Origin of the sequence: Lewinella cohaerens DSM 23179, from assembly GCF_000379805.1 — a bacterium.
Classification (GTDB): domain Bacteria; phylum Bacteroidota; class Bacteroidia; order Chitinophagales; family Saprospiraceae; genus Lewinella; species Lewinella cohaerens.
In genome coordinates, this window is record NZ_KB903534.1 from 57,672 (window position 1) to 173,014 (window position 115,343).

The window sequence follows — 115,343 nt, forward strand, 5'->3', positions numbered from 1 at the left end:
CCTTACACTGGGGATTGGTCAGAATGGAGTACCAACCCCCTGAAACAAAAAAACATAGACCACTATGGCCTCCGGGAAATAGTAGATATAGCGGGGGAGATGTAAACGTCCGATCAGCCCAGTTGTGCATAATTTTTTTGCTAGTTGTTAATGAGGAGAAGGTGAACATCATCCATCATAAATGATCACCATTTATTTGTGTAGGGATTGAACGAGCATTGTTTATTCTTCCTGTATCCGCCTTCCGATTTGATGATTTCTGTATTGTCGACACACATATACCTGTATTGACAATCTTTACATACAAGGATGATATCATTGTGTAGAAACCAACACTTTTGAAAAGAAGAGGTTGAAATTACATCTTTAATTGATTCACTACAAACATTACCATGAAAAGTCTCATGTGATAAATAATTTTTTATAAACCCATTTCTATCAATTGAAACTTTTCTGTTTAGACCTATATTATGCTGTTGACTTTCCAGGAAAGTATCTAGAGAAAGAAAAAAGTTTTCAGCACTAACCACATCATGAGTTGAACATGTAATCTTTTGCGGTATAAAGAAACCTCGAGTGGAACTTTGATCGTAATACTTTGACAAATCTTCTTGTTCTGGCGCTTCAAAAATATGCAATCGTGCAATTCTTTTACACGTAGATGTGAAATCAATTATCTGAGTACTGCTTACATCTTTGTAATAAGGAATAAACACTTCAAATCCTTTAATGCAACTACTATCGAAATTGTCCAGAATTTTTTTAAGCTCCTCAATATGAGTAAAACTAAGAAAGCGAAGTTGTATAAATTGACAATTCAAGCCTTCTAGCTGTCTTAATACATCTAAAAGATCGTAAGGTGATGATTCATCTACCTCAATTACTGCGTTTTGAATGCGTAGAGGAGAATGCCAAGACATGTTTATTTCGGGGAAAAACTGAGGATTGTCTGTAAAAAAACCTATCTCTTCATCTACAAAGAACTGAAAATAGGCATCAATACCTCTATCATATTGATTTAAGAACATTTTTTTCAGTTCACCAATGCTAAGAACATTTTTTTTATTTTCATTAATAATTTCAAAAAGTAAAGGGTCAATGACATGGTAAAGCCCTCTATCTGTGTCATAGATTAAGCACTCAACACTTCCTTTAACAGGAATGCAAGAGGCAAATAATTTAAAATATAACGCGTCATTTAGCATCTTCTACAGCAATTAAATTCATAGTGAAACGGGAACTATCAATGTTGACGTAGTCTAACTTAACAAAACCGTAAGTTTCGTTAAAATAGGAAGTTAAACTACTGGTACCAAGCGAACTTTCTCCCTTAGCGAACACAACATGACAATCCAATATTCCTAGAAAGCCTGTGTCAACCTTAATCTGACCGAGAATTTCATAAGAGTGAGATATATCAACAGTTCCTTTCCATATAGCCCATTCTTTATCACTCCACTGGTCTCCTACTTTAAAAGACCAATTCCATTTTCGTCCTACCTTACAAGGCATTTTAATGTATGGGTAGGGATTTATCTGAAGATAATGGAAATACCTTGGCCTACGCCAGGGGTGCATCCATATGTTTTTCGCGTTTTCAACTACTCCCGAAAATTCAATAGGATAAGACAGGCTGTCTCCGATCAAATAGTACTTATAAAAAAGCTCTGTTTGTTTGTAGTCCGGAAAGTATTCAATAAATGTAGCCTCTTCTTGAGCTGTTACAGAGATTTTCGTAATAGTTTTTGTAGTTAGTTTGTCAACTGGCGTTAATGAATAACCTTCCCGAGAAATTTTATATTCTTCATTATCGGTATTGAAAAAAGAGCAACTATAAATATACTCTCTTCCTGGAATATAGATGCGATTATCATCATTATATGAATTGTGTTTGGAAGTGGGTAAGGAATCGACTATTTCAATTTCCATACCATCTTCATCTGTAAAATATTCTGCACCACTGTTAATGCTTTGACAAGAGAATATCAGAGTTAAGACAAATACATTTAAAAAAATAGCAAGAGTTGAATTTTTCATTTTTTAACAATATTTGCAATTGGTTTAGCTAGGAAACCAACCTGATAGCTAGAGGAGTGGTGAAGGTCACTTTTTCCAATCCTTTTAGAAGACTTAAAAACATCTACTTTTCTAGTCAATTGCATACATATTGGTAGCTGACTTGTTGGTCTACTAAATAATAAAAGCACTTCTTTTATGTTTTCTGAATCAGTAATATTTTTACTGTTTTTTTTAGACTGTTTTATCATTTCTTAATTATTAATTTTAAAAGTGTTTTTTTAACGATTTAAAACTATATCCCCTTCGCTAATTTATCTGCAATAACCTTGTCAAGGTTGTAATTGCAGGGATGGGAGGTCATTCCGTATTGCCCGACTGGATTAATCTCAAGGAAGATGAATTTTTTATTCTTGCTGTAAATTAAATCTATAGAGCCGCAGTTGAGGTCAATTTCTTGCATTAGTGTTTTAATTTTTTCTTCCACATCACGTGGAAGCTGAAATGGAATATTTCGATTCCGCCTTTTAGTGTTGTATCTTCTGAAGTCTATATTCGTTTGAGAATCTAGTTGTGAAAATATTGCCATTGAATAGCATTCTCCATCCAAATAAAAAGTTCTTATTTCAATTTCTTTTTCTATCAGTTCTTGAAAACAAGATAATGCAAACTCTTCAGGGAAATCATCTATGTGCTCACGGGTAATTTCCTCCGTATAACCCATGTGCGGTATATTATCAATATTAAAGCCGATCCCTTCATAAGAGGGTTTGGTGACAATCCTCTTTTTTTTCATCAAAAAACGCAGAACCTCCTTTTTCTTTTCCGTAACTAAAGTGCTGGGGATTGTAAAGCCACATTTTGTTGCTAATATCAAAGTTTCTAATTTGTTGATATTGTGAACCTTAGGGTTGCCTATGCAGAAGCAGTTATTTCTTATCATAGATATTATTCCACTACGAGCAGATTCTATTTCCTTATGGAAATACCTATTGAAACGATCTTGATCACCCAGGTTTACTTGCCCCCTAGCCTCCGAAAATGAAATTTTAGGCAAAGATTGAGGTAACCGACGAAACCATACCTGGCCGATATTTAAAGAACTATCTTCTTCTTTACTCGAATTGATAGACATTGTAAATGAATTCCATGACTTATTAATATCACCATTTATTCTTGTATAAGGATGACAGTTTAAATAAAGCCAGTCAATTACGTTGTTAGTAGAATTATCGGAATTTGATGAAAAAATTGTAATCATTGACTGTTTACAAGTTAAGAAAGGCCTTAAGCCTTAATTTTTTTAAAAAAATATTTAAACACTCATCAATATTCAATCTTGTCCATGAATCAGTATCTTCAATGAATAGCGTTGAGCAGTAATAATGACTATGTAGCCTCTCTTGTTATTTGATTAACTAAAGAGGCTACTGCAATAGTTGGCGTAAATAATTCTCTATGCAACTACAGGGGTATCTGGAGCAGAGTAGTCGGAGGTTGCTATAACCTCTGAGCCGTTATCTGTTGTATAATGAGTTCCATCATCACAACGTTCAAGATAATAACTTGACTCTCCTCCCTTGGTGTTGAAAACTTCATTGGGGGTGATTTTCGCTGCATTAAATTTTTTTAATAATACATCTTTCATTGTATAGGTTTTTTATTGTTAAAAATGTTAAAAGATAAGCCTTTTAGTCATTGGAGGAGCCATAATCCTCGGTATGAGAAATTGTTTCCCCATCTCTATCTATCCAATGTTGTGTACAACCATCATCATCAAAGGTTCCACCTTTGGTATGGCATCCACCAAAAGTAGAACTTACCAGAATGGTGTCAAGTTTCTTCCCCTCAAACTGTTTAAACAGTTTGTCATTAGAATTTTTCATGAAAATTAATTTTATCGATTTAGAAGACTAATTATTGTGACTAAAACAACAGATGCTTTTCACAATACTACATTTCAAATATACTCCCTACTACTGCACCATTCTTTCAGTTGCCATAAATTGATGGTTTTTATAAACATACCTGTAAAAGCCCTGCTCGGCCAGATACCTTACGTCAAAGATTTTAGTGCAGGCTGATGAATCATGTTTCACCGCTTTTCTGAGATTATCATAAATTGCTTCAGAGGGAGATTGAAGCGTCGCCAGATAAAAAGATATTGAAAAATAATTTTTTGCTTCGTAAGCTTCTACAAGCTTTTTTCGACGAGTTTCATATTGATCTTCCCTGATCGACTCCTGTCTTTCTGGAATAAATGGTTCTGTCTGTTCACGGCAACTTTGAAAAAGGGTAAATAATAAGAAGCATAGCGCTATGAGGTGGGAAATAGCCTTGGTAGTGGTGTTATTTTGATGCATAAAAGTAAGGTGTTAATTGTTATTCTTCTTCTTCCGCCTCTCCCACCAATCCTCCAGCACCCGCTCATCATCCAAGTCTGCGGGCGAAGTAATCTCAATATCAAAAAAGGCAGCGTATTCTTTGATGGGCTCGAAACCGACACTCGCTCTGATGCTGTCAATGTTGAGAGGGTCTTCGACGGGGTAAACGGCAGACTTGCCCGTTACCGGATGTTTGGCAATTTGGGTGCCGTAACGCTGCCTTTGGCCTCTTCTCATCAGCACGCGATCTTGAAGGAAGGCGTAACTGGACATTCTGCTTTCCCCCTTTTCGGCAGATGCTCGGAGGAGCGGCAAGTATTTTTCCTGCACTTCAAGCGGGGAATGCTGAACCACCTGCCAGAGTGCCCGATTTGCCGGTTCTCCTATTTTGTTGATGGCCAGCCAGCCGTGCTGGTCTAGTACAGATGCGACATAGATGAGGTTAAAACTATCCTGCATTTCCATCAGGTCGTAGTAAGCATTCAACTGGAGCGAATCATCCGCAAATTTTTCGCGGGCGCAGCTGAGGAGTTGCCTTAGGGTTTGGTCTTTGACCTTAATTTGATGTAAGGTGTCGGCTATCCCGCTGTACTTTTCTCTTCTTGCGTAGTTGGTGTCCATTATTTCCCGAAAGCGTTTGTGCTGCCGGAGGAACTCATATTCCGGATCGTTTTCTAAGCTCTCCAAAATTTTCTGGGGTTGCCAGCGCAGTAGTAAGGCTCTTTCGAGATAAAAAATAGAGCGTTCCTGGTTGCCCGCTTCGGTCCAATAGGAAAAACCATACGTATAAAAACCACTATCAGGAAACTGCCCTCCCTTCATTTTCAGTGCTTGATCGCACCGCTCACCTGCGGCGGCATATTGCCCCAAGTCAAATAAACTATCGGCCTGGTGGAACAGGTAATGAAATTCCTTGCCATGAGAATTTTGGGCAATCGTTGAATTGGGGAGTATCCCAAATAGAATAAGCGCACTCGCACAAAGAGCGATTTTTGTTGAGTTAGTAGAGAGCATAGTAAAATATTTGGACACACATTTTTGAACAGTCTCCCAAAAAGATCACTATGACAAGAGATCGAGATGGAAAAATAAAGAAGGCTCCTTGTAGTCCCCAGACTATCCCGACCTTCTTGGTCGGGAATATATCCTGCTGGTCTCCGGACCAGCGAGTCATGAATAATACATCTCTAAAAGTGTCACGCTCCTTTACCAGCTAGACACGCTACTCCTGTACCTCCCCCCGCGCAAGCTGCCTGGAGGGTGCGACCGCAGGGAAGCAGTGGCCCTTCTCCCGACTGTCGCAGTCGGGAGAAGGGCCACGGAGCGAATAGCGAACCCCGGAAGGGAGCGACCCTGCCCCGACCAGCGGAAGGGGCAGGGATGCGCCCAAATGATTGTCTTACTCCATTTTCACAGCTTCCATCTCCCTAAAGAGCTTCACTGTAATGGCTTGCACTTTGGTGCGGTAATCGACAAAGTCTTCCGTTACCAACTTGTTTACGCTTTCCAGAACTTCGGCTGTGTGTTGGCGGGCTTTCTCCATCGTGAAACCTACCATCTGGCTCGGTTCGCCGTTGATGTCGCCAATGTAACGGCGTACGCCCCAGAGGCTGTTCATTAAAGTATTGGGGTCGCGCTTAATGCCTTTTACGTCTTCGGGCTCCATGAAGAGCTCTTCTACTTGGGCGATGCTGTCGCGCAGGGCTTTGCCCCATTTTTTGACTTCTTGCTGGGTAGAATCTGGAGCGTGTACGAGGGCTTGCTCTACCAGTTTCATGTCTTTTTGCATTTCTTGCAGGCGGTTGAAAGCTTCGGTAGCAGCCGTTACAATTTTTTCCAGTTCGGCATTGGCAGCATCACGATTGGCCCAGGTGCTGGCAGCATATTCAATGCGTGGGTCAGCGTGTACGTTTACCGTGGTCTCACCACTTTCTTCGCCATAGGTCATCAGTAGCGTGTAGGTGCCGGGGGCAACACTCGCGCCGGTTGGAGGGTCTGCATCGGGCCTGCGCTCGCGGCGACTCGGGAATGAAAAACCATCACCGCGCAGGTTCCAGGTGAAGCGGTTAAACCCTGGCTCCACTTTCCTCGTAAAGGTGCGAATGGTATCACCAGCACTGTCGATAACCTGAATTTTCACCTTGTCGCTGCCACCTTTTTTCTTGCGTTTAGGTTGTCCTTCCGCTTCTTCGTCCCCTTCTTCCTGATCTTTCATCTCCTCTTTGGGAGCTTCTTCTGCTTTTTTGTCTTTAGGTTTTACCCATACCGTGAGCAGCGCGCCACGTGGGCGATCCTCTCCCACAAATTCAGCATCTGCAATAAAGCGAATTCCCTGATAGCTACGGCGTTCTGCCAAGTAGGCATCAGGAGAAGGGAAAGTGGCGAATGGTTTTTCCAAAATGGCACCTTCCGTGCGAGCGGCTTCCCTCATCGGGCGCAAATCGTCCAAAATCCAGGCGGCGCGGCCAAAAGTGCCGATAATCAAATCTTGCTCACGCGGGTGGATTTTCATATCCGCCACCGGCACACCGGGGAATCCTTCTGTCCACTTGGTCCAGTTTTTACCATAGTCGATACTGAAGTACAGGCCGTGGTCGGTGCCCAGCCATAGGTGACCAGGTTCCTGAGGGTCTTGCACTATGCTGAGGGTGTATCCGCTCACATCATCGGCGTCTACTATTCGGTCCCAATTTTGGCCGTAGCTGCGGGTGTGGTACACCATTGGCTCAAAATTATTACGGCGGTAATCATTCACCACCACAAAAGCTTCGCCCTGGTTTTTTTGCGATACTTCAATGTAAGGAATCCAGCTTCCGGCTGGCGCACCTGGTAGTTTGGCTGCAAGGTTGGTCCACGAATCACCACCGTCATGCGTCAGTTGCAGGTTGCCATCATCGGTGCCTACCCACAGGGTTTGCGCGTCAAAAGGGTCAGGAGCAATGGCCAGAATAGTGGTATAGTTTTCGGCTTGCGTGGCATCATAGGTCAGTCCACCACTGATATCGGCCTTTTGCTTCTCGGGGTCATTGGTCGTTAGGTCTGGGCTTATGATAGTCCAGTTTTGGCCACAGTCTGTACTTTTATGTACGTATTGGCTACCAAAGTAGATGGTGTTTTCTTCGTGTGGGTCTTGCGCCATGGCAGCATTCCAGTTGAAGCGTAACCGTTCTCCCTTTGGGTGAACAGGTTTAATGAAGGTTGTCGCGCCAGTCTTGCGGTCTACCAAGCCTACGTTACCACCTTGGCTCATAGCATATACGTAGCGGTTGTCGCTAGGCTTGAAAAACAGGTCAAAACCATCGCCGAAAAATACTTCTTGCCAATCGTGGTTAGTAATTCCTCCACTCTTCCAGGCTTGGCTGGGGCCTACCCACGAGCCATTGTCCTGCATACCACCGCCCACATTGTAGGGGATGTCCATGTCGTGATTGATATGGTAAAACTGTGCTGCCGGGATATTGGTCACAAAACGCCAGGTCTTGCCCCGGTCGCGGCTTATGTTTAGACCACCATCGTTGCCCTCAATCAAGTAGTTGGGGTCATTGGGGTGTACCCAAAAAGCATGGTGATCGGGGTGAACGTTGGTACCATAATCCAGAATCACCTTAAAGGTTTTACCTCCATCTTCACTCAAGCTTACATAGGTGTAGAGGTTGTAGATCCGGTTTTCGTTGATGGGGTCTACGTATAGTTCAGCATAGTAAAACGGCCGGTTGCCGATGTTCTTTTCGCTGACGAGGTTCCATTTTTTGCCGCCATCAGTACTTTTGTACAAACCGTTTACTTTGGCTTCCACCAGTGCGTAAATGATGTTCGGTTCGCTAGGTGCAATCGCCAAACCAATGCGGCCAAGGTCACCTTTAGGAAGGCCGTCTTCGGCAGTGCGTTGCACCCAGGTGTCGCCACCATCGTAGGTCATGTACAGACCAGATTGTGGGCCGCCAGAGTTGAAGTACCAAGGGTCGCGGTCAAATTCCCACATAGCAGCCAGCAGTTTGTCCGGGTTGGTAGGGTCCACCACCAGGTCGGCGATACCTACACCGTCGGCTACTTTGAGTACATGCTCCCAGGTGTTGCCACCATCTTCGGTACGAAAGACGCCCCGCTCGGGGTTAGGCCCCCAAATGGAGCCCATGGCCCCTACGTATACGATGTCGGGATTGTCACGATGGACGATGATGCGGTGAATGTTTCGTGTGTTCTCCAGGCCTACGAGTTCCCAGGTGTCGCCACCATCGCGGCTGCGGTAGAGGCCCTGCCCGGTATTGTGGCTATTTCTTGGGTTCCCTTCACCGGTGCCTACCCATATTTCGTCGGGATTGCGCTGGTTGATCTTGATAGCGCCAATGGCTTGTAGTGGTTGCTTGTCGAAGATCGCTTTCCAGGCAATACCGCCGTCGGTACTCTTCCAGACACCACCAGAGGCATTACCCGCGTAGATGATTTCCGGGTTACTGAGGTCAACATCAATGGCGGTGACACGACCGCTCATACCGGCGGGGCCGATGTTGCGAGGCGCCAGGTCGCCGAAGTATTTCTGTTCGGGTAGTTCCTGGGCTACCAGGCTGAAAGCGAGCAGCTGTAAAATGATAAGGGCAAAGACGTTGCGATGCAATGTCTGTACAAGGTTTGTAAATTGTCGCATACTAGTGTAGATAAAAGACATTATATCGCAACATTTTTGTTGCTATAAGGCCTATTCATTAAAGGTTTACAAGAGGGATTCTTCCCGTTGGTAAAGAAAAGCAAAACAGGCAGTTCTGCAAAATGTTTCACTGCATCAGGGGAGTTAGACGCTGCTTTATGATAGTTTGTTTTCGTATTTGGGCACTTCCCCTCCGCAAAGCTACGGGGCCGGGTCGTCCGCCACGCGCTATTCGCTTGGCCCTGCGGGCTGCCCGGTGCCCGGGCCTGACTCCCACCCCTAGTGCGGTGAACCTGGCAGAGGGGAGGGCTGATCGTAGATCGTACTGGTACGATTGGGTGCGGAGTGCGAGGTGCGGAGTGCGCTGAACGCTTCCGACTTCTGGCTTCCCATTTCCGACTTTTTGTGCGGGGTGCGGTGCGAGAAACAACCAACGTTTACACTCTTACACCTTTTTAACTTTTACACTAATGAGGGGCTCCCACCCCTAGTGCGAGGTGATTACCTGAATTCGGTGGCCTAACTTTTACACGCTTCCAACACTTATATCTTTACACCAGATTACTTCCTCCGACTTCGACTCGAAACGTATGATCGCACTCTACGGTTGGGACACATTTATGTGTTTTGACCTCAGTAGAGGTCATCTATTGGTAGAACGATGTTTATTAGGATTAAAAACGACCTCGGATGAGGTCGAATATCAATTCCTATTGGATGAGAGGGCCGAACGAATCAAAGCGGAGGGCTATATTTCCCATTATGCGACCTCATCCGAGGTCGTTTCTCATTTATTTATTGGTTTCTACCAATATTCCACCTCTCCGAGGTGTTTTTTCTTGATCCTGTTCTTTATTTTGTTGAAGATGTGTCCCAACGGTAGGCCGCACTAGTACGATGGCCGTCGTCTTCCCCGGAAAGAGCAAATTCAAAAATCAGGATCGTCAAGAATATCGGAGTTTGTACGCTTGGTTTTCGCTTTAGCGTACTGATTACCATAATACATGATAAAAGCAAATAGCGGCCAAACTATGAAAAACCAAAATTTTGCCATAGGTACGTGGTACATGGCTAATAAAAAGAATCCTTGTATAGCAATAGGTCCCCATAGAAGTTGGCCACCCTTTTTATGAAGACGATAATAACTAAAGCTGCAAATGATAATCCATATTCCTGGTGATTCGAGGAGGAAGGGAAGCAAGTTTTCCATTCCTTTATACCGTTCAATATATCCCCTTGATTGCCAAGTACCTAATCCGAATACCTCTCTTGTCAGTTGGAAGGCTCCAAAAAGGATAGCTAACCATAAAAAGAGCTGAGGAGTGGTAGGCTTTTTCATTGTTATTTCAAATCCAGAATATTCCCCATGTTGTAACAAGAGCGGCAGCGCGGTTCGTATTTGTCTTTCTCTCCCAATACTACGGTTGAATCTTCGGTCGAGAGACGGTAAGAGTGAGTGGCAAGGTTGCCGCAGTGAGAGCAAATGGCGTGTACTTTGGTGATATATTCAGCTACAGCTAGCAGTCCGGGGATGGGACCGAAGGGCAAGCCTCTGAAATCCATATCCAGCCCGGCGACGATCACTCTTTTACCCGAAAGGGCGAGTTTTTGAACGTTTTGAATCAAATCCTGATCAAAAAATTGGGCTTCATCAATACCTACAACGGTAACGTCGTCCCCTACTTTTAGGATTTTTTCGGAATGATCGATTGGGCTTGCCAGAATGAAATTTTCATCATGTGAAACGACTTTGACATTGTCGTAACGGGTATCAACGCGGGGTTTGTAGATTTCTACTTTTTGGTTAGCAAATTTGGCGCGTTTGAGGCGGCGTAAGAGTTCTTCGGTTTTTCCCGAAAACATGGAGCCGCAAATTACTTCAATCCAGCCACTGCGCTGCCCACGAAAGAAAGGTTCTAGAAACATAAGGTAAGCTTTAGCCCGAAAGATAGGGTAGCTTCACAATTTTACCCAAGAAAAACGGGTTATCCTTAGCACAATAACAGATAAGCCTTTATTTTTGGGCTCGTTCTGAAAATTATCCCGTCAAATTACTAAGACGTTAGCCAACTACATGGACTTACAACAAGCGAAAATTCTACTAGAAAAAATCAATGCCCTTCACAAATCCGTTAGTCTGGATAAGGGAGATGTTTCCAATATTGAGCGCGATTTGATGCTCAGCTATATTCGCCAATTCTATGAGGCTTACCTCAATACGGATACCAGTGCTGCACCACAGCCAGTGATAAAGGCGATGCCACCGCCTGCACCTGTGGCACCGGTAGAAAAAACAGTTTCGGAGCCATTGCCTCCTAAAGTGGAAGTGGAGCCAGCTCCTGCGCCACCACCACCTCCTCCTCCAGCACCAAAGCCTGCGCCGGTTGTTGAAACACCTCCTCCAGCGCCAGCCCCTGCGCCACCTCCTCCAGCGCCTGCAAAAAAGGTAGCTAGTAATGGTGTTGAAGCACTTTTTAAGCATAAAGCAGCCAAAGAACTTTCTGAGAAATTAAGTCAGCAGGCGATTGTTGACCTCACTCGTGCGATGTCTATCAACGATAAGTTGCTTTATTCCAATGAACTATTTGGCCGTGATATGGCTGCGATGAACGAAACACTCCAACAGCTCAATAAATTGGGAAGTATGGAGGAAGCTCGCGAGCTGCTCATTGATATTGCCGAAAAGAATGACTGGACAGAGGATGAGCGCACCGATGTAGCGGAGAGTTTCATCAAGCTAATAAGAAGGAAATACTAGCCGATTAGACGAACTTCATTCTGTAATCGGCGCTCACTTTGCCTTTCTTGATGTTTTCAAGTTTCCGCTTGATGAGGCGTTTTTTGATGGGTTTGAGATACTCTGTGAAGAGTATACCATCGGTATGGTCATATTCGTGTTGGATAACACGGGCGTTGAGGCCAGTGAACGTCGCTTCTTGTTCCTCAAAGTTTTCATCTACCCAGCGTAAGCGAATATTAGCGGGGCGTTCAACATCACCGCGCACGTCGGGAATACTGAGACAGCCTTCTTCATAAGGCCATTCTTCGCCTGATTCTTCTACCTTTTCGGCATTGATGAAGGTCATCTTTATACCTTCGGCTTCTTTGCCTTCTTCCATCATCTGGACCGTGTCGACGACAAAAAGCCGGATGGCTTTACCAATTTGTGGTGCAGCCAGTCCTACGCCATTGGCGTGGTACATGGTTTCCCACATGTCTGCAATGAGTTTTTCCAGCTTAGGATACTCAGGAGTAATGGGTTGACCCATTTTTTTTAAAACCGGTTGCCCGTAGGCGTAAACTGACAATAACATAAAACCATATTAATAAGATTCTCTAATATTTCTTGTGTTTGAAGTCAATCGAAAACAAAAATCACGCTTCTTATCAGTCGCTTAATATTTTTGCTTTAGCTTGCCTACGAAAAATATCAGAGAAGGATTAATAATTATTCGCTTGAGAACAGCACGAAAATAGATTGCGTTTTTATTTTCCATAATAGATGACTAAGCGGTTCACTTTATTTAAGTGTGTTATCTATTTGGGAAATCTGAAAAAAAACGCAATCTATTTTCTGCGCAATATTTCGAGGTATTCCTGCAAAATGATAGTGGCTGCGATTTTATCCACCAGCCCTTTTTCTTGCCTTTTTTTGCGTTTGAGGCCACTTTGCATGATGGCTTCTTTGGCCATCACAGAAGTATAACCTTCATCTTGCAAGACGAGTTTAAGCTGAGGGTATAATTTTTCCAATTTTCGTTTTAGCCCTATAACATGGGGTGTAACTTTGGTTGGATTACCATCCGCATGACGAGGCTCTCCTATAACGACGGTTTCAACTTCTTCTTCTGAAAAGTACTTTTCCAGATAAGAAAGTAGATCCTGCGTTGCCACAGTATCCAACCCATTAGCGATGATCTGGAGTGGATCTGTCACTGCCAGGCCGGTGCGTTTGGTGCCGTAGTCGATTGCTAAAATTCTTGCCACGGCGCAAAGATAGGCACAATAACTGACGGATAATTAATAAATGGGTGGGGAGTTTTGAGTGAAGGCCTTTACTAGCTATTGATTTTTGAGTTATGTGTATGGTTTAAAACTCTTTTTAAGAAAAATACGTGCGGATGCGTTTGCTATTTATTTTTATCATAACCCTGACCAAAGCCCAAGAGAGGATAAGGCAAAAAAACACCTACTCCTAGGAATTGAAACCTCGCTACTTTTAGGAATTGGCTGGATAGTCCTCCTTCTTCTGCTGGGAAATTAGGAAGGATGCTTAGTAGTTGATGTTGATAATTTTTGCTACTGTAGAAAAGGAAAAAAAGCAGCAATACGAGCAGGATTCCAACGGTAATGGTAAATAATATCCGCCCCGATTTACGCCGCCTTAATAAATTCAATGCAGTAAGGATAAGTAAAAACGAACCAATGGTAGTGCTTGTGAAAATAATGGTAAAGAGTGCTTCCGTTTTTTGTTTTATGTCCATAAAATCATGCTCAAAGGCTTCAGTGCCTTGAAACATCATTTCTTGAGTGGCTGTGACCTGCTGAAAAGAAATCCATTGGAAACAGGAAAAATACAGAGCGATAAAAGAAAAAACAATGATCACCCAGGCACTTGTCGAAATGAAGACTTGATCCTTAATTTCTTGAGAGGTGGCGTTTTCCACAGTGTTAATTTTGACTATTATTCAATAATTAGATGAGGGATTTCTTCTAACTCCCAGTCAATAACCAAGCCTTTTGCTAGTCTTTGGGCTACTTCTGCACCATAGAGGTATTCGCAGAGGTACAGGGCAGCCTCAAAAGATTTAGCACCACCAGCAGAAGTGATGTATTTACCATCATGAACAAAGAGCACGTTCTCTTGGATGTCATGGTCAGGATAGCGCTCTCGCATAGCTGGGATGTCACTAGGGAAAGTGGTACTTACTTTGTTTTGGAGTAATCCAGCCTCGGCAAGTACAAATGCACCATCACAATGACTGGTAATAAACTGGGCCTCATTGGCGACCTGACGAACAAAATCAAGCATTGTTTTATCTTCTAAATTACTGTCAAGGTGGTGTTCAGCACTGGGGATAACAAGGATATCGATAGAGGGAAGACTGTCGCTGAGGTAATCGAAATGAGGGAGGATTTGCAAGCCTTCAAAGGTCGTTATGGGTTCAAGGGTATTGGCTACTAGGAAAGTGTTCATAGCCTTGATACTGTCACGAAAAATAGTGTGCTGGAAGATGTCGTAAGGAGCAGTAAGTTCTGTGTTGTATACACCATCCATAATGAGGAAAGCAACGTTATAGCGATTGGGCTCAAGGGTTAGGCTTGGTCTAGATAGAGGAGTCTCTGTAGATGTACTAGTGGGAAGATCCGAATCCAGAGTAGAAGTACAGGCTGTGAAGAGCAAGAAAATACTGCTAAATAATAAGACGGTATAGTGTTTCATACTGTTGTTTTAGGAATTTTAACGGATTAAATAGAGAGAGGTAGTGGAGTATGTTTTGTGGGTGTAAACTGGAGACTTGGCATAGAAGCCCCAAGTGGAGGGCCCACCCTCAGCCAGATCGCCGAAACCGCCCCTTGGCCAATCGACCATAACGGGCGTGCGCCTATATCTGCTGCTAAGTTAGCAACAGCCAAGCAATACGCTAAAAAAAACCGTTGAAATTCCCACATGACAAAGTGGGGGTAGTACCGCTGATTATCTTGGTGTGATGTCAGTACACTAGAATTTTGTAAAGATATATGTTTTTTGATTTAAAAACAAAATAATTGTAAGTTTTTAACTTTAGCTATTTTTGTTTGCCGACTATAGCTGTAACCAAAGCCCGTAGGCTGGGTACAAGACAAACTGCTTTGCACATTGGTAAGTATAGCGTGTAATAGCATAAGTTTATACCAAGTACTTTCTATCAGAACCATGATACGTAAAGTTTTCAGGTTGAATAGCAAGATACTTACATCTAGGCCTCATTAAGGTGCCGGATTTGGAATTTGGGCATGCACTTCATTAATGGCTTTGATCACTTCTTCAGAAAGTTGTATGTCAATGCTATCAATGTTTTCGGCAAGTTGCTGTAGGTTGGTTGCACCGATGATGTTACTGGTAACAAATGGCTGGTCATTCACAAAAGCCAGGGCCATTTGTGTGAGGGTTAGGTCATTTGCTTGAGCAATTTCGAGATAGCGGCGAGTGGCTTCCCAGGATTGTTCCGAGCTGTAGCGTTTTACATGCTTATATTTATTCAGCCGGTTTTCTGGTTCATCGGTTTTTAGATGATATTTACCGCTTAGCATACCGGCTCCCAAAGGAGAGTAGGGGAGAAGCGTAACCTCTTCGCGGATGCTCATTTCCGATAAGCCAACCTCAAAAGTTCGATTTAGCAAACTGTAAGGGTTTTGAATACTTACACATCGAGGTAAACCATGAGTTTCGGCAAGGTGCAAATACCGCATCATTCCCCAAGGTGTTTCGTTACTCAACCCAAAGTACCGGACTCTTCCACTTTTGATGATACTGTCTAGATTGGTAAGTATTTCTAAAAAATTATCTTCCCATTCGTCGGTTTTATCATGCTTGTAATCACGTTGGCCGAAAAAGTTGGTCTGGCGGCTTGGCCAATGCAACTGGTAAAGGTCAAGGTGGTCCACTTGTAACCGCTTTAGGCTGAGATCCAATGCTTCCTCAAGACTAGTTTTACTAAAGCCGAGCTGGGGACGAATATGCTGGGCAAATGGGCGATCACCAGCAATTTTGGAAGCCAGGATCAAATCCTTACGCTTGCCTGTTTTTTGTAACCAGTTACCAATAAAGGTTTCCGTATCACCCTGAGTGCGGGGTTTTACAGGAGAAGGGTAGAGTTCAGCTGTGTCAAAAAAATTGACACCCCGGTCAACAGCAAGGTCCATCTGAGCATACCCTTCAGCTTCAGTGTTTTGCTCACCCCAGGTCATTGTACCGAGGCATATTTTACTTACGTTAAGATCGGTGCGGGGTATAGTTTGGTATCTCATGTTTTGCTAAATGGTACGGATGATCGCTAATAATTTTTGAAAATGCTGGCCGTCTGTAAATGGGTTCATGACCGTAGCTCGAAGCCAGCGTTCGTTATTGATGACGGTTTGCACAATGTAGAAACTGCCGAGCTCTACTAATCGTTGTCGAATTTGGCCGTTTTTTATGTCCCATTCTTCACGCGGTATTCCGGTGTACCGGAAATTAAGGATATTGGCCTCTGGTTGAACAGCCAGCTCAAAGTCTGGGGCCTCGCTTAGTATTTGAGCAAAACTTCGTGCCTGATCATAAAGCCGATTGACGTTGTCACTAAAAATACCAGGCCCATGGCACCTTAGCGTAGCATATACTTTTATGGAAAGCATGAGTTTGGTACACTCGAAAGTACGCTTGCCAGAGTGATACCACTCGGGCGATTGTTCTGTCTCCCAAAGGTATTGTGCCCGTTGGATAAAGGTGTCGTAAGAGCGATGGCCTTCTTTGAACAAGAGAGCTGTATTGAGCGCAGGTGTCATCAGCATCTTGTGATAATCAAGCACAATCGTATCAGCCCGATCCATCCCTGCTGCCAAGTATTTGTATTTCTCAGAAAAGGCCACTGCACCTCCATGAGCTCCGTCAACATGAAACCAAAGTTGATGCTGCTCACAAAAGTCTGCCAGTGTATTCAGGTTATCGTAAGAGCCCGTAGCGGTAGAGCCGGCGCAACCGATCAATGCAATGGGAATACGCCCTTCAGCAATAGCCTCCTGATAGTAACCTTCGAGTAATTCTGTACGGATTTTAAACTGTTCATCTACTGGGATTTTAATAATTCCCTCACTGCCCATTCCTAATATTCGGGCGGCTCGATCGACGCAGTAATGCGCTTCCTCAGAAACCATGATGGCCAGTTTTTCCTCATGGCCTTTCGTCCATACTTGTTGAGGTGCTTTAGCAGCACGAGCAGCAAGCAAAGCAGTGAGATTAGCAAGTGTTCCACCAGAGGTAATAAAGCCGCTAGCAGTCGTGGTGTATCCAATCTGTTGGGCAGTAAAATCGGTAACTACTCGTTCTAAGGCATTGGAGGCCATGCCCATTTCATAAACACCTGTACCGTTGCTGAGGATATCCGAGACCATCCCTGCTAAGGCATTTACCGGCGCAGGTACCGACACCTGATGCCCAATATAATGAGGGTGATGCAAGTGAATGGAATGTTCGAGTATATCCTCAAAAAAAGTTAAAGAAGCTCCTTCTTGTCCGGCTTTAGTAAAGTCATTTTGCCAAAATTTCAACTCCTCTTCTGGCTCTCGGTAATTAATCAATTGCTGATTTTCTGGATCTTGGGCCTTTTTCAAATGGTCGGCTAATAAGTCGATGAGTTGGTGGCCCAGTGCCCGAAAATTGGCGGGGTTGTAAGCTTCTGAGAGGCGATCGGTTATTGTATCTTGTGTCATTGGTAGGAGATTGAGTTGAGGACCTTTAACGGGGTGTTCGATAAAAATCCAGCTAAGCGCTTAGTTCAAAAACGGATTGTTCTTGCGCTCATAGCCTATGCGGGTAGCTGGGCCATGCCCAGGGTGAACAGTGATGTCATCACCCAAAGGGAGTAACTGTGTTTTGATGGCATTGATAAGCGTTGCATGGTCTCCTCCAGGTAGATCACTCCGGCCGACGCTTCCGTAGAAGAGGACGTCTCCTGCAATCACAAATTTATCTGCTGCACAGTAAAAACTCAAACTGCCAGGTGAATGACCCGGTGTAAACAACATTTCCAGACTAGTGTTTCCAAAAGTGATAGTCTCTCCTTCTTTAAGGAACTTTCCGGGCTCTGGACTTTCTTCGGGGATAGGTAGGCCGTACATCTGACAAACCATGGGCACAGCAGCCAAGACTTGAACTTCTAATGCGTGAATTTCCAAGGGAAGTTGGTAGGTCTCTGCAACAAACTTATTACCAAATACATGATCCAGGTGGCAATGAGTATTGATAAGACGAACAGGGCGCAATCCGAGTTCTTCAATTTTCGTGCGAAGTGCCTGCTTTTCGTGCGGTTCAAAGCAACCGGGATCAAATATGATACACTCTCCAGTTTCATCGTATACGATATAGGTGTTTTCCTGAAAAGCATTAAATGTCATTTGCACAACTTGTGCCATAGTTTTCCTGTTTTATAGTGGCTGATCTAAAGTTTTAGACTTCCTTTTTATTGAAAAAAGGAATATCTTAAGTCTTGTTTAAGACCAAGCCTCAGTTATATTCCTACAAAAGTAGCCAAATACTGTAGGTCACTAAACAAAATGCCTCGTTCAGGTATTGATTTTTTAGCATCTTCCGCTTTCCCCCTATTTTTGTAAAAATACTGCTATGCGCAAACTACGCTATCCTTTCCTCTCTTATTTAAGTATATTTTGCCTTTTGGCAACTAGCCAGCTGCTCATGGCGCAGACCTCTCAGGTGACCTTTGGGAAAAACAGGGTACAGCATCACCGCGATTTTGATGAGTGGATGGAGTACGAGAGTGATAACTTTATTACTTATTGGTACGGAGAAGCACGGAACATTGGCCAGTCGGTAGTACAGATGGCAGAATACGATTTTGCGTATATCCAAAGTATTCTGGAACATAGGATGAATGAAAAAATCCAGATCATCACTTACGTCGATCTGACGGATTTGAAGCAGAGCAATATCGGGAATGATGAGGCTTTTACCAATGTAGCGGGGCAAACAAAAATAGCAGGTAATAAAATCTTTGTCTACTTCAATGGCGATCATAATGATCTGCGGCGGCAAATTCGGGAAGGTATTGCTTCGGTCTACCTGGAAGCCATGCTTTTTGGTGCAAATTTGCAGGAGATCGTACAAAATGCAGTCCTGTTGAATCTCCCCGATTGGTTTAAAGAAGGTCTGGTAGGCTATATTGGCGAAGAATGGAATACCGAGCAAGATGATCAATTGAGGCAATTGCTAAGCTCAGGGCTTTACCCTGGATTTGAAGAAATGGCAGCAGACTACCCCAAGCTGGTAGGTCATGCTTTTTGGTATTATATCGCGGAATTGTATGGCAAGCCTACAGTCTCCAATTTGCTTTATCTGACCCGGATTAACCGCAGTGTCGAAAGTGGTTTTCTCTATGTTTTAGGGACACCCTATCAAATTACGCTCAATGATTGGCAAGTTTATTTTGAAAAAAGATATGCCATTGATTCCCAGAACAGAAATGCTCCAGAGGGACAAGAGGTAGTGATAAAGAACAAGAAAGAGCTTCCATTAACTCAATTGAAAATTAGTCCGGATGGGCAGCGAGTGGTTTATGTGATTAATGAGATTGGCCGCTACAAGGTCTTTATGCAGGATGTGCAAACTGGTGAGCGGGAAATGATCTTCAAGAGTGGCTTCCGCAACGCGATCCAGGCAACGGATTACAATTATCCGCTATTGGCATGGAACCCCAGCGGGCAAGAATTGGCCATTTTGTATGAAAACCGTGACCGTCCTCGCTTATTGCGCTATAATTTATTGGAAAAGAAAGAAATAACGGAAGAGCTAAGTACAGAGTACCACCGGGTGTATAGCGTTGAATACGTCAACCCTTCGACGATGGTATTCTCGGCAACAGTAAGGGGCTTTTCTGATATCTTTCTTTACTACCCAGCTACGCGCCAATCACAGCGGATTACCACTGATTTTTGGGATGACCTCGACGCTGTGCCAGTGAAAGTCAGGGACCGTACCGGGATATTGTTTGCCTCCAACCGGGCAACGACTTCTCTAGAAGCCAGAGGCTTGGATACCATCCTGCCCATTACCACTTTTGATTTATTCTATTATGACCTTACCAACCGGCCAGGTGAGTTGGTGCGAGTGACAGATACACCACTGGCCAATGAACGGCAGCCTATTGGTATTGATACGACCTATTTTGCTTACCTCTCTGACCGAAGCGGGTTTTACAATCGTGAAGTTGGTTATCTGGAAGATTATATTGACCATTACGAGCAACGTATTGAGTTAGAAGATGGGACAGAAATCGTTCTGCACGCTGATTCGAACCTCACCATGTTGGACACTACCTTGATTGATACAATTGTCGTTTACCCTATTGTCAAAGAACGAGCAGTAGTGGCAGCGTCCACGAACTATGATAAAAACATTTTTTACCAAAATGTAGCCCTGCGCACAGGGAGGGTACTCGAATATTTCCCCAGCCCAGGTACAGCCCCAGGGACAATATTATTACGCCAGTTGGACGCTGCTACCACTCCTGCTGTTAATAACACGATTTTCCAAAATGACCGAAAAGTTGTTTTAGCAGAGCAGGAAATGACGCTTGTACCATCAGGCTTAGTCGATACACAGTTGGTGGAAGATTTGCCCCCTAGTGAGCAAGAACTAAACATTGAAACACTACCACCGCCAGAAGAATTTATTCCAGAATTACCTCCAGCTCCAGCTGCGGTTGATAGTACCGAGATCATTGATATTGATAATTATCTGTTTCAGAGCGAATTTTCGGAACAAGAGACTTTTGCTGAGCCAAAACCAGAGACGGATACTGCGCCTGTAGCCCCAGCGTCTTCTTTGGAGGATATCAATAATTTTGACCCCATTCCACAAAAGATGGCTACCGTAAGGGACAAAACAAATAGTGATGTTTATCGCTTCCGGCCAGGGCGAATTACTCCTTATCGTACGACCTTTCGGACAGATTTTGTGACCTTTAATATGGACAATGGTCTGCTGTTTGAAGGTTTGGATAGCTACGCTGCAAACCCTAACGGATTCAATACCCAGCCTCTAAGTTTATTACTAAAAGCCAACTTTAAAGACCTTTTTGAGGATTATGTGGTAGAGGGAGGGGTGCGCTTACCCACCAGTTTTAATGGTACTGAATACTTTCTTACCATGCAGAGTCGTAAGCGCCGTTTAGACCATTATTATGCGGTTTATCGTCGTAATCAACGATTCTCAGAAGAAGGGGAATCTTTTGTTCCGTGGAGGAAGGAGAATAATGTGGTGCTAGGCCAGTATGGTGTACGCTTTCCTTTGGATATTTTCCAAAGCTTGCGTGCAACAAGTACAATCCGCCGGGACAGAGTTCAATATTTAGCAACTGATCAAACGGCGCTGGAAGATGCTCCTGCCCCGGATCGGACCCAACGGATTGGTTTACGATTGGAATATGTATTCGATAATACACTTGACCTTGCACTTAACCTACGCCAGGGGACACGAATGAAGTTCTATACCGAGTACTACAAGTCTTTTAGTGCTACCCTAGACCCTAAATTTGAATTTGATGTAGCGCGTGGCTTTATGGGCGTAGCTGGGATCGATGCTCGTCATTATCTTAAAATTGACAAACGCTCCATACTGGCCTTCCGTCTGGCAGGTGCTGTTTCTTTTGGACGAGACAAGGTGCTTTATTATTTGGGAGGTACAGACAATTGGTTGTTGCCCTCGTTCAATAATAATATTCCAACACCATCAGACCCTGCCGGTTTTGTTACTTTAGCTAATAACCTGAGGGGTTTTGATATTAATATCCGTAATGGTAATGCTTATGTTTTGACCAATGCAGAGCTTAGGGTGCCGGTCTTTCGTTACTTCTCCGAACGCATTCGGTCTCCATTCTTCCGCAACTTCCAGGCTGTAGCTTTCTTTGACGCAGGTACTGCCTGGAGTGGACCAGACCCTTATAGTGACGAGAATCCGCTGAATACTACTACTTTTCCGGAAGACCCAACGGTCTTTACACCGGTAACGGCTCGGGTTGTTTATTTCCGCGATCCATTGGTGTTTAGTTACGGAGTGGGAGCGCGAATGCTGCTCTTTGGGTACTTGATTCGTGTTGATTACGCCTGGGGCTTGGAAACCCGCCTCGTGCAAGATCCCAAGTTGCATATTTCTTTAGGCTTGGACTTTTAGTATTTGACCACATCGTCAAATGTTTTTTGAACAATATGGCGATGTGGTCAAAACACTTACTCATTAAGCCCCAACGCTTACGCAAACGGGGTAGAAAAGAAGGACGATTCCCTGTAGGTTTGAATCAAAACGACCTACTTATGGAAAACAAAAGCCGTATTATTCTCCTCTTTCCTTTGCTGTTTGTCTTACTTACGATTCATGCCATGTGGCTTTACTGGGCGCATTAAACCATGCCTTCTTCCATCTTGGCCGCATTTTCAGCAAGCTGAAGGGCTTCGATTACGGGGCCTACCTGCCCTTCTATAATCTGATCGAGGTTGTAAAGCGTAAGACCGATACGGTGATCCGTTACCCGGTTTTGAGGATAGTTGTAGGTTCTGACCTTGTCGGAACGGTCGCCGGTACCTACAAGGCTCTTACGTTTAGAAGCCAGTTTGTTTTCGTGTTCTTCCCGCTTTTGCTCCTGAATACGACGAAGCAGCTGAGTCATTGCGATCTCCTTGTTTTTGTGCTGAGAACGGCCGTCCTGGCTTTCAGAAACAGTACCTGTAGGTAAGTGGGTAATCCGAATGGCGGATTCTGTTTTGTTGACGTGCTGACCACCCGCACCACTGGCCCGGAAGGTATCAATCTTGAGGTCCGATTTCTTGATGTCTACATCTTCCATCTCCAACTTGGGCATGACAACAACGGTAGCTGCCGAGGTATGTACCCGGCCCTGAGACTCTGTTCTAGGAACCCTTTGTACCCGATGTGCACCAGACTCAAACTTGAGGCGCCCGAATACATCTTCTCCACTCACTTCTACCACTACTTTGTTGTAACCACCAGCACTTCCTTCGTTTTCGTAGAGTAACTCGTACTTCCAGCCCATCTCATCGAAATAACGAGAGTACATCCGTAGCAAGTCCCCTGCAAAAATACTAGCTTCGTCACCACCCGTGCCGGAGCGTATTTCAAAGATAACATCGCGTTCATCCTCGGGGTCACGAGGAATGAGCATGACCTTGATCTCTTCCTCCAGTGTTTCTCTTTGGGGCCTGAGTTCCTCCAACTCCATCTCCGCCATCTCTTTCATCTCCGGGTCACGAAGCATCTCTTTGGCGGTTTCCATATTACCAAGCAACTCCTGGTATTGATGGTAAGCCTCTACAACGGGTTGTAGCTTCTTGTACTCCTTATTGACTTTCTGAAACCGATCCATATCAGTGATGACGGAAGGGTCGGATAACTGTTCTTCCAAATTGCGGAAGCGATGGTGGATGGCAGCTAATTTATCTAGCATAATATTAAATTGGAGGGGTAAAGTAAAGTAGTGATTCAAAAAAGAGATAGGGTAACCATGGGGTTACAAGATAGGATGACTGTCAAAACAGCTAATAGAACCAAATGGCAGGAAACATCATACTTTACTTTTTTGCGACCGCAAAGATACGGAAAACTTTAGATAGCTTCAATAATAAAATAGGATTACGCCACAATCGACTCACAAATAAAGTCGGGGATAATCCCGGTTGAGCGAACTCGAATATCTACTTCTTTTTCGCTGGTGTTACCAGAAAGTACGAGCATGGTCATTACCCCAAACTTATTGCCCCCCAAAATGTCGGTATGCAGGGTGTCGCCTACCATTAGGATGTCGCTTTTGTCAAAAGTCCCGTATTGATTGATGTTTTCAAAAGCATGATTAAACATCTGGGTGTCAGGTTTGCCAAAATGGATGAACTTCCGTTTGAGAATACTCTCTACCAACTTGGCAATACCACCGGTGGCAATCGAAACATCATTTTTAGCGACAGGGTAGAGCTTGTCCCCGTTGGCAACGATAGCCGGAATGTTTTGCTTGCGCAGAAGGTTAACCGTTGTATTTATGTCGTGGTTCCAGTCAAAGCCTTCGTCATCAAGAAAAACCATCGCAGTGACATCGTCACAGTTGTCGAGATCCAACGAACTTACTGGCACGGCACGGAGGTCGGCATCTAAAATATAATGAGCAGAGTTGGCAGTTCCAAGGTAAGCGACTCGACCGCTGCTGACTTTTTGGGCCAGAAACATCTTGGCCATCATGCCAGAGGTGATCACTTCTTCAGGCAGAATACCTGGCAGCCCTTGATGGGCAAAACGTTCAGCTTGTTGCTCTGGGCTGCGGGAGGCATCGTTGGTCAGGATTCTGATGACCTTGCCCCGCCGACGTAATTCGTTGATGTTGGCTTCCACTCCAGGAATGAGGCCCCGATGGTTTTTGACCACCCCGTAAGAATCTAAAAAGATCGCTTTGAAGCCGTCTGCAATATCTAGAAAAGAAGCGTTATGCATTTTTGAGTTTTGGTTCTCTGACAAGTTTTATGCTTAATGGCGAAAAACAATTAGAGAAGGTGATAATTTATAGCGCGAGCGTTTGTAAGATTTTTTCGGCTGAAAATACCTGCTCGATATTCGGTAAATGGTGCTCAAAAACTTCTCGTTGAAGTTGAGTAGCAATCGATTTACGGAAGAAATAATTGCCTTCGCGCACTACGTAATTCAATAGGAAAAAGCGATAAGCTTCCGGCAAAAATAAAACTTCAGATTTAGTGAGTGGGTAAATTTCATGGTAATGCTTTAAAAATAATAAAAAGCGATCTTCCATCAGGGTGTCTACATTGTAGGTGAATAGTGTACGATCTCCTACATTGGAGACAATCCTGCTGATAAAATAAAAGTCAACGATTCGTGAACTCATCCTGAACCAATCGTAATCCCAGCGGGAATAAAATTTACCATTCGAAGACATGGAGAAATTTCCGATGTTCCAGTCAACAAACACCGGGATTTTTTCAAACCCGTGTACATTGATCTTGTAGGTATTGTTTAAAAAAAGGTCACATTGCTTTTTGATGTAATCCGCGTGTTGAGGAAACTCATCATCGACCTCTAGTAGCAGTTGGTTAATGTCTGTAGTCATGTTTTTGGAGGTAATCGGTAGCGTGTGCCGAATCAGGCTACAGCTTTTGTGAAACTCCGCAAATTCTTTACCCAACTGGGCAATATCTTGGTCTTCCAGGCGGCGGGGCAGGCTCTTCTTAATCTTAATTGGGCGAAAGAAAACTACCCAGGCATCAATGATGTCGTTCTGGAAACGATGGAAAAACAATTGATTACCTTTCATCAACGCCCGAGAGAGGAAATTCTCGTAGCGAACAGGCAGATTGTTAGATAGCGCATTAATGATCGTGTGGTCTTCCACGAAATGTTCATATTTTCCGAAATAGGAAAGCTTTGCGATGATATTATTGCCATCCTCCAACCTAATTTTGTAGACATGGTTGGTGGATACCATGGCGCTGATATCGGTAATGCGCCTGATGGGGCGGGTACTGTCGTAGGCCATCCAGGCGTAACGAATGATAGTAAGGAAATCCATAATTGTGGTAAGGGCTAATTTTTGCGGAAGATAGAAAGAATAAGACTTCTTCGAAGGTCTTTAATAACAAAAAACGGACTCCGGCGTTTACCGATAAAACATTCTTATTATGAAGTACGGATTAAGTACGCTGCTATTATTGGTGACCTTTGTATGTGCACAGGCACAATCTCCAATTGGTGTTTGGAAGACAATCGATGATAATTCGGGCGAAGCCAGATCCAAGATAGAAATCTACGAACGGAACGGTAAACTATTCGGAAAAATCACCGACCTGTTGCTAAAACCAAACGATACGCTCTGTGAGGCCTGCGAAGGTGACAAAAAGAATAAATTGATTGTAGGTATGGTCATTGTTGAAGACTTGGAGGTATACCGAGACTATTGGAAAAATGGAACGATCCTAGACCCGGAATCTGGCAGTACTTATGGCTGCAGTATCTGGTTTGAAGAGGGTAAGCCAAATGAGCTACAAGTTCGTGGAAAACATTGGACAGGGCTTTATCGTACCCAAGTATGGTATCGAATAGAATAAAAGGTTGTTTTCATAGTCAATAACTAGTAACCAGCCCTTTAACAAAAAAATATATACCTAACAAACAATAAGACCTACCTTTTCCTTGTTTTAGTATAAATTTTTCAACGCCATAAATGCCTTTCATGAAGCAAAATTTTACACCTGAAGATTTGATGGCTTATCTATATGCCGAAACCAGTCTTTCACTACGATTGGCCATCCAGGATGCGCTTCGTCGTGATCCGGTACTGGCCCAAGAACTAGAACAACTGCGCATGAGCAAACGTCAGTTTCCTAAAGTGAAATTTACAGCGCCCAAGCGTAGTCTCCAGCGCATTATGAACTACAGCTGTTCAACAGCACTGGAAGGACAAATTTAAGCACCATCCAATTGATTAATGCTTGTAACGAAGCTTAGATATCCCGAGTCTCGCCCAGCGCGAGGTTCGGGATTCTTATTTTAGGGTAAAAAGAAGGGGAGTAATGAACGTTTCATTACTCCCCCGTCCTATCCTATTAAAACCGATGGTCCCGGATGTTTTGGTAATTGTGTAGTGTAAAAACTACGGCAGGACAATCCGTTTTATAGACGTATTTTAAGTGGCGATAATATATAGATATAAAAGGCAATAGCCTTTATACTTATCTACTGTATTCTAACTGCTTTATTCAGATAATTAAGCTGTTGTAAACATAAGTTAATAAGGCGGCTATGTCGCACCAGTTTATAAGGTGGTCGTAGTTAGTGGTTGAAAAGTGGCACTTTGGAAAGTGGTACTTTTAAGTCGCTGATTGACAGGCTTTTACGAATTGTCGTATTTGCGAAGGTATTCGCGAGGAGTCATGCCCGTTTGCTTCTTGAAGGCACGATTGAAAGCCGTTTTTGAATTGAAACCTGCTTCGAGTGCTAGACTAAGAATGGTGCGTTCGTTATGGTCTCCTTTCTCTATGCGATGTTGAAAGCTTTTGATACGATGGCTATTGATGTAGTCGAAAAAATTTTTCCCAAATTGATCGTTTATCAACTTTGAGATTTGATGACTAGGTGTTTTGGCAAGATCGGCCAGTTCTCCCAAACTAAGCCCTGGGTTGAGGTAAGGCCGATGCTCCTCCATAAGTTTTTCCAATAAGCGGAATTCTTCTTGTGGTGCTGTCAAGATAGAAGATGTTGAAGTAGCCAAATGAGTCGAGACAGCAGCTTTGATTGGTACTTCTGACGAAATGTGCGGTTGTGCCGGGGGGGGAGTGAAGTTGAGTTGAGCGCTCCGAAAAATTTGTGGTTGCCGCATAGCGTAATACCCCATGGTGTAGGCACCAATAGCCAGTACAAGCCAAGTAGCGTCGATCATCCTGTCTGTAATAGGAGTCCAGTTGAATCCCAGCCAAAGTCCGGCAGCTCCTACGAGGTAGGTACTTAGCCAAATTAACAAGCACAGAGTATGGAGATAAAATACGGTGCGCAAAAAACTGAGAATAGGCAGCTTATCTGCGGCGTAATTGGTGTTCAATTGTTGAAGAAACCGCCGGCTACGTAGCCAGTAAAACGAATTAAATAATAGACCAATAGCTGCAACACTGATAAATATAGGACGTAACTGAAGGTTGACGACCTGCGTGATGAAATCAAAGTTGGTTTTTAAAACTTGGGGTAAGTAAATTAGAAAAACCAGCGCCAATGGGAGGAAATGCCAAAACCAGCGCCACCGGTAAGGTGTAATTGGGGTAAGGGAACGAAGGTAAAGCCAAAAAAGAGGCCCGTAGGCAAAGTAAATCAAATCGGGTAGCAGTACAATTTTTGGATACTGCTGAAAGATATCTCGGTCAAAGGCACCAATACGCGCCAGGAAGGTAGCCGATAAAACAATAATCAGTAAAGATAAAATACGGTTTGTGCGGCGATGCCGTTCTTTGAAACTGTTGATAGCAATGACCAGCAAAAGGCCCTGTAGTGCTGCTAGCAACATTACCATCGCATACCAATTGATCCGATTGCCAGCCAGGTCTTCCCAGTTGGCAATTTCAATTTGGAGTAGTTCCTCCTTGTTGTCTTCGGTATAATTGAAAAGGCGGTTGGGGCGGGAGAGACCGTTTTCTCGGCTTTCAACGGTATTCCAATTGCCACGGCTAATTTTGAATTCCGTAATGTTGGTTCTAATAGGAATAGTCGTTCGAAAATACCCGTTAGAGTCGCGTTCCATTCTGAAGTCTGGATCGCCCGGCGACCAACCATTAAAGGAGCCTACTACATAGAGAGCTGCATCTATCGGCGTGTTTTCCGGGAGGCTAACAATTTTGATGGGAAGTGTGTCGCGGTAGGGGATTTCTTCCTTGAGGTCTTCCCAGGCTTCTACCGAAATCCTCAGGGTGTCCTTTTGTTTGCTGGTATATGTGTAAGAGTGGTTGCCAATGGGTTCACTGACGTGCCCCCCCTCGACCTTTACCCAAGAGCCACGAGTGATTTTGAATTCAAAATCGGGCATGGGGGTAAGGAAACTATACTGCCAGCTTCCATCGCTAAGTTTGTGAAAACGGAAATTTTGATCATTAGGGTTCCAATTGTTAAAACTTCCAACCAGGTAAATACTGTCTTCCTGTGGGGTGTATTCTGGTAGCTGATCTATGATAACAGTGAGCTGTGCCACCACATTAAAGGGCAGCAAGAATAAACCAAAAACCATGATGCGTGCTAGTATTTTCCGCATTCTACAGGATTGCTAGACCAGTAAATAACTGGCTGAGGCAAATATAAATGGATTTCAAAGACTTGAGTAGTCTCAACTCAAAAAGGCAAATAAGAGTTGGACGAAAAGGATTTTTGTAATCAACACAATGGGAAGAATCAACGTATAGCCCAGTGTTGGTAATTTATTATCTGCCTGATGGAGTGCATGTTCTAAAATGGCTGGTTGTGTAGCGACCATTCCTGTTAATAATCCGAAGGGAATCCGTAGCCAGCGGTAGCCCAACCAGAGGGTGAGAAAAGCAGTTCCGGTGGCAATGATCGTTCCTGCAAGGAAAAGCCACCCACCTCCACCTGCTAAAATGGTGTTGAGGAAAGTATGCCCTGATCGGATACCTATACTGGCCAAGAGTAAAATAAGGCCTAGTTGTCGCAGCACGAGGTTGGCACCAAAGGGGAGTGTCCATACAATAGGCCCGGTTCGGCGCAAGGCTCCTAATATCAAGGCCACAATAAGCGGGCCACCAGCAAAACCAAGATTGAAAGAAACGCCTCCAGGCAGCGTGAAGGTGACCATCCCCAGGAGTAACCCCAAGGCCATACCGGAGCCAAAAGATAGCAAATTGATATGGTTGAGGGCCTCGTAGCTGTTGCCAAAAAGCTTTTTCAGTTCGTCGAAATCGGTACGGCGAGCGACGAGTAGTACGCGGTCTCCCAACTCCAGCACTGTATTGCCGTTGGCCAGTAGGTCTACGTCACCACGTTGGACTCTGGTAATAATGGTAGAGAATTTTTCGGTCAGATTGAGCGAAGCAATCTTTTCGCCAGCAATATTGGGGTTGGAAACAAACAAACGGCGAACATCATAGGAGCTGCGGTCGTAAGAAAGCTCCTTGACATCTGCTCTGCCTAATAAGACGATAGCTTCATCTATGGTTTTGGCGTTTCCGACAAGTACTATGCGGTCACCTAATTGTAGGCGGGTATCCATATTTGGAAGTTCGTCAATACCACTCCGTTGCATCCGACCGAAGACAAGTCGGTGCTGGAAGTGCTGAAAGATGGCACGGATGGTTTTTCCCTCCATCTCCGGATTGGTAATAACGATGGTTCTTCTGGTAATATCTTCGCTGGTGAAGAGGTCGCCAGCCTGTTGAGCAGCCTCTTGTTTGTAGTCAATATTGAGCCATTTTTGCATGATGTTGATGGCAAACATGACGCCAAGAACACCCATGGGGTAGGAGAGGGAATAGCCCACCACAGCAGCATTGGACATGGCCTCTTGCAGTTCGGCAGGTTGCGAAAGCTGGATGAGGTCTAGCAAGCCAGCAAGAGAAGCCGTATTGGTAGAGCTACCGGCGAGAAGCCCGGCAGCGGTAGCGGCATCAAGGTCAAAGAGGAAGTACATGCCGATAGTGATCAATGCAGAGAGTCCCAGCATGACAATGATGAAGGCAAAATTACGTAACCCTTGTGCTCGAAAAGTAGAGAAGAAGCTGGGCCCACTACTAAGTCCAATGGTGTAAACAAACATGGAAAGCCCTAAAACGATAATAATATCAGGCACCGCCAGCCCAGGGTCTATTGCTCCAACAGCCAGGCCGGCGAAAAGGACGGCGGCGACGCCTAACTTGGCACCACGGATAGGAATATTGCCGATCCAGTAGCCGATAGCAGAGACCACAAAAAGTAATAATACTGGTGACGATTTGAAGGCTTCAATCATGTTGCAAAGGTAGCTTTTTTGGAGTCACTTATGGAGCGGAATGTTTTTTTTTAACCACCAAAGACACTTAGTATTTTCGTGCTGTTCCTTAAGGTTTTTTATTCCTATCGTGATCCAAAGGAGAATTCCTTTGGTGGTTGAAAAAAGAAATACACGGGGCTATTTATTTAGGAATTGCCGAGCATGGCGGTAAGCTCGCCAGCGGGTGAGGACTTCACCAATAATCAGGATGAGAAGGCCTCCGAGGAAAATGAGGTTGCGGCTGAGCTCAACTCCCAGAGTATACATGTCGTAGAAACTGCGGATGATCAGTATCTCGATCAGGATGATGAGCGCAGAAAGGCCAAACATAAGGATGGCGGTGGCGCGGGTGACGGTATTGATGGATGTATTTTGCTGGCGCAGGGTCTTGCGAAGCAGGAGAGCAGCGAGGGCATGATTGGGGTTGATGCGCAGGAGTTCTCGGACAACATGTTCGGCTTTGGCGGGTTCGATGGTTTGAACGAAGGCGGCGGCTTTGCGGAAAAGCAGTTGTTCGAAGAGGTGTTGCTTTTGGAGCTGTTCCTTGCGGTACGACTCATCGAGCGAGATCAAGACGGCTTGATCGACTACCGCTAGAAATTGCCGGTAAGCCCCAACCTCAAAGAGTGCATTGGTGAAAGCGAAAAGCAAATCATAGTGTTGATCATCGTCGAGTTTAGCAATTTGTTCCTCCCATTGTTCATAAAAGCGAATGACAGCATGGTAGTTCTTTGGCTCGATGGCCAAAAAATCACGGTACAAACGCGTGTAAATAGTAGGACGAATCTGCATGACAATTGTGTTATCTGTTTAATGATAGAAGTACAGAATTGTTCATTAATATTAGGGTAAACAATGTGTTTTTATTGTTCCTTTGGCTAGTTGCTACTATAATAAGGTATACTTGCTGCTAAAGTGGTATCTCGCGCCAGGGGTGGGAACCAGGCCCGATGAGGGCAGCCCGACGCTAGGAGGGCCGAGCGAACAGCGAGTGGTGGACGACCCGCCCCGGAACCTTAGTGGAGGGAGGCGCCCAGCAAAGAAGCATGAGATAAAATGTGTTTTTTGAATTCGTCTTGGGTTGGGTATTAATATGAACCAAAGTCTTGGAGAGAGGAGCTTTTGTAGCGCGTTGAACGTAGCCACTAAAATTTTTGTGCGATATTTTAACTGTTTTTCAGTGACTTATGAAGGGTGGTGTGCGATTTTTTTTGAAGAAAGCTTCTTTTTTTTGATAAAGGGTATTACCTTTGCACGGCTTTTGAAAGAGGAGTTATCCGATTAGCTTTAAGCGGCGGGTAGTGAAGACTGGAAGAAAGCCCAATATTTAACAACAATAAAGTCATTTATAGTGAACACATTAAGCTATAAAACACAGTCGGCAAAGCCTTCAACGGTAGATCGTAAGTGGCACATCATCGACGCTGAGGGGATGATTGTAGGCCGTATGTCTACTAAGATTGCTAGCGTACTGCGTGGTAAACATAAGCCTGATTACACTCCGCATTTTGATAATGGGGATTACGTAATCGTGATTAATGCGGATAAGGTTCGTTTCACTGGCCTGAAAATGGATCAGAAGACGTACTTGCGTCACACTGGTTACCCAGGTGGTCAGAAAGCAACCAAAGCGAAAGAACTGTTGGTGAAAAAGCCAATTGCGATTGTAGAAACTGCCGTAAAAGGTATGTTGCCTAAGACCAAGCTAGGTCGTGCGCAATACAAGAAACTGTTCGTTTACGCTGGTTCAGAGCATCCTCATGTTGCTCAGAAGCCAGAAGCGATGGAACTTTAATAATAGAACGTAAATTTTCTACGATAATATGGAAATGATCAATACGATCGGGAGAAGAAAAGCAGCTGTTGCCCGCATTTATTTGACGCAGGGTACTGGTGTTGTTACCATTAATGGTAAGACTTTGACCGAATACTTTCCCCAGTCTCATATTCAACACAAGGTGCTTGATCCATTCAGCACTGTTGAGATTGATAGCAAGATCTACGATATCAAAATAAACGTAGACGGTGGTGGTTATAAAGGACAAGCTGAAGCTATTCGTATGGCGATTGCCCGTGCGTTGGTGAAGCTTAACGAAGACTTCCGCAAGGCTCTCAAGGACCAGAAGTTCTTGATGCGAGATGCACGTGTAGTTGAACGTAAGAAGTACGGTAAGCCTAAGGCACGTAAGAGCTTCCAGTTCTCTAAGCGTTAATATTTGGTGTTTTGGAAGGCAGCTTTGCTTGCTTTTCAGAAAACTAAAATGATTAGATGATGAATACTGGCCGCTGCCTGTGAGGCAAGCAAGTGTTCAAAAAAGTCAAAAATTAATAATGGAAAAGCCTAATTATAAAGAGTTGCTCGCGTCTGGTGTACACTTCGGTCACCTCAAGAAGAAGTGGAACCCTAAGATGTCTCCTTATATCTTTGCGGAGCGCAAAGGAATTCACCTGATCGATTTGAACCGTACCAGCGAATGTTTGGAGCGTGCGGGACAAGCTGCTCGTCAGATGGCCAAAGCGGGTAAGAAGATTTTATTCGTTGCCACCAAGAAGCAAGCGCGCGAGATTGTTGCTGATGCAGCACGTAGCGTAAACATGCCTTACGTAACGGATCGTTGGTTGGGAGGTATGATGACCAACTTTGCTACTATTCGTCGCTCTGTACGTAAAATGCAGAACATCGAGCGGATGTTGGCAGATGGTTCTTTGAGTAGTATCACCAAGAAGGAGCGCTTGACGCTGACGCGTGAACATGCTAAGTTGGATAAAGTATTAGGTGGTATTGCGAACCTGAACCGTACTCCTTCTGCTATGTTTATCGTGGATATTCACCACGAGCACATTGCTATTGCGGAAGCTCACAAGCTAGGTGTACGTACGATTGGTATCGTTGATACTAACTCTGACCCTAACCAAGTGGACTACCCAATTCCTGGCAACGATGATGCCTCTAAGTCAATTGCTATCATTACCAACTACATCACTGAGATGATTAAGTTGGGACAGCAAGACCGCAAGAGCGACAAGGCGGAGAAAGAGAAATCATAGTATACTGCCGGAACCAATGATTGACAGATTTGGTTAAACCGCTACTATTCTCAAACTCTTAATCTTTTAAAATTTAAAGTCAAAATGAGCGTAACTGCTGCTGACATTAAGAAACTGCGCGACATGACTGGCGCAGGGATGATGGATTGCAAAAAAGCCCTGAACGAATCAGCGGGCGATTTTGATAAAGCCATTGAAGTTCTTCGTTTGAAAGGCCAGAAAGTTTCTGCTAAACGTGCAGAGAATGAAGCCAATGAAGGTGCTGTAATAGCACTGGTAAGCGAAGACAAAACTCGTGGTGTAATAGTAAAGTTGAGTTCAGAGACCGACTTCGTTTCTAAGAATCAGGGATTTGTAGATGGCGTTAATGCTATTGCAGAAGCTGCCCTAAAGACTTTCCCTGCAAGTAAGGAGGAGTTGATGGAAGCTGCTACTGCTACTGGTACTGTTGCATCTGCGTTGAATGATTTGGTGACTAAGTTCACTGAGAAGATGGAGTTGTCTTATGAGCGTTTGGAAGCTGCTGTAGTAGCTCCTTATATCCACATGGGCAACAAAGCTGGTGTTATCGTAGGCCTTTCGGCTGCTGGTGATGCTGCTTACGAAGCTGGCCGCGACGTAGCTATGCAAGTAGCAGCGATGAAGCCGGTAGCGGTAGATAAGGATGGTGTAGACCAGTCTATCATCGACAAAGAAATCGAGATCGGTATAGAACTGGCGCGCAAGGAAGGCAAGCCAGAAAACTTACTGGACAAGATCGCCAAAGGAAAATTGAACAAGTTCTTCAAAGACAACACCTTGTTAAATCAAGCGTTTGTGAAGGACAGCAAACAAAATATCGCTGGTTACTTAAACAGCGTTGAAAAAGGCCTTACTGTTACGGACTTCAAACACGTAACTTTAGGTTAATTAATAAGAAAGGCGAATCGGAAACGGTTCGCCTTTTTTTTTGCAATTCATTTTAGTGCTGTTCTTTTAAGAATTACCATCTTTGCCAAAATAACATACACATCACTTTATGATCAAATATCGTCGCGTACTCCTTAAGCTTAGTGGAGAATCCCTCATGGGAGACCAAGGGTTTGGTATTGACTCCAAAATGTTGCAGCATTACGCAGAGCAGGTCAAAGAGCTCATTGGCTTGGGCGTAGAAGTAGCCATCGTTATTGGTGGCGGAAATATCTTCAGAGGATTACAAGCTAAAGATTCCGGTATTGAACGCGTACAGGGTGATTATATGGGGATGTTGGCTACCGTAATTAACGGTATGGCATTGCAGAGTTCTTTGGAAAACAATGGTGTTTTTACTCGCTTGATTTCTGCCCTGACGATAAACCAAGTGGCAGAACCTTATATTCGCCGACGCGCTATCCGGCACTTGGAAAAAGGACGTGTGGTGATTTTTAGTGCAGGTACCGGTAGCCCTTATTTTACGACAGATTCGGCAGCAGCCTTAAGGGCCAATGAGATAGGAGCCGACGTTATCCTTAAAGGTACCCGTGTAGACGGTATCTACAGTGCTGATCCGGAAAAAGATCCCACTGCTACCCGCTTTGATGAACTGACCTTTGCTAAAGTGATCAGTGAAGGCCTCAGTGTGATGGATATGACGGCCTTTACGCTTTGTCAGGAAAATAATATTCCGATTGTCGTTTTTGACATTAATGATCCGAGCAACCTCAAACGGATTGTGGAAGGAGAGCGAGTTGGTACATTGGTCGAAGGGTAATCTTGTGGTTTTATGAAAGAATTTCCAACTGATTTTATCTGGGGCTCAGCAACCTCTTCCTACCAAATTGAAGGAGCAGCAGAGGAAGATGGTAAGGGCCCTTCTATCTGGGATGCATTTTCGCATATTCCTGGGCGAGTGAAGAATAATGAACATGGCGATGTGGCTTGTGATCATTATCATCGCATGGAGGAGGATGTGCAGATGATGAAAGCGTTGGGCTTGCACGCCTATCGATTTTCTATCTCCTGGCCTCGCATCTTGCCTGATGGAACAACCAAGCAAATTAACCAAGCGGGGATTGATTTTTATAATCGACTCATTAATGAGTTGTTGGCGAATGGTATCGAACCCTGGATAACATTGTATCACTGGGATCTTCCTTTGGCTTTAGAAATGGAGAAAGATGGTTGGTTAAATAAAGACATTGCCGATTCCTTCGCTGATTACGCCCGCGTATGTTTTCAGTACTTCGGCGATCGGGTAAAGAATTGGATCACCATCAATGAGCCTTGGGTTATCTCTATGTTGGGATATGGCCAGGGAATCTTCGCACCGGGGAGAGTGTCCAATAGTGAGCCTTATCTGGCTGGGCACCATATTATACTAGCACACGCCAAAGCAGCGGCCGTTTATCGAGAAGAATTTGCACACCAAGGCGGGAAAATAGGAATCACGAACAACTGTGACTGGCGAGAACCGTTGACGGATTCGGAGCTAGACCAGGCGGCTGCACAGCGGGCTTTAGAGTTTTACCTGGCATGGTTTACGGACCCGATCTACAAGGGGAGCTACCCGCAAGTAATGGTAGATCGGTTGGGCGATAGACTACCAACATTTACAGCAGAGGAAAAACTATTGGTACAAGGGTCGTCAGATTTTTTTGGTTTGAACCATTATACCACGATGTTGGCTTCTGATGCCAATGGTGAAATTCTCGAGGGCAACGTCTATGGTAATGGTGGTATTTCTGAAGACCAGGATGTAAACCTTCACGTAGATCCTACCTGGAAGAAAACAGAGATGGGGTGGGCAATTGTGCCCTGGGGATGTCAGAAATTACTGGAATGGATTCACCATCGCTATGATGGGCCAAATATTGTAATCACCGAAAATGGTGGTGCCTTCCCCGATGAGATGAAAGATGGTGTTGTAGACGATCAGGACAGGCTAGCTTATGTAAAAGGTTACCTAGGAGCTTGCCATGATGCAATGGAAAACGGGGTGCAGCTCAAAGGCTATATGCTATGGTCGCTCATGGATAATTTTGAATGGGCCTCTGGTTATGCCAAACGCTTTGGTATTCATTACGTTGATTTTGAAACGTTGAAGCGTACGCCTAAAGCATCGGCACTGTGGTACCGGGAGGTGATTAGGCGGAATGGTCTGAAGGTATGATCGCACTGGTACGATTGGGTGCGGTGTGCGGTGGAGTGCGAGGTGCGGTGTAATACTCCGACTTCTGATTTTTGATGCTGAATGTATGATTGCACTGGTACGATTAGCCTCTTTGAACACTATCTAGGCACTCATGCCTAAAATGAAAAAGCTCGTCAATAATTATTTTTGCAACCTTCGGTTTGGTGTAGGCTTCATGCCCATAACAGGATAATAATTTACAAGATAGATTGACTTGTTGCTGGCTCCACTGTTCATCCGGACGGAAAGGGTCATCGGCTCCGTAGTAGAGGGTTCCTTTTACAGGAAACACTTCTTGTTCCTTACGTAAACGGGTAGCCGAAACGGCGCAAAAATACCCGCAAGAGAACCCTTTTTGTATGGCTTTCCAGCCAATGGTGCCGCCGATGCTGAAAGCTAGGATAGGTGCTGGAGGGTGTTGCTTTTCTGCTGCTAGAAGATTATTGATAGCTCTTTCAATGCCGTTTTCCAGAAATTGTTGATGAAGTTGATCTTGTTCATAATTACTCAAATCTATCTCCCCAAGTTCGCAGCAATCATACCACTCTAATTCAAAATACTGCCGCAATGGTTGTTCGTAACAGGACCACCATTGTGAACGACCAGCTCCCCAAAGGTCTGACAAGATAACAAGGCGTTGCTTCATGGACTTACCTACTTTTACACCCTTACACTTTTACACCCTTACACCATTCAGTGGTGCTTGATACGGGGAAATGCGCTGATTTCTGACTTTCCACCTTCGACTTCCGACTTCAAAACGCCCTACTGTCCTCCCTGTCCAGCAGCTTGTTGGAAAATTTTCTGGTAAAAACCAAAACCACCTTCGGTCATTTGGTTGCCATAGGTGTAGGTACCGTTTTCGAGGAAGAGGTAGTACAAGCAAGCGCCTCCGAAAAACAGATCGGCCTCTTCGGCATTTTGGCCATCTACCTGAAAGAAAACGCGGCCTATAGGTTGGCAGGAGCTGACTATTTTAGCCGGCGTAGTAGAAATAGTGCCCAAGGTGGTGCGGATAGCCCCCTGTACATTCTGACTCATTGAAAAATTAGTAGTGTAAAAAACGAAATCAATATAGTCGCAGTTGTCATAGAGGTACATCATTTTTTCCTGCGTAATGCTAGGGTAGGGAGAGGTGGTTGTCTCAGTAGTGACAGGAGCGGTGGTCGCAGGAGCTTCAACTTCCGTTTGAGCTTCTTCCTGATTTTGATCCGTAGTACCGGATTCGCACTGTAAAAAAAGTAAGCTTGCTAGCAAAAGAGAAAGAAAGATGAATCGCATAGTATAAGGTAATTTACATTTCCCCAAAGATAGGGAATCCAGCTTGGGACAATATTATAAGCCTAAAGAATATAATAAAGACGAACGCCGAGATTACGGCCTATGAAGTTAATATCTTCAGTATTAGGGTTGTTATCTGGTGCTTTTAAACTGCGTAGGTATTTTGACCACCGGAAATTGAGCGCAAGCTTTTCTGAAAAAATATAGGTAGCTCCAAGTACGATTGAAGGAATATCTGTCCGATAATCTTCCAATTCGGAAATATCAGACCCGACGTCATTTATGACCTCATAGTTGATCAACCGATTATAACTTACCCCAGCACTGGCGAGGATTTTCCAATCGGAGAAGTTGATCATAAATGGTACTTCCACAAAATTGAGCCTAATTTTATCGTACTGAGAAGATATATCGTCGGTGGGTACACGACTAGCTCCTTGCTGACTGTAAAGGAATTCTGTACTCAGTGACCAACGGTCACTTAATTTAGCACTGACGCGGGCTCCGGTATTGAAGCCGATTTTATTGAACCCTCCCAGTTTATCGCCATCGATTTGGGAAAGATTAAAGCCTCCAACCAACATGGCGGAGAAGGTTTGTGCGGATGCCTGTGGCCCGCTTAATAGTCCTGCAAGGAATAAAAGGCAATATACTTGGTTGCGGAGCGTGTTTGTTTTCATCATCTGATTACTTAATTAAGAGTGTAAAGTTACGGTACCTTATTGAGGTTCGATCTTAAAACTTTACAATTTTCGTAATATTGTGGTTCTAATTAGTTGTTAAGGAACAGCACAAAAATAAGTTGAATCGTCGTTTTTCAAAAAGTTGGCTAAGCAGTTCACTTTAAGCGTGTCAGCTATTTGGAAAACCACAAAGACGGCTCAACTTATTTTTTTGCGCAATACTAAGTATCATGAAATATACCCGTCATACCCTTAAAAAACTGGAAACACTTTTCAGCGAGATCGAATACACCGTTCGATACGAAAAGGGGAATTTCAACTCGGGGTATTGTGTCGTCGAGGATCGGAAGGTGGCCGTGATCAATAAATTTTACGATACGGAAGGCCGGATGAATGTATTGCTAGAGATTATCGCAGGCTTAACCATCGAAGAGGATCAATTGGAGGAATCTTCGTTGAAGTTTTACAAGCAGGTTCTGAAGTTCCTGGCGCGGCAAGAGGAAGAATGATTTCAATACGCTTGCCAGCGTCGTAGGCCAATGATGTGTTCAAAGTGTCGATCGTAAGTTATCAAGGTTCCGCCTTGCTCAATGCTGATAGCTGCTATCCAAACATCGTGGGTAGGTATTGGCCGACCAGCAGTTTTTAGTTGGAGCATAAGTTCGGCGAAAATCAGCAGTGTCTCAGCGCCAGGATAGTGCCTTTTTACCTTGGGATAATTTTCAAAGTCCGCGAGAATGTCGAGGTTCCTTTCTGTCTGGTTTCCTTTTTTAAAACCGAACAATAACTCAGCAATGACGAAAGCAGGAAGTATAACCTCCTCAGCTTCTTTAATAAGTTTGAGTACTTTTTTGTCCCCCTTCATGAGAGCAGCGTAGGCATTGGTATCCAGAATTATTTTTGTTAATCCCATAACTCGGTATCGATAGCGTCAAAAGTAGAAGTGTTTGCTGTGAAACTTTCTGCTTCTTCTTCGGACCAGTAGCCACAGAATTTTTCAAAGTCATTCATTGGAGAAGGAGCATCGCTCAAACCTAGGGATTGTCTTAACAACCTCTTGATGAGTTTATTCTGGCTTAATCCCATTTCACTGGCCAATTGCTGAATTTTTTGAGCAGTTACGGTGTCAAGATTATGAATAGTAATTGATTTCATTTCTCTGATCTTTATTAATAGAACCAAAAGTGAACTATTTTAGTTCTTTTATGAACCAAAATATCATTTTTAACTTGCAATAGCAAGCTGAAGCTTCATTTCTTGCCCTTATTCCCATTCTTTCAATACCTTTGCTGCCCGAATTTGACTTATGGCACGATTACAATTTAAGCTGGAACATACAGACCCAGGCTCTAAAGCCCGGGCAGGAACGATTACTACCGACCACGGAGAGATCGAAACGCCGATTTTTATGCCCGTTGGGACGGTAGGCTCTGTAAAAGGAGTGCACGCCCACGAGTTGCGTGATGATGTCAAAGCCCAGATCATTCTGGGAAATACCTACCACTTGTACCTGCGCCCTGGCACAGAAGTATTGGAAAACGCCGGAGGCTTGCACAAGTTTAATGGCTGGCAAGGCCCAATCCTTACCGATAGTGGTGGTTATCAGGTGTATTCTTTAGCACATCGCCGAAAAATTGAAGAGAAGGGCGTTACTTTTCAATCGCATATAGATGGCTCAAAGCACGTCTTCACGCCCGAGCGTGCGATGGATATCCAGCGGAGTATTGGTGGAGATATCATCATGGCTTTTGATGAATGCCCCCCACACCCTTGTGAGTATCGCTATGCCAAGGATTCTTTGGGGCTGACCAACCGGTGGTTGAAGCGTTGTGTTGATCATTTTCAAGCGACGCCGGACAAGTATGGATATACCCAAAATTTGTTCCCGATTGTGCAGGGCAGTACGTTTGAAGATTTACGGCGAGCAAGTGCTGAAACTGTAGCCGGTTACGATATGCCAGGCAATGCCATCGGAGGGTTGTCGGTAGGGGAGAAGTCGGATGAAATGTACCGTATCACGGAATTGTGCTGCGATATTCTGCCCGCTGATAAACCACGTTACTTGATGGGCGTAGGCACTCCCGTGAATCTATTGGAGTGCATTGCGCTGGGCGTAGATATGTTTGACTGTGTATTACCCACTCGCAACGCCCGGCATGGTATGATCTATACCCGCCATGGCGTGATGAATATCAAGAATTTGAAATGGAAAGATGATCACAGTCCTATCGATGAAGATGGCCCCTGTGCTACCAGTCGCTATCATACCAAAGCTTTTTTACGCCATTTGATTCATAGTGGTGAAATGCTTGGTGGGCAATTGGCATCCATTCACAACTTGTCTTTCTTTTTGTGGTTGGTTAAAGAAGCACGCGCTCATATACAAAGTGGTGATTTCGCACGTTGGAAAGAGGAAATGGTACCGAAGCTGCAAACAAGGTTATGAAATTACTAGACTGGTACATACTGAAGAAATTTCTTTCTACTTTTTTCTTTACCGTGTTGATCTTTACGATGATCACAGTAATCATTGATTTTAGTGAAAAAGTAGAGAAGTTTATCGAATCAGACATTACCAAGTCGGAGATCATTTTTGGCTACTTCCCCAATTTTGTCATTTTTATATACGGACTCCTCTTTCCCTTGTTTACCCTTATTTCTGTAGTTTTCTTTACATCACGGCTGGCCAATAATTCGGAAATCCTGAGCATCTTCAATGCAGGGGTCAGCTTTCGGCGCCTTTTGCGGCCTTATATGATTGGTGCAATTTTTATTGCCATCATCCACGCGTTAGGGACCCACTATTTTATCCCAGAGGGTACGAAAACACGGCTGAAACTGGAGCGCAAATACTTTGATCCTAATCGTGATCAAGGTAAACAACGCAATATCCACATGTTTCTTGACCCGGAAACGAAGGCTTATGTTAATTTCTGGCGCAAGAGAGACAGTACTATCCGCGGCTTCCGCCTAGAACGGTTTGAAAACCATGAACTTGTTTATCTACTAAAGGCTTCGAGTGCAGAGTGGTTGGGGTCGCCAGATAAATGGCGCTTGGTCAACTATGAGATTCGAACCTTTGACGGCCTCAAAGAAACCATCGTTTCTGGTCAGGGAGAGCAAATGGATACGGTGTTAAATATGCAGCCTGCTGACTTTATTGAATATAAAGAGCAGCATGAGATGATGACGACAGTTGAACTTTCCAGTTATATAGATAAACAAAGGGCGCGCGGCGTAGGTAATACGGCAAAGTACGAAGCGGAGCTATGGCGACGAACAGCCGAACCTATCACTGTGCTTATTCTTACCTTGATCGGTGTGGCGATTGCTGCCCGGAAAGTACGTGGAGGATTGGGAATACATTTAGCGGTTGGCATTTTACTGGGAGCACTGTTTCTTATTCTATCCCGGTTTTCCTCCGTTTTTGCAGCAGGGAATGCTTTACCTGTAGTCATAAGTGTATGGTTGCCCAATATTCTCTTTGGAGCAATAGCAGTTTTGTTGATTGCTAAAGCGCAAAAATAGCTGGAATCTACGGCTATTAGGGTTTGTTTCTTTTCTAAAAGGCGGGTGTTTAGGTGTTTTGTTTAACAAAACAGTGGCTATTATAAGTGTAATGCTAAACAAAATCAATGTTCTTTCATTTTTTATTGAAATTATTAAATAAATGTAATTACATTTATTTTTAATGCAAAATTCTGATTTACAGTATTTTGTGCTGGGTATTTGGTTTGTTTAGGTGGAATAGCGAGGTGATTTTGGAAGATTTATTGACCAATAGCTTGTTTTTTGTTTAAACTTGACGTAAATTTGGTTCAACAACAGAAAGCAACTGTTTAGTTCTAATAATCATAACTAGAAGCCTAATAATTATGTCCAGCATCGAATTCAATGATCGTCTCAATCAAATGGCCAGCCTCCTGCATTCTTTTGCATACAGTTTGACTAAGAATAATGAGGATGCTCGTGACCTGTATCAAGAGACCGCTTATCGCGCAATTACTAATCGGGAGAAATTTCGTACAGGCACCAATTTAAAGGCCTGGCTCTTTACGATTATGAAAAATATCTTCATTAATAATTATCGTAAGAAGGTAAAGGCCAATACCATCATGGACTCTACCGATAACCAGTATTACATCAATTCTGGCGATAACGCTATTGATAATAAGGCTGAAAGTAGCATAATGATGAAAGAGCTTACCCGAATGATCGATAAGTTGGACGAGAGTATTCGCATTCCTTTCCTTATGCACTATCAAGGTTATAAGTACCAAGAGATAGCAGACTACCTGGAGCTTCCTTTGGGTACTGTGAAAAGTCGTATTTTCTTTGCTCGCAAGGATTTAAAATTGCAGATTAAGAGGAGTTATGGACAACTCAATTTCTTCAAAAAAGAAATTGCAGTACAGTAGTATAACTTTCCATTTTTGATAACCCCAAGAAATGACGGCGGCAAAACGAGTTTTTGCTGTCGTCATTTTTAGTATTGGTCAAAAATTAAGTTCCCTCTTTCAATTTCGGCTTTTAGCTTGAATAAACTCATCCCGACTTTTAGTACGGGGTCGTTTATATCTTCACTAAAAACCGAAAGTCGGGAATTAATTATTCGACCGTTACTTATTTTGAAAACGCTCCTCCTTTTTTCAATCAGCTTATTTGTACATTCGCCTTATGGCTTCTTCTTCCCTTCCTTTTTTTACGCGTACATTAATTGATTGGTATGAACCAGAACGCCGGCCCTTGGCTTGGAAACATATTACGGATCCTTATCTGATTTGGTTGTCGGAAATTATTCTTCAGCAGACACGAGCAGAGCAAGGTGCGCCATATTTTCAAAAATTTAGTGAGCGTTACCCAACGGTAAGTGATTTGGCACAGGCAGCCGAAGATGAAGTGATGAAAATGTGGGAAGGCCTGGGGTATTATTCTCGCGCTCGCAATTTGCACACTGCCGCAAAGTTTATTCATACGGAGTATAGTGGTGTTTTTCCTGATGATTACGAACGTATTCGTGCCCTCAAAGGAGTAGGGCCTTACACGGCCGCAGCTATTGCTTCTTTTGCATTTCAACTGCCCTATGCGGTGGTCGATGGGAATGTATATCGTCTCTTATCGCGTTTTTTTGATGATGCTACGCCAATTGATACCAGCCAAGGAATAAAACACTTTGCAGGGCTGGCCCAACAGTTGCTTCCCAAGGATAGTGCAGCTATCTATAATCAGGCAATGATGGACATGGGAGCGACAATATGTACTGCGAAAAACACACTTTGTGAAGCTTGCCCATTAAATAGTGAATGTCAGGGATTGGCCAATGGAACGATTACAGAACGACCCGTAAAGGTGAAAAAACTCAAGCGTAGCACGCGTTATTTCAATTACCTGGTGATTCAGCATCCTGATTTTAGGATGATTCAAAAAAGGACAGCAAAGGATATCTGGCGTAATCTTTATCAATTCCCGCTGGTGGAAACCAATGCCTCCCTTGATACGCTCCCCCAGTTGTTTGAAGAGGAGAGCTGGCCAGATTGGTTGTCAGCCGAAAATTTAGAGCTGATTCGCAAGCTTGGGCCGCGTAAGCAAGAGCTTACGCATCAACGTATTATTGCCAATTTTTGGGAATTTAAGTATATCGGAAACCGTCCAGATAAGCTCCCGGAAGGAATTAATCTTATCAAGCCGGAAAATTGCAGTAAATTTGCCTTCCCGAAAGTCATCAGTTGGTACTTCGATGATAATTCGCTATATTTATTTTAATAACAATATCTTATCTAGTCTATGGTTAATCGGGTTATCCTTATCGGAAATTTGGGGCGTGATCCAGAAGTTCGTCGCCTCGAAAATGGTGCTGTCGTTGCTAAGTTTTCAGTTGCTACCAACGAAAATTATCGCGACAAAACTGGCGAATGGCAAACCCAAACAGAATGGCATGATGTAGTCGTTTGGCGCAATCTGGCTGAAAGAGCCGAAACCCAGCTTTCAAAAGGGTCACAGGTTTATTTAGAAGGTAAGCTCACTCATCGTACCTGGCAGGATAAGGACGGTAATAATCGCAAAACAACGGAAGTGGTTGCGAGCTATTTCAGAGCTTTGAACCGTAGAGAAGGAGGAGATAGCAATAACGGTTATTTCCCATCTACTGATGATGAAGCGCCTAGTAGCACAACAAATGTAGCTCCAGCTAAAGAGAGTGCTCCGGCTCAGACTACACCACCTGCACCGGAAATGGACGCAGATGATGACCTACCTTTCTAATACAGCAGCGTCTGATTTTTTAGATTAACGTTAATCTATTGGAACCCGAACCGGACAGTATCATTCACCTTCTAGGAATGTTAGACTTTTTGCTGTGGATTAGTCCACAATGGCAGATAAGTTTAAGTATTGTAGGCTTGCTCGTAATGCTTGTCTGCTCCGCATTGGTTTCCGGATCGGAAATCGCTTATTTTTCCTTGTCACCCAATGACCTGGAACGCCTGGAACAGGAGGAGCAGAGTAATAGTCGCCGTGTACTTTGGTTGCTCACGCAGCCCGAAAAATTACTGGCTACGATTCTTATCAGTAACAATTTTATCAATATTGCGATAGTGCTATTGGCTGAAATTGTAATTCGGCAAATCATCCCGGAGGAAAGTACTTTGATCTGGGCGGCGAGCCTTCAAGAGAGCTTTGCCTTTTTGCAGAGTTACCAAGCAGAGAGCATTGGTACCGTTGTTTATTTTAGTATTACTGTTATTGGAATTACCGCTATGCTGGTACTTTTTGGAGAAGTAACCCCTAAAGTATACGCCACGCTCAATAGTATTCGCTTGGCCCGTATTATGTCGTTTGCACTCAGCCTTTTAATGCAGGTTTTTGCCGGACTGAGTAACCTTTTGGTCAATTGGTCACACTGGATGGAAAAGCGCCTGGCTAGCAAACAATCCAGTGTAGGGCTTACCAGTAAACAGGAAATTGACGAAGCTATAGAACTAACCGTTTCCCAGGAAGAAGATAGTGAGCAGGATTTGGATATCCTTAAGCGAATCATCAAATTCCCCGAAGTTAGTGTTCGTCAGGTAATGCAAGCCAGGGTAGATGTCATTGGGCTGAACGATTCTGCTGATTATGCTGAAGTGCTGGCTACGATTAAGGATGCAGGATATTCTCGTTTCCCTGTTTATGAAAAAGATGCTGATAATGTAATCGGTATCCTTTACGTAAAAGATCTTTTGATGCACCGCTATGAAGCAGCCGAATTCAACTGGCAGGACCTCATTCGTACCAATGTGCTATTCATTCCTGAATCGAAAAAAATCAATGACCTGTTGAATGACTTTCAACGAGAACGCTTACACATGGCTGTTGTCGTTGATGAATATGGCGGTACATCGGGCATTGTTACTTTGGAGGATGTTCTTGAAGAAATTATCGGAGAGATTCAGGACGAATTTGATGACGAACCAGATGTCGTTTATCAAAAAATTGATGACCTGAATTACGTTTTTGAAGGCAAGACCCTCCTCAATGATGTATGTAGAATCATTGGCATTGATACAGATTCTTTTGATACTATAAAAGGGGAGTCGGAGTCATTAGGAGGCTTGTTTTTGGAACGCCTCGGTAGGATGCCTAAAAAAGACAGGGAAATGCTGTTGGAAGGTTTCCGTTTTAAAGTTTTGGAAATAAGCCAAAGACGAATAGAAAGGATTTTGATCACCTTGCTCCGTACCGGAGAAGATTAAGCCCCCAAGGCCATGCAAGTCATCGTATTTAGTAAGAAATTAAAGCAGAAAGATGTTCCTTATATCCAGGAACTCTTCGATGTACTTGCTGACTTTCAAATCAATACTTACGTGTATGCCCCATATTTGGAGGTGTTGAAAGGGGTAATAACGTTTAAACGTGACGTAGGTGTTTTTGAAGGGTATGTCGATTTTTCGGTAAAACACTTCGACTACTGTATTACTTTAGGCGGTGATGGTACCATCCTTGAGGCTATCACCCAAGTCAGAGACAGTAAAACGCCATTGCTGGGGATTAACCTTGGGCGACTTGGTTTTTTGGCAACAATTGAAAAAAAGCTTATCCGAGATGCGATCACGAAGCTCCAGCGTGGAATGTATCGGATTGAAGAAAGGCGGACTTTATACCTAGAGTCGAATTTGCCTCTTTTTGACGATATGCCTTATGCGCTAAATGATTTTACTATCCTTAAGCGGGATACTTCCAGTATGATCATTATTCATACTTATATCAATGGTGCCTATCTGAATTCTTATTGGGCTGATGGTATTATTGTGGCTACGCCTACAGGGTCTACAGGCTATAACCTTAGCTGTGGAGGTCCTATCATTTTTCCTGGTTCTGGTAACTTTATTATTACGCCTGTGGCACCGCATAACCTCAATGTGCGTCCAATTGTGATGAGCGACGATGCGGTTATCTCTTTTGAAATTGAGGGGCGTGCGGAAAACTTCCTCTGTACACTTGATTCCCGCTTTGAGACCATTACGGCTGCTCATCAGTTGGCTGTTCGTAAAAATGGCTTCGGTGTAAGGTTGGTCAATTTGCAGGATATTGATTTCCTTGATACCCTCAGGGGCAAGCTCAATTGGGGGCAAGATACGCGTAATGATTAAGCGTGTTGGGTGATCCACTAGTAACTTATTGGTTTAGCACTAGGGTTTTATCTAAAGACTATGGAACGAGGCGTGTCAAAGGAAGTACCATTAGAATATGCTGTATACACTAGATCTTCCTTAAAGCCAATGATGTCGGCTTTTCCGTCGCCGTTGAAATCGCCCATCAATACGGGGTATTTTTCGGGTGACCAGCCTTGAGCATAATTGAATTCACTGAAATTCATTTGTTGAGATTCGAACGAACCATTTCGCATAAAGGAAACGTAAACTTTACTCTCCGTAAATCCTACCAGGTCTGCTGAACCATCACCATTTACATCGGCAGCCATTCTGCGGTGCCTTAGTAGGTTCCACCAATTTGGATTGGTAAAGAAGGAAAGGTCATGTTTTTGAATTGCACTAAATCTTTTTCCATTGGCAGTCGACGTATAGACCTCTCCACCACAACCAATAATATCTGCTCGGTTGTCATTGTTGATGTCAGCCATTAAGCGGGTATGTACGCTCTTGTTCCAGCCGCCAGCACCTATAGCAAAGTTCTCGATGAGCATACGAGGTTCTGAAAATTTACTCCCGTCAGAGTACGATACAAAGACACCGCCACCACCAAAGCCTACTAAGTCGGCTTTTCCATCACCGTTTACATCGGCGGTAGTACGGACGTGGTCCATTTCATTCCAGCCGTTGGCTTCCGTGAAATAATGGTTGATCCAGATCGTGTGCTGCCCCAATGTTTGACCTTGCGATAGCGCAACAAATACGCCTGCGCCGCCAAAGCCCACGATGTCATCTTTCCCGTCACCGTTTACATCGGCAACCATACGAGGATGCTTACTCGCTTCCCAGGCACCGGCTCCAATAGCAAGATTATTCAATAAAAGTTGAGGGACGGAGAAATTAAAGCCATCTGAAAAGGAGACATAAACGCCTGCTTCTCCAAAACCGATAATATCGTCCTTGCCGTCACCATTTATATCTCCGGTAGTGCGGACATGGCGGGTCATACTCCAACCATTTTTGTTGGTGAAATAAAAATTATTACTCTGAGCTATAACCGGCGAGTAGCATCCACTCATTAAGATTAGAAAAACTAAGAAGCACAAGGCGTTTTTTAAAGTGGGAAATAATGTTCTGTTGTTCATTATGGAATGATTGGTAAGCATAATTTAGGGTTTGTGTAGTGAGTAATCTATTGTGTAAGAGGACTTAGTGTCCTGATAATTGACTTCACAAAGGTGGCCCCTAATGGTGATTGTTATAAGGTAGGAATTGCCTAATTCATAGATTTGGGTAGAAAGGAGGAGAGGAATAGGTAGAAATGCTTGTTTGGGCTAAGCTGAGTTGGTAGATCGGCGATATATAGTGCTGGTCTTTGCGTACTTTGCTTTTAGATGCTACATTTACTAGGCAAAAAAATAACCCGACCGATGAAAAAGATCAACCTCGAGCAAAAACTATCCTTATTCAAGGAACAATGGACGCCAAAAGTCATTGCTGAACTAAATGGGCAGCAAGTGAAATTGGCGAAAATTCAAGGCGATTTCGTCTGGCATAACCACGCGCAGGAAGACGAGATGTTTTACATCATCAAAGGAGAGTTGTATATCGATTTTCCTGAGCATACAGTGGAATTGGGGCCTGGTGATATGGTTGTTGTACCCGCAGGTGTCGAGCATCGCCCGCGCACTAAGGACGGTCAGGAGGTACACCTAATGCTAGTAGAACCCCACAGTACCAAGCATACAGGGGAGGTAGAGCATGAGCTTACGAAGCACAGCTATGATTGGATATAATCAAAGAAGACCATTATGAATGCGCAATTTCAAATAAGCGGAAAAGCCTTTACAGCAGACCTTGCCCAGCCTTTGGATATTAGTATCCCTTTACGTTTTGATGGGCGTGGGCCAAATTGTTTTTACGCGCCACTAGCGGAGAGTTTTCCCGTAAAAGCAGGCGATTTTGTAGGGTCTACCGCCGAGGGGGGCTTGGTGAACTTTAAGAATGTGCGCCTCAATCCCCACGGCAACGGAACGCACACCGAATGCGTAGGCCACATCAGTAAGGAGCCCTATTATCTGAGTAACTGCCTGGAGAAATACCACCATTCCGCTCGTTTGATAAGCATCTATCCATGTAAACTGGAAGATGGCGACCGCGTAATTGAGCGAGATCAATTGGCAGAAGTACTGCGCCCAGGAGAGACCGCCGCAGTAGTCATCCGGACCTTGCCCAATGATGACCAAAAGTTGGAACGTAATTATTCCGGGACCAATCCTCCGTATTTGGCAGCAGATGCGGCCCAATTATTGGTGGATTATGGTGTAGAACACCTCTTATTAGACCTCCCTTCTGTGGATCGAGAGGAGGATGGTGGTGCGCTCTCTGCGCACAAGGCCTTTTGGCAATATCCCTATGCTACCCGCTTGGGGGCGACCATTACTGAGTTGATTTTTGTAGAGGATGCTATAAAAGACGGACTGTACTTGCTTCAGCACCAAATCACGAGCATGCAGCTTGATGCCAGCCCGAGTAAAACCGTTTTGTATCGGGCAAAAAGCGCATAAATTATGCAAAAGCAAAGTATTAAACAACAAATAGATCTACCTGCCACCATTGCAAAAAGCTGGCGTTTATTGACGGAGTCTGTTTACACAAAACAGTACATGTTTAACTGTGAAGTGAAATCGACTTGGGCAATGGGTAGCTCTGTAATCTGGCAGGGGAATTACCAAGGGTATGAGGCTTACCAGAAAGGAAATGTATTGGCTATTGAGCCGGGGCGTTCTTTAAAATACTCTACGTTTGATCCGAATTTTGGTTTGGAGGACGTGCCTGAAAATTACATTCACGTAAGTTACCACCTGAAAGAAAAGGAAGGCTTTACCGAACTAACTATTATTAATGAGACCTTTGATGGTAATAAGGAACGTTTGGCACATATTCGCCAAGGCTGGGAAATGGTCATGGCGGAAATGAAGAAAATAATGGAAGCGGAAAAAAGCTAAGAATCATGAAGAAAATTTACCGAGATAATGGCGCTGTTGGCGCCTTGTTAGATGAATACGAACGGGCTGTAAAAGAACTACAAGCCCTGATTGCGACCGTTTCTAATGATCAACTCGTATACCTTGCCGATCCGCACACGGATGATCCAGATTGTCGTTCTATTCAATCCATACTGGCTCACGTAGTTCGTGCTGGGTACGGTTACGCTATTGCCATCAGGAGACATGAGGGAGAAGCACTAGAATATATGGAACGCCAAACGCATGATACGATTGCTCCTTATCAGGAAGAGCTACAGCGGATGTTTGCTTACAATGAACAGCTTTTTGCCGATTATCCCAATTTGCAATTGGAGGAAAAAGACCCGGATAAAAAAATCAAAGTAAGTTGGGGCCAGCGTTATAATGTAGAGCAACTCTTTGAGCATGCGATTGTTCACATCTTACGCCATCGTCGTCAGATAGAGCGCTTTTTGTTGAGGATGAATTAGGTTTCTTTTATGGAAAAAATATTGTTTGTTGTCACCCTTGGACTAGCTGCCTTTTCATTGAGTAACACCGCGGCGCTGTTGTCAAATGCTAATTCTGAGTCTGCTCTTGTTACTTACCAGCAGCATATTCTTCCCATTTTTGAGGTTCATTGTCTTTCCTGTCATGGTGAAAGGGTAAGTAAGAAGCGCCAGCTCTATACTTATGGCTCCGTTAAAGAAAAGATCGATGATATATTGTTTCGAGTACAGTTGGACCCTAGTAACCGGAAGTTTATGCCCTACAAAATGCGTCAAGCGCCATTGACGAGCGCGCAGATTTCAGTGCTACAGGCTTGGAAGGATGGGGGGATGGTGGAGTAGGGGAGGTTTGTTTTGTGAGTAGCAGACTACCGCGAGATGAATAATTGGTTCAAATTATAAAGTGTTGTCATGAACAAGAAACCTTCTGAAAATAGTGTCTTGGTGTTCGTGGTTTTTGTGTTAATTATGATTAACTCAGGAGGACAACAGCTTAAAGAACCATGTGCAAGGGTTATTAAAGGCTTTTATACATGGAATGTATTTATTCCTATTTACTTCACACTATTGATTTTTAGTGTTCGTGGTCTTCTAAAAATTAGGAATCTAAAAACGCAAATATTCACCGCTATACTTTTCAGTGTAGTTCCTTTGTACAGCTTATTAGCAGCGGCCTATCGTCTAATTGAGAGTTTCTTTGATTTCGCCCACTAGTAACCTTACCTTCGTAAAAGAATAAAAAAAGTCCGTCTCACCATGCAGTATCGAACATTAGGAAAAACCGGTTTTAATATTTCTGAGCTTTCTCTGGGCACCTGGCAGGTTGGGGGCAAGTGGGGGAGTGGTTTTGATGATAAAAACGCGGATGAAATCCTCAATGCGGCCATCGATGCTGGCGTCAATTTTATTGATACCGCTGATGTTTATGAAAACGGCATGAGCGAAACAGCGGTCGGCAGAGTAGTGCGCCAACGTTCCGAGCGCATCTACGTTGCTACCAAATGTGGACGGCAAATCAACCCACATACCAATGAGGGCTACCAACCTGAAGTGTTGGTGAAGTTTGTAGAAGACAGCTTGCACCGGACAGGATTGGAATGTTTGGATTTGATTCAACTGCATTGCCCGCCCACAGAGGTGTATTACCGCCCGGAAATATTCGAAACGTTTGACCGACTTAAGGAACAAGGCAAAATATTACACCTGGGCGTAAGCGTAGAAAAGGTAGAACAAGGCCTCAAAGCAATCGAGTTTCCAAACGTAAGTACAGTACAGATTATCTTCAATCTTTTCCGGCAGCGTCCAGCCGAACTATTTTTCCAGGAAGCAAAAAAACGAGACGTAGGCATCATTGTACGCGTACCTTTGGCGAGTGGTTTACTCACTGGTCTTTATCACGAAAATACCACGTTTGAGAAAGATGATCACCGTCACTTTAACCGCGATGGTGCTGGTTTTGATAAAGGAGAGACTTTTTCTGGCGTTGATTATGACTTAGGGTTGGCTGCTGTTTCAAAACTGAAAGCCTTGTTTCCTGAAGAGGAGAACCTGGCACCTATCGCTTTACAGTGGATACTAACTCACCCCGAGGTAAGCTGCGTTATTCCGGGGGCCTCTAAATTGGCGCACTTGGCCTCCAATTTCTCTGTTTACGACCGCCCTGCCCTGAGTTCTGCACAGGTGAGTGCGATGAATGCAATTTATGAGGAATACATCCAACCAGAAGTACATCACCTTTGGTGATGCTGCATCGCTTTTTCTACCACAATACCAAAGCTTACGGCCACATTGAGACAATCGGTATGTCCAAAACTGGGGATATAGACGGTGGCGTCTAAGGACTGGATGACTTCCGCTGGCAGGCCGTCTTTTTCGCTGCCAAAAAGGATAAGGTCCTCGGCCTGCCAGCTAAAATCATTCAAATGTTGGGCCTGCTCATTGACGAGGGTGCCTACTTTTCTGCCCGTATAGTTTTGCAAAAAATCAATAGCGTCTTCCAGTATAATGATCTCAATGTGATTGACAGCTCCTGCGGTCCACACCCTGGCCATGTGCTCCATGTTGGCTCGCCCTTTCTTGTTGTCTGGCGGGGTAAGCAAACTATTTTGATCGTAAATGTAAATGCGCTTGAACCCGAAGAACTCCGCAGAGCGAATCATCGAAGACATATTGGGCCGGTATTCGGGAGCGTAAAGCAGAAGATCCATGAATGGAGTGTTGACGAGCGGCAAAGGTAGTAGATTTTTCATCTAGCTATTTGGAGACGTATGATTTTTGTGTTTGTAGGTAATGGATGTTGTCGCTAGCAATAAGTTTGTTGCTGAAAGAGTGGTGTGTGTATGCATGAATGTATTTATACGATTGAGGTATATTTCGAATAAAATCAACAATACGCGTACTTATACCTTGCCTTACTAGATTTTCAAATAGTAATCAAGTGCGGAAGGCAAGGCCTGGAGCACGCCGGATCCCGATTCATCGGGAGAGGAGGCCCAAAAGGATGGGCGGACCGAAGGGACAGACAGCCTGGTGCCCAGGAACGCAGGCAGGGCCCCAAATTTACACCATCGGATAAAGAACCACAATGACCACCAGTGCTGTTAAAGAAAGTAACACGGTCATCATCGACCAACTCCGTAGCGTCGTTGCTTCGTCCATGTGGAGGTATTCTTTTACCAGCCAGAATCCACTGTCATTGACGTGAGAGAGGGTGCTTGCTCCGGCGGCAATGCTCAGTACCAATAGTGCTAATTGAGGTGGGCTCAAGCCCAGTGTCGGGAGGGCAGGTGCAAGTAAGCCCGCAGCCGTAATCATAGCGACAGTTGCCGACCCTTGAAGAATGCGGATAAGTGCTGCCAGGATAAAAGCCAATAATGGCGGAAGCAGCTGGAACTGGAGGAAGACCTCGGCAAGAGAGGCTCCCGCGCCACTGGTGACCAACATTTGTTTGTAAACTCCGCCAGCACCGGTGATCAGGATGATCGCACCCGCAGGGGCTAATGCCTTGGTGGCCAGACTTTGTAATGCTTTGCTGTCTAGACCCCGCTTGGTTCCCAGATAGTAAAGTGCCAATAGACACGACAACAATAGCGCCACGTAGGGATGACCTAGAAATATGATGCCATCTGTGAGGACCGTGGAGGCCAAGACATCTGCCTTGGTCAGCATTGTCGTGAGGGTGTTGCCCAGAATCAAAATGATTGGTAATAGAATCAGCGTAAGTATAAGTTTGATGGGAGGTAGCTGTGCATCTTCCAGCTCTGGGCCGCCAAGAGGAGGGGCGGCAATAAAAAACTTATCTCCTACTCGCTTTCCCCACCATAGTCCGGCTACGGTAACTGTGGGGATGCCTACTGCAAAGCCTAGCATAATGACCCAGCCCAGTTCGGCTTGCAAAATATCTGCGACGGCGATTGGGCCGGGCGTAGGAGGTATAAAAGCGTGGGTAGTGGCCAAGCCAGCCAATAAAGGAATGCCGAAGTGGAGTAACGAACGCCCGGTGCGCCGACCCAAGGCGTAAACCAGTGGTACTAGAAGAACAAAAGCGACATCGAAAAAAACGGGGATAGCGACCAGAAAACCGGTAAGGACAAACGCCAAGGAGGCCCGTTTTTCGCCCAGGCGTGAAAGTAGAAACCGGGCCAGTGCTTGACTGCCCCCCGAATGTTCCAAGACTGCTCCCAGGATGGCTCCCAGGCCCACAATGGTGGCAACAAAACCCAATGTGCCGCCCATGCCAGTAGTGATGTTGGTGATGATTTCGGTAGTAGGAATACCTGCCGAAAGACCAAAGCCAATACTGGCGATCAGTAAAGCCAAAAAGGCGTTGAGCCGAAATTGTAGTACTAAAAGAAGAAGAAGCGCAATGCTGAAGAAAATAGCTATGAATAACTGGGCGGTCATATAAGGAGTAGTCTAATCAAAAAGAATGGAAATTACGAAAATTAAAGGCACTAAGCTGGACTTTCTGCAAAAGTCCGTAGAGTGATAACCTTCGGTGATCGTCCTTTCAGTCCTCAGAGTTCGGCTCGCTTCGCGCGCCTATGGTACAGGGTACAGGGATCAGAAGACGCAGAAGGATGAATTCCCAACAAGGGCGTAGAAAAGCGAAAGTTAGAAATTAAACGGTAGCTATCCTCCTTCAGTTTCAAATCCCTATACCTTTAATCCTTCTACGACTTTCGGCGAATGCCGAAAGTCAAGCTAAGAATTATGCAAAAAAATGAGTTGAGCCATTTTTTGTGCTGTTTCTAAGTACTTGCCAGGACATCATCAACGATTTGATCGATGCTTTGATCAATGGAGACGATGAGTGCATTTTGGGGTTCCTCCAGTACTGCGAATTGAGAAGCAAGTAGGGCAGGCGGCATAAAATGCCCGGTGCGGGCTTGCATTCGGGCTGCGATCAGCTCGGGACTACCCTTGAGGTAAACGACTAAGGGAGGGGGGGAGAGGTCTTGTTCGAGGGTGTTGCGGTAGCTGGCTTTGAGTGCTGAACAGGCCAAAATAGCACCTTCTCCATTTTGACTTTGCTTTTTGAGCAATGTGGACAGGGCCTCTAGCCAGGGCTGGCGATCGTCGTCATTGAGAGGGTGACCAGCGGCCATTTTTGCGACGTTGGCTTCGGGGTGGAAATCATCAGCATCGAAAAAAGGGAGGTGAGCACGTGTACTTAGAGCTTGGCCAATGGTACTTTTCCCACTGCCGGAAACGCCCATGATAAGATAGATGGAAGGCATGATTGAACGGTTTATTCCCTTGATGAAGAGGAAAGATCGGGAGAATTTTTAAGAACCACTATTTTTGTCCAACTATAAAGCCCTTTGGCGGTTTTACCAATGATTATTTACTCCTACCTCCGAAGCAACAAAGCCCGTGAAGACATTTCTCCTTTTTGACATAGATGGAACCCTTCTTTTTTCTAATTCTGTTGACAGCCAGTGTTTTGCTGAAAGCTACCAGGAGGTCTTTGGCGAATCTTTTCCCAGTATCGACTGGCGGCAATATCCGCATGTGACCGATCATGTTATTTTTAGGACTGTCTTTACCCGCCATTTTCAGCGGGCAGCTACGGATGAGGAACGGCAGCTTTTTGAAGATCATTACGTCAACCGCTTACAATTAGAGCGTGAAAAACAACCGGAAGCTTTTCAGGAAGTACCAGGTGCAAGTGATTGCTGGCGGCAGTTGGAACAAGATGACCGCTTTGTTCTAGGTATTGCTACAGGAGGTTGGCGGGCCCCAGCGCAGGTGAAATTACAGCATGTAGGGATTCATCCAGCGCCTCCTTATGCTGCTTATGCGGATGGAATGGAGCAACGCGACCATATATTGCAGGCGGCAATTGATCTGGCGCGTGCTGCCCATGAGATCAGCCATGTGGTTTATATTGGAGATGCCATATGGGATGTTACAACGACGAAGCAAATGAACTTACCACTGATTGGCCTGCGTCGGCAGGGCGATGAGGAGGTATTGCGTCGAGAGGGGGTAAAAGTAGTATTGAGTAATTACCAAGACTTAACTGCTTTTCACCAAGCGGTGGATACTGTTTTGCTAGAACACCAATAAGGCTACCAGTAATAAAGGAAGCCGAAAACAAATTATGTTTTCAGCTTCCCTGTATTGTGTGATCACGCCTTAAACGCTTCTACATATTATTGGCGAAAGCCACATATTATTGCTTAATCACCTTGCCCGTCCATTGTTTTTGCCCGCTTTGCAACTGCAAATAGTAGGTGCCGGCAGGGTAACTGTCAAGCTGTAATTGCTCATCCAACTGGGTGGTAGCTGGATAGTCTTGCTGCTGTAACAACTGGCCATTGGTATTAAACACTTTGAGTGTTAAGGCTAAAGAAGATTCCTCTGTACGGAGTTGTAAATTATACATTCCTTTGCTTACGGTAGGGAATACCTCTATTTGTGTAAACTCATCGGCAAGTTCCTCAACGGCTACATTTAGGAGCAGATTTTCCTGGTAGCCCCAGCCTGCGACCTCGGTAAATTCATTATAGGTAGCTCCTGTAAGAACATCTAAATCACCGTCGTTATCTAGATCACCCAGCATAGGCCAGAGGAACAAAGATGATTGCGGTTCTAATCCAAATGGATCGATGGCCACATCTGCAAAAGAAGGAGAGGTAGCGGTTCCTATGTTTTCATAATATTGATGAGAAACACTATAATCATAGTCGTCATAATATGGAGAACCCGCGAGGATATCCACATCGCCGTCGTTGTCGATATCGCCGAATTCTAGGAAGATGACGTCTTCAAAAGAAGTCGGTAGCCCAAAAATATCCCGTTGTACTGCACCAAAAGCAGGAGCGGTAGCAGTACCCGTATTTTCTTGAAACATGATGCCGTTTTCTTCAATATACTCACTGTAGTCGTAAAAAGCACTGAATAAATCGAGGTCCCCGTCACNATCAATGTCTGCCAATTTAGGGGTGAAAGCAGTAGAACCATCGCTGTCTATCCCGAAAGGATTGATCTGTGGTTCTCCAAAAACTGGATTTTGGGCATCCCCTGTATTTTGGAAATAGAAAATGTCGCCATCAGCATTCTCTCCATAGATATAGGAGCCGATTAGAAGATCTAGGTCGCCATCACCATCCAGATCTGCAAGAACTGGGTTGAGCATATTACCGTCTTCAATACTTGGGAGTATTATCCCAAATGCGTCAAATACAGGCTTCGTGAAATTGGCCAAGGTACCATCATTAGTACTTTGGTTTTCACGAAATTCCAGAATTTGGTTATCCTCATACTCGCCATCATTCTCATAGCGTATACTGATAATGTCCAGATCGCCATCGCCATCAATATCGGCCAAGGTTTCAAAGCGAATGTCATTGTGGGTCATCAACCCGAACGGATTCTCTTCTAATGGTGCGAAATTCACTTGAGCTTGTGCCGGTGTAGCCCCTAAGCCCAGCAAAAGAATAGCGCCACCGAGGGCTTTACGCAAGTTGCTCATTTTTTCCAATCGTAACATTTGCTGAAACAATTGCCGTAGACGGTCGCGCAAGAATGATTGCTTTGCGGAAGTAAAATTAGCAAAGCTGCCATCTTTGACCCATTGTTTTACCCGGCTGCTCAGGTAGCGCCACTGCCGGCGGGTCGTTGAAATTTGTTGTTTTCTTTGGTACATGTGAGTAAAGTTTTAGTAATAAAAAATGTTATAGAGGGTTTAGTTTTTTTTCTGTTTCTTTTCCCCAATAAGTAGCAAAGGGTGTTGCCAAGCCTCGCTTGTGATCGTCCTGTAAGGTGCTCATTATATTCGGGCGTAACATGCCGGGGAGGACCTTGATGTCGTAAATTTCTTCTACGGATTCTTGGTAGGCCAATTGGCCAACGAGCTTCCCGCTGGGTAGGTGAACAACAAGTATTCCTGCCGGGGATTGTTTGAATTTATCGTCGATTTTAGCAAAGGTTTTCGAGCTGGCTCTAATTTTACTTACTCCAATAAAGAGGTAATCGCCATGGCGATCCATACCTCTAAGGAAGCCGGGGTGTTGAAAGACCGTTGTTTTTTGTCCGCTTGCCGGATTAATCTTTAAAAGCGTACCTGCTGCTGAAAGGAGTACGAAAATCCCCTCGGGGTATAAACGAGGGGAGTGCGGCATGGCTAAGCCAGATGCAATGACTTTTCCGGAAGGTACTTCCATCACAACTCCGCTGGTTGTAACTGTTGGTCGCCAGCTTTTGGGGGTGTCGCCTTGATTAAAAGCAGTAGCGTAGGCTGGCTGTCCGTCTTTCATAGCCATGCCGTTGAGGTGGCAACGGTCCTCCGCTGCTAGTTTGCTAATAAAAGGAGGCTGCCAGATCGGTGTAAAGTTGTAGTTAGCGTCAATTTTACATAGACAAGAGAAAAAGGTATTGACGGCGAAAAGCCCTCCTTTGCCAAATTCCAGGTCGTGAATATCTAGCGCTCCTGTATAAAAATTAGCGCGGGGCATAAACATATTGTCGTAAACGGCGGGCTTCGCAGGGTAGTGATGTGCTAATGCTGGTGAATTGCGTAAGACAATTACCTCGTCCTTTGTTGCAATGGCCATGCGGTCCTCATGAAGGGCTATGCCCATCGCCTTGCCAAAAGAACGGGGTAGTTGCACAATGCTTTGTTCATTCTTCGGGCTTAGTAAGACCACTTTGCCAGCCTGGTAAGTGCTAAGGGCTAAGCTGATGCCCAGCTGATGCAAGGTAGCGGCGAATCCAGGAGTGTACTGGCAACTAAAGGGAGGTAAAGCCAAGGTTAGTGATTTTTAGAGTTGATTGTTCAAGAAAGACAAGAGTAACCATTTCAATAAAGTAATGATAAGGTAAGATAATTAAAGAGGAGCCTGTTTACAGCTTTTTAAAAACCTTTTAACAGGATATGCTTGGAACCTTAATGCCATGGTAAAGCCTTATCTTTACTTTTTATGCTGTTGTTTAGCAGCCTAAAGGAGTTACTTAGTTTTTTTTAAAAAAATATTCATTGGGAATAGGGGGGAGTAAAGTGTACCCACATCCTAACATTGACAAAGGGAAAGAATTATGAAAAATACCCGGGCCGAGGAGTTGATGGCAGCTTATCTCAGTGGCAATATTGCTGCTGCTGAGCAGGAGGAGTTGTTGGCATGGGTAGCTGATTCTTCTGAAGGTCAAAAGTTCTTTGATAATGCGGTTACACTGTGGGATTTGACATCTCAAATGGCTTATCCTGATTTTTCAGCGCAAAAAAGCAATGCCTGGGAAAAAGTAGATGCAAGGTTAACCGATGCACCCGTTACACAGGCGAAAGGCTCAGGCAAAGGAATTATCGTTTCCTTCAACTACCGTCGATGGATGGCAGCGGCAGCGATAGCTTTGTTGCTCGTTGCTGGCTGGTGGACGTTGCAACCTTCTGGTAATACGGCGGTCATTGCCAGTACCTTGAATGACGAACAGTCGGAACTGGCTTTGCCAGACGGTACTTCGGTATGGCTCAATGAAAACACTTATCTAACCTACGAAGAAGTAAACGGCGAGCGCCGGGTGCAACTGGAAGGAGAAGCGTTCTTTGATGTAGCGACAGACAGCTTGCAGCCTTTTCGGATTTATGCAGGAGAGGCCATTACTACTGTTTTGGGCACCTCCTTCAATATTCGAGCATACCCAGAGGAAGAGTCGGTAGAGGTAAGTGTCAAGGAAGGAAAAGTTGCTTTGGAAACCCAAACGAAAGCTCCGAAGGCTGAAGAAGTAGCACAAAAAGTAGAGTTACTACCCGGTGNTAAAGGGGTGTTTGTTAAAGAAACTGCTGCGATTGCCACAAAAGAGGAAGAAGCCAAAAATAGTACTGCCTGGAAGGATGGGAAACTAGATTTTGAAGATGTGCCACTCTCCGAAGCGATCAAAGTAATGGAGCGCTACTACGAAGTAGAGATTGAGTTGGCTACAGAAGGCTTAGGAAAGTGCTTGTTGAATGGCAAGTACGAGAACATAGCCTTAAATGACCTGTTGGAGGCTGTTGAGTTTTCGATGGAGTTGCAATTGGATGAAAATAAAGGCATCTACCGCTTTGCGGGAGAAGCTTGTCAATAGAACCAAGACCCCATGTTGTACAAACACCTGCTAAAAATCGGATGCCTGCTTGTTCTGCCGTGCTTCGCATGGGCGCAACAAGGTAATGTTCAGGTTAGTTACCACTATCAGGAAACTACTTTAGGGGATGCACTAGTGGATCTGGAGCAGCGTTTTGATCTCAATTTCACCTACAGCCCGAGTCGGTTGCCGATGGATTACCACCTCAATGCTTCCGCAAATAAAATGCCAGTGCAGGATGCAATGGATCATCTATTTGCTACTAGCCCGATCAGGCACGCCTTTATTGGTGACCAAATTGTGCTGAGATCTGACCCTGGAAGACTTGGGCAAATTGAAACCAAAGCGATACAGCCCCGTCAAAAAACACCTTTGTATCAGGAACCACGGCCAACGCCACCGGCAATAACGGCAATTCCGACACAAGAACCCAAACAAATTTCTGGCGGCGACCAATGGCTAAGCGATAAGCTGGAAGAAGAAGACTTGGAAAGAATTGCCATCGCTATGGAAAACCATAAGCGGGAAATGGCCATGGAAGAATATGATGCCACCCACCGCCTGGCGCAGATTTCATTATTGCCTTATTTCGGCACCAATACGCACCGTAGTAATGAGGTGACTAACAACGTTTCGATTAACGTTTTTTGGGGAACCAGTAAAGCTGTAGATGGTTTTGAGATTGGCGGATTTGCCAATTCCGTTGTAGAAGACATGCGGGGGTTCCAGATGGCAGGCGGCGTTAACCAAGTTGGAAGAAATGTTATTGGTACCCAACTGGCCGGCTTGGTCAATCATACAGGAGGAACAGTGGAGGGTGCGCAAGTAGCAGGCGTTGGAAACATCGTGCTGGATAGTATGACAGGCGCACAGGTTGCTGGATTATTCAATATTTCCAAGCACCATTTGGATGGTAAACAGACTGCTGGCGCTTTTAACTGGGCCAAAGGTGATGTGGAACGCCAGGTAAGTAGCTTTTACAATCGCGCCCGATACGTAGAAAAACGGCAGGTAGGTTTGCTGAATGTTTGTGATACGACTGGCAAAGCCCCTTTGGGACTACTGAGTTTTGTTAAGTACGGTTACAATAGAGTAGAGGTTGGAGCTACAGAAAATATGTATGTCAACCTAGGGGCTAAATTTGGGGTGCGCAAGCTTTACAATATTGTTCACCTAGGCTTACGCTGGGATGTTGTGGAGCAGCAAACTGTTGACAACCTCACCTCCGAAGCAGTGTACACCACTTGGTCTGTAGGTTACGGTTTGGGTGTGGCTCCCCGACTAGGAAAGAAAGTTTTGTTGAACATAGAGGCAGTAGCCATGCATGTTAATGAGATGGACTCCTGGACAAGTAAACTTAACCTACTGGGGCAATTTAGAACAACTTTAGACTATCAATTGAATGGGCGAATGAGCTTTTATGCCGGGCCTGTACTCAATGTGATGTGGTCTCAATTATATGATGCGTCTACCGATACTTACGGTTCACGTATTCCGGTTAATCCGCTGTGGAATGAGCAGCAGGGAGAAACGAATTTTCAAGGTTGGATAGGCTTTTCAGCTGGTATTCGCCTGTAGTATTATCAAGCTTAAATCAAGGATTTAATTACAACTGGTAGCGTACCAGACGCTTAGTGTAGCACACTAAGTACTGGCAGTGCCATGTCCAAACAATAAATTAATTAAGAGACAACACTTAAGTCTTAAATACACTCGACGAATGAAAAATTTAATGCAAAAACAACTTCTTTTTTTGGCGGTGTTACTCACTGCAACAATTGGCTTACAAGCCCAACATGAAACCCTTTTTAATCAGGCCAGAGTCGTTGGAGCCTTTGGTGGCCCAATTACGGAATATGGATTGAGCAACAATCTGAGCACTTCGGTAGGTGGCGGTGGTGCCCTCGTGATCAACAGCTTCTTCATTGGCGGTTACGGCCTGGCCAGTGTAGATTTTGATCAACTTTACGAAGATGGGGAGGTAGATGTACTGGATATTGGTCATGGCGGCTTTTGGTTAGGGGGGACTTACCAACCACATCGCCTGGTACACATGTACGGTAGCGCACGCCTTGGTTGGGGAGCTATTAATATTGATCTGAATGGCAATACCCCTTACCGTGAGTTGGACAAGATTTTTGTGGCAACCCCAGAAATAGGCATGGAATTAAATATTACCCGCTGGTTTAGGTTGGCCGGAACAGTAGGCTATCGCTATGTGACTGGCGTTAACGAAGACCGCGGGCTGAAAGGCGAAGACTTTTCCGGTGCTGTTGCAGGAGTAACCCTGCGTTTCGGCTGGTTTGGTCGCAGAAGAAGCAATAATTGGTAACCTTAATTTATTGGTTCAACAGTTAGGTGATAAGGAAGAAACTTTGTGTTTCCCTTCCACACTTGGCAGGTAGCGTTCGCTGCGCTCACGTTTGTGCTCGTTCCTCGCGAAAGCTCGCGGTTAGCGCGGCTACCGCCGACGCAGTCGGCACCCCCATGAGCGCAGCGAACACTATCGTGATTCCGATTTATAGGAAGAGCACCAACCGTGAGTTCCGACAAATCGGAACGAACACCCCGCGACCCCAAGCAATCGGGAGAGTACCCCAATACTTAACCCTAAAAATCAAAAATGATGAATAATCTTAAATTTATTTTCGCGCTGGTATGTACCGGCAGCTTATTCCTAAGTGGATGTTTTGTAGATATCAATGATGATGACGGCCTTTTTGGCTGCATGGATGCGGATGGCCCGATAAGTACTATTGATCTTAATTTACCGGATTTTTCCGGAATCTCGTTGGCGATGGACGCCAGGGTTGAAATCACTCAAGGGCCAGAACAATCGGTAACGGTTGAAGGGAAGTCAGATATTTTTGACGAACTGGATCTGGATATAAGCAACAGTGGTATTTGGACGATTAGAACCGAAGATTGTGTCCGTGACGTGGATAACCTCATTTTCTACATTACTGTTCCTGATTTAAATGAGATCAAAATCAGCGGTTCTGGTAAGATTATAAGCACCAATACCTTCGTAGTAGGTGATATAGAGCTTCGTATTTCTGGCTCTGGTGAAATAAATATGGCACTGGAGGCCGATGATATAGAGGTTGATATTTCCGGTTCCGGAGAAGTATACCTGGAAGGTTTAGCTGATGAACTGGACCTAGATGTTACGGGTAGTGGTGATTTAGAGGCTTTCGATATTGCGGTGCGCGAAGGAAACATAAAAATCTCAGGCAGTGGTGATGCTGAAGTCCGGGTTGAAGACCGCCTGGATGTGCGGATTACGGGCAGCGGCGATGTCTACTACAAGGGGCAGCCCCTGCTGGATGTGTCGATCACCGGTAGCGGTGAAGTCATTGATGCAAATTAACCAGTTAAGTAACGGTCGAATAATTAATTCCCGACTTTCGGTTTTAGTGAAGATATAAACGATCCCGTACTAAAAGTCGGGATGAGTTTATTCAAGCTAAAAACCGAAACTGAAAGAGGGAACTTAATTTTTGACCAATACTAAAATGCGTAGTAATTCAGTAACGTATACGTGCCCTTTCTGCCTCGGTAGAAAGGGCTTTTTTATTTGCTTTTTTGGTCGAAAAAAAGGGAGTTGACGAACCTTAGGTATACTAGATTACGTTAAAGGAATTATTGATTCATTTACCCTTGAACAACTATTTTAAAATATGCGTAATTCTTTGTTTTTCCTGAATATGCTGCTGCTGGTCTTCCTAACGAGTTGTGTTTCACAACAAAAGTATACTGACCTCGAAATTGCCAAAAACCGCCTTTCCCAGCGGCTTAATGAAACGGAAGCGGAGTTGGATAGCTACCGCAATCAATCAGCTAAATTGCAATCTCAACTCACTGCGGAGCAGGAACAAAGACAACAAGTTGCGACGGATTTGGAGCGTTCTCGCCAACGGTATGCAGAGCTAGATGCAACTAATCGCGATCTACTTGCACGTTATGATCGCATCCTCGAACAGAACCGTACCACATTGGCTGCGGCGGGTGATGAAAATGCAAGTCTCAATGCACGCCTCAATGAGAAAGAACAAGAGCTGAACCAACGCCAAAAAGAGCTGCAAGGCCTCCAGCAGCAATTGAGTGACGAAGAGGAAAATCAACAACGCCTCCAGCAGGAACTCGTAGCCAGGGAGGCAAGAGTAGCCGAGTTGGAGAAAGCAATTGCTGACAAAGAAGCCCGCTTGCGGACAATTCGCGACAGGGTCAATCAGGCTTTGCTAGGGTTCTCAGAAGCAGACCTTACTGTACGGGAAAAGAATGGTAAAGTATACGTTTCCTTAAGCCAAAACCTGCTCTTTGCCTCCGGTAGTAAGACCATTAATAACCAGGGAAAACAAGCTATTGCACAACTAGCAACAGTACTCAAAGCCAATAAGGACATCAACATTACGGTAGAAGGCCATACTGACACCGATGGAGAGGCCGCTTTCAACTGGGACCTCAGCGTAGGCCGTGCAACCACCGTGGTGAAGGAACTGGCGATTAATGGCGTCGCTGCCGAGCGTATCATCGCAGCAGGCAGGGGAGAGTTTTATCCTATAGCAACCAACGATACGGCCGCAGGTAAGGCCCAAAACCGACGTACCGAAATTATTCTGACTCCTAAACTGGAAGGATTGTATGAGTTGATAGGGGAGTAGTAGACATGAGATATGGCGTTTTTACCACCTAGTTACATCGTTTTTTACTTGTGTGGGTAGGTGGTAAAAACGCCCTGTGTTTTACCAATGGTATGCCGCAAAAGCCGTAACGCCAGACTGTTGATTACCATTGAAAAAGGAGTTGAACTGAGCAGCGAAACCAACTTTCCAGTTGTAGTTGATAGGGTATTGGAATTGTAGATGAATGGGTATGCCAAAACTTCCTTTTCGCTCAATGGTGTGGTATTTTACATCGAATTGATCAAAGTCGAGATTAAATACGTAGCCAGAGTTGTATTCCTGTCGATAATAGATATGAGCTATACCCGTACCCAACTGTAGGTCCGCTAGACTTTGTTCTCCGATCATTCGCCAAAAGACCATGGCTTCCGACCAAAATGCGCGGTAAGATCTAGTGCGGGTATCCGGTAAGGTGTTGGTAGGTAAACGGTAATATTGGTAAATGGTATCCTGTACTTTGTTGCCAGCGTAATTGATCCGGGCACTCAATTCCCAACGTGGGTGAATGGTGCGGCTATAGCCTAAATTGAACCCCAGTCCACGGCTGTTCTTGATCTCGCTACGAATACTAGTGCTGCGGCTATTACTACTGTAAGTTTCGTAATGGTCCGTTGTTAACAGGTGTAAATGCGATTGGGCAATGCCAAAGATGACGCGCTGGTCGGTCGTTTTTTGTGCCAATAATAAAACAGGGAGCAGAAAAAAGAGGGAGAGCATTGTCGTTTTCATCTCAGAGAATTTTGTTGTAGGTGTTTGAAAAAGATTCAACTCCTTAAAATTCGGCAAGAAAATGATCTACAGCAAGCTCTGTACCCCGGATTAATACAAGTTTAACTATTTAGACAATTGCGCTTTGAGGTTAGTAATACGCTGGTAGGATTCCAAGATGCGTTCTGCGGGAATCTCTCCGCTATCGAGCAGCTTGCGTAAAGTGGCAATGGTACGACGGGCGAGTGTCTCATCGTAATCTTCGAGGTTGTTGCCAAAAACGAGCATGTCAACCCCAGCGAGGATGGATTGCTTGATGATGGTCTCAAAATCGTAGAGTTTATTTACGGCGTTCATTTGCAGGTCGTCAGAAAAAACAACGCCATCATAATGGAAAGAGTCTCGAAGCATCCCCTGAATGTAATGTGGAGAGAGGGTAGCGGGGTAGATAGAGTCAATGGTGCGATTGAAAACGTGTGCCGTCATAACTGCCAAGGCTTCCTCCGAGGCGAGTAGTTGTTCAAAAGGTTCCAGCTCTTTGGGCGTCCAGGTAGCGGTGACGTCGGTGAAGCCTTTGTGGGAATCACTTTGTGAACTACCGTGACCAGGAAAATGCTTGAGCACAGAAAGAATACCTACTGTTGCATGGGGGGTGATCCAGGCGCGGGCATGACGGACAACTTGGTCGGTTGTAGCGCCATAACTTCGCTTGATTTTTCCAATCACGGGATTATCGGGATTGACGTTGAGGTCAACCACAGGCGCAAAATTGACATTGAAGCCTAGCGTTTTGAGGTTTGTCGCATTTTGGGTGGCATAAAAAGTGGTGGAGTCGGTGCTTTCTTTAGCTCCCATATCCTGGGCAGCAGCAATTTCAGGGAAACCATAAAAAGGACGTAGCCGTGTTACACGTCCTCCTTCCTGATCAATAGCGGTAAGTAAAAAGCCCGGTGCCAATGCCTGTAAGTCAGTGAGTAATTGACCAACCTGAGTAGGTGAGGCAATATTTCGACCGTAACGTTTGAGGCCTACGTCATAATCAAAGAGAATAATGTTGCCAATCTCTCCATTAGCTAGCTGATCTTTAACGATTGGGCTCACGCTGTCGATTTCCAACCCCCGGAAGCCCTGCATGATCAGCTGCCCTAGCATAGCGTCTGTAATCTCGGGGGTGGTGTCTTCCGTTGTAGATTCGGCAGAGGAAGTTGGTTGACAGGAGGTCGTAAGGAGTAACCCTGTCAGGAAAAAGAGAAGCGAATATTTGTGCATGGTGTGCCAGTTTGTTAGGAAGGATGCAATAATTTTGAATGTTTAACTGGTTAATATGTTTTTTGAATTCACCGCCCAGATTCTACCACCCCATCCCTTAATGAGTACTCTACCCCACTCTCCCCACAAACAGCTTTGCCTTGTTTATCAAATTCCAGCCGGTCGCCATGGGCGCTCATCCATCCGATTTGCCGGGCAGGATTTCCCACTACTAATGCATAGGGGGCAACATCTTTGGTGACGACACTGGCAGCTCCTACAAAAGCGTAAGTGCCTAAAGTAACGCCACAAACAATGGTAGCATTGGCTCCGATACTTACGCCTTTACGTAAGATCGTTGGCCGGTATTCGTGCTTGCGTTCGACGCCAGAGCGGGGATTGATAACGTTGGTAAATACGGCACTTGGCCCAATGAAGACGTCATCTTCGCAGATGACACCTTCATATAGGCTGACGTTATTTTGCACCTTTACATTGCGGCCCAGCCGGACTTTATTGGCAACAAACACATTTTGCCCCAGTGAGCAAGATCCACCAATAACAGCTCCTGGCATCAAATGGCAAAAATGCCAGATTTTGCTGCCCGCGCCGATTTGTGCGCCCTCATCAATAATCGCCGTGGGGTGAGCATAGTAGGTTGCACTCATGGGGTGGTTTTTAAGAGAAAAAGGCTTTCACCTGGGCACAGATATATGCGAGGGTATCTTCCTGTAGTTCACTGTGCATAGGCAGGCTGATCACTTCTTTGCAAAGGAGGTCGGTTGTTGGTAGAAAATCTACATCATTGGCTGCTGTTCCTTTGTAGGCGCTCTGTTCGTAAAGAGGTACCGGGTAGTAAATCATACTCGGCACACCTTTTTCTTTAAGGAAGGTCTGCAATTCTTCGCGCTTGCCATTGGTAACACGAAGCGTGTATTGATGGTAAACGTGCGTGCTGTTGTCCTGACGGGCCGGTGTTATCAGTGCCTCAATGCCTGCAAAGGCTTGGTCGTAGTAGTCGGCAGCTGCTTTGCGAGTTGCATTGTAGCTGTCCAGGTGCTGAAGTTTGATGCCCAGAATAGCCGCCTGAATAGAATCAAGCCGCGAATTGACACCGATTTCATCATGGTAGTACCTGCGATTTTGGCCGTGGTTGGCCACCATGCGTAGCTTGGCCGCTAGTTCATCGTTATCAGTATAGATAGCACCACCATCGCCATAGGCGCCAAGATTTTTGGAAGGATAGAAAGAGGTGCAACCAATATCACCTAAGGCACCTGCCGCTTTTACGGTACCGTCGGGAAAGGTATATCTGGCACCGATAGCCTGAGCATTGTCTTCGACGACAAACAAATTGTGCTTTTGGGCAACCCCCAGGATAGGAGCCATGTCGCAACATTGACCGAAAAGATTAACCGGAACAATGGCTTTGGTCTTATCGGTAATGGCTGCCTCCACGAGTTCTGCTGTTACATTGAAGGTGTGAGGATCAACATCTACCATCACTGGCTTTAGCTGTAGCAGGGCAATGACCTCGGCTGTGGCTACGTAAGTGAAGGCAGGAACGATGACTTCATCACCAGGCTGAAGGCCTAATGCCATCAGTGCTATCTGTAAGGCATCGGTTCCATTGGCACAAGGAATAACATGCTTTACACCAAGGTAGGTTTCTAAGTCGGCTTGGAATTTCTTGACCGCTGGACCGTTGATAAACGCACCGGAGCGGATCACATCAATTACTTGCTGGTCGATTTCAGTTTGCAGTTTTTCATACTGCGTCTTCAAATCAACCATGTGGATGGTAGGGGTAGTCGTATTCATGGCGGCAAAGATAAGCGCTTGTTGGGAAATTTTGAACGCACAGCACTAATCTCCTATGTAAAAAATAACGATAGGGTGAAACCTATGGGGAAAGCCTACGTATAAGGAAAAAATATATAACTGCTGAGGTACCCATCACATACATAAATACCTAGCCTTGGCATGGATTCCCAATTGAACATACAATATTTATGACAGTGGTATTCCCCATCGCTGAAACAGCACTGCAAAGTGTCCATCATTGCGAAGCACGCCAGGAAGGAAGTTGGATCGTTTATACTTGTAAACGTTGCCCTGGTTACGAACGAAAAATTCACCAGGATACTGGCCAAATTGCTATTAAAGGCCCTGCACCTTTTTCTGTTGAACATATTTGTGACAGAAGAGGAAGGAAAAGACAATAACAGAGGTGTTGTTGTCAATGTAGTCTGCTATAATACCTTTACGCCTCGTTCCCGATATCCCTTGAGGTCGTCGTGCTCTGGATGCAATTCCGTAAGGAGGTAATCAATGTTATTTAGTTCGCAAATCTGAATTTTCTGGGTACTCCCCAGTTTTTCTGCAATAGATAGTACTACCGTCTTTGTAGCAGCCTTGAGCATGGCTCGTTTTACAACGACTACTTCCCAATCAGAATCTGTAAGGCCATGGTCGGGGTCAATAGCATTGGCACCCATAAAGCAGATATCTGGACGCAATTGTTGCAATTGTGTGATAACTTCTCCCCCAATACTCACTTTGGCGGTAGGGGAAAGTAAGCCCCCCAGAAAGATGGTCTCACAGTTGGGGTGTTCCAGCAGCTGTTGAGCGGTAGACAGGCTCATCGTCAAAAAGGTGACTTTTAACTCTGGCGGTAAAATTCTGGCAATTTCTTTATTGGTACTCCCACCACTGATTAATACCAACATTCCATCTCTAAGCATACTAATGGCCTTTCGGGCAATAACGGTCTTCTCCTGATAGGCATAAATATCATTTTCTCGATAGGAATAGGAATGATAAGAGCGCGAAAGTGCTCCTCCTCGAACTTTGATCAGCTTATTGCGGTTGGCCAATTCCTGTAAGTCTCTTCGGATAGTATCCTCTGATACCGTAAACTTTTCGCTAAGGTCACTCAATAAAACTTTATTGTGAATATTGACTTCCCTTAGAATAAGCGCCTGTCTTTCTTTCTTTAGCATGAAGTTTACTTTTTGGGCGTTTGGATAGAAAAAGAACACTCGGCTGAATATTGCATAAAAATGCATAATGATAGCAGTTGTGCCGGTTTTGCGAAGTTGTGCTGGTTTTTGTTGCAATAAATTGCAATTTATTTAGCCTGTTCTGGCAATAAGTTGGGAAATTATGCTTAAATATGCAATGAAATAAGCATTAAGTCGCAAGCTTTTGTTCATTTCACCGCATTTAATTACAATCCTAACCAAACGTATACCAAATTCTATCGCCTAACTTGTACTCGTAGCTGTTTTACTTTTGCCAACACTCAACAGAATCTAATACTTCTTAGAATCTAAAATATCAGCTTTTGCAGGTTAGCCCCGAAGGATATACAAAAATTGGAGGCTATGCAAAAATCTTACACTTTACACCGCTTGCTGCCGGTTTTATGCTGCTTATTAGCCGGCTTTGCGCTACAGGCACAAAATCTCAACTTTACCGTTAACGGTACAATAGTTGATGAAAGCAAAACACCCCTCATTGGGGTAACTGTCCTTATTCCTTCTCTAGGTACGGGGTCTATTACTGATGTCGATGGGACGTACACCATCGAAGCTAGTGGCCCGGCGGCTACTTACGAACTTCAGTACTCTTATGTAGGCTTTACCACGGTTGCCGAAAGAATAGAAGTAACCCGTACTGGGCAAACTTTTACAATGGATGTAAGCTTGGGAACCGATGTTCTGAGAATGGATGAAGTAGTGGTTATTGGTTCTTCCGTAACTTCTAGTCGTCGTTCTTTAGGCAACTCCATCACCTCTGTCAAGGCCGAGGAACTTACCAACGCAAACCCTCAAGGCGTACTCAGTTCGCTACAAGGTAGGGTTGCTGGTGCCCAAATCGTACAAAACTCTGGTGATCCTGCCGGTGGTTTTTCGGTTAGGCTACGTGGCTCTAGTTCCATTCTTGGTAGCTCTGACCCGCTCTACATTGTAGATGGGGTCGTTATCAGTGCCGCAACTTCCAACGTTACCAATACCAATGTTTCCGCAGGAGAAGCACAGCCTGGTACCAACCGGATAGCGGATCTTAATCCCAATGACATTGAAAGTGTTGAAATAATCAATGGTGCCGCGGCCGCTGCGATCTACGGATCACGAGCTTCTAATGGAGTAGTGTTGATTACTACCAAAAAAGGAAAAGCGGGTAAGCCACAAATTACTCTTAGCTCCGGCCTGAATGTCAACCAAATCAGAGAAAAGGTTTACATCAACCTCAGAGGTGAACAGTTTGGTAGCGCAACCCAACGACTGTATCCTATCGCAGGTGCTGACCCCGTTACTGGCGGTCTTACGGTTGGTGCTAATTTCTCTACCGACAAAGTACCCGTTACGCGTTATGATTATCAAGACGAAATTTTTGACACGGGTATGGGCACAGATCAGNATCTTGCCATCAAAGGCGGAAATGAAAGCTCGAACTACTACGCGGCCCTTAATTATACGTTTAACGAAGGGATTGTACGCAATACGGATTTCCGCCGCTACGGCGCCCGCTTACGTTATAATCAAACCGTTAGCGACTGGATGAGCATCTCTATGGGCTTGAATTACAATAATTCTTACTCAAATGAGAAACCGGATGGTAACGTATTCTGGAGTCCGATCAACACCATTAATATTACCAATAATATATGGGACATCACCCAGCGTGATGAGTTGGGCAACCTGCAATCCGTAGAGCCTACTCGTGTAAACCCACTGAGTGTTATCGAAGATTTTGATATCAACCAGGAGGTAAATCGCGCCATTGCTGATGTGAAGGTTTCTATTTTTCCTTTTGAAGGATTTAGTCTGACTTATCTGGCAGGTGCGGATACTTACAACCAGTTGGGTAACACCTTCATTCCCCCGTATCCTTACAGCCCGGTAAATCCTGGTTACTTCGATGATGGTTATGCTTCTACGGCTACCAACCAGGTGTTTCAAATGAACCACGATATCAATGGTGCTTACACCACTATTGTTACCGATAATATCAGCTCTACAACTCAGTTTGGTTTTTCTTCTCAATTTTCGAAAAACCAATATACGGTTGCTGACGGCCGCGCATTAGCGCCTTTTGTAGAAACAGTGAGTGGTGCGGCCAATCCGTTTGCCCCACAATCTAATATTTCGCGGTTGCAAATTTGGGGTTATTACCTCCAGCAAACCTTCAGTCTGAAAGATCGCTTGTTCCTTACCCTCGCTGGGCGTGTGGATGGTGCAAGTTCGTTCAGCCCTGATAATCGCAACCAGTTTTATCCAAAGGTGAGCGGTAGTTACCTGATTTCTGACGAAGATTTCTGGCAAGGCAGTGGTATTAGTAATGCTGTTTCTACCTTCCGCTTACGTGCTTCTTGGGGGCAGGCAGGTAACCTTACAGGGATTGGCCCTTATGATCGGTTCAACAACTTCAGTACCGGTAACATTGGTGGTGATTTGACGATCAATGCCAGTAATACCCTCGCCAACCCCGATGTGAAGCCAGAACGCCAGACAGAACTGGAAATTGGTGCAGACTTATCGCTATTCAATGACCGGGTAGGCCTTTCTGCTACGTATTATCAGCAGGATATTGAAGACTTGTTGGTAAGACGTGTCCTTCCTGCTTCGCAAGGAGGTAAGGAAATTACTACCAACGTAGGAAATATGGAAAACAAGGGCTTGGAAATTGCCCTGACAGCGACTCCGGTTCGGACAAGCAAGATCAGTTGGGACATCTTTGCCAACTTTAGCCGCAACCGTAACAAGGTGTTTAACCTTGGCCAAACCCTAATCGGAATCAATAATGTAGCCGGTGCGCCAATATTCTTGGTGGAAGGGCAACCCATAGGCGTTTTCTACGGTACGTACCAAGCTACTGATGCTGATGGAATGTTGTTGACACCTGACGGCTTGCGTCAGCAAGAACGAGGTGATGTAACGACCAATACTCCTAGTCGCGATGCTGATGGTCAGCCAACAGGTGATCCTCTACGCCGTGTGATTGGCGATCCTAACCCTGATTTTATACTAGGCTTGGGCTCACAGATTAATATAGGTAAATTAAGCTTGGGCTTCTTGTTTGAATCCGTGCAAGGTGTTGATGTTTTTGATGCCGATAAAAGAACACGCCAGGGAGTTGGAGTTGGTGAATTTGCTGAGCAGGAATTGAGTGGCGAACTACCTCGTGGTTGGGTATGGTCGATCTATCCAATTTCGGAGTGGCGGATTAGTGATGGCTCATTTACTAAACTGCGTGAGCTTACTCTGAGCTATACCTTTGATGAATTATTTGATGGTGCTTTAAACAATACGGTACTAACGGTAGGAGGAAGAAACCTCTTCTCTATTGATGACTTTACCAGTTATGATCCGGAAGTGAATGCTGGTGGACAAAGTAACTTGCTACGTGGCGTGAACTTCGGCCAGGTTCCGATTCCACGTGTCTACACCGTGACCCTGAAGACCAACTTTTAGGAACTGCACAAATTGTCAAAGAATTTAAAATATTACGACATGAATCGTCTAAAAATATATCTAAAACACAGCGGTATTTTGCTGCTCAGTTTACTCACTTTTGTTGCTTGTGAAAAGGATTTTACTAATCCTGGGGCTGCTACAGAAGCTCAGGTGTTAAGTACACCTGATGGTGTGATTGGTTTGGCGGCTGGTGCACAGCGCCGATTTTCTGTTGGTCGGCAAAGCCCTGTTTATGCTACCGTTGCCGGTGCTGGGTTTACAACCGGAGAGCTGCGGCTTATCAACCCTGGCAATGCAGCAGAAAATGGTGTTTCTCTAGGTTATGCAGACCTGCCAGGTAGCAATGGTATTGTTACCAATATCTGGGAGCAGTGTCTATTGACACGCAATGAAACTGATAAGGTAATTGCCAATGCCGATATTATTCCTGATGCGAATACACGTGCCTGGACGATAGCTTATGCCTCGATTTTTCAGGCACTCGCTAACGGAACAATGGCCGACTTTTTTGAACAAGTTACCTTGGCGACAGAAGAGAATGCTACTTTCTCAAGCCGTGAAGAAGCCATCAAGGCAGCAATTTCATCGCTTGAAAAAGCGCGCGATGTGCTCACCAGTGATGATGGCGGGCTGAAGGAGCGCATTCCCGCAGATATTGATATCCCAAATACGGTGCAGGCATTACTCGCACGCTATTATCTGCTTGATGAGCGGTATAGTGATGCGATTAATGCTGCCAATGCCGTAGACCTAAGTGTGACTTCTACCTATACTTATGATGATGTTAGCACCAACCCCATTGCTTTTGTATCGATCCTGACCAATAATGTCTATCAGCCTGTTGACCTGACACTGGGTTTACCAACTGATCTTCAGCCAGACGCTGCAGACCAACGCCTGGCCTTTTATTTCCAGGATTTGAATCCTGCGATGAATGACTTCCGGGCAGCTGCCTTTTTTGATGATAATAAGGACGGTATTCCTATTTATCTGCCGGGGGAAATGTTACTCATCAAAGCAGAAGCTTATGCGCGGCAAGATCAGCTGAGCGATGCGATCGGTGCATTAGACGAAGTACTGACCAAGCAAGCAGATGATGATGCCTTTGGTATTGGTGCAGGATTACCCGCCTACAGCGGCCCGGAAACCCAGGCAGATGTACTGGCTGCGATCTATGCTAACCGTTGTATGGAGATGATGATGTCTGGATTACGCCTCGGTGACAGCAAGCGATTCAATCGTGCTGGCCCTAATGATGCTGATCCTGAAAGAAATAGAAACTGGTACCCTTATCCGTTCTCAGAACGCGATAATAACCCTAATACTCCTGATGATCCGGAGATTTAAAAGCAGTAAGGTAAGCATGTCTTACCTTACTACTTTTGGTCTAGTGATTGTTCTATAATCCATTTGAATGCCCCGCTCTTTGAGTGGGGCGTTTTTTGTTAGAAGAACCTCATGCTAAAGGATAGACCGATGGTAGTTGATCAAAGAAGGAAGGGGAGGGGAAATAATTGTTTTGATATAAAGGCCTCTTTGCAGCAGTGCTTCCTCCAGATAGGAGCGAAATTGTATGGCTATAGAGCCGGTGAAAGCGATGGCGGAATGATCATGGCCAGTCATTAAAGGCAATAGATACAGGTCCGTAAATTGCCCAAAGTCGGCGGTTACTTTTTTTTGTAAAAAGCTACTTTCAGGAAGCCATTTTTTTAACGCTGGTGCAAACTGGGCGAGGTACCTGCTGGGGTTGGTCGTTTGGTAAACTTCACTGATAATAGCATCTCTGCTGAGTTGGTATTCTTCCTGCAATGCTTTTTGGATAGCAGTAGGTAGTTGTTGTTGGAGAAACGCCAGTAGCAGTATTTTTCCCAGATTGGCACCTCCTCCTTGATCACCGAGTACGTAACCTAGTCCCCCGCGTTGGTCTACAATTTGCTTACCATCATAACGTGCAGCATTAGAGCCCGTGCCGAGAATACCTACAACTCCGGCCTCCTGTTGGCAAAGTGCTCGGGCGGCTGCTAGCAAATCCGTAGCCACAATAGGGGAAGGTAATGTTGGGCAGAAGTTGGAGAAATGTTTTTTTACTAGCGATTGGCCGTCATTTTGGGAACAACCAGTACCATAGTAATAAACACTATTCACCGATGAGTTATCACCAAGTTGGGCACTTATAAGTTGTAAGTTTTGTTGCCATTCTGCTGCGCTACTGAGAAAGGGGTGTAGCCCAGAGACCTCACCCTGGTGAAGTACTTGGTGAGGGGAGGCCAATACCCAAGCCAGCTTGGTTGCCCCGCTTTCTAGTAGGAGGAAGTTTTTCAATGCTTAGAAATACGCTGATGGGTTTCCATAGCATGGCGCACGCTGCCCGCTTCTAAAAGTAATGTGCGCGCTTCGGGATAAGGTATTTTTAAAGCTTGTACCAGCATGGTAGCCCCTCTGTCAATCAGTTTTTCGTTACTCAGCAGCATGTCGATCATCTTGTTGTCCAATACACGGCCCAGACGAACCATCACACTGGTGCTGATCATATTGAGTACTAGTTTCTGTGCGGTGCCAGCTTTCATGCGCGTGCTGCCTGTCACGAATTCAGGGCCAACCACCACCTCTACCGGAAAGTCGGCATGCTCAGTGATGGGAGCTCCTGGGTTGCAGGTAATACAGCCTGTAGCAATGCCATTTTCACGGCAACGAGCGAGGCCTTCGACGACATATGGGGTCGTGCCAGAGGCCGCAATGCCTATGACCATGTCTTGCTCATCTACATAGTGAGCCCGCAGGTCGGTCCATGCTTGTGAAGGGCTGTCTTCTGCGGCTTCCACAGCATTACGGATGGCTGTATCTCCACCCGCAATTATGCCGATAACCAAGTTGTCTGGCACGCCGTAGGTAGGGGGGCATTCACTAGCATCTAATATGCCTAGTCGCCCACTGGTGCCGGCTCCTATATAAAACAAACGACCACCTTCTTGCAAGCGTTCCGCCGTAGCAATTACAAGGGGTTCTATCTGTGGAATAGCGCGTTCTACAGCGGTAGAAACGGTTTGGTCTTCTTTGTTAATATTAACCAGAAGCTCCTTGACGCTCATACGTTCCAGATGCCTATATTCACTGGTGGCCTCGGTTATTCTTTTCATGGCGTTGCACTGAATGATTACCCTTAAAAATAGTTAAAATTGGATAAATCCTGCATTAATTCTTGCAGAATATTGCAAAAATGCAATTAATGACGTAGATTTTTCAAGATTAAGGTGCTTTTTTGCATGAAAGCTTCAAAAAAGTGAGAAAGGGTAAATGATGTTTTTTTGTGTTTTAAAGTTATTGATACGTTTGGAAGTGTATCTTTTGAGTAGGCTTTGGGTTATAAAATTAGAAGAGCTAAATCAACATCGCTAAATTTCGCTGATTTTGGCACAATTACAATGGACAGTTCCTGGCTTTGGTGGCAAAACCTATCTCGTGGGCTTGTATCACGGAGAAGACAGTGGTCACCTTATGGTACATTGTAACAACAAGGTGATGTTGGTAGATTTTGGTGTACAAACCTCTAAAGATTATTCCTTCTTCTTGGATGATGAACTTTTTGAAGTCAAAATTTTAAAAGAAGAAAACGGCACCTACGCTTACGATATGGTGCACAATGAAGAAATCGACAGCCCTCATAACCGCCGCCGCGAAGAGGGTAAAAAGAGCGATCGCAGAAGCATTATAGCCGGGGTAGGCTTAGTTATATTAATCGCCATCATTTTTTCTTTACTCTATTTTCGTGCTCCCGCTAAAGAGGCGGCGCTACTGACGGGCCTGGCAGAGGGTAGAGGAGCAGAGACTCAAGTGAGCCTTTTTCAAAAGCAAGATCGTTGGTATGCCAATTATCGGGTAGACAATGAAGTGGAAGAAGTAGCCCTGCCTGAATTAGGTGACCGTTCTCCCCTTGGCTTCCCACTGGCGGTGGGAGACCGCTTCAACGCTCGCTATGCCCCCACAGATACCGACCTTGTTTTTATCGACTGGCACAACCTCGTTCCTGCACAGTTAGAGCGCTATTTTCAATTGACCATGGCCCTGCATGCAGAACAGCATCCTGAGCTTGCGGCCCGCCAGGTATTGTGCCAGCTGCAGTTGGCACTAGCACTGGAAGGTGCGGCAGGATTGGCCAAATTCTATCACCAAGACCAACAGAATCAGTCGGAATACAATAGAGATGCTTACCTGCGTTTGGTACGTGGCACCGAGTTTAAGCAGCGAGTGAAGGAGTGTTTGTAAGGGGTTGTCACGGTAATACGATAATTGATTTAGAACTTTTAGAGAGTGGTCTATATATGGTCTCTATCGTTTTAGGTAATTTTGAAAAAGTGGAAAAAATAGTGGTTAGATAAATAGGCGTAAGGACAAGCTGATGTTTCCCAAAACAGAAACCTCCTCAAAACTGTTATAAAACGAATTTACAACGCACAAATCTCTACTCAAGTGATTTTGGTCACGCCAAAATATTTTCTTGTTGGTATCTTTGTGTTTTTATGAACTAGCTTACGTTCAAACATTAATCTTGTGACACAAACTCAAGTGATTGCTGTTTATCAGCCCACTTTACAAGCTATTGCAGTCAGAATGCTAGGGTCAATGACCGATGCGGAGGATGCCGTGCACGATACTTTCCTGAAATGGTTGACTATAGATACCACCAAGATCGAGAACATCAAGGCCTACCTGGTGCGCATGGTGACCAATGCTTGTCTGAACATCATCAATGCACGCAATAGAAGGAAAAATGCACCACTGGAGGAGTTCCAGGAAGTGTTGGAAGACAAGAACGTCGAAAATACATTGACGCTCTTTGATGTAGAAAACCAGCTCAATGAAGCCTGGACATTTATGCATCGCAAGTTAGAACCCATCGAGCGCGGCATCTTTGTTTTGCGAGAGCTCTTCAACGTAGATTATGAAGACCTACAGGTAATCTTTGACCGAAAAGCAGACAACTGCCGCAAGATTGTTTCTCGCGCAAAAGAGAAATTGAAAACACCCGAGTTTCCAAGGTTGCCGATCTCTCTACCTCAATTGCACCTACTGGAAAGTTTTAGGAATGCATGCCAAAAAGGCCACCTCGCCCCATTGATCAGCGATCTCTACGCAGACCTTTTTGAAGAAAATTAAACCTCTTTTGTCACAAAGTTGATTTTGTATTGTCTTAGACTAAAGACAAACAAACAACTCATGGAAGTCATCATCCCCTTTTTTTTAATACACTGGTATACATCGCTGTTTTTTCAAACATTCTTTCTCCATCGGTATGCATCCCATCAAATGTTCACCATGTCTAAAGCATGGGAACGCGTTTTTTTCGTCCTGACCTGGATATTTCAGGGCTCCAACTATCTGAGTGCCTACGGCTACGGCATCATGCACCGTATGCACCATGCCTTTGCCGACACCGAAAAGGATCCTCATTCGCCTACTTATGATGAGTCGATCTTCAAAATGATGTGGAAAACCAAGACCATTTATTCCCAAATAAATAAGGGACAAGTAGAGATCGATAAGCAGTTTACCCAAGAGGTTCCTCAGTGGTTGGCGTTCGACAAATTTGCGCGCTCTGCAGCATCGCGTATCATGTGGGGTGCCATGTATGTGGCCGTTTATTATTTCTACGCAGATGTGTGGTGGTTGTGGCTATTACTACCTGTGCAATTTTTGTTGTCTCCGATCCACGGCGCCATTGTCAACTGGTTCGCGCACAAGTATGGTTACGTCAATTTCCCATTAAAGAATACATCTAGAAATTTCCTTCCATTTGATTTTTTAATGATGGGAGAGAGCTATCATAACAACCACCACATGCACGGCAGTCGTGCCAATTTTGGAGGTATTCGCTGGCACGAGATCGATCCCACCTATTATATTATCCGGATATTGGATAAGCTGAGAATCATTAAATTGAAAAAGGTTCGGGCATAAAAAGACCCAAAAAACAGTCGCTCCGCTTATCTTTGTCCAAATTCTTAGCCTTTGGATCATCTTGTACAACATATTGAAAGCCTCATTTTTACCACCGATCACTCGATCAGCCTGGAAGAAATCGACAGCGTGCTGGAAGAAGCCTTCGGGCTCAACTTTCCTGATGAGCAGATTATTGAAGCAATAGAAGAACTGAGAGAACGCTATGCTGCTCCTGGCTACGCTTTTGAGATCGTAGAGATAGGTGGCGGTTATCAGTTTCTTACCAAAGGCGCTTATCACAATACGGTAGGGGTCTTTCTGCGGCAAACCACCCACAAACGGCTATCGCGCTCGGCGCTCGAAACACTTTCCATCGTGGCTTATCGCCAACCGGTTACAAAATCGGAGCTGGAGGCCATCCGAGGAGTGAGCTGCGATTACGCCATGCAGAAACTATTGGAGAAGGAGCTTGTTATCATTGTAGGTCGTAGCGAGGGGCCAGGTAGGCCACTGCTCTATGCTACCAGTGAGAAATTCATGGATTATTTTGGTCTCAAAAGCATGGATGACCTGCCCAAGCCCAAAGAGTTTAGCAACCTCGAGAATGCCATCGGCGAGCATGCTCCCATTGAAGAAGATATTGAAAACTATAGGAGCGGAGCCGCCACGCCAGGCAAACAAGAGGAAGAGTAAGCTTTATAGCACCAAGTGTAAAGGTTTGGAGACTGTTCATTAAACCTCAGATTAAATTATGGATCAACCCCTCGTAAATCGGGTCGCAAATAGTGGATTGATTACCCTAAAGTTGGAGGAGTTTTTTCCGACGCAGGAGCTGGCTATCTTTGATTTGAAGGATTATCTCTTCATGGAAATGATCCTGAAAGAGAAAGACTTTCGCCAAGCATTAAAAGAACATAACTGGGAACAGTACCAAGACAAAATTCTGCTGGTTTACTGTTCTGCTGATGCGATTATCCCGGTTTGGGCATACATGCTGGTGGCGACTTACGCAGCACCTTATGCACATGATATTTTTCAGGGAACAGCAGATGATTTTTACCGGAGTTATTTCCTGCGCCAATTGGATCAACTCGACACGGAGCAATACCGTGACCAACGCTTGGTCATCAAAGGGTGTAGCGATCACCCTGTACCCCCGGCTGCTTATTTAGAGATTACTCGCAAACTTCAGCCATTGGTCAAAAGCATCATGTACGGTGAGCCTTGCAGTACCGTGCCAGTGTATAAGCAGCCTAGGAAATAAGAACCTACCATCATGACCATTCGCCAAGCCCATAAAGAAGATGTAATTTCAATTGTCGCAATGCTGGCGGATGATGAATTGGGTCGCTTGCGCGAAGATTTTCGTGAGCCACTTCCAGAAAGTTATTACCAGGCTTTTAAAACGATTGAGGAAGACCCTCACCAATCCCTGATGGTCATGGTAGAACAGGGGCAGGTGATCGGTACCTTGCAACTTACCTTAATTCCTTACCTGACTTACCAAGGCGGTATTCGCGCTCAAATAGAGGCGGTGCGTATCCATAAAGACTACCGGGGACAAGGAATTGGCGAACAACTTTTTCGTTGGGCCATTGCGGAGGCTGAAGCGAAAGGAGCCCACCTGATACAACTTACCACCGACAAAAAACGGCCTGATGCCCTGCGTTTTTATGAAAAGCTAGGCTTTAAAGCTTCTCATGAGGGAATGAAGTTGCACTTTTGAATAAGCAAGGTGTCATGAAGGAAATGAAAAGCTTTTTATCTAAAATACATGCAATAGAAGATGATATTCTTGATGAATATATTTCTTATTGGACCGAGTATACTGTAACCAAAAATACCATAATGACTTGGGAAGGGGAGACCGAGAAGTACATGTACTTTGTACTTGAGGGGATTCAAAAGTCATATTATACAGCTAACGGTAAAGAACACATTATAGCCTTTACTTATCCTCCTTCGCTTTCTGGAATTCCTGAGTCATTTTTAACTCAATCTCCTTCTAAGTATTTTTTAAAGACAATAACAGATAGTAAATTCTTACGCATGCCATATGAGCAACATCAAGAATTAATGACTAGAAATAGATCAATTGAGACGCTATTCAGAAAAGCAACGGAATTCTTACTAATCGACACATTAAATCGCTATTATGAACTAATGGCATTTGATATAGAAACCCGATTTAAAAACTTCACATCAAGAAGCCCCCATCTTCTTCAAATGGTTACACAAAAAGACCTGGCTTCTTATCTGAGGATGGATTCAAGTAACTTCAGTAAACTAATTGGAACCATCAAAATTTGAAATCTTGGTATAAACCAAGACTTGATTGATAGTATTAATTGAATTTTGTGTCAATGTTGTCACATTAAATATTTACCAATACTGTTAATTATGAATTTGCCTCTGAATGCTCAAAAATGGTTGGATGTAACCTTGTACCCTTTTGATAATCAATATATTCAGCTAGATGCGGGTAGGATGCATTACATTGATGAGGGAAAAGGAGATGTCATATTATTCGTACATGGAACTCCAACTTGGTCGTTTCTTTACAGGGACTTTATATCATCCTTGTCAAAAAAGTATAGATGTATAGCAATCGACCATATCGGTTTTGGGTTGTCAGAAAAGCCCAATGATTTTGATGGGAAGCCACAATCCCATTCAAAGAATCTTACAGCGTTTATAGAGAAACTAAATCTAAAGGAAATTACACTTGTCGTGCATGATTTTGGTGGCCCAATTGGCCTCGGAACTGCTATTGAAAATAGCGATAGCATCAAACGAATAGTAATGTTTAACACTTGGTTATGGGGAACTAAAAACAATCCAGGTGCACAGAAAATTGATAGCGTACTAAATAGTAGCGTTGGGAAATTCTTGTACCTTAGAATGAATTTTTCTCCTAAATTTCTTTTAAAAAAAGGAGTCCATGATAAAAAGAATCTATCCAAGAAAGTACACAAACAATACATCTATCCATTCCCAAATAAATCATCGAGACAATCATTGTTGAAAATTGGAAAATCACTGATTGGTTCTTCAGATTGGTATCAAAACCAGTGGACACGGTTAGATAATCTGGATTCAAAACCATGGTTGATTCTTTGGGGGACAAAGGATGAGTTTATTTCATTAGAAGACCTACAGAAGTGGAAAAAGCGACTGCCCAAATCAGTCGTTGTAGAATATGATTGTGGACACTTTGTTCAGGAAGAGCATTCAAATGAGGCTATTGGTGAAATTGATAATTTTATGAGCAAATAGAGCATGCTATAACAGAGTTAGGAGGTAGCTGTCTTGCGTCAGTACCGTGCGTATGCTCAGGTAGGTTGTCACGAAAAATAAAGAAATGAAACAGAGAAATAGCATAGTAATATTTGTGCTTGGTGTTTTCTTTATCAATTTTGTTGAAGCTCAAATCGTGCATTCCAGTTACTTTCCTGTATTAGCAGAAGACTTAAATCGATGGGAGTCGTACGCTGATTTCTTAGTTACATCCCAATTGGATCCTATTGAAAAAGCCGATTCTGTTTATTCTTTTGCTGAAGTTGAGTATCAAAACGGTCAATTTTCTAAATCAAGGGAATTGTGTGAAATTGCTAATGATCTAAATCCTGATTTATCGAAAACGCATCTGCTCATTGGTAAATCGTATGTTTCGAGTGCAGAAAAATGCCAGGAAGGTGATTTGCATAATATTAAAGAAGGCGTAATTTGGGCTGCAATTGACGAGTGGGAACAATCAATTTCAAAACCAGGTGAAGAAGAAAAGAGGGAAGCAAAGATATTAATAGAGCGGTACAGTGATTACTTGCCTACGGGAGAACATTTTAGAAGCTGCTTTAGTAGGCCAACCGCAGTGGAAGGAGATGAATATTTTGTTGAATGTTGGATTCAGAAAATGACCCACATTAGGTTTAAAAAAGGCTTTTAAAAGACACGATGCCTAATGATGGGTTAGTTATTCTTTACGTCACCTACTTGTACAGATGTAGGAAAGGCGAAGGCCGACCAAGTACTTGTCTACAAAACAAAAACATGCCACAAAAAACACACCAATACACGCTAAAACTCAACTGGACCGGCAATAAGGGCCAGGGCACTTCGGTTTACGATGCCTACGAACGCGATCACGAACTCAGTGCGGCCGGAAAGCAAGTCGTCATTCCTGGTTCTTCAGATCCTTCTTTTCGTGGTGATCCTACCCGTTATAATCCCGAAGAACTGTTTTTGGCCTCCCTTTCTAGTTGCCACATGTTATGGTTTTTACACCTTTGTAGCACCAATAAGATACAAGTGGTTGCTTACGAAGACGAACCTGTAGGGACAATGCTGGAAACGAAATCGGGGAGCGGCCATTTTACAGAAGTGACCTTGCGGCCCAGGGTAAAAGTAGCGACGGAAGCAATGCTGGAAAAAATTCCTGAACTTCACCACAAAGCCAACAAGTATTGTTTTATTGCTAATTCTGTTAATTTTCCGGTACTACACGAAGGGATCGCAGAATTTGTTACGAGCTGATTCTTTTTCTATTATCTTTATCTTTCGCGCAATACTAAAAAAAGCGCAAGTTGTTTTTTGCGCAATACAAACGTCTTAATCTCTTCCCCATGAGCAAGCAAAAACTTTGGAGCATCAATCTTATCCTGCTGGCATTGACCTGCATTTTTATTCTGGTAGCCTCACAGATGAGTAATACAGAAAAGCCTGATTACGATTGGCAGCCTACCGAAAATGTTCCCCAGATTGTCAAAAGTGTAGACTTGGACAAAGCTTTTAGTTTTTGTGACGAAGCCTTACCAATGGATAATTTCGATGTTCGCGAAAGACTGGATCGTGAACTTACCGTTAATACCTACTGGCATTCCAGTACTATTCTGTCGATTAAGTCAACGATGCGTTTTTTTCCTGTAATGGATAGAATTCTAGAAGAGGAAGGGGTACCTACTGACCTTAAATACATTGCGGTGGCGGAAAGTGCTTTGCGCAATGCCGTTTCACCTGCTGGTGCCAAAGGCATCTGGCAGTTTATGAAAGGTACCGGTAATGAATATGGCCTGGAAATTAATAGCGAAGTAGATGAGCGCTACCATCTGGAAAAAGCGACCCACGCCGCTGCTAAATACCTTAAGTCCCTCCGTCAACGCTTTGGTAGCTGGGCCAATGCAGCTGCAGCCTACAACATGGGCGGCGGCAATATGAACAAACACCTACGTGAGCAGGAAGCTGATAATTACTTTGACCTGAACCTGAACGAAGAAACCTCCCGCTACTACTTTCGTTTGGTGGCCATCAAACAGATCATGGAAAACCCAAGGGAATTCGGCTTCTATGTAGACCGCGAGGATTACTACCCTGCACTTGATGATTACCGTACAGAAGAGGTTAGTGAAGCCGTAGAAAATTGGGGTGCTTTCGCCAAAGAGCAGGGAACAAGCTACCGCATGCTCAAAGTATACAACCCCTGGTTGATCGACAACAAGCTGACTAACCGCAGTGGCAAGACTTACGAAATACGAGTTCCGAAGTAAATACGTATTAGGTATTTCTTACAGGATGTAGAGATTTTGACTGTTGCATATGTTACATCATGGCATTGGTCAAAAATCGTAGGATGGAGAGTAGGGGGGCAATGCTGACTCTCTATTACTTCGAGTTTTTACTCTCCCCGCAACTGCTCTGCCGGATTTACCCAAGCAGCACGTAAAGCGTAGTAGCTTACCGTAAGAAATGCCAGCCCTAAGCCTAAAATGGCCGCCAGAGGCAACTGCCACCAAGCAAAATCTACTCGGTAGGCATAGTTGTTCATCCACTGTTGCACGCCCCACCATGCTAATGGCAGACCAATCAGAACTGCAATAAGGATCAATTTCATAAACCCTCCGCTGAGTAATAGGACCAATTGACTGGTACCTGCTCCCAGGATTTTTCGAATACTGATTTCTTTGGTTCTCAATTGTGCTGCGTAAGCAGCTAGTCCAACCAATCCCAGACAAGCCACCATAATGGTTAACAAAGTAAAGAAGAGCAGTATTTGTCCAAACTGCCGGTCACTGGTGTACTGTTGGGCAAATCGTTCATCCAGAAAATTGTATTGGAAGGTATTGCCAGGGAAATGTTGATCATATAAAGCCTCTATCTGTGGTAAAGTAGTAGCTAAGTTGCTGGCGGAAAACCGAATAGCAATAGGATGGCCTGTGCCATAAAAAGGCTGGATAAGTAGGGGCGATATCGGATGATGGAGCGACAATTGGTGGAAGTCAGGAATAACCCCCACAATGGTCCAGTCTTTTCCAGAAGTGTTAATGATTTGCCCGATCGCTTCTTCTGGTTTTTCAAAACCTAAAGTTTTGACACCCTCTTCATTGATTAATAGAGAATTGATTTCGTCGATGTTGGAGCTATGATCTTCAGGTCGCAAACTGCGGCCGGCAATGATATCTAAGCCATAGGTTTTAGTATAACTGTGGTCTGCCTGGACAAAGCCAAAAGTGTAATTGCGATCATCGGCGGCCCCGGGAAGCGTGAGTCCAAAAACTCGCCCGATACCTTCGCCCGGTGCCCGACTGGCGGTACAAGCCGCTTGTATGCCGGTGAGCTGGGTTAGTTGTTCTTTAAATACATCCATACGGTCAATGAACGTACTGTCCCATTGGGATAATTCCGGGGCTTGCACCAGTATCATTTGGTCGATATTTACCCCCAAGTCTTTCTTTTGCAGGAAATTGATCTGGCGATAAACCAAAAGGGTACCTGCTATTAGGCCAATAGAAGTCGCGAATTGGAAAACAATCAAACCCTGGCGCAGCGTACGTCCACGCCCTTTTCCGGTAAAGCTGCCTTTAAGCACCGACGCCATTTTCTGATTACTCAAAATCCAGGAGGGGTAAAAGGCGGAGAGTATTAACCCCAGTAAACACAAACTGGCAGCCGTGCCCCATAAGCGAGGGTGTTGGACCAATATATTGGTGTCGGTCAGCTCACCGAGGTCTATTTGTAGTTTTTCATGAGCGATAGGTTGAATCAATAAAACCAGACTTACGGCCAAGCTAAAACTTATAAGGTTCGCTAATAGGGCTTCTGTAAAGAATTGATTGATTAATTGCCGGTTACTGGCGCCAACAACCTTACGTAAGCCTACTTCCTGTGCGCGTTCCAATGCCCGAGAGGCAGTTAGGTTCGCATAGTTGATCCAGGCAATAAGTAGAATGAAAAAGGCAATGATCAATAAAGCCCAAATGGATTTTCCGTTAGCGGTTTTACCCATTTCGTACTCCAAATCATTAGATTTTAGATGAGCATCTAGCAGGGGTTGTAAAGTAAAAACCTCCTTGCTGCCTGAGACTTCGTCGCCTCGGAAATAGCGCTTTGAGAAGCCTTCTAATTTTTCCTCAAAGGCAAGTACATCTGTTCCAGGAGCTAATGCTACATAATGGTAAAAATCAGACCAAGTCCAGCTGTTATCTGCATTTTCACCAAAAGCTTCGATGATGGTGGCATAAGACACCAGTATTTCAATCTGTAAATGAGAATTAGTTGGGATATCATCCAAAACGCCCACCACTTTAAAGGAGAAAGGAGCACCATCAACAACAATTTCTCTACCGAGCACCTTATTGTAGTCACCATCTTTGATCCCGTACCAGTCGCGGGCATATTTTGCGGTAAGCACCACCTCTCTGGAGTTGGCCAGGAGGCTGTCATTGGCAGCAGCAAGGATCGGGAAATCAAAAATTTCTAAAAAATGGGCATCTGTATAATAACAACGATCGAGGTGGTAGCTGTCTTCCTGGTTGGGATTAATCCACTCGCCGCCGCCATAGAAGAAGCGGGTAGCATTAGTAACTTCGGGGTAGTCTTTAAGTAGGGTAGGACCAATAGTCGGATAGGTTATCGTGCCCCGCTGAACGCTTTCTCCATTTTGAAAACGCTCATTGACCACGCGATAAATTTGGTCGGCCTGGCTATGAAAACGATCAAAGCTTAGTTCAAAGCTGACATATTGCAGCAGCAATAAACAAGCTGCCATACCAGTAGCCAGCCCAACAAGATGAATGAAGGAATAGCCTGGGCGAGATCGGAAATTTCTTAACGCTAATTTTAGGTATTGTAAAAACATAGTCAGGTGATTTCGTCTGCGTTATAAAACTGCAAGGTGTGTGCCGTTTTGTTAATTGATTGATATATAGTTGTTTGTGTTTGAGTTGAGAGGCCTGGAAGTGTTCGGAATAGGAAAATATTGTTCATTATCGTACAGTACGATGGCTCATCAAAACCGCTGTGTCTCTGTGTTGAAGAATATCTTGGTTTAATCACATAGCCACATAGAAATGGCTTAGGTTTCGTTTTGAGATCTTGTAAGCCTCTGTGTCTATATGGTAAAAAACGCCCCGCTTAATATTCACAAATGTTATACTTTGAGGACAATTTAGAAGAGCCGTAAAATGATTTAAACCGTTCGTTATCGTACACCTTTGTTCAGTGTTGAACAGCTGAAAGGTTCGGTTTGGGTGGTTATACGTTTGATAATTAGTAGTTTAGGTGTTTGGCATAAGTCTTGCCTTTTTCAAGTATTCTAAATAAGGATACTCTTATGCGACTAAGAGTATTTCGGAATTTGGAAGAGAGAGACTTATATTGTAACCTGACATAAAGAAATTAAAATGATACAACTCACCAATTTGGAGAAATCCATTCGCAATGGCTTACAAAAAGTATGGTTGCTCAACCAAATCAATTTGACCATTGAAAAAGGAGAGTTTGTAACCATCATGGGGCCTAGCGGGGCAGGAAAGACTACTCTCCTCAATATCCTTGGAATGTTGGATGGTGCGAGTGGAGGTGACTATCATTTTTTAGGCGAACCTGTTCATAAACTAAATGAGCGTAGCCGCAATGAGTTGCATAAGCAATATATGGGCTTTGTCTTTCAGGCTTATCACCTCATCGATGACCTGACGGTATATGAAAATATCGAGACACCATTGTTATATAGACAAGTCAAGTCCAAAGAAAGGAAAAGTATCGTTGCAGATATGCTGGATAACTTTCAGATCGTAGGAAAAAAAGACTTGTTTCCAGAGCAGCTTTCGGGCGGGCAGCAACAATTGGTCGGTGTCGCACGTGCAATTGTTCACAAGCCACGCTTGTTACTTGCGGATGAGCCTACCGGTAATCTACATACCAAACAAGGAGAAAGAATCATGGACCTTTTCAAGGAGTTGAATGAAGAAGGGATGACCATTATTCAGGTCACTCACAGTGAAAAAAATGCCCAATATGGCAGCCGCATTATTGAACTGGAGGATGGTAATATTAAGCAGGATATCCGCCTTTAACCCTTAAACTGGCGCTATGCTCTATCGTTTTCGGACTAATTTGGTGATTAGGGTTTTGTTGCTAGGCCTTGGCCTGGCGGGAATGCTGAGTTCCTGGCCGGGAAATCAGCTATTGGCAGTACTCAGCGGCCTTTTAGCACTAGGGTGTTTGTTGAGCATTATGTATTTTGTTGATCAAACCAACCGCGACTTGGTGGGCTTTCTTACGTCTATCAAGTACAATGATTTTACAGCCACATCTACAGCAGAGCATAGAGGGAAATCATTCGGTGAGTTGTACGAAGCTTTTAACTTGATCAATCGGAAGTTTCAGGAAGTCAGAGCAGACAAAGAGGCCAACCATCAATTTCTACAAACGATTGTAGAGCAAATTGAAATTGGACTTTTGTGTTATAATGAAGCGGGCGAAATTCGATTGATGAATAAAGCCCTCCAAAGGATGCTGCATAAGTCTTTTTTACTCCACGTCGATGGCCTGGAGCAGGTAGACCCACAACTACTGGAAGCTATCCGTGACAGCCGCGAGGGGAAGCGTGACTTGGTGAAAATAAAGGTAGATAACCGCTTGTTGCAGTTGGCTGTACTCACCAGTGAATTGCGCCTACAGGAAGAACGACTCTTTTTGGTGAGTATTAAAAATATTCAAAACGAACTAGAGGAGCAGGAGCTGGTAGCTTGGCAAAAGTTGATCCGAATTCTGACCCACGAAATTATGAATTCCGTAGCACCAATCACTTCCTTAAGCGGAACTATTGATGCTATGCTTTCTGACGAACCCGTTCCGGATGCTCAAACCTTACAGGATGTTCGCCAGTCGGTACAGGTGATCCAACGCAGGGGAGAAGGGCTACTTGCCTTCACAGAAACCTATCGTAGCCTAACACGGGTTCCCCCGCCAAATTTTCAGGAAGTCTCGGCTAATGAACTCCTGGAACAGGTATTAGCGCTCTTCCAAACACAAGCACAGCAGCAGGGTGTGGCCTTTCATTTGCATCGCTACCCCTCTGATCTCAATTTACAGGCAGATCCTCATTTACTGGAACAAGTAATTATCAATCTTACCAAAAATGCCTTAGATGCACTGAGCGGAGTAGAAAAGCCAATTGTTGCTCCGGCGATTCATTTGCACGCCAATCGAAACAAGCAAGGGCAAATTATCATCCAGGTAGCTGATAATGGGCCAGGGATTCCATCGGAGCAATTAGAACAAATTTTTGTACCCTTCTTTACCACCAAAGCAGATGGCTCTGGCATAGGGTTAAGTCTCTCTCGACAGATCATTCGTGCCCATAAAGGGACGATTGAAGTACAATCAGTAGTAGGTGAAGGGACCGTAGTACAGTTGGTGTTTTAGCACTAATTCGCCCGGCAAGCATTCTCTACCAAATCCCACCGCTTCAAAGTCGTATTCCAGTAAACAGAGTAGCATTTTCCTCTAATCAGGAAATAGACAATTTCAGTGATACTTTCTGGCGTCTCCCCAAACTGTGTACGAATACGTATGTAACAACCTTCTTCCCCATCCAAACTAAAGATAGAAGAGTAACGAGGCCCCAGCGCGAAACCATTCCAGCTGCTTTTATCAAAACTCAAAGCAAAAGATACCCCATAGCCCCCTGCTTGGTTGCTGATCATTAAGTTTCGTTGGAGTAATTCCTGCCCAGGATCAAGAATGGAGTAATTTCTACCATTATCTGGAAAATAGTGAAGACGCTGAGGTTGATGCTCCACCTGTCCCCATCCCCACAGCCCAATAGCCATCAACCCACAAATAAGCGCGATCCTAAGTTTCATTTCCTTTTCCTGTGTTTCATTTTTTCAAAGTCGGAGATCGGAAGTGTGTATCCGCTAGTAGCAAACTTTCCATCTCTTACATTAAGAGGAAAGTCGACCTACCGTCTTTACGTGTGTCCCCTACTACTTCCTGCTTTGGATGCAGTGTATGAGGTAATTTCCTAAATTGGGTCATCTAGCCCTTACACACTTCCAACACTTACACCTTTACACCAGCTTACTTCCGACTTTCTCTATTTTCCACTTGCTGCTTCTGCTGGCGACTGGGTACGCCCTAATAAATAACCTGCGACGGTACCTAGTAAACCAATAATAGGTGCAATCTGGCTATTGCCATAACCAGCTGTTACCAAGAAAAGAGAGCCAACAATAATCAGAGTTACACTGAGGTATTTCAGCGATTGGCTTAGGGGTTCTTTTCTGCTGTTGATAATCCAGGCTTGCGCCAATACGATGATCATTCCAAAAACGAGTACGCCCAGAGAGAGCCACACTTCTTGTGATGATTTCGTAGGAACGAAGTCTGTGCTTACGGGAGGCAAGTTTACACCATCAGTAACCGTTGCGGCTGGTGGTGGTGTATTGACTGCTGTTTCCAATGTTTCTGGCTGCGCCCAAAGGCTGATAGCCAAAAAACTGAGTAGAATGATGATCGTGGTTCTCATTGACAAGTNTTGATTTAGGGACGGAGAAAAAATAAGTGTAACAGCTTTCGATTTTTTAAAATTTTCTAAGCAACTGACTGAAAGAAAGGTGTGTGAAAATTTTCAGAAACCTCAAAAGAAAGTTGTTCCATTTATTTCCGTCATATTACTTATTGACATTGTTGCAAATGTCGCTGATATTCTTTTTCGTGGCGTAATTTACGATTCTCGTATTGTACACGTTGCTCTTGTGCTAGTAAGCGCCGATCAGCTCTGTTTTGATTACTGCTTCTGGCCGAGCGCATGCCTTCTCGGTGTTGCCGCCGGAGGTTGCGTAGTTGGTTTCTTTGGTTTTTTCGGAGGTCTCGTGCTGCTAATTCGCAGGCTGAGGGCTCAAAAAGACTTCGCGATCTACTGGCCGGTACGGTAATTGGGCTTAGACGAACACTGTATTCACACAATGGTTTTTGCTGCATACCTTTACGCTCAGACCGAGAGATCGTACGGTTGGAAATTGTTGTACAAATTTCTGCCCAGCTGTTGTAAGGCGCACCTCCAAGCACTTCCTGTAAGGTATAGAGAATTTCGTTAAAGAAAATTCCACCATCGTTAGAAATGAAAGTATAGTTCTCCTGCTCGGCACTAAAAAGGTTGACGGTTTTAGTAACACCGGGTTCATCCGAAAAAAGCCCTTGGTAGATGGTGCCAAAACGCCCTGCCTTTGGCAACGAAACCACTTCTGGTGGCGTATTAATGGACTGGTAAGGAGGTGGTATACTCTGGTCAGTAATTGTCACATTGCATGCAACAACAATATTAAGGAGTAAGGACGGATTTTTTTCCTGAATACGCTCCATGATATCTCCAAAATTAACAGACTCCTGATAAGAGCGGAAATAGAGATTCGGGTAGGGGCTAGAAGTACCAGGATCGCGGAAACCATGGCCAACGTAGGCAAAAATGATGATGTCTCGCTCTTGGTAGGACATCTCGTAATTGAGCACCTCATCTAGGCGCTTAAGCGTGAAATTTGGCCCACTCAAGTCGTATTCTATAACACTGAGAATGCCTAGATTGGCCGCCAGAAGGTGGACTTCCTGGTCGATGCCAAAGCCAATACTGCGGCAGCCTTCTCTAATAATGTAGTCGTGGTTTTCGTTATCAAAAACCTTGATGAGGTGAATATGCCTGGTTTCTGCTTGTGTAAAACTCGTCACTAAACTCAAGCCAACCAGACACAGCAAGAACCGTAGAAAGTGTTGCATTTATCTTTTTTTTGAAAAAAATCAAAAATCTTGTGAGTAGTCTGAGTAAGCCTGCGTTGGTGAGTCTTTTTATTTGAAACGCGGCCAGAAGAGTATATTTTGAGCGGTAGGATTAAATAACGGAACAGTATTTGAGCTTATTGTGTTGAATTGTACACTAATTAAGCACCACCTTCAAAAGAAAAAAGACTTGAAACAACAACAATTGATTACGCTTGGCGATATGCCTATCGCGGTATTGACTCAAACATTTAATGATGCCTTTACCGGGTATTATGTTCCCATCAATTTTACAGAAGAAGGGATGATGGAGCGAATAAAGAGAACCAGGATTGACCTTACGCTATCTGTAGGGATATTAAACAAGGGAGAGCTGGTCGCTTTCATGCTTACGGGAATTGGCGAGCAAGGAGGTTTGCTAACAGCATATAATGCAGGTACAGGCGTAATCAAAGCTTTTAGACGACAGGGCATGGTACGGCAGATGTATGATTTTGCCATTCCTTTGTGGCAGCAATCAGGGTGCCAAAGAGCTAGCCTGGAAGTGATTACTGAAAACGAGCGAGCAATCAAGGCCTATGAAGGCGTAGGTTTTCAAATAGGTCGTAAGCTCAGGGCATTTAAGAAAAACACGGATAATGCTGTCGCTGAAAAGCCTTCCCCCTTGCGGAAAGTGGCCGTGCCCAATTGGGAGTATTACAGCTCGTTAAGGGCGTTTACGAGTGCTTGGGATTATACCCGTGCCGGTGTAGAAGGACTTATCGTTGATTATACTTTTTATGAATGGGGAATGGTAAACGAGGCTCCCTTAGCTTATGCGATTGTTCATAAAGTAGGGAGAATTGCCCAGGCTGGCGTTCATCCTGAAGGGCCAGCGTGGGAAACACTCTTGGGGGCACTGGAAAACTCCTATGCCCAACTAACTTGGGTGAATATTGATGACCAAGCTACAAAACTGTTCACAGCGATGGATACCTTAGGGTGGGAGCATATCATTGATCAGTACGAAATGGAGCGACCACTGTAAGAAACGGAACTTATAAAGTTATGCTGGGAAGCTTGGAGCAGCATAAAAATGAATTGAGCCTCTGCTAAGCGTAGCCAGATTGAGGTTCAATTTTTGCACAATACTTACATTATTTTATTTAACTTTGCTGATAACAACTAGCCTAAACGGTGCCATTGTTTATGGTGGTATCGTTTTTGAGAAAAAAAGTTGCTGGATAATATTCTTGAATAAAGCAGCGTTTAAGGCTTTGTTCGTATCTATACAGCAACAGCGGATGCGAAAATGCCCTTCTGCACTTAATAAGGATTCACACTACTACACCTCATAAATTTTGTACTATTAGCAATTGTCGCCGATAGGGTAAAATTTTATTTTTAACAGAATCTATTTCGGCCTTTCAGGCTCTTTTACGTATCATTGTAATTCTTTGGAAAATCTGTCGCGGAACAAACCTCCGGCTCCTATGAAAAGACTTAGACAATTAGCACTGTTCACTATCCTGATGACATTCATGCTTTCAGCACGAGGCCAGGATATCCATTTCTCACAGTTTTATCTTTCACCGCTGAATTTGAACCCAGCGATGACAGGTGTAATGAACTGTAACGTTCGCCTCGTCGCGAACTATCGTAACCAGTGGGCTAGCGTATTACGCTCCAATGCCTTCCGGACTTACTCTGTTTCTTACGATCAACGTATTCCTGTTGGCCGTAATGATTACTTCGGTATTGGTGGTACCTTTTGGGGAGACCGTGCCGGTGAAGCTGATTTTGCAACCCTTACGGGTAAGCTTTCTGCTTCTTACTCCAAGAAAATGGGAGGCTCACGTAACTATGGTCACTACCTCGTTGTAGGTGCTGAGGCCGGCGTTGCTCAACGGAGTCTTGATTTTCTCAACTTGCGTTGGGGGCTTCAGCACGACGGTGAAGGTGGCTTCGATGCTAACCTTGACCCCGGTGAAACCAGCTTTGACCGCGACGAATTTCTCTTTGGAGATTTGGCAGCTGGTTTGCTATGGTTTATGACCTTCGACAAGAACAATAACCTTTACATGGGTGGTTCTTTCCATCACCTTAATCGTGCTGATCAATCGTTCAGTAGCCAGGATCAGGATTTACTGTACAGCCGCTTTACTGCACACGCTGGTGGTGAATTCCTGGTGTCCAACCGTTTTGGCCTGGTTCCCGGTGTAATTGTGATGAGCCAAGGACCTTCCTTCCAGGTAAACGCAGGTACCAGTTTCAAATTCCTTTTGGGTACTGGCCGTCAGGCTGGAACACAATCTTGGCAGTTTGGTCTTTGGACACGTGTTTCCAACAAGATCAACTCTGGTGTCTTAAATGATGCTGTGATTTTGTCTACTCGCTTCGATTTCGATGCCTTTACCCTTGGGTTTAGCTATGATATCAATGTTTCACCATTGAAAGCGGCTTCTAACTACAATGGTAGTTTCGAATTAGCGATGCAGTACAAAATTTGTGGCCCTGCTCGCCGTGGCGTTTACTGTCCTTCTTTCTAAGGAACAGCACAAATGCCTACGGACTAATATCCAAAGTGATCTAACGGATCGCTTTGGATATTTTTTATTGTAATATGTTCGTTGGATAATATCGGATTCGGTATATTAGCGAATAGGTGCTACCTTAGCATCGGTTTAGAAAACCAATCCCCGACGTATAAACCGTGTATAGACTACAATCTGGTAGTCTGCTCAAAAACTAAAACGAATGTTTAATAAAAGCGGAAAAAAAGAAATGAGTAGTAAGTCATCCCCTTCTCCGTCGCCTTCTGGCGGGCACTCTTTGAACAGTATTGTAGAAGGCACAAAAATTGAAGGAACAGTCAATGCTAATAGCGATATCCGAGTGGATGGAGCAATCAAAGGTAAACTCTTCTGTGATGCGAAAGTAATCATCGGGCCTACGGGTAAAGTGGATGGTGAAATTCGGTGCGCGAATGCTGTTGTCGAAGGCCGATTTGATGGAACGATGACGGTTAAGGAACTACTTAATATCAGGGAAACAGCAGCTGTAGATGGTGATATCACTTGTGGCAAATTGATCGTACAGCCAGGAGGCACCATTGATGGTAACCTGACGATGGCATCAGGTGGAAAAAATAGTATAGCAGGCAGTGCAAAAAAGGCTGCTACTGAAAAAACAGAGAAAGTTGCCGGATAAAGAACCAGATCAGAACGATCAAGGCAGGAAGCGGGTACAAAATTATATGAAGTACTCGGGGATGGCAATGCAAATGGGCATCATTATTCTCTTAGGAGTTTTTGCTGGCCAAAAGCTGGATGAATATTTTCAAACATCTCCCTTCCTGACAGTGACGCTGGCTTTACTTTCTATTTTTGCAGCGCTATACAGTACGCTTAAAGACTTGCTGTAATAGACGGTGTAAATTAATCCTTCATCCCGAATTTTGAGTAAGTACTCAGAGTTCGGGATGTGTTTTATTACAAATCAATATGACTAACAAAACATTTTTTCTGCAATTGGGAGGCGTTATACTAATTACTGTTGCGGCGCTGCTGGGTTTGTTTCAGGTGCCCAAGTTAGCTCCTTATCAATTGTTGGGCTGGATCAGCCTTGGCGGGTTCGTCTTTCTGTCGGTCGTGATGTTCTTGATAGGCCGTAGCGCTGCTAACAGTGCCAATAAAAACACATTCACGAATACGATTATGATATTTACGATGGGCAAAATGATGTTGGCCATCATGATTGTCTATGCTTACTTACAGCTGGCAGAACCTACCGATAAGTTCTTCGTGATCCCTTTCTTCTTGGTCTATTTTGTTTTTACGGCTTTTGAGACTTATTTCATGATGAAACTGGGTAAGGCCGGCGTGTAATTCTTCATAAAGGCTAGCAAATTCGTGCCTTATTTTCGCCGACCCCTTAAAGTTCAAGCAGCCCTTCTGGTAGGGTCATGAACAGTACTTGCTCTTTTTTATTTACCTGTTCAATAAGATCGGCATGTAACGGGATCATGATTACTTTGCCTTTGTAGTTCACTTCCGCTAGATAATGCTCTGGTAAGTCGATGATCTCTTTGATCTTGCCAATTATCCCATTAGTGATATCGACAATAGTATAACCGACATACTGCTCAAAGGGATTGTCTGCCGGAATATCTTCGACAGCGATCGTAAGGAGGTTTTGAGGAAGATAAATATCCCTTTGCTGTAGCATCTGGGCAGATTCTTTATCGTCAACTTCTTCCAGTTTTACCAGGTTTCCTCCACTGCGCCAAGCTTCTACAAAATGAGGAACATACTGGCTGCCTACAGCAATGAGTAGGCTATCCTGCTGGATAACATCTTCAAAGTACACATCCTCAATACTGACTTTCATCTCCCCACGAAGGCCGTGAGGGCGACCCATACGGCCTACCTTGGTCATTTCGCCTTTCATCATTGTACCAACCATTGTTTGATAATAAAACCACCTTCTGCTTTTTCGCGCCAAGGTAGATCGAGACAGGCTCCGGTATCACCATTGCAGCAAAGCTGACATTGGGTTTCAAACACTTCTAATTCTCTGTACACCAGCCCTGTGTTTTTGGCATAGCCTTCAATAGCCAGACGTCGGTTGAGCAGGTTTTCATAATCAGCGCCTTCCACCAACGTTAGTTGGTCGTAGGTCTTGTCCATCACCGTCCCTGCTTGTTCAAAACTGAGGTAGCGGTAATTCCAATCAACATAAATTTGGATAGGTTGGCCAGCCACTTCGATTTCCCGGAAAGGGTCAAAAGCAACGTGCCCGTCCCAGTTCTGATCAGCACGTAGCGGGAAGACCATTTTTACAAACTCCAGGTTATCTTCCTGCCGATAGGCGCGGAGATCGTCGCGTCGGAGCAAGAAAGTTTGGCTAAAACGCCAGGCTGTACTGTCTACACGACGATCATAGCGTTCGCCGCGATACCAAAGCTGCCCTTCCAAATCGCGCAAGGTATCCACAAGGGTTTCCCTGACATCTAGGCGCGCGGAGTCAAATAGGATACCTCCCACCTGAGGGCGCAACACAATGCTGTCCATCAAGTAGTTCCACTCCATACCTACTTTCAAAGGAAAATAATCATACCCCTTATCTGTACGGGGTTCGGCCGTTTCACCTTCGCAGGTGAGTAAGAAAATTGTAGTGAGGAAAAGTAGACCAGTAAAAAAAATATTGGCTCCTTTCATGCTTAGGTGGAATTAGTTTTCTCCAAATTTATGCCCACCATAAATGATACCTCCACCCACAACATCATCGCCTTCGTAGAAAACAGCTGATTGTCCAGGCGCAACACCTTTAACGTTGGCCATAAAGTTCACGGCAACATGATCACCTGTTTGTACCATGGTGCTGAGTGCTCCAGGATCTTTGTAGCGGATTTTTGTCACCAACTCCAAGTCACTGGGGATGGTCGCATATTTGTGGTTATTCACTTGTCCAACATTCATACCATTACGGATGAGTTCGTCAGAGGTGCCCAGCACAACGGTATTGGTGTCTGGCTTGATTTCTGTCACAAACATAGGTTGACCAAAAGCCATGCCCAGTCCTTTACGTTGCCCAATCGTATAAAAAGGGTAGCCTTGGTGCTTACCTATGACTTCACCACTGGTTGAAACGAAGTTGCCACCGGCTACTTGTCCTTCCAACTCAGGAACCCTGCGCTTCAGGAACCCCCGATAGTCATTGTCGGGGACAAAGCAAATCTCGAAGCTTTCCGCTTTCTTGCTCAATTCCTCATAACCAAGATCTGCGGCCAATTGACGGACTTCCGGTTTGGTCATTCCTCCCAGGGGGAAGCGGCTTCGAGCCATACATTCTTGGCTCAAACCCCAAAGGACATAAGATTGGTCTTTATTTAGATCGGCACTTTTTTGAACAAAGTAGCGTTCGTTCTCATGTTTGATTTTGGCATAATGCCCCGTAGCTATAAACTCACAGTCCAGTGCATCAGCCCGCTTCAGTAGCGAGTTCCATTTGATATGGGTATTGCAGAGAACACAGGGGTTGGGAGTACGCCCAGCCAGGTATTCGTCCACAAAGTTATCGATCACATAATCGCCGAATTCTTCTCGGATATCAACGATAAAATGGTGAAAGCCCATCATTACGGCTACTTCGCGTGCATCATTGATGCTGTCCAGGCTACAGCAGCCTGTTTCTTTCTTTGACCCACCACTATTGGCGTAGTCCCAGGTTTTCATCGTAATCCCCACCACTTCATAGCCTTCCTCGTGGAGTAACATAGCAGTAACTGTAGAGTCAATGCCTCCACTCATCGCTACCAGTACTTTTCCGTGCTTACTCATTCGTTATGTTTAGACGTTGTGCTGCAAAAATACAAATTAACCCTCGAAATAGTTCTCTGTAAGAACACGTTAGCTCAATAACGAACACCTTTCACCTGTAAATGATTAAAAAATGACCGATATTGGCGAAATCAAAATTCCACATCAATATGAAATACCTATCCTTTAGCCTTTTTATTTGCCTAACACTACTGAGTAGCATGACCTTTGCTCAAGAGGAAGAGTACGGCCTGGCGTCTTACTATTCTGATGATTTCGAAGGGCGTTCTACTGCTTACGGAGACACTTACAACAAAGATGAATTGACCTGTGCGCATAAGCGCTTTCCTTATGGTACGATTCTAAAAGTCACCCGCCTCGACAACAAAAAATCCGTACGGGTAAAAGTTATCGACAAAGGGCCGTTTATCAAAGGCCGCGTTGTAGACCTTTCTCGTCGTGCTGCCGAAGTGCTGGGCATTGTAGGAATGGGATCAGTAGAGGTAAAAGTCGAGAAAGTTGGCAGCGGCAATAGTAGCCCTGCTGAGGAAGAAACCCAGGTAAGGTCGACACCCGTAGAGACGCCTCGTTCCTATGACGAACCGACTCCTGAAAGAATTGCAACTACACCAGCTGCGGAACCCAAGCCTGTCGCTACCACCCCCGCACCTACACCAGAAAAAGTAGCAGAACGCCCGGTAGAGACCACTGCTAAACAAGCAGACCCTGTGGCAGCTAAGCCCACAACAACGACCCCAACGGTGAATGCCTCTAAAGATCGATTTTCACCGGTAGGAAAAGATTATAATCCTTATGGTCTTTACCGTATCGTCTTGGAGAAGCCGGATGCTCAAACGGGTTTTGGCGTGCAAGTGGCCTCTTTTACCAGTTACGAAAATGTCATGCAGCGCGTAGCCGATCTACAAGCTCAGTGGTTTGATAATATCCTGATTAGTATTGAACCAGGAGAAGGAGGTAAGAGTAGCTACAAGGTTATTCTCGGGCCCTTTGATGATCAAAAAACGGCACAACATTATCAGGCGAGCTTGGCTAGTCGTTACAAAATTAGAGGTTTTGTCATTGATTTAGCAGGATTGAAGTATTAAGTGCCATCCTGGTACCATGCTCCGGCCTAAAGGCTTACGCGCTTTCTGTTTCAATTTCAACCACCAAAGGCACTTAAGAAAAAATACTTAGGTGCCTTTGGTGGTTTAAAAAACGTTTTTTGATCCACCTTGATTTTGTCGTGAAATAGGCTTATTTTAGGAATACTTTCGCGCAAAATCTCTACCCTATGCCTAATGTAAAACCTTCTGCCCAGATGGGCTTGACATCTTTAGTACCTGCTCTTTTTGTTTTTTTGCTATTTCTTTTCTTTTTCCCTTCCTCCCTTTGGGGGCAATGTACAAATCCTACTATCTCCTTACCGGATGTAAGTATTCCTGTGGATGGTGATGTGGCTAATGCCTATTGTGTCACACTTACTTTTGACCCGATGGAGACAGGTCTGCCTGCGGGCATTTCGATGGATATTTGGCATACCTGGCAAGGAGATTTAGGTATTTGGATTTTGGCCAATGGTAATTACCTCAATATCGTACAGCGTCCTGGCGTATTGGAAAGTTGTGATGGTGGCTGCCCCTGTGGCGACAGTGGCGATTTAGGGACGCAGGCTAACCCTGCAACCTACACTTTTTCTGATGCAGGAGGGAACGATCCCGAGTTGGGTATGAGCCCTAATGGAGGAAGCTACGGGATCACAGCAGATGATGGCTGTGGCCTGGGAACTCCGGGGATAAATTCTTTTATGGACTTGTGGGATACCTTTGACCCTGGCGAGGAAATATCGGCAGTACTATGTATTTCAGATCATGCAGGTTCTGATTTTGGGGAGGCTTCCAATATTACTTTTCTCTTCCCAAACCCAGTGATTTGTGGCTGTACGGACCCCATTGCCGATAATTATGACCCGGTAGCCAGTGTAGATGATGGTAGCTGTACCTATTTGTGCCCTAGTTTTGGTACGACCATTAACGAAACAAATTATGAGTTTTGTAATGGAGAAGAGCGAGTACTCACGCTGTCGGTAGCTACTCCTACGGCCAACGGCCCCGTTTACCAGTGGACGGGGACTAATGGGGGAACAGCCTTTTTGTCAAACCCAGGAGCCAGCACCACCCAGGCGACTATTCCAGCTTCGTTTAGTGGGATAATTCAGTATACCGCAACGATTACGGATGTGGAGGGTTGCGTTGAGTTTGCTACGGCAGAGGTGGTCGTTAACCCATTGCCTGTTTTTAGTATCCTTGGTTCGGAAAACCTTTGTGCTGGAGATAGCCTGGATTTGCAACCCGACCGAATGGCCGATAATTACCTGTGGTCGACGGGAGATACGGTCCCCTTGTTGCAGGTGAGGACCTCGGGGACTTTTGGTCTCACATTGACAGATGCAACGGGTTGCAGTTTTGCTGATGAGTTAACGGTGCAAGAGTACCCACTACCACTGCCACGCATCCAGGGGCCAACATCAATTTATGTTGGTGAGGAAGTGAATTTGCGCGTTCTGGAAACTTATGCTGAATACCAGTGGTCTACTGGAGGAACGACACAGCTGATTACGGTAGATAGCCCCACGGTTTACCAAGTTACAATCACAGACGAAAATGGCTGCCCAGGTATTGCGTCCTGGACGATAGCGGAGGAAACGGGGTATAAACTATTTACACCCAATGCTTTCAGCCCCAATCTGGATGGAGTCAATGATCATTTTTATTTCTTCAGTGATCGCCGTAGTATAGAACAGATCGTACAACTTCAGGTCTTTGATCGATGGGGTGGGCTGGTGTTCTCGAATGCCAACTTTGCGCCGGATATTGCCAAAGAAGGCTGGGATGGCACCCGGAGCGGCAAGCTAGCCACGGCGGGCATCTATGTTTGGTCAGCAGTGGTAGAGCTGGTCAATGGGGAACAAGTTGCGCTGCAAGGAGATGTGCTTTTGCTGGGAGGGGAGTGATATTATCGCGTAGGGCGTTAGCCCGAAGCTCGCCGCAGAGACGAGGAGGACCAGGGATGGACGGACCGCAGGGACAAACAGCCCGGTGCCAATGACCGCTAGGGAAGGAGGCAGGGCCCAATAAACATTTAAAATCCACCCCAGTGTTCTTCGCTCCATAGCCAGGGCCAACCACTGATTTCTATCCTTGGTTCACTGATACTGTCGTTGGGCGCTAGTCTACGAATGGTCAATGATTCGCTGTTGGGAGCAATCTCGGTTGTGTTGCGCAGTTGGAATCCGGCGCGTTGGAGGTATGGTGCTATAGGTAAGGTGAGCGGATCACTCTCGTTGAGGCCGATTTCTTTGGTGTTGGGAAGTGTTTTTTCGATTTGGGTTTGTAGTCGTTGTGGCCAGTTGCGTTGTAGGTGGATGAAGGGGTAGACCTGTATCCAGAAAAAGAGTAGGGCTATCAGGCCTGCGAGTGTCATACCACCCAGGACATAGTCGCGGCGGTTGCCATAGAGCCCAATGACGCCCACGAAGCTAAACATCCAATAGGCGGCAGAGCAACCCAGGACGGCCCGGAAGCCATCGTTTTGGAACTGGATGAAGCCACCAAGTAGGGTAAGTGCTACGAGGAAAAAGACGAGAATAATATGTAGTACCTGCCCCGTTTTTACCCAGTCTTGCCAGGGATAGTTGGGTGCTTTGAAGTAGTTTTCGAGTTGCTTGGCTGTGAGAAAAATTAGTAAAAAAGGAAATACGAGCGAAAGCGTAAGAAAGCTACCCAGCAGACCAATGAGCAGTAACTGAGAGAGTTCTTCCCCTCTTTTTACTTTGTAGAAAAGGTCGCGGAGTGCGGCCAGCGTGAAGCCAATGAATGGAGCGATACCGAGTAAGGCGTAGAAGAAGAATTTGAGGTGGCCCAGGTTTAGAAAGTTGAAGTAGAAATAATTTCCTAAAGAGCCATGATAACCCAGTGCCCAATTCAAGAGGAGCGATAAACCAAAAACAAGGTAGATGATGACAAAAGGCTTGCCTATCTGTTTTTTAAGGTCCTCATTTTCGGCCACTAGGATACGAAAATAAGCGACCTGCCAGATGACAAACAAGACGAGACTGGCCCAACTGCCCACCAGGATAGCCAATGCTCCGAGTATGCTACTGCGTACCAACCACTTGCGGGTAGGTGTCTTTGTGAAATGCAGTAACGATAGCCAAAAGCCCAGCTCCAGGCCAAAGCGCCAGATGTCGAGGCTGGCCGTTTTGGCCAATACTGGTAGTAGTAGGGAGGCCGCCCCTACAAGTAAGGTAAGTTCTACGGAGCGATTACCAAACAGGGCTTTGCCCCATTGGAAAAATAGTGTAATGCCGAGAAGGTAAAATATTAAGCCGGGTACTCTGTAAGCCAGCAGCCAGTAGGGCGACTCAGCAGGGATGGTGCCCATAAAAGCACTTACCCAGGTAGTAGCAGGGGAGGTTTGTACCCCCGACCAGATAAGCTCTGCTTCGGCAGATGGCCAAATATTGATATAGTCTAAGCCCACCAGTAGTTGGGCTACCGCCAAAAATGCGACCGCCCAGCAAAAGAAGCGATAACGAGAAGAAGGGGGGGGCGGAAGTGGGGGAGTAACAGTCTTGCCTTTACGCATGCTTTTATGTATCTTGTATATTAGACCTGTTCTGTGGGGATCATTTCGTGTTTTCCCTAGGGCAAAAAAAAGCCAGCGGGCCGAAACGAAAAAGCTTAATCGAACGTTAGTATTTCAAAATAAACAGCTTATGCGCTTCTTAACACTCTTTTCTTTACTATTCTTTTTCGCCGCTTGTGATAACAATACTGTTTCGCAAGAGGAGTTGACGAACGATTCCCCGATGGAGGTTCAGTTGTCGGATAATCCACAGTGGGAAAAAGACAATTTACGCCTTTTGCCCATTGTCGCCAGTGAGGCTTATCTGGATGAACAACAATCGGTGGCGCAATATAAGGTTTTAAGCGAAGCTCTGGAAAATGAGCGTTTCCGGGTTTCTGAAAAAAAGCCTTACGGTCGCTTTACAGATGCCGGTGCCGTGAATACGCTAACGGTGCAAAACAAAACCGAAGACCCTATTTTCTTGATGGCTGGCGAAGTAGTGCAAGGTGGTAATCAGGATCGCGTGATCGCCGAAGATGCTGTTATTGCTGCCCGTAGCATTCAGGATATGCCCGTTTTTTGTGTTGAACACGGTCGCTGGACCTATGAAGGCGACAAGGCGCTGAATGAAGGGGATAAGAAGATTTTTGCCTTCCGTGGTTATTATAATGTAGCATCTAGCGAAGTACGCCGTTCGGTAGCTACGGGCAACCAGCAAGCTGTATGGGACCAGGTTGCGGATATTCGTACTCGCTACAGCCTTGATGCGGGCACACAGGCTTATGCCGATTTGGAGAGTAACGAAGAATTTGTGAATGACCGTACCAGCTACGAACGTTTCTTTGGCGATAAGTTGGCAGAGAACGAAACCATTGTAGGCTTTGTAGCGGTGAGTGGTAATCAGATTTTGGGTGCAGATGTCTTCGGTCACCCCACATTACTAAACCGTCAATTTGCAGCTGTATTGAGTAGCTACGCTACGGATGCACTTACCCTGGGCAACGACAAGGAGCTAAAGTCTGCTAATTTAGCGGCTTTCGTTGATGGCTTACAGGCTGACTTGGCGGACGAAAAAGGTTTTCGCCAGGATGGGAAGTTGGTGCATTATGCTAAGTTGCGGTAGATGTATAGTCCTCCAAGGCAGGATTTGTGAATTCTGACCTGGAGGACTATATGCTGTTTCTTCTTAATCAAAAGGCCCTGACGGGGCGAACTTTGAGAGAACTTGCTTTCAAATACGCTGTGGGAGTCCCGCCGGCAAATGATACTGCCCAGGCTCCTATGTCTCTTTGTTCATTTGAAGTCCAGTAAGAATCGTTGCCAAAATTGTCGACATGCCCTCTTGCTTCAAGGTTGTAGTAAATGAGAAACATTCCTCCTCTTGATGGCAGGAACCAATCATCATAAACGCCATCAGAATAGTTGGCGCAGGCATCGGCAGCATGCCCACTGGCGCAAGGTGAATTTAAAATTTGGAGGGTATTCATTATGCCATCTCCCGGCCTGGCACCTTGTGCTGTTTCTTCTGGATAAATAGGGTCTGAAGTAAGGTTGAAAAGGTCAATGTCTTCTTCGTCACAGCCCCATTTGTACCTTTGGTCGAGATTAGTTAGTGCGCAGACTAAACCTTCTTTGCCTTCAATAATATCTTCGGTGTCAATGTAGAAGATATACCCACCAGCATACAATTTACCGTGTAAACTATCAATAGATATTCCACTTTCGACCAATTCCAAAGGTGTTTCATTTAGCAAGCGTACAACGACTGGCGTATACAGTTCGCATTGCTCTCCTGAATAGCCAGATGGGCATTCACAGGTTCCTGTCACACAATTGCCTCCATTGAAGCAAGTAACATTTTCGCAAAGGTCCATTTCTATGACTACTATATCATCATCTTTTTTACAGGATACGTTTAGTGCCAACGTAATGAGTAATATTATTAGCAGCTTGATTGATTTCATGTTTGGATTATAATTAAGGCTAAGGTTTAGAGAGCTTTTATAGTTTTGCATTGACTTACAGTCACAATATACTAGCTCTTATTATCTTTTATGGAGGGATACGCTAAATCAGGAGTGAAAATGAGGCATAGGTNCAATCAAGGCTGAACGAAGACGGAATGAAAACCGTATTGTCGAAAAACTTCGATAATGCAATTTTGCTTTTATCTTCGCGCTATGAAAGAGGTAAGTCAACTGATCGAACTGCTCCGGATGGAGCAACTGGAAGTCAATCTTTTCCGCGGACAAAGCAAAAGCGTAGGCAGTGAGCGGGTTTTTGGTGGCCAGGTGATGGCCCAAGCGCTTAGCGCTGCGATGCAAACGGTACCTGACGACCGGTTTGTACATTCCCTGCACAGTTATTTTTTGCTTCCTGGAGATCTCGAAGTACCTATTGTGTTTGAGGTAGAACGCATTCGCGATGGGGGGAGCTTTACTACCCGCAGGGTGAAAGCGATACAGCACGGTGCCGCCATTTTTCATCTTTCTGCCTCTTTTCAACTTGCCCAGGAAGGCTATGAGCACCAGATGGAGAAGCCGAGAGTATCTGCTCCGGAAGACTTGCCCAGTTGGGAAGGCCTCGCCAAGCAGTTTGGTGATATGATTCCGCCTAATCTGAAAAAGATGTTGGATATTGAGCGCCCGCTGGATTTTCGCCAGGTGGAGTTCATTAATCCGATGGTACAGGAAAAGTACGACCCTGTTCGCCACGTCTGGATGAAGGCCAAGGGGGAGATGCCGGAAGATCGCCGTTTACATGATTTAGTATTGGCTTATGCGACCGATTATAATTTGTTGACGACGGCTTTGTTACCTCACGGCTTTGCTGCCGATTTTCGCAGCTTGACGCTGGCTAGCCTCGATCATTCGATGTGGTTTCACCGCCCGTTTAGGATGGATGAATGGTTGCTTTATGCACTGGATAGCCCATCGGCTTCAGGCGCGCGTGGTTTTACTCGCGGCCAGGTTTTCTCCCAGTCGGGGGAGCTGGTAGCTAGTGTGGCCCAAGAAGGCTTGATGAGGCCGAGGAGGTAGTGTGTAGGTTTAACCTTGTTAGTGGCTGATTATTATCATTTATTGATATTTTACTCTGGCTAAAATCTACCCGGCTCAGCTTCTTCCACTATTGCGAATGCTGCCTCGTAGATGTCTTCTACACCAGGCTTGCTGAAGTAGTCGCCGTCGGAGCCGTAGGCAGGGCGATGAGCTTTAGCAGAAAGTGTTTGCGGAGCGGCATCCAAATAGCAGTAACCATTTTGCTCTTCTACAATTTTCTGTAGGATGTAGGCGGAAGCACCACCAGGGACATCTTCATCTACAATAAGGAGGCGATTGGTTTTCTTTAAGCTGGCAATAATGCGGTGTTCCAGGTCAAAAGGCAGTAATGTTTGGATGTCTACCAGTTCAGCGCGAATCCCATCTTTTGCCAATAGTTCACAAGCTTCTATTGCCAGACGGACACAGCTACCGTAGGTAAGTAGCGTAAGGTCGTCGCCTTCCAGCAGTGTTTCCGGTACACCTAAGGGGACGGTGTATTCTCCTATGTTTTCAGGCATACGTTCTTTGCGGCGGTATCCATTTAGGCACTCGATAACGAGGCCGGGTTCGCCACTCTGTAATAAGGTGTTGTACATGCCTGCTGCCTGAACCATGTTACGTGGGGTACATACATAAATACCACGCAATGCATTGATGATCATACCCATTGGTGAGCCAGAGTGCCATATCCCTTCAAGGCGATGCCCTCGCGTACGAATGATGGCGGGGGCTTTTTGTATTCCGTTGCTACGCCACCTTAGGGTAGCGAGGTCGTCAGACAAAGGCTCAAGGCCATAGAGGAGGTAGTCGAGGTACTGTATTTCGGCAATTGGCCGCAAACCCCTCATGGCCATTCCGATGGCTTGGCCCATAATTGTCCACTCTCGGATGCCGGTATCGAAGACACGTTCCTGGCCATATTTTTCCTGTAGTTTTGAGAAGCTTTGGTTAACACCACCAATCTGACCTACATCTTCCCCGAAAGCGTATAGCTCAGGGTACTTTTCCAATGCGTAATCAAAAAAAGCATTCAGAATTTGATAACCGTTGCGCGAAGGGCTGTCGGGAGAGAATCGGGGGCTAATAGCTGGCACTCGGAGTGCCGAATCATTGCCCTCACTGTGCAAATGTTGGCTGTACTTGTGATGATATTTTTTTTCAATAGGGTCAAGCCAAGCCTTTATTTCAGTATATAGCGGGTGGTTCGTTCTGCGGAGGTGAAATGTCAAGCGCCTTGCGTTACTGCATACTTCATGTACCTGGGGATGTGTATGGAGTTGTAAACCTTGCAGGAGAGCTTGAATCGTAGTATCGTCTGCGGGTAGCTGTTGGTACCAGTTTTGTAACTGATTGGTGTAATTTCGAGCAGGTATATTAAACGCTTTCCAAGCGGCATCTCGACCAGCCTTGGCTATTTTTTTAGCTTGCTTGCGAATGTCACTGATCTCTTCCTTTTCGGCGATACCTTCTGCGGTGATCCATTTTTCCATTTGCAGGATACAATCGTATTCTTTTTCCCACGAAAGGCGTTCTTTGGTTTTGTAGCGTTCATGTGACCCGGAGGTGGAGTGCCCTTGGGGTTGGGTTAATTCTTCTATATGGAAAAGAGCTGGTTCGTGGCGTTCTCTTACTTGTTCGATGCCCAGTTGGATTTGATCAACGAGGTGCGCGTAATTCCAACCTTGGAGGTTGTGAATTGCAAACCCTGTTTTATCCTGTTCTGTGGCTAGACCGCTCACGGCTGTCGAAATACTGCCTTTGGCAGTTTGTAGTTCTTTGGGAACACTGATACCGTAGCCGTCATCCCAAACAAAAACAGCTAAAGGCACTTGTTGTACGGCCGCAGCATTAAGCGTTTCCCAAAAGACGCCTTCCGAGGTACTGGCATCGCCAATTGTGCAAAAGCTAACCTCTTGGCCTGTTTTTGAGAATTTATTTTCTTGTAGTGCTTCGTTACTGCGGTATTTCTTGCTGGCTAAAGCCAAGCCAAGTGCACGAGCCATTTGACCTGCTGTAGGTGCGATATCTGCACTTACATTGTACAATGTGGTCGTATCATACCAATTTCCTTCTTTGTCAATGGTTGGCGTAGCGAAGTGGGCATTCATTTGGCGGCCTCCAGAGAAAGGGTCGTTGTCTGTGTCAGCGTATAGTTGGGAAAAAAAAGCTTCGATATCCAACAAGCCCATGGCAAACATAAAGGTTTGATCGCGGTAATATCCAGATCTGAAATCACCTTTGCGAAAAGCGCGTGCCATGGCTACCTGGGGAACTTCTTTTCCATCCCCACTGATACCAAATTTAGCTTTACCTGTGAGTACTTCGCGGCGGGCTAGCAAGCTTACTTCTCGGCTAATACAACAAATACTAAAATCATTTAGAATCTCTTCCTTACTTAGGTCAGCAGTGAGTCGTAGCTTGTTTTCTGCCAGGGCAGCAAGATCGGGCTTAAACATGGTTTTATCGTATTTGGTCGGCTAGGAATAAACAACAAGGGCTAGCTGTGGTTTAAATAGGCTATTAGAAAAATCTGGTAGCGATATACTTGTCATTCAGGTAGGATGGGTGGTTAGTCCAAATTAAGAATATCGATACTAAGTAAGTAAAATGAAAATAATGCAATTTTTTAACGGAAAAACTGCAGTGTATCGAAATTAAATTCCGAATGAGTGTTTTTTCTAGCTTCAAAAATAATTAAAATTCTGTTAAAATGCTACTGTATGAGCTGTTAATATATCTTTCTTTCGTTTTCAGATCGGCATTTGAAGAATAGTGACTCGTTAGTAATGTTATCGTCAGAATTGCAAATAGCTTATTAACTAATCATTAACCCCACTATCTGGTCTTTCGGCTTTTAAAATGGGTTTAAATCACCTATTTTTGTGGAGATCAAATTACAAATTGAAACCAATCAATAAAATTTAGCTCATGAAGCGTATATCCCTTTTCTTATTTTTGGCTCTAGGTTTGAGCATTTCCCTGACTGCTCAGGTGATTGAAGCACCAGTAGAAGAATCAGTTGAAACTCCTTCTACCGACGGTCCTCAAATGGAATTTACAGAAACTACTGTTGATTACGGAACGATCGAACAAGGTTCAGATCCTTACCGTTTCTTCGAGTTCACCAACCCTGGTACTGCACCATTGGTAATCACCAATGCTAAAGGTAGCTGTGGTTGTACTGTTCCTACTTACCCAAAAGAGCCTATTTTGCCAGGTAACTCTGCTGAAATCAAGGTTCGTTACGATACTAACCGTGTTGGTCCTTTTACTAAGCGTGTAACGCTTACGACCAATGTAGGTGAAGAGCCAATCGTTCTAACCATCAAGGGGAAAGTAGAAAAGAAGCCAGAAGAACCAGCTGGTGTACCTACCAATGAAGGTGGTATGTTTAACAGTGGTGGCAAGTAAGCTACTGTTGTTGGGTCTACCTAGCTAGTGCTGGGGCAGATAATTTCCCGGATAGGGCCATGAAAGTGGTTGTATCCGGGATTTTTTTTTGCAAACAGGTAGGTTTTAGAAAAAGAAAAACCCTTGCTTCAAGGGAAGCAAGGGCCTCTAACCCAAACAAATAAACACAAAAACTACTTTTTGATGACACAATAATAAAGCCTTTTTTTTAACCATGCAACAATTTACATTACTTTATACATGGAAGTTTTTGGCTATCTGTAGTTAAGTTGCTTGTAATCAGTTTTTTATGATAAATTATTGTTTTTTATAATGTAATGACATGGAATTTATTACTGTTGCTATTTTTTACAAAGTGACATTTTATATTTTTTTGTAAAAAAACGAAAAATGTGACATGGTTGAATTTTTATTTTGTTTTAAGTTGTTGATTAATAGTTGTTTGTGATTTTTTTTCTTCTGCTTTTGTAATCATGTGGAGTTGTTAGGGACGAGCTTCTCACTTTGTCAGCTAGAAAGAGAAGGAACAATGCTGTTCGCTTTAGGCTAAGTCGCCGAAAGAGAAGTGTTGTTTCGTTGTTTGGATTTGGTCAGGAAAAAGGAACCTTGTTTTTTGCCAAGCGCTATCTACTTGAGTTGGAACAGTATTGATGAAAATTTCATAAGTTTGAACTTGGTTGCTACAGGAAGGGGTTACAATAGAAATAATAAACGGAATGAAAAGCTTAATAAAGTTTGGAATAGGAGTCTTGGTATTGTTATCGCTGATCTATATAGGTAATACACACGGTACTATAAGCCCTCGCCTTCCAGGCTTGGCTGCTTTTTTTAACCCTTTCACAGGTGTATGGCAGCAGGCAGATGCTTCGGAAGTATCTGATCCCTCTACCTTAATTGTTCCAGCTGGTGTAGATGGAGAAGTTGTTATTGATGAGCGGGGTATTCCCCATATTTTTGCAGCCGACCAAGCGTCGGCGCTTTATTTACAGGGGTATCTCCACGCGCGGGATCGCCTGTTTCAAATGGAAGTTTCGACCCGTTCAGCTAGCGGAAGATTGGCAGAGGTTTTAGGTGCTGACTTATTGGAACGTGATCGTGTCCAGCGAAGAAAAGGAATGCTGGTGGCCGCCCAACGGACGGTCGAGGCTTGGCAGCAAAATCCGGAGACATCAGCAGCTATCGCTGCTTATTGTGATGGGGCCAATGCTTATATAGCTCAACTGACACCCAAGGATTACCCCGTTGAGTTTAAACTACTTGGTTTTGCTCCCGAATTATGGACACCTCTAAAAAGTGCGCTGTTTTCCAAAAGTATGGCAGAGACACTTTGTTTTCGTAACAGGGACCTTGCCACAACGAATGCGCGGGCCTTGTTGGGGGATAGTCTTTTTCAGCATTTATATCCAGCACACAATCCAGCACAGTCACCGGTTATAGCAACAACCCCTTGGTTAAATCAGGTAAAGAATACCCCCAAAGATTTAGTTGGAGAAAAAATAGGGGCGCTTTCTTTCCCTGAGTTACCTCAATCACCAGAAGGAATTGGTAGTAACAATTGGGCTTTATCTGGTAGTAAAACAGCCAGTGGGTTGCCGCTTTTGAGTAATGACCCTCATTTAAGCCTTACGCTTCCTTCTATCTGGTACGAGATTCACCTGGTATATGGGGAGCACAATATTTATGGTGTTTCTTTGCCGTCGTTACCGAGTATTCTTATTGGTTTTAATGAGGCGACTGCCTGGGGAATAACCAATGTAGGCCAAGATGTTGCTGATTGGTATAAAATCAATTGGACGGACTCTACCCGTACTCATTATTGGTTGGATGATGAGGCGACTGCTGTTGATTTGGTTAAGGATACGATCAAAGTACGTGGAATGGATCAGCTAACGATTATTGAAACTCCTTGGACTATTTTCGGGCCAGTGGTCTATGATCAACCAGAGGATGAGTATTACAATCTGGCGCTGCGTTGGGCAGCGCATGATGCTCCCTTTGACGAAAATTCTGATAATGTAGAAGTGTTCCTTAATTTGGCTGATGCTGCAGATCTGGATGGTTACATTTCTGCGTTGCGAGCTTTTGATAATCCAGGTTCAAATGTGGTTTATGCCAACCAGAATAATGATATTGCACTAACGGTTACGGGGCATTTTCCCGCCCGCCGACCGGAGCAAGGCCGTTTTGTACAGGATGGTAGTCGTTCTGAAAATGCCTGGCCAGGATTTATTCCCTATAGTGAGATTCCCCGGGATGTCAACCCCGAACGGCAATTTGTAGCTTCGGCAAATCAGCGGTCTGCTGATTTGAGTTATCCTTATTACTACTTGGGAAGTTTCGATGATTATCGAGGGCGTTATATCAATCGTCATTTGCAAGGTGTTCAAGACGCCCGTCCGAAGGACATGATGGCACTGCAGTACGATGCTCATTCTTTGCGGGCAGAAGAGGCAGTACCCATCTTATTAGCGGCACTCGCTGTTAGTCCCCAAAGAGAGAAATTTTCCGAAAGAGGGATTGACTTGTTGAAAGAGTGGGATTTTGTCTACAGGGCTGAAGCCCAAGCCCCTATTGTATTTGACAGCTGGATTGATAGTTTGTATAAACTGACTTTTGATGAGGTGTATGCCCTTAATTCAGAAGAGCGCCCGGTATTATTTCCGGAAACATGGCGCTTTTTAGAATTGCTGCGGGACAAGCCTGAAGACTTAATTTTCGATCATCAAGCTAGTGAAGTGCAAGAAACAGCGCAAGACCTTATTCTACAAGCTTACCAACAAGCTATGGCTGCTGTTTTGCCCATCATTGATGCAGGTACAACCTGGAGTGAGCATAGAGGTACACGTATTCGGCACCTAGCGCGTATTCCTGGCTTTGACTCTGGTCTAATTCATTCAGACGGCGCAAGAGAAACGCCAAATGCACTATCTAGTAACTTTGGACCTTCTTGGCGTATGGTGGTTTCTTTAGAAAAGCCTTTGCGAGCCTGGGGAGTATTGCCAGGAGGTTCTTCTGGTAATGTAGGTAGCCCGTTTTATACGGAAGGCATAGAAGAATGGAGTAAGGGCGAATATTTTGAATTATCGTTGTATCGTAAAGCCGAGGAAGTGCCAGCCCGCGAGCGATTGGTGTTTGAGCGATGATTGGCTTGGAAAGATGAAGTTTATTTAGGGAGGTTGAGGAACATAAAAACCAATTAATTGGTTAACTGGTCTTTATGTTTTTTTATGCTGAAGCTGAATTTTTCATTCTGTGCTAAACGACAAAAGCCTTTTCCCGTTAAGGAAAAGGCTTTTGTCGTTGTAGTAATAAACCCGAAGGGATTTAGAGCTTCAGGCCAAAGCTGTAGTTCAACATTTCCACGATAGGATTACCTTGATTATCGTTATTACGAAGGTAGATGTCGATATCAATGGTTTCGTCTTCGTCTTTATCAGCGCTGTCAAAAACAACTTCGATTGTTCCAGACATACCTGGCTTGAAACGCTTACCTACCAGATCGTCCTGATTGGTAGCTGTACAATCACAGGCAGAAATAAGATCGATGATCAAATCTGCATCTCCACGGTTGGTGAAGGTGTAGCTGAAGGTACGCTTCTCGCCTTTCTTTACAACGCCAATTTTTTTGGTGCGCTCTGTGAACTGCATTATCGGTACATTCTTCAGGTTGGTTTGCCCATAAAGGGTAGACATCTGAGAAATTTTTATTGGGTCATTTTGTTCTACCTGAGCACCTATGTTGTTGCCGCGATCATTCTCGTCTTGCTTTCTGAGTCGAGTAGATTTGACTTGGATAAAGGTTGGTCCTTCCAGGATTTTGAATTCGGTACGACGATTTAGTTGGAAAGCAGCTTCTTGTTGCTCTTCATCAGGTAATGTAAGAATAAATGCCTCGGTGAGAATATCTCCTTCTTTCAGGAAGGGAAACTGTTTCGCTACCTTTGCCGATACCGTTTGTGGTACGGTTTCTCCGTAACCCTGAGGAACAATGCGCGTACGATCAATACCTTTACGCATCAACCAACGGCGCGCAGAATCTGCCCGGCGCTGACTGAGGTCTTTGTTGTAATTGTCTTCCCCACGAGAGTCCGTGTGCGATCCCAACTCTACTTTCATGTCAGGGTACTGCGTCATGATCTCGTAGATCAAGGTAAGATCAATTTCTGCGGAGGTCGTAATACGGTCATCATCAAAATCGTAAAGGATGTTCTCCATTACGATTGGAATATTATTTACAAGCGTATCGAATATAGGTTCTGGTTCACGAGGCTTGAGGAAGAAGCGCTCTTCGAAGGTTTTACTATCCACAACACCCATTGTGGTGAAGGTCGTCGTATCTGGGAAAAAGTCAGGGTGGCTGGCAATCACGGTATAAGAACGCTCGAAATTGAGGCCATAATCAAAGCGATTACCACTGTTCATGGTAAGCGACTGTGTTCCTTCTGCTCCTGCAGCAAGCCCATTGTCGATCAACTGAACGGTTGCTCCTTTGAGGGGCTCGCGTTTAGGCATTTTCTGTGCTTCGTCAATTTCATTGAATACGCCTACTACCAAGTCAACGAATTGGCGAGCGATAGCAAACCCGTAAATGTCATCACAACAAGTTTTACCTCGTACAGAACGTCCTTCCGGGCGATTAGAAGTAAAGAAGCCTTTGTATCCTTCGTCATAAAGACGGAAAGACATTTCGTCTGCTTCCGTATTATAGGCTTTGCCCATGTTGTTGGGCTCCGACCATTCGGTGCCGTTCCAAACAGCATAGAAGATGTCTAAACCACCCAAAGATGGGTAGCCATCAGAACTGAAGTAAAGGGTACCATCAAACCAGTATGGCGTCATCTCATCAGCAGGGGTATTAATACCTGGGCCAAGATTTACAGGATCACCATATACACCTTCTCCTTGATGAGTAGCGTAGTAGATATCCATGCCGCCTTCGCCACCATCCATATTACTTACAAAGAAGAGTACTTCTTTGCCGTAGAGTTCACCAACAGAAGGTTGTAAGGCCAGGTATTCACCATTGACACCTACTACTTCGTTTGCACTTTTCCAAGCGCCGTCACCGCCCTCACTGAGGTAGATTTTTGATTCTGAAGGTACATTACCTGTCAATAGAATCCGGTTGAAAAACATCCGGCGGCCATCAGGAGACAGCGATACGTTGGCGCTGTGATAGCCAGGACGGTTGATCTCGACACCCAGTGGTTCAGGATCTCCATATTCTACTACCTCTTCACCTTCACGGTTTTTTTCTACAGTAATCTGCGATTGGAAGATACGCGCGAATTTTTCGGGATCATCCTGATCATCTGCTTCAATTATTTCTTTTCCTACGCTTTTACCTACCCAAGAGGCGTAGTAAAGGGTACGGCCAGAAGGGCTAAGTGCAGGTGTGTACTGAGACACGGGAGTATTGATTTTTTTACGATCCAGTGCTTCCACAGCTACTCCTTGGGCATTCCCTGGTAGAGACATGCCTAGTTCTGCACCTGCTAGTTCCATTTGTGCTAAACGCTTTTTATCGGCATCAGAGCCGGCGTCCAGATACTGTTGGAATTCCTGCATGGCTTCATCGTACTTGCCTTGCATTTTGAGAGTACGACCATACTTGTAGCGTTGCTCGATGAACTCATTTTCGGTATCGCGGCGCAATAAG

At 44.6% G+C, this 115,343-nt stretch carries 111 protein-coding genes (2 of these 111 cut by a window edge); 58 read left to right on the forward strand and 53 right to left on the reverse strand.

The genetic code is table 11. The features are described from left to right. Window positions 1–105, forward strand: the end of a protein-coding gene (gene gwsS, locus A3EU_RS32515; RefSeq protein ID WP_169433320.1) for a grasp-with-spasm system SPASM domain peptide maturase. Its footprint begins 996 nt before the window's first position; the window shows 105 of its 1,101 coding nt (coding positions 997–1,101); its start codon lies beyond the left edge, outside the window; its stop codon occupies window positions 103–105. An 80-nt stretch (window positions 106–185) separates the two neighbouring features. Here the strand turns inward: gwsS (A3EU_RS32515) and gwsS (A3EU_RS0105000) are convergent, their stop codons facing one another. From gwsS (A3EU_RS0105000) to A3EU_RS0105050, 11 genes are all read right to left on the reverse strand, one after another. Next, on the reverse strand, window positions 186–1,205 hold the full coding sequence (gene gwsS / locus A3EU_RS0105000; RefSeq protein WP_020535030.1) for a grasp-with-spasm system SPASM domain peptide maturase: 1,020 nt from the start codon (window positions 1,203–1,205) through the stop codon (window positions 186–188). Continuing rightward, a complete protein-coding gene (locus A3EU_RS0105005; protein WP_020535031.1) occupies window positions 1,195–2,037 on the reverse strand; it encodes a hypothetical protein in 843 nt (280 codons plus the stop codon). The genes gwsS (A3EU_RS0105000) and A3EU_RS0105005 overlap by 11 nt, the downstream gene beginning before the upstream one ends. After that, a complete protein-coding gene (locus tag A3EU_RS0105010; RefSeq protein WP_020535032.1) occupies window positions 2,034–2,267 on the reverse strand; it encodes a hypothetical protein in 234 nt (77 codons plus the stop codon). The genes A3EU_RS0105005 and A3EU_RS0105010 overlap by 4 nt, the downstream gene beginning before the upstream one ends. A 44-nt stretch (window positions 2,268–2,311) precedes the next feature. Further along, window positions 2,312–3,277, reverse strand: a complete 966-nt coding sequence (gene gwsG / locus A3EU_RS29450; protein ID WP_071596849.1) for a grasp-with-spasm system ATP-grasp peptide maturase — start codon at window positions 3,275–3,277, stop codon at window positions 2,312–2,314. A 195-nt stretch (window positions 3,278–3,472) separates the two neighbouring features. Beyond that, window positions 3,473–3,664 (reverse strand): hypothetical protein, encoded by a 192-nt coding sequence (locus A3EU_RS0105020; RefSeq protein WP_020535034.1) that lies wholly within the window; start codon window positions 3,662–3,664, stop codon window positions 3,473–3,475. Window positions 3,665–3,707: 43 nt separating this feature from the next. After that, a complete protein-coding gene (locus tag A3EU_RS0105025; RefSeq protein ID WP_020535035.1) occupies window positions 3,708–3,902 on the reverse strand; it encodes a hypothetical protein in 195 nt (64 codons plus the stop codon). A gap of 90 nt (window positions 3,903–3,992) precedes the next feature. Further along, on the reverse strand, window positions 3,993–4,379 hold the full coding sequence (locus A3EU_RS0105030; RefSeq protein WP_020535036.1) for a hypothetical protein: 387 nt from the start codon (window positions 4,377–4,379) through the stop codon (window positions 3,993–3,995). 12 nt (window positions 4,380–4,391) lie between these two features. After that, window positions 4,392–5,414, reverse strand: a complete 1,023-nt coding sequence (locus tag A3EU_RS32520) for a DUF6624 domain-containing protein (RefSeq protein WP_020535037.1) — start codon at window positions 5,412–5,414, stop codon at window positions 4,392–4,394. 385 nt (window positions 5,415–5,799) lie between these two features. After that, on the reverse strand, window positions 5,800–9,045 hold the full coding sequence (locus A3EU_RS0105040) for a VPS10 domain-containing protein (RefSeq protein ID WP_044085498.1): 3,246 nt from the start codon (window positions 9,043–9,045) through the stop codon (window positions 5,800–5,802). Between the two features lie 928 nt (window positions 9,046–9,973). Next, complete coding sequence (locus tag A3EU_RS0105045; RefSeq protein WP_020535039.1) at window positions 9,974–10,384, reverse strand: hypothetical protein; 411 nt, start codon at window positions 10,382–10,384, stop codon at window positions 9,974–9,976. A gap of 2 nt (window positions 10,385–10,386) precedes the next feature. Beyond that, complete coding sequence (locus A3EU_RS0105050) at window positions 10,387–10,971, reverse strand: thymidine kinase (RefSeq protein WP_020535040.1); 585 nt, start codon at window positions 10,969–10,971, stop codon at window positions 10,387–10,389. 148 nt (window positions 10,972–11,119) lie between these two features. Here A3EU_RS0105050 and A3EU_RS34765 point away from each other — a divergent pair, with 148 nt between their 5' ends. Next, window positions 11,120–11,803 carry a hypothetical protein gene (locus A3EU_RS34765; protein ID WP_020535041.1) on the forward strand — a complete coding sequence of 228 codons (684 nt, stop codon included), beginning with the start codon at window positions 11,120–11,122 and terminating at the stop codon, window positions 11,801–11,803. 4 nt (window positions 11,804–11,807) lie between these two features. Here the strand turns inward: A3EU_RS34765 and def are convergent, their stop codons facing one another. From def to A3EU_RS0105095, 7 genes are all read right to left on the reverse strand, one after another. Beyond that, complete coding sequence (gene def / locus A3EU_RS0105060) at window positions 11,808–12,359, reverse strand: peptide deformylase (RefSeq protein WP_026211232.1); 552 nt, start codon at window positions 12,357–12,359, stop codon at window positions 11,808–11,810. A 253-nt stretch (window positions 12,360–12,612) separates the two neighbouring features. Continuing rightward, window positions 12,613–13,032 (reverse strand): Holliday junction resolvase RuvX, encoded by a 420-nt coding sequence (gene ruvX, locus A3EU_RS0105065; RefSeq protein ID WP_020535043.1) that lies wholly within the window; start codon window positions 13,030–13,032, stop codon window positions 12,613–12,615. Window positions 13,033–13,175: 143 nt separating this feature from the next. Continuing rightward, complete coding sequence (locus A3EU_RS0105070; RefSeq protein WP_020535044.1) at window positions 13,176–13,712, reverse strand: hypothetical protein; 537 nt, start codon at window positions 13,710–13,712, stop codon at window positions 13,176–13,178. Window positions 13,713–13,729: 17 nt separating this feature from the next. Further along, complete coding sequence (locus A3EU_RS0105075; RefSeq protein WP_020535045.1) at window positions 13,730–14,488, reverse strand: DJ-1/PfpI family protein; 759 nt, start codon at window positions 14,486–14,488, stop codon at window positions 13,730–13,732. A 527-nt stretch (window positions 14,489–15,015) separates the two neighbouring features. Further along, entirely contained in the window at window positions 15,016–16,056 is a 1,041-nt protein-coding gene (locus tag A3EU_RS0105085) for an aldo/keto reductase (RefSeq protein ID WP_026211233.1), read from the reverse strand. A 6-nt stretch (window positions 16,057–16,062) separates the two neighbouring features. Beyond that, window positions 16,063–17,496 carry a pyridoxal phosphate-dependent decarboxylase family protein gene (locus A3EU_RS0105090; protein ID WP_020535048.1) on the reverse strand — a complete coding sequence of 478 codons (1,434 nt, stop codon included), beginning with the start codon at window positions 17,494–17,496 and terminating at the stop codon, window positions 16,063–16,065. A 60-nt stretch (window positions 17,497–17,556) separates the two neighbouring features. Beyond that, window positions 17,557–18,198: an MBL fold metallo-hydrolase gene (locus A3EU_RS0105095; RefSeq protein WP_020535049.1), complete on the reverse strand. Its 642-nt coding sequence runs from the start codon at window positions 18,196–18,198 to the stop codon at window positions 17,557–17,559. Between the two features lie 208 nt (window positions 18,199–18,406). Between A3EU_RS0105095 and A3EU_RS0105100 the strand changes: the two genes are divergently transcribed. Then, window positions 18,407–21,970: a hypothetical protein gene (locus A3EU_RS0105100; protein WP_020535050.1), complete on the forward strand. Its 3,564-nt coding sequence runs from the start codon at window positions 18,407–18,409 to the stop codon at window positions 21,968–21,970. A gap of 226 nt (window positions 21,971–22,196) precedes the next feature. Here A3EU_RS0105100 and prfA read toward each other — a convergent pair whose 3' ends face one another. From prfA to A3EU_RS0105120, 3 genes are all read right to left on the reverse strand, one after another. Further along, window positions 22,197–23,258, reverse strand: a complete 1,062-nt coding sequence (gene prfA, locus A3EU_RS0105110; protein WP_020535052.1) for a peptide chain release factor 1 — start codon at window positions 23,256–23,258, stop codon at window positions 22,197–22,199. A 185-nt stretch (window positions 23,259–23,443) separates the two neighbouring features. After that, window positions 23,444–24,289 (reverse strand): HAD-IIA family hydrolase, encoded by an 846-nt coding sequence (locus tag A3EU_RS0105115; protein ID WP_020535053.1) that lies wholly within the window; start codon window positions 24,287–24,289, stop codon window positions 23,444–23,446. A gap of 67 nt (window positions 24,290–24,356) precedes the next feature. Then, entirely contained in the window at window positions 24,357–25,376 is a 1,020-nt protein-coding gene (locus A3EU_RS0105120; RefSeq protein ID WP_020535054.1) for a hypothetical protein, read from the reverse strand. Window positions 25,377–25,485: 109 nt separating this feature from the next. Here A3EU_RS0105120 and A3EU_RS0105125 point away from each other — a divergent pair, with 109 nt between their 5' ends. Further along, window positions 25,486–25,911, forward strand: coding sequence for a DUF2147 domain-containing protein (locus A3EU_RS0105125; protein WP_020535055.1), 426 nt, complete (start codon window positions 25,486–25,488; stop codon window positions 25,909–25,911). A gap of 125 nt (window positions 25,912–26,036) precedes the next feature. Further along, window positions 26,037–26,273 carry an anti-sigma factor gene (locus A3EU_RS29460; RefSeq protein WP_156825662.1) on the forward strand — a complete coding sequence of 79 codons (237 nt, stop codon included), beginning with the start codon at window positions 26,037–26,039 and terminating at the stop codon, window positions 26,271–26,273. 423 nt (window positions 26,274–26,696) lie between these two features. Here A3EU_RS29460 and A3EU_RS0105140 read toward each other — a convergent pair whose 3' ends face one another. The 3 genes from A3EU_RS0105140 to A3EU_RS0105150 all read right to left on the reverse strand — a co-directional run bounded on the left by A3EU_RS0105140 (window position 26,697) and on the right by A3EU_RS0105150 (window position 31,112). Then, window positions 26,697–28,595 (reverse strand): helix-turn-helix domain-containing protein, encoded by a 1,899-nt coding sequence (locus A3EU_RS0105140; protein WP_044085480.1) that lies wholly within the window; start codon window positions 28,593–28,595, stop codon window positions 26,697–26,699. Window positions 28,596–28,667: 72 nt separating this feature from the next. Next, window positions 28,668–30,299 (reverse strand): aspartate:alanine exchanger family transporter, encoded by a 1,632-nt coding sequence (locus tag A3EU_RS0105145; protein ID WP_020535059.1) that lies wholly within the window; start codon window positions 30,297–30,299, stop codon window positions 28,668–28,670. A 159-nt stretch (window positions 30,300–30,458) separates the two neighbouring features. Next, window positions 30,459–31,112, reverse strand: a complete 654-nt coding sequence (locus tag A3EU_RS0105150; protein WP_020535060.1) for a hypothetical protein — start codon at window positions 31,110–31,112, stop codon at window positions 30,459–30,461. A 559-nt stretch (window positions 31,113–31,671) separates the two neighbouring features. Here A3EU_RS0105150 and rplM point away from each other — a divergent pair. The 6 genes from rplM to A3EU_RS0105185 all read left to right on the forward strand — a co-directional run bounded on the left by rplM (window position 31,672) and on the right by A3EU_RS0105185 (window position 36,495). Further along, window positions 31,672–32,115 (forward strand): 50S ribosomal protein L13, encoded by a 444-nt coding sequence (gene rplM, locus A3EU_RS0105160; RefSeq protein WP_020535062.1) that lies wholly within the window; start codon window positions 31,672–31,674, stop codon window positions 32,113–32,115. Window positions 32,116–32,143: 28 nt separating this feature from the next. Beyond that, window positions 32,144–32,533, forward strand: a complete 390-nt coding sequence (gene rpsI / locus A3EU_RS0105165; protein ID WP_020535063.1) for a 30S ribosomal protein S9 — start codon at window positions 32,144–32,146, stop codon at window positions 32,531–32,533. 118 nt (window positions 32,534–32,651) lie between these two features. After that, window positions 32,652–33,368 (forward strand): 30S ribosomal protein S2, encoded by a 717-nt coding sequence (rpsB, locus tag A3EU_RS0105170; RefSeq protein WP_020535064.1) that lies wholly within the window; start codon window positions 32,652–32,654, stop codon window positions 33,366–33,368. 84 nt (window positions 33,369–33,452) lie between these two features. Continuing rightward, complete coding sequence (tsf, locus tag A3EU_RS0105175; protein WP_020535065.1) at window positions 33,453–34,277, forward strand: translation elongation factor Ts; 825 nt, start codon at window positions 33,453–33,455, stop codon at window positions 34,275–34,277. 109 nt (window positions 34,278–34,386) lie between these two features. Then, window positions 34,387–35,097, forward strand: a complete 711-nt coding sequence (gene pyrH, locus A3EU_RS0105180; RefSeq protein WP_020535066.1) for a UMP kinase — start codon at window positions 34,387–34,389, stop codon at window positions 35,095–35,097. Window positions 35,098–35,109: 12 nt separating this feature from the next. Then, window positions 35,110–36,495, forward strand: coding sequence for a GH1 family beta-glucosidase (locus tag A3EU_RS0105185; protein ID WP_020535067.1), 1,386 nt, complete (start codon window positions 35,110–35,112; stop codon window positions 36,493–36,495). A 103-nt stretch (window positions 36,496–36,598) separates the two neighbouring features. Here A3EU_RS0105185 and A3EU_RS29470 read toward each other — a convergent pair whose 3' ends face one another. The 3 genes from A3EU_RS29470 to A3EU_RS0105200 form a co-directional block, all read right to left on the reverse strand. After that, window positions 36,599–37,162, reverse strand: a complete 564-nt coding sequence (locus A3EU_RS29470; protein ID WP_020535068.1) for a hypothetical protein — start codon at window positions 37,160–37,162, stop codon at window positions 36,599–36,601. A 119-nt stretch (window positions 37,163–37,281) separates the two neighbouring features. Then, on the reverse strand, window positions 37,282–37,797 hold the full coding sequence (locus A3EU_RS0105195; protein WP_020535069.1) for a hypothetical protein: 516 nt from the start codon (window positions 37,795–37,797) through the stop codon (window positions 37,282–37,284). A 62-nt stretch (window positions 37,798–37,859) separates the two neighbouring features. After that, on the reverse strand, window positions 37,860–38,480 hold the full coding sequence (locus A3EU_RS0105200; protein ID WP_083937259.1) for an outer membrane beta-barrel protein: 621 nt from the start codon (window positions 38,478–38,480) through the stop codon (window positions 37,860–37,862). A 230-nt stretch (window positions 38,481–38,710) separates the two neighbouring features. Between A3EU_RS0105200 and A3EU_RS0105205 the strand changes: the two genes are divergently transcribed. Continuing rightward, window positions 38,711–38,989 (forward strand): hypothetical protein, encoded by a 279-nt coding sequence (locus A3EU_RS0105205; RefSeq protein WP_020535071.1) that lies wholly within the window; start codon window positions 38,711–38,713, stop codon window positions 38,987–38,989. 2 nt (window positions 38,990–38,991) lie between these two features. On the opposite strand, the gene A3EU_RS0105210 is transcribed toward A3EU_RS0105205, so the two are convergent. After that, complete coding sequence (locus A3EU_RS0105210) at window positions 38,992–39,393, reverse strand: type II toxin-antitoxin system VapC family toxin (RefSeq protein ID WP_020535072.1); 402 nt, start codon at window positions 39,391–39,393, stop codon at window positions 38,992–38,994. Further along, a complete protein-coding gene (locus A3EU_RS29475; protein ID WP_020535073.1) occupies window positions 39,384–39,635 on the reverse strand; it encodes a hypothetical protein in 252 nt (83 codons plus the stop codon). Before A3EU_RS29475 ends, A3EU_RS0105210 begins: the two co-directional genes overlap by 10 nt. Window positions 39,636–39,786: 151 nt before the next feature. Here A3EU_RS29475 and tgt point away from each other — a divergent pair, with 151 nt between their 5' ends. The 7 genes from tgt to A3EU_RS0105250 all read left to right on the forward strand — a co-directional run bounded on the left by tgt (window position 39,787) and on the right by A3EU_RS0105250 (window position 47,107). After that, complete coding sequence (tgt, locus tag A3EU_RS0105220) at window positions 39,787–40,926, forward strand: tRNA guanosine(34) transglycosylase Tgt (RefSeq protein WP_020535074.1); 1,140 nt, start codon at window positions 39,787–39,789, stop codon at window positions 40,924–40,926. Next, window positions 40,923–42,008 carry an LptF/LptG family permease gene (locus A3EU_RS0105225; protein ID WP_020535075.1) on the forward strand — a complete coding sequence of 362 codons (1,086 nt, stop codon included), beginning with the start codon at window positions 40,923–40,925 and terminating at the stop codon, window positions 42,006–42,008. The genes tgt and A3EU_RS0105225 overlap by 4 nt, the downstream gene beginning before the upstream one ends. Window positions 42,009–42,355: 347 nt before the next feature. Continuing rightward, window positions 42,356–42,898 (forward strand): RNA polymerase sigma factor, encoded by a 543-nt coding sequence (locus A3EU_RS29480; protein WP_020535076.1) that lies wholly within the window; start codon window positions 42,356–42,358, stop codon window positions 42,896–42,898. Window positions 42,899–43,157: 259 nt separating this feature from the next. Then, entirely contained in the window at window positions 43,158–44,243 is a 1,086-nt protein-coding gene (gene mutY, locus A3EU_RS0105235; protein WP_020535077.1) for an A/G-specific adenine glycosylase, read from the forward strand. 21 nt (window positions 44,244–44,264) lie between these two features. Beyond that, a complete protein-coding gene (locus A3EU_RS0105240; protein WP_020535078.1) occupies window positions 44,265–44,741 on the forward strand; it encodes a single-stranded DNA-binding protein in 477 nt (158 codons plus the stop codon). Window positions 44,742–44,818: 77 nt separating this feature from the next. Continuing rightward, entirely contained in the window at window positions 44,819–46,210 is a 1,392-nt protein-coding gene (gldE, locus tag A3EU_RS0105245) for a gliding motility-associated protein GldE (protein ID WP_020535079.1), read from the forward strand. A 12-nt stretch (window positions 46,211–46,222) separates the two neighbouring features. Continuing rightward, window positions 46,223–47,107 carry an NAD kinase gene (locus A3EU_RS0105250; protein WP_020535080.1) on the forward strand — a complete coding sequence of 295 codons (885 nt, stop codon included), beginning with the start codon at window positions 46,223–46,225 and terminating at the stop codon, window positions 47,105–47,107. Window positions 47,108–47,154: 47 nt separating this feature from the next. On the opposite strand, the gene A3EU_RS29485 is transcribed toward A3EU_RS0105250, so the two are convergent. After that, window positions 47,155–48,114 carry an FG-GAP repeat domain-containing protein gene (locus tag A3EU_RS29485; RefSeq protein WP_169433322.1) on the reverse strand — a complete coding sequence of 320 codons (960 nt, stop codon included), beginning with the start codon at window positions 48,112–48,114 and terminating at the stop codon, window positions 47,155–47,157. A gap of 423 nt (window positions 48,115–48,537) precedes the next feature. On the opposite strand from A3EU_RS29485, the gene A3EU_RS0105260 reads away from it, so the two are divergent. From A3EU_RS0105260 to A3EU_RS0105290, 6 genes are all read left to right on the forward strand, one after another. Next, on the forward strand, window positions 48,538–48,903 hold the full coding sequence (locus tag A3EU_RS0105260; protein ID WP_020535082.1) for a cupin domain-containing protein: 366 nt from the start codon (window positions 48,538–48,540) through the stop codon (window positions 48,901–48,903). Window positions 48,904–48,918: 15 nt separating this feature from the next. Beyond that, window positions 48,919–49,674 (forward strand): cyclase family protein, encoded by a 756-nt coding sequence (locus A3EU_RS0105265; protein WP_020535083.1) that lies wholly within the window; start codon window positions 48,919–48,921, stop codon window positions 49,672–49,674. Between the two features lie 3 nt (window positions 49,675–49,677). Beyond that, window positions 49,678–50,115, forward strand: a complete 438-nt coding sequence (locus A3EU_RS0105270) for an SRPBCC domain-containing protein (RefSeq protein ID WP_020535084.1) — start codon at window positions 49,678–49,680, stop codon at window positions 50,113–50,115. 5 nt (window positions 50,116–50,120) lie between these two features. Beyond that, a complete protein-coding gene (locus A3EU_RS0105275; protein WP_020535085.1) occupies window positions 50,121–50,606 on the forward strand; it encodes a DinB family protein in 486 nt (161 codons plus the stop codon). Window positions 50,607–50,615: 9 nt separating this feature from the next. Continuing rightward, on the forward strand, window positions 50,616–50,966 hold the full coding sequence (locus A3EU_RS0105280) for a hypothetical protein (protein ID WP_020535086.1): 351 nt from the start codon (window positions 50,616–50,618) through the stop codon (window positions 50,964–50,966). Window positions 50,967–51,380: 414 nt separating this feature from the next. Next, window positions 51,381–52,367 carry an aldo/keto reductase gene (locus tag A3EU_RS0105290; protein WP_020535088.1) on the forward strand — a complete coding sequence of 329 codons (987 nt, stop codon included), beginning with the start codon at window positions 51,381–51,383 and terminating at the stop codon, window positions 52,365–52,367. Here the strand turns inward: A3EU_RS0105290 and A3EU_RS0105295 are convergent. From A3EU_RS0105295 to A3EU_RS0105305, 3 genes are all read right to left on the reverse strand, one after another. Then, entirely contained in the window at window positions 52,355–52,873 is a 519-nt protein-coding gene (locus tag A3EU_RS0105295; RefSeq protein ID WP_020535089.1) for a TrmH family RNA methyltransferase, read from the reverse strand. The genes A3EU_RS0105290 and A3EU_RS0105295 overlap by 13 nt on opposite strands. 310 nt (window positions 52,874–53,183) lie before the next feature. Then, a complete protein-coding gene (locus A3EU_RS0105300; RefSeq protein ID WP_020535090.1) occupies window positions 53,184–54,527 on the reverse strand; it encodes a GntP family permease in 1,344 nt (447 codons plus the stop codon). 347 nt (window positions 54,528–54,874) lie between these two features. Further along, window positions 54,875–55,363: a gluconokinase gene (locus A3EU_RS0105305; protein ID WP_020535091.1), complete on the reverse strand. Its 489-nt coding sequence runs from the start codon at window positions 55,361–55,363 to the stop codon at window positions 54,875–54,877. Window positions 55,364–55,499: 136 nt separating this feature from the next. On the opposite strand from A3EU_RS0105305, the gene A3EU_RS0105310 reads away from it, so the two are divergent. Next, complete coding sequence (locus A3EU_RS0105310) at window positions 55,500–56,195, forward strand: HAD family hydrolase (RefSeq protein ID WP_020535092.1); 696 nt, start codon at window positions 55,500–55,502, stop codon at window positions 56,193–56,195. Between the two features lie 106 nt (window positions 56,196–56,301). On the opposite strand, the gene A3EU_RS0105315 is transcribed toward A3EU_RS0105310, so the two are convergent. Together A3EU_RS0105315 and A3EU_RS0105320 are read right to left on the reverse strand one after the other, a co-directional pair. Then, on the reverse strand, window positions 56,302–57,777 hold the full coding sequence (locus A3EU_RS0105315; RefSeq protein WP_020535093.1) for a T9SS type A sorting domain-containing protein: 1,476 nt from the start codon (window positions 57,775–57,777) through the stop codon (window positions 56,302–56,304). A 28-nt stretch (window positions 57,778–57,805) separates the two neighbouring features. Then, a complete protein-coding gene (locus A3EU_RS0105320) occupies window positions 57,806–58,879 on the reverse strand; it encodes a TIGR03032 family protein (RefSeq protein WP_020535094.1) in 1,074 nt (357 codons plus the stop codon). Between the two features lie 577 nt (window positions 58,880–59,456). On the opposite strand from A3EU_RS0105320, the gene A3EU_RS32525 reads away from it, so the two are divergent. The 5 genes from A3EU_RS32525 (at window position 59,457) to A3EU_RS0105345 (ending at window position 64,855) form a co-directional block, all read left to right on the forward strand. Next, on the forward strand, window positions 59,457–60,191 hold the full coding sequence (locus A3EU_RS32525; RefSeq protein ID WP_425412651.1) for a FecR family protein: 735 nt from the start codon (window positions 59,457–59,459) through the stop codon (window positions 60,189–60,191). 12 nt (window positions 60,192–60,203) lie between these two features. After that, window positions 60,204–61,769, forward strand: a complete 1,566-nt coding sequence (locus A3EU_RS32530; protein ID WP_020535096.1) for a DUF4974 domain-containing protein — start codon at window positions 60,204–60,206, stop codon at window positions 61,767–61,769. A gap of 142 nt (window positions 61,770–61,911) precedes the next feature. Continuing rightward, a complete protein-coding gene (locus A3EU_RS0105335; protein ID WP_020535097.1) occupies window positions 61,912–62,523 on the forward strand; it encodes a hypothetical protein in 612 nt (203 codons plus the stop codon). A 291-nt stretch (window positions 62,524–62,814) separates the two neighbouring features. Beyond that, window positions 62,815–63,561, forward strand: a complete 747-nt coding sequence (locus A3EU_RS0105340) for a head GIN domain-containing protein (RefSeq protein WP_083937261.1) — start codon at window positions 62,815–62,817, stop codon at window positions 63,559–63,561. A gap of 310 nt (window positions 63,562–63,871) precedes the next feature. Further along, on the forward strand, window positions 63,872–64,855 hold the full coding sequence (locus A3EU_RS0105345; RefSeq protein WP_020535099.1) for an OmpA family protein: 984 nt from the start codon (window positions 63,872–63,874) through the stop codon (window positions 64,853–64,855). A gap of 81 nt (window positions 64,856–64,936) precedes the next feature. Here the strand turns inward: A3EU_RS0105345 and A3EU_RS0105350 are convergent, their stop codons facing one another. The 4 genes from A3EU_RS0105350 to A3EU_RS0105365 form a co-directional block, all read right to left on the reverse strand. Then, window positions 64,937–65,605, reverse strand: a complete 669-nt coding sequence (locus tag A3EU_RS0105350) for a hypothetical protein (RefSeq protein ID WP_020535100.1) — start codon at window positions 65,603–65,605, stop codon at window positions 64,937–64,939. A 105-nt stretch (window positions 65,606–65,710) separates the two neighbouring features. Further along, a complete protein-coding gene (locus A3EU_RS0105355; protein WP_020535101.1) occupies window positions 65,711–66,853 on the reverse strand; it encodes a glycoside hydrolase family 3 N-terminal domain-containing protein in 1,143 nt (380 codons plus the stop codon). A gap of 68 nt (window positions 66,854–66,921) precedes the next feature. Continuing rightward, entirely contained in the window at window positions 66,922–67,500 is a 579-nt protein-coding gene (locus A3EU_RS0105360; RefSeq protein ID WP_020535102.1) for an acyltransferase, read from the reverse strand. Between the two features lie 10 nt (window positions 67,501–67,510). Further along, complete coding sequence (locus A3EU_RS0105365) at window positions 67,511–68,653, reverse strand: DegT/DnrJ/EryC1/StrS family aminotransferase (protein ID WP_020535103.1); 1,143 nt, start codon at window positions 68,651–68,653, stop codon at window positions 67,511–67,513. Window positions 68,654–68,844: 191 nt separating this feature from the next. Here A3EU_RS0105365 and A3EU_RS34170 point away from each other — a divergent pair, with 191 nt between their 5' ends. Further along, entirely contained in the window at window positions 68,845–69,057 is a 213-nt protein-coding gene (locus A3EU_RS34170) for a hypothetical protein (RefSeq protein ID WP_020535104.1), read from the forward strand. A 27-nt stretch (window positions 69,058–69,084) separates the two neighbouring features. Here A3EU_RS34170 and A3EU_RS0105375 read toward each other — a convergent pair whose 3' ends face one another. Continuing rightward, window positions 69,085–69,834, reverse strand: coding sequence for a DeoR/GlpR family DNA-binding transcription regulator (locus tag A3EU_RS0105375; RefSeq protein WP_020535105.1), 750 nt, complete (start codon window positions 69,832–69,834; stop codon window positions 69,085–69,087). Window positions 69,835–70,218: 384 nt separating this feature from the next. Between A3EU_RS0105375 and A3EU_RS0105380 the strand changes: the two genes are divergently transcribed. Beyond that, window positions 70,219–73,311: a SusC/RagA family TonB-linked outer membrane protein gene (locus A3EU_RS0105380; RefSeq protein WP_020535106.1), complete on the forward strand. Its 3,093-nt coding sequence runs from the start codon at window positions 70,219–70,221 to the stop codon at window positions 73,309–73,311. Between the two features lie 39 nt (window positions 73,312–73,350). Then, window positions 73,351–74,661, forward strand: coding sequence for a RagB/SusD family nutrient uptake outer membrane protein (locus tag A3EU_RS0105385; RefSeq protein ID WP_020535107.1), 1,311 nt, complete (start codon window positions 73,351–73,353; stop codon window positions 74,659–74,661). Window positions 74,662–74,775: 114 nt separating this feature from the next. Here the strand turns inward: A3EU_RS0105385 and A3EU_RS0105390 are convergent, their stop codons facing one another. Together A3EU_RS0105390 and murQ are read right to left on the reverse strand one after the other, a co-directional pair. Next, window positions 74,776–75,636 (reverse strand): hypothetical protein, encoded by an 861-nt coding sequence (locus A3EU_RS0105390; protein ID WP_020535108.1) that lies wholly within the window; start codon window positions 75,634–75,636, stop codon window positions 74,776–74,778. Next, window positions 75,633–76,451 carry an N-acetylmuramic acid 6-phosphate etherase gene (murQ, locus tag A3EU_RS0105395; protein ID WP_020535109.1) on the reverse strand — a complete coding sequence of 273 codons (819 nt, stop codon included), beginning with the start codon at window positions 76,449–76,451 and terminating at the stop codon, window positions 75,633–75,635. Before murQ ends, A3EU_RS0105390 begins: the two co-directional genes overlap by 4 nt. Before the next feature lie 271 nt (window positions 76,452–76,722). Between murQ and A3EU_RS0105400 the strand changes: the two genes are divergently transcribed. From A3EU_RS0105400 to A3EU_RS0105450, 11 genes are all read left to right on the forward strand, one after another. After that, the gene (locus A3EU_RS0105400) at window positions 76,723–77,577 is read left to right on the forward strand and encodes a hypothetical protein (RefSeq protein WP_020535110.1); all 855 of its coding nucleotides are present in this window, start codon (window positions 76,723–76,725) and stop codon (window positions 77,575–77,577) included. 285 nt (window positions 77,578–77,862) lie between these two features. Continuing rightward, window positions 77,863–78,468 (forward strand): sigma-70 family RNA polymerase sigma factor, encoded by a 606-nt coding sequence (locus A3EU_RS0105405; RefSeq protein ID WP_020535111.1) that lies wholly within the window; start codon window positions 77,863–77,865, stop codon window positions 78,466–78,468. 60 nt (window positions 78,469–78,528) lie between these two features. Further along, on the forward strand, window positions 78,529–79,269 hold the full coding sequence (locus A3EU_RS0105410; protein WP_026211238.1) for an acyl-CoA desaturase: 741 nt from the start codon (window positions 78,529–78,531) through the stop codon (window positions 79,267–79,269). Window positions 79,270–79,320: 51 nt separating this feature from the next. Next, window positions 79,321–79,944, forward strand: a complete 624-nt coding sequence (gene scpB / locus A3EU_RS0105415) for an SMC-Scp complex subunit ScpB (protein WP_020535113.1) — start codon at window positions 79,321–79,323, stop codon at window positions 79,942–79,944. 58 nt (window positions 79,945–80,002) lie between these two features. Beyond that, window positions 80,003–80,515: a DUF2480 family protein gene (locus A3EU_RS0105420; RefSeq protein WP_020535114.1), complete on the forward strand. Its 513-nt coding sequence runs from the start codon at window positions 80,003–80,005 to the stop codon at window positions 80,513–80,515. A gap of 12 nt (window positions 80,516–80,527) precedes the next feature. Then, on the forward strand, window positions 80,528–80,977 hold the full coding sequence (locus A3EU_RS0105425) for a GNAT family N-acetyltransferase (protein WP_020535115.1): 450 nt from the start codon (window positions 80,528–80,530) through the stop codon (window positions 80,975–80,977). 14 nt (window positions 80,978–80,991) lie between these two features. Next, window positions 80,992–81,561: a Crp/Fnr family transcriptional regulator gene (locus tag A3EU_RS0105430; protein WP_020535116.1), complete on the forward strand. Its 570-nt coding sequence runs from the start codon at window positions 80,992–80,994 to the stop codon at window positions 81,559–81,561. Between the two features lie 90 nt (window positions 81,562–81,651). Further along, a complete protein-coding gene (locus A3EU_RS0105435) occupies window positions 81,652–82,527 on the forward strand; it encodes an alpha/beta fold hydrolase (RefSeq protein WP_020535117.1) in 876 nt (291 codons plus the stop codon). Window positions 82,528–82,612: 85 nt separating this feature from the next. Next, window positions 82,613–83,197 carry a tetratricopeptide repeat protein gene (locus A3EU_RS0105440; RefSeq protein WP_020535118.1) on the forward strand — a complete coding sequence of 195 codons (585 nt, stop codon included), beginning with the start codon at window positions 82,613–82,615 and terminating at the stop codon, window positions 83,195–83,197. 104 nt (window positions 83,198–83,301) lie between these two features. After that, window positions 83,302–83,784: an OsmC family protein gene (locus A3EU_RS0105445; RefSeq protein ID WP_020535119.1), complete on the forward strand. Its 483-nt coding sequence runs from the start codon at window positions 83,302–83,304 to the stop codon at window positions 83,782–83,784. Between the two features lie 89 nt (window positions 83,785–83,873). Then, window positions 83,874–84,794, forward strand: coding sequence for a lytic transglycosylase domain-containing protein (locus tag A3EU_RS0105450; protein ID WP_211213899.1), 921 nt, complete (start codon window positions 83,874–83,876; stop codon window positions 84,792–84,794). Window positions 84,795–84,922: 128 nt separating this feature from the next. Here A3EU_RS0105450 and A3EU_RS0105455 read toward each other — a convergent pair whose 3' ends face one another. Further along, window positions 84,923–87,382 carry an ABC transporter permease gene (locus A3EU_RS0105455; protein ID WP_020535121.1) on the reverse strand — a complete coding sequence of 820 codons (2,460 nt, stop codon included), beginning with the start codon at window positions 87,380–87,382 and terminating at the stop codon, window positions 84,923–84,925. Between the two features lie 544 nt (window positions 87,383–87,926). Here A3EU_RS0105455 and A3EU_RS0105460 point away from each other — a divergent pair. Both A3EU_RS0105460 and A3EU_RS29500 read left to right on the forward strand, forming a co-directional pair. Next, on the forward strand, window positions 87,927–88,601 hold the full coding sequence (locus A3EU_RS0105460) for an ABC transporter ATP-binding protein (protein WP_020535122.1): 675 nt from the start codon (window positions 87,927–87,929) through the stop codon (window positions 88,599–88,601). A 16-nt stretch (window positions 88,602–88,617) separates the two neighbouring features. After that, window positions 88,618–89,955: a sensor histidine kinase gene (locus A3EU_RS29500; protein ID WP_020535123.1), complete on the forward strand. Its 1,338-nt coding sequence runs from the start codon at window positions 88,618–88,620 to the stop codon at window positions 89,953–89,955. A gap of 2 nt (window positions 89,956–89,957) precedes the next feature. Here A3EU_RS29500 and A3EU_RS0105470 read toward each other — a convergent pair whose 3' ends face one another. The 3 genes from A3EU_RS0105470 to A3EU_RS0105480 all read right to left on the reverse strand — a co-directional run bounded on the left by A3EU_RS0105470 (window position 89,958) and on the right by A3EU_RS0105480 (window position 92,304). After that, a complete protein-coding gene (locus tag A3EU_RS0105470; protein WP_020535124.1) occupies window positions 89,958–90,395 on the reverse strand; it encodes a hypothetical protein in 438 nt (145 codons plus the stop codon). 233 nt (window positions 90,396–90,628) lie between these two features. Continuing rightward, window positions 90,629–91,060, reverse strand: coding sequence for a hypothetical protein (locus A3EU_RS0105475; RefSeq protein WP_020535125.1), 432 nt, complete (start codon window positions 91,058–91,060; stop codon window positions 90,629–90,631). Between the two features lie 149 nt (window positions 91,061–91,209). Next, complete coding sequence (locus A3EU_RS0105480) at window positions 91,210–92,304, reverse strand: hypothetical protein (protein WP_020535126.1); 1,095 nt, start codon at window positions 92,302–92,304, stop codon at window positions 91,210–91,212. A gap of 190 nt (window positions 92,305–92,494) precedes the next feature. Here A3EU_RS0105480 and A3EU_RS32535 point away from each other — a divergent pair, with 190 nt between their 5' ends. The 5 genes from A3EU_RS32535 to A3EU_RS0105505 all read left to right on the forward strand — a co-directional run bounded on the left by A3EU_RS32535 (window position 92,495) and on the right by A3EU_RS0105505 (window position 96,170). Next, window positions 92,495–93,331 carry a GNAT family N-acetyltransferase gene (locus A3EU_RS32535; RefSeq protein WP_052331282.1) on the forward strand — a complete coding sequence of 279 codons (837 nt, stop codon included), beginning with the start codon at window positions 92,495–92,497 and terminating at the stop codon, window positions 93,329–93,331. 445 nt (window positions 93,332–93,776) lie between these two features. Further along, on the forward strand, window positions 93,777–94,832 hold the full coding sequence (locus A3EU_RS0105490; RefSeq protein ID WP_020535128.1) for a PorP/SprF family type IX secretion system membrane protein: 1,056 nt from the start codon (window positions 93,777–93,779) through the stop codon (window positions 94,830–94,832). Between the two features lie 208 nt (window positions 94,833–95,040). Beyond that, the gene (locus A3EU_RS0105495) at window positions 95,041–95,493 is read left to right on the forward strand and encodes a bactofilin family protein (RefSeq protein WP_020535129.1); all 453 of its coding nucleotides are present in this window, start codon (window positions 95,041–95,043) and stop codon (window positions 95,491–95,493) included. Then, on the forward strand, window positions 95,483–95,707 hold the full coding sequence (locus tag A3EU_RS0105500; RefSeq protein WP_020535130.1) for an AtpZ/AtpI family protein: 225 nt from the start codon (window positions 95,483–95,485) through the stop codon (window positions 95,705–95,707). The genes A3EU_RS0105495 and A3EU_RS0105500 overlap by 11 nt, the downstream gene beginning before the upstream one ends. A 79-nt stretch (window positions 95,708–95,786) precedes the next feature. Then, entirely contained in the window at window positions 95,787–96,170 is a 384-nt protein-coding gene (locus tag A3EU_RS0105505) for a hypothetical protein (RefSeq protein WP_020535131.1), read from the forward strand. 46 nt (window positions 96,171–96,216) lie between these two features. Here the strand turns inward: A3EU_RS0105505 and rimM are convergent, their stop codons facing one another. The 3 genes from rimM to mnmA are packed head-to-tail and all read right to left on the reverse strand — an operon-like array spanning window position 96,217 to window position 98,624. Beyond that, window positions 96,217–96,735, reverse strand: coding sequence for a ribosome maturation factor RimM (gene rimM / locus A3EU_RS0105510; protein ID WP_020535132.1), 519 nt, complete (start codon window positions 96,733–96,735; stop codon window positions 96,217–96,219). Next, on the reverse strand, window positions 96,732–97,502 hold the full coding sequence (locus A3EU_RS0105515; RefSeq protein ID WP_020535133.1) for a hypothetical protein: 771 nt from the start codon (window positions 97,500–97,502) through the stop codon (window positions 96,732–96,734). The genes rimM and A3EU_RS0105515 overlap by 4 nt, the downstream gene beginning before the upstream one ends. Before the next feature lie 12 nt (window positions 97,503–97,514). Next, window positions 97,515–98,624, reverse strand: a complete 1,110-nt coding sequence (gene mnmA / locus A3EU_RS0105520; RefSeq protein WP_020535134.1) for a tRNA 2-thiouridine(34) synthase MnmA — start codon at window positions 98,622–98,624, stop codon at window positions 97,515–97,517. A 149-nt stretch (window positions 98,625–98,773) separates the two neighbouring features. Here mnmA and A3EU_RS32540 point away from each other — a divergent pair, with 149 nt between their 5' ends. Both A3EU_RS32540 and A3EU_RS0105530 read left to right on the forward strand, forming a co-directional pair. Beyond that, window positions 98,774–99,709 (forward strand): septal ring lytic transglycosylase RlpA family protein, encoded by a 936-nt coding sequence (locus A3EU_RS32540; RefSeq protein ID WP_020535135.1) that lies wholly within the window; start codon window positions 98,774–98,776, stop codon window positions 99,707–99,709. A gap of 188 nt (window positions 99,710–99,897) precedes the next feature. Continuing rightward, window positions 99,898–101,616, forward strand: a complete 1,719-nt coding sequence (locus A3EU_RS0105530; RefSeq protein ID WP_020535136.1) for a T9SS type B sorting domain-containing protein — start codon at window positions 99,898–99,900, stop codon at window positions 101,614–101,616. A gap of 128 nt (window positions 101,617–101,744) precedes the next feature. Here A3EU_RS0105530 and A3EU_RS0105535 read toward each other — a convergent pair whose 3' ends face one another. Then, entirely contained in the window at window positions 101,745–103,250 is a 1,506-nt protein-coding gene (locus A3EU_RS0105535) for a hypothetical protein (RefSeq protein ID WP_020535137.1), read from the reverse strand. Between the two features lie 130 nt (window positions 103,251–103,380). Between A3EU_RS0105535 and A3EU_RS0105540 the strand changes: the two genes are divergently transcribed. Then, a complete protein-coding gene (locus A3EU_RS0105540; RefSeq protein ID WP_020535138.1) occupies window positions 103,381–104,355 on the forward strand; it encodes an ARPP-1 family domain-containing protein in 975 nt (324 codons plus the stop codon). 67 nt (window positions 104,356–104,422) lie between these two features. Here A3EU_RS0105540 and A3EU_RS0105545 read toward each other — a convergent pair whose 3' ends face one another. After that, window positions 104,423–105,196: a DUF1566 domain-containing protein gene (locus A3EU_RS0105545; RefSeq protein WP_044085483.1), complete on the reverse strand. Its 774-nt coding sequence runs from the start codon at window positions 105,194–105,196 to the stop codon at window positions 104,423–104,425. A gap of 189 nt (window positions 105,197–105,385) precedes the next feature. Between A3EU_RS0105545 and tesB the strand changes: the two genes are divergently transcribed. Further along, window positions 105,386–106,270 (forward strand): acyl-CoA thioesterase II, encoded by an 885-nt coding sequence (gene tesB, locus A3EU_RS0105550; RefSeq protein ID WP_020535140.1) that lies wholly within the window; start codon window positions 105,386–105,388, stop codon window positions 106,268–106,270. Between the two features lie 59 nt (window positions 106,271–106,329). On the opposite strand, the gene A3EU_RS29515 is transcribed toward tesB, so the two are convergent. Further along, window positions 106,330–108,729 carry an alpha-ketoacid dehydrogenase subunit alpha/beta gene (locus A3EU_RS29515; RefSeq protein WP_020535141.1) on the reverse strand — a complete coding sequence of 800 codons (2,400 nt, stop codon included), beginning with the start codon at window positions 108,727–108,729 and terminating at the stop codon, window positions 106,330–106,332. Between the two features lie 472 nt (window positions 108,730–109,201). Between A3EU_RS29515 and A3EU_RS29520 the strand changes: the two genes are divergently transcribed. Further along, complete coding sequence (locus tag A3EU_RS29520) at window positions 109,202–109,684, forward strand: DUF1573 domain-containing protein (protein ID WP_020535142.1); 483 nt, start codon at window positions 109,202–109,204, stop codon at window positions 109,682–109,684. Window positions 109,685–110,400: 716 nt separating this feature from the next. Then, a complete protein-coding gene (locus tag A3EU_RS0105565) occupies window positions 110,401–112,827 on the forward strand; it encodes a penicillin acylase family protein (protein WP_020535143.1) in 2,427 nt (808 codons plus the stop codon). Between the two features lie 181 nt (window positions 112,828–113,008). Here the strand turns inward: A3EU_RS0105565 and A3EU_RS0105570 are convergent, their stop codons facing one another. Beyond that, a protein-coding gene (locus A3EU_RS0105570) for an OmpA family protein (protein ID WP_020535144.1) crosses the window boundary here: on the reverse strand, window positions 113,009–115,343 show its 3' portion. 257 nt of this gene lie beyond the right edge of the window; the window shows 2,335 of its 2,592 coding nt (coding positions 258–2,592); the start codon falls outside the window, past its right edge; it ends in the stop codon at window positions 113,009–113,011.

Coding starts and splice junctions, on each gene's coding strand:
- mnmA (WP_020535134.1), bottom strand. CDS start 98,624: ATGAGTAAGCACGGAAAAGTACTGGTAGCGATGAGTGGAGGCATTGAC.
- A3EU_RS0105030 (WP_020535036.1), bottom strand. CDS start 4,379: ATGCATCAAAATAACACCACTACCAAGGCTATTTCCCACCTCATAGCG.
- A3EU_RS29470 (WP_020535068.1), bottom strand. CDS start 37,162: ATGAAGCAACGCCTTGTTATCTTGTCAGACCTTTGGGGAGCTGGTCGT.
- A3EU_RS0105025 (WP_020535035.1), bottom strand. CDS start 3,902: ATGAAAAATTCTAATGACAAACTGTTTAAACAGTTTGAGGGGAAGAAA.
- A3EU_RS0105225 (WP_020535075.1), top strand. CDS start 40,923: ATGAAATTACTAGACTGGTACATACTGAAGAAATTTCTTTCTACTTTT.
- A3EU_RS0105100 (WP_020535050.1), top strand. CDS start 18,407: ATGCGCAAACTACGCTATCCTTTCCTCTCTTATTTAAGTATATTTTGC.
- A3EU_RS0105495 (WP_020535129.1), top strand. CDS start 95,041: ATGTTTAATAAAAGCGGAAAAAAAGAAATGAGTAGTAAGTCATCCCCT.
- A3EU_RS0105090 (WP_020535048.1), bottom strand. CDS start 17,496: ATGACACAAGATACAATAACCGATCGCCTCTCAGAAGCTTACAACCCC.
- A3EU_RS0105435 (WP_020535117.1), top strand. CDS start 81,652: ATGAATTTGCCTCTGAATGCTCAAAAATGGTTGGATGTAACCTTGTAC.
- A3EU_RS0105375 (WP_020535105.1), bottom strand. CDS start 69,834: ATGCTAAAGAAAGAAAGACAGGCGCTTATTCTAAGGGAAGTCAATATT.
- rpsB (WP_020535064.1), top strand. CDS start 32,652: ATGGAAAAGCCTAATTATAAAGAGTTGCTCGCGTCTGGTGTACACTTC.
- A3EU_RS0105470 (WP_020535124.1), bottom strand. CDS start 90,395: ATGAAACTTAGGATCGCGCTTATTTGTGGGTTGATGGCTATTGGGCTG.
- A3EU_RS0105505 (WP_020535131.1), top strand. CDS start 95,787: ATGACTAACAAAACATTTTTTCTGCAATTGGGAGGCGTTATACTAATT.
- A3EU_RS0105450 (WP_211213899.1), top strand. CDS start 83,874: ATGAGCAAGCAAAAACTTTGGAGCATCAATCTTATCCTGCTGGCATTG.
- A3EU_RS0105365 (WP_020535103.1), bottom strand. CDS start 68,653: ATGAATACGACTACCCCTACCATCCACATGGTTGATTTGAAGACGCAG.
- A3EU_RS0105535 (WP_020535137.1), bottom strand. CDS start 103,250: ATGCGTAAAGGCAAGACTGTTACTCCCCCACTTCCGCCCCCCCCTTCT.
- gldE (WP_020535079.1), top strand. CDS start 44,819: ATGTTAGACTTTTTGCTGTGGATTAGTCCACAATGGCAGATAAGTTTA.
- A3EU_RS32530 (WP_020535096.1), top strand. CDS start 60,204: ATGTTGTACAAACACCTGCTAAAAATCGGATGCCTGCTTGTTCTGCCG.
- A3EU_RS0105335 (WP_020535097.1), top strand. CDS start 61,912: ATGAAAAATTTAATGCAAAAACAACTTCTTTTTTTGGCGGTGTTACTC.
- A3EU_RS0105115 (WP_020535053.1), bottom strand. CDS start 24,289: ATGCATAACGCTTCTTTTCTAGATATTGCAGACGGCTTCAAAGCGATC.
- A3EU_RS29515 (WP_020535141.1), bottom strand. CDS start 108,729: ATGTTTAAGCCCGATCTTGCTGCCCTGGCAGAAAACAAGCTACGACTC.
- A3EU_RS0105260 (WP_020535082.1), top strand. CDS start 48,538: ATGAAAAAGATCAACCTCGAGCAAAAACTATCCTTATTCAAGGAACAA.
- A3EU_RS0105045 (WP_020535039.1), bottom strand. CDS start 10,384: ATGAAAAAGCCTACCACTCCTCAGCTCTTTTTATGGTTAGCTATCCTT.
- rimM (WP_020535132.1), bottom strand. CDS start 96,735: ATGATGAAAGGCGAAATGACCAAGGTAGGCCGTATGGGTCGCCCTCAC.
- A3EU_RS0105020 (WP_020535034.1), bottom strand. CDS start 3,664: ATGAAAGATGTATTATTAAAAAAATTTAATGCAGCGAAAATCACCCCC.
- A3EU_RS0105410 (WP_026211238.1), top strand. CDS start 78,529: ATGGAAGTCATCATCCCCTTTTTTTTAATACACTGGTATACATCGCTG.
- A3EU_RS0105355 (WP_020535101.1), bottom strand. CDS start 66,853: ATGCACAAATATTCGCTTCTCTTTTTCCTGACAGGGTTACTCCTTACG.
- A3EU_RS0105040 (WP_044085498.1), bottom strand. CDS start 9,045: ATGCGACAATTTACAAACCTTGTACAGACATTGCATCGCAACGTCTTT.
- A3EU_RS0105430 (WP_020535116.1), top strand. CDS start 80,992: ATGAAGGAAATGAAAAGCTTTTTATCTAAAATACATGCAATAGAAGAT.
- A3EU_RS0105265 (WP_020535083.1), top strand. CDS start 48,919: ATGAATGCGCAATTTCAAATAAGCGGAAAAGCCTTTACAGCAGACCTT.
- A3EU_RS0105150 (WP_020535060.1), bottom strand. CDS start 31,112: ATGCAGATTCGTCCTACTATTTACACGCGTTTGTACCGTGATTTTTTG.
- tgt (WP_020535074.1), top strand. CDS start 39,787: ATGGCACGATTACAATTTAAGCTGGAACATACAGACCCAGGCTCTAAA.
- A3EU_RS32520 (WP_020535037.1), bottom strand. CDS start 5,414: ATGCTCTCTACTAACTCAACAAAAATCGCTCTTTGTGCGAGTGCGCTT.
- A3EU_RS0105480 (WP_020535126.1), bottom strand. CDS start 92,304: ATGCAACACTTTCTACGGTTCTTGCTGTGTCTGGTTGGCTTGAGTTTA.
- A3EU_RS0105565 (WP_020535143.1), top strand. CDS start 110,401: ATGAAAAGCTTAATAAAGTTTGGAATAGGAGTCTTGGTATTGTTATCG.
- A3EU_RS0105350 (WP_020535100.1), bottom strand. CDS start 65,605: ATGAAAACGACAATGCTCTCCCTCTTTTTTCTGCTCCCTGTTTTATTA.
- A3EU_RS0105205 (WP_020535071.1), top strand. CDS start 38,711: ATGAAATATACCCGTCATACCCTTAAAAAACTGGAAACACTTTTCAGC.
- A3EU_RS0105250 (WP_020535080.1), top strand. CDS start 46,223: ATGCAAGTCATCGTATTTAGTAAGAAATTAAAGCAGAAAGATGTTCCT.
- A3EU_RS0105425 (WP_020535115.1), top strand. CDS start 80,528: ATGACCATTCGCCAAGCCCATAAAGAAGATGTAATTTCAATTGTCGCA.
- A3EU_RS34765 (WP_020535041.1), top strand. CDS start 11,120: ATGGACTTACAACAAGCGAAAATTCTACTAGAAAAAATCAATGCCCTT.
- A3EU_RS0105185 (WP_020535067.1), top strand. CDS start 35,110: ATGAAAGAATTTCCAACTGATTTTATCTGGGGCTCAGCAACCTCTTCC.
- A3EU_RS0105275 (WP_020535085.1), top strand. CDS start 50,121: ATGAAGAAAATTTACCGAGATAATGGCGCTGTTGGCGCCTTGTTAGAT.
- A3EU_RS0105270 (WP_020535084.1), top strand. CDS start 49,678: ATGCAAAAGCAAAGTATTAAACAACAAATAGATCTACCTGCCACCATT.
- A3EU_RS29485 (WP_169433322.1), bottom strand. CDS start 48,114: ATGACCCGCCATGTCCGCACTACCGGAGATATAAATGGTGACGGCAAG.
- A3EU_RS34170 (WP_020535104.1), top strand. CDS start 68,845: ATGACAGTGGTATTCCCCATCGCTGAAACAGCACTGCAAAGTGTCCAT.
- A3EU_RS0105445 (WP_020535119.1), top strand. CDS start 83,302: ATGCCACAAAAAACACACCAATACACGCTAAAACTCAACTGGACCGGC.
- A3EU_RS0105010 (WP_020535032.1), bottom strand. CDS start 2,267: ATGATAAAACAGTCTAAAAAAAACAGTAAAAATATTACTGATTCAGAA.
- A3EU_RS0105125 (WP_020535055.1), top strand. CDS start 25,486: ATGAAGTACGGATTAAGTACGCTGCTATTATTGGTGACCTTTGTATGT.
- mutY (WP_020535077.1), top strand. CDS start 43,158: ATGGCTTCTTCTTCCCTTCCTTTTTTTACGCGTACATTAATTGATTGG.
- A3EU_RS0105360 (WP_020535102.1), bottom strand. CDS start 67,500: ATGAGTGCAACCTACTATGCTCACCCCACGGCGATTATTGATGAGGGC.
- A3EU_RS0105440 (WP_020535118.1), top strand. CDS start 82,613: ATGAAACAGAGAAATAGCATAGTAATATTTGTGCTTGGTGTTTTCTTT.
- A3EU_RS0105455 (WP_020535121.1), bottom strand. CDS start 87,382: ATGTTTTTACAATACCTAAAATTAGCGTTAAGAAATTTCCGATCTCGC.
- A3EU_RS0105085 (WP_026211233.1), bottom strand. CDS start 16,056: ATGAGATACCAAACTATACCCCGCACCGATCTTAACGTAAGTAAAATA.
- A3EU_RS29460 (WP_156825662.1), top strand. CDS start 26,037: ATGAAGCAAAATTTTACACCTGAAGATTTGATGGCTTATCTATATGCC.
- A3EU_RS0105515 (WP_020535133.1), bottom strand. CDS start 97,502: ATGAAAGGAGCCAATATTTTTTTTACTGGTCTACTTTTCCTCACTACA.
- tsf (WP_020535065.1), top strand. CDS start 33,453: ATGAGCGTAACTGCTGCTGACATTAAGAAACTGCGCGACATGACTGGC.
- A3EU_RS0105475 (WP_020535125.1), bottom strand. CDS start 91,060: ATGAGAACCACGATCATCATTCTACTCAGTTTTTTGGCTATCAGCCTT.
- A3EU_RS0105050 (WP_020535040.1), bottom strand. CDS start 10,971: ATGTTTCTAGAACCTTTCTTTCGTGGGCAGCGCAGTGGCTGGATTGAA.
- A3EU_RS29475 (WP_020535073.1), bottom strand. CDS start 39,635: ATGAAATCAATTACTATTCATAATCTTGACACCGTAACTGCTCAAAAA.
- A3EU_RS0105210 (WP_020535072.1), bottom strand. CDS start 39,393: ATGGGATTAACAAAAATAATTCTGGATACCAATGCCTACGCTGCTCTC.
- A3EU_RS0105345 (WP_020535099.1), top strand. CDS start 63,872: ATGCGTAATTCTTTGTTTTTCCTGAATATGCTGCTGCTGGTCTTCCTA.
- gwsS (WP_020535030.1), bottom strand. CDS start 1,205: ATGCTAAATGACGCGTTATATTTTAAATTATTTGCCTCTTGCATTCCT.
- A3EU_RS0105240 (WP_020535078.1), top strand. CDS start 44,265: ATGGTTAATCGGGTTATCCTTATCGGAAATTTGGGGCGTGATCCAGAA.
- A3EU_RS29500 (WP_020535123.1), top strand. CDS start 88,618: ATGCTCTATCGTTTTCGGACTAATTTGGTGATTAGGGTTTTGTTGCTA.
- A3EU_RS0105195 (WP_020535069.1), bottom strand. CDS start 37,797: ATGCGATTCATCTTTCTTTCTCTTTTGCTAGCAAGCTTACTTTTTTTA.
- A3EU_RS0105460 (WP_020535122.1), top strand. CDS start 87,927: ATGATACAACTCACCAATTTGGAGAAATCCATTCGCAATGGCTTACAA.
- A3EU_RS0105420 (WP_020535114.1), top strand. CDS start 80,003: ATGGATCAACCCCTCGTAAATCGGGTCGCAAATAGTGGATTGATTACC.
- A3EU_RS0105095 (WP_020535049.1), bottom strand. CDS start 18,198: ATGGCACAAGTTGTGCAAATGACATTTAATGCTTTTCAGGAAAACACC.
- gwsG (WP_071596849.1), bottom strand. CDS start 3,277: ATGATTACAATTTTTTCATCAAATTCCGATAATTCTACTAACAACGTA.
- A3EU_RS0105305 (WP_020535091.1), bottom strand. CDS start 55,363: ATGCCTTCCATCTATCTTATCATGGGCGTTTCCGGCAGTGGGAAAAGT.
- A3EU_RS0105295 (WP_020535089.1), bottom strand. CDS start 52,873: ATGAAAAATCTACTACCTTTGCCGCTCGTCAACACTCCATTCATGGAT.
- A3EU_RS0105200 (WP_083937259.1), bottom strand. CDS start 38,480: ATGATGAAAACAAACACGCTCCGCAACCAAGTATATTGCCTTTTATTC.
- A3EU_RS0105385 (WP_020535107.1), top strand. CDS start 73,351: ATGAATCGTCTAAAAATATATCTAAAACACAGCGGTATTTTGCTGCTC.
- tesB (WP_020535140.1), top strand. CDS start 105,386: ATGCAATTTTGCTTTTATCTTCGCGCTATGAAAGAGGTAAGTCAACTG.
- pyrH (WP_020535066.1), top strand. CDS start 34,387: ATGATCAAATATCGTCGCGTACTCCTTAAGCTTAGTGGAGAATCCCTC.
- A3EU_RS0105145 (WP_020535059.1), bottom strand. CDS start 30,299: ATGATTGAAGCCTTCAAATCGTCACCAGTATTATTACTTTTTGTGGTC.
- A3EU_RS0105280 (WP_020535086.1), top strand. CDS start 50,616: ATGGAAAAAATATTGTTTGTTGTCACCCTTGGACTAGCTGCCTTTTCA.
- A3EU_RS0105005 (WP_020535031.1), bottom strand. CDS start 2,037: ATGAAAAATTCAACTCTTGCTATTTTTTTAAATGTATTTGTCTTAACT.
- A3EU_RS0105140 (WP_044085480.1), bottom strand. CDS start 28,595: ATGCGGAAAATACTAGCACGCATCATGGTTTTTGGTTTATTCTTGCTG.
- rpsI (WP_020535063.1), top strand. CDS start 32,144: ATGGAAATGATCAATACGATCGGGAGAAGAAAAGCAGCTGTTGCCCGC.
- A3EU_RS29480 (WP_020535076.1), top strand. CDS start 42,356: ATGTCCAGCATCGAATTCAATGATCGTCTCAATCAAATGGCCAGCCTC.
- A3EU_RS0105530 (WP_020535136.1), top strand. CDS start 99,898: ATGCCTAATGTAAAACCTTCTGCCCAGATGGGCTTGACATCTTTAGTA.
- murQ (WP_020535109.1), bottom strand. CDS start 76,451: ATGAAAAGAATAACCGAGGCCACCAGTGAATATAGGCATCTGGAACGT.
- A3EU_RS0105075 (WP_020535045.1), bottom strand. CDS start 14,488: ATGAAACACTATACCGTCTTATTATTTAGCAGTATTTTCTTGCTCTTC.
- A3EU_RS29520 (WP_020535142.1), top strand. CDS start 109,202: ATGAAGCGTATATCCCTTTTCTTATTTTTGGCTCTAGGTTTGAGCATT.
- prfA (WP_020535052.1), bottom strand. CDS start 23,258: ATGCTAGATAAATTAGCTGCCATCCACCATCGCTTCCGCAATTTGGAA.
- A3EU_RS0105490 (WP_020535128.1), top strand. CDS start 93,777: ATGAAAAGACTTAGACAATTAGCACTGTTCACTATCCTGATGACATTC.
- A3EU_RS0105540 (WP_020535138.1), top strand. CDS start 103,381: ATGCGCTTCTTAACACTCTTTTCTTTACTATTCTTTTTCGCCGCTTGT.
- A3EU_RS0105120 (WP_020535054.1), bottom strand. CDS start 25,376: ATGGATTTCCTTACTATCATTCGTTACGCCTGGATGGCCTACGACAGT.
- A3EU_RS0105340 (WP_083937261.1), top strand. CDS start 62,815: ATGATGAATAATCTTAAATTTATTTTCGCGCTGGTATGTACCGGCAGC.
- A3EU_RS0105545 (WP_044085483.1), bottom strand. CDS start 105,196: ATGAAATCAATCAAGCTGCTAATAATATTACTCATTACGTTGGCACTA.
- A3EU_RS0105290 (WP_020535088.1), top strand. CDS start 51,381: ATGCAGTATCGAACATTAGGAAAAACCGGTTTTAATATTTCTGAGCTT.
- A3EU_RS0105300 (WP_020535090.1), bottom strand. CDS start 54,527: ATGACCGCCCAGTTATTCATAGCTATTTTCTTCAGCATTGCGCTTCTT.
- def (WP_026211232.1), bottom strand. CDS start 12,359: ATGTTATTGTCAGTTTACGCCTACGGGCAACCGGTTTTAAAAAAAATG.
- A3EU_RS32540 (WP_020535135.1), top strand. CDS start 98,774: ATGAAATACCTATCCTTTAGCCTTTTTATTTGCCTAACACTACTGAGT.